The organism is Mesorhizobium sp. M1428, assembly GCF_040317515.1.
GTDB lineage: Bacteria > Pseudomonadota > Alphaproteobacteria > Rhizobiales > Rhizobiaceae > Mesorhizobium.
Map to the genome: position 1 here is coordinate 54,561 of NZ_JAMYKT010000010.1, position 110,582 is coordinate 165,142.

The 110,582-nt window shown below is 62.9% G+C and carries 113 protein-coding genes and 3 pseudogenes (1 of these 116 only partly in view); 73 read left to right on the plus strand and 43 right to left on the minus strand.

Annotated features, from left to right (window positions below):
- Together NKG60_RS16050 and NKG60_RS16055 are read left to right on the plus strand one after the other, a co-directional pair.
- Positions 1–215: the 3' end of a GMC family oxidoreductase gene (locus NKG60_RS16050; protein WP_352664735.1), read on the plus strand. The gene continues 1,402 nt to the left of window position 1, outside the view; only the last 215 of its 1,617 coding nucleotides appear in the window; the start codon falls outside the window, past its left edge; it ends in the stop codon at positions 213–215.
- Positions 212–1,423 (plus strand): mandelate racemase/muconate lactonizing enzyme family protein, encoded by a 1,212-nt coding sequence (locus tag NKG60_RS16055; RefSeq protein WP_352975129.1) that lies wholly within the window; start codon positions 212–214, stop codon positions 1,421–1,423. The genes NKG60_RS16050 and NKG60_RS16055 overlap by 4 nt, the downstream gene beginning before the upstream one ends.
- A 99-nt stretch (positions 1,424–1,522) precedes the next feature.
- Here NKG60_RS16055 and NKG60_RS16060 read toward each other — a convergent pair whose 3' ends face one another.
- The gene (locus NKG60_RS16060; protein WP_352664731.1) at positions 1,523–2,461 is read right to left on the minus strand and encodes a diacylglycerol/lipid kinase family protein; all 939 of its coding nucleotides are present in this window, start codon (positions 2,459–2,461) and stop codon (positions 1,523–1,525) included.
- A gap of 746 nt (positions 2,462–3,207) precedes the next feature.
- Between NKG60_RS16060 and NKG60_RS16065 the strand changes: the two genes are divergently transcribed.
- From NKG60_RS16065 to NKG60_RS16080, 4 genes are all read left to right on the plus strand, one after another.
- Positions 3,208–3,642 carry a DUF4383 domain-containing protein gene (locus NKG60_RS16065; RefSeq protein ID WP_352664729.1) on the plus strand — a complete coding sequence of 145 codons (435 nt, stop codon included), beginning with the start codon at positions 3,208–3,210 and terminating at the stop codon, positions 3,640–3,642.
- Between the two features lie 6 nt (positions 3,643–3,648).
- Positions 3,649–4,437, plus strand: coding sequence for a hypothetical protein (locus NKG60_RS16070; protein ID WP_352975130.1), 789 nt, complete (start codon positions 3,649–3,651; stop codon positions 4,435–4,437).
- Positions 4,434–4,778, plus strand: coding sequence for a hypothetical protein (locus NKG60_RS16075; RefSeq protein ID WP_352975131.1), 345 nt, complete (start codon positions 4,434–4,436; stop codon positions 4,776–4,778). Before NKG60_RS16070 ends, NKG60_RS16075 begins: the two co-directional genes overlap by 4 nt.
- A 159-nt stretch (positions 4,779–4,937) precedes the next feature.
- Positions 4,938–5,453 carry a hypothetical protein gene (locus NKG60_RS16080; protein WP_352664725.1) on the plus strand — a complete coding sequence of 172 codons (516 nt, stop codon included), beginning with the start codon at positions 4,938–4,940 and terminating at the stop codon, positions 5,451–5,453.
- 8 nt (positions 5,454–5,461) lie between these two features.
- Here the strand turns inward: NKG60_RS16080 and NKG60_RS16085 are convergent, their stop codons facing one another.
- Entirely contained in the window at positions 5,462–7,084 is a 1,623-nt protein-coding gene (locus NKG60_RS16085; protein WP_352975132.1) for an FAD-binding oxidoreductase, read from the minus strand.
- Between the two features lie 192 nt (positions 7,085–7,276).
- On the opposite strand from NKG60_RS16085, the gene NKG60_RS16090 reads away from it, so the two are divergent.
- Complete coding sequence (locus NKG60_RS16090) at positions 7,277–7,771, plus strand: YegJ family protein (RefSeq protein WP_352664721.1); 495 nt, start codon at positions 7,277–7,279, stop codon at positions 7,769–7,771.
- A 13-nt stretch (positions 7,772–7,784) separates the two neighbouring features.
- On the opposite strand, the gene NKG60_RS16095 is transcribed toward NKG60_RS16090, so the two are convergent.
- The 3 genes from NKG60_RS16095 to NKG60_RS16105 form a co-directional block, all read right to left on the minus strand.
- Positions 7,785–8,279, minus strand: a complete 495-nt coding sequence (locus NKG60_RS16095) for a DUF3137 domain-containing protein (RefSeq protein ID WP_352975133.1) — start codon at positions 8,277–8,279, stop codon at positions 7,785–7,787.
- Positions 8,276–8,755 (minus strand): hypothetical protein, encoded by a 480-nt coding sequence (locus NKG60_RS16100; protein WP_352975134.1) that lies wholly within the window; start codon positions 8,753–8,755, stop codon positions 8,276–8,278. The genes NKG60_RS16095 and NKG60_RS16100 overlap by 4 nt, the downstream gene beginning before the upstream one ends.
- A 73-nt stretch (positions 8,756–8,828) precedes the next feature.
- A complete protein-coding gene (locus tag NKG60_RS16105; RefSeq protein WP_352664717.1) occupies positions 8,829–9,869 on the minus strand; it encodes a CapA family protein in 1,041 nt (346 codons plus the stop codon).
- Positions 9,870–10,012: 143 nt separating this feature from the next.
- Between NKG60_RS16105 and NKG60_RS16110 the strand changes: the two genes are divergently transcribed.
- From NKG60_RS16110 to NKG60_RS16135, 6 genes and pseudogenes are all read left to right on the plus strand, one after another.
- The gene (locus NKG60_RS16110; protein WP_352664715.1) at positions 10,013–11,260 is read left to right on the plus strand and encodes a hypothetical protein; all 1,248 of its coding nucleotides are present in this window, start codon (positions 10,013–10,015) and stop codon (positions 11,258–11,260) included.
- A gap of 112 nt (positions 11,261–11,372) precedes the next feature.
- The gene (gene uvrB, locus NKG60_RS16115; protein WP_352664713.1) at positions 11,373–14,549 is read left to right on the plus strand and encodes an excinuclease ABC subunit UvrB; all 3,177 of its coding nucleotides are present in this window, start codon (positions 11,373–11,375) and stop codon (positions 14,547–14,549) included.
- A gap of 370 nt (positions 14,550–14,919) precedes the next feature.
- Positions 14,920–16,448: pseudogene (locus NKG60_RS16120) on the plus strand (ABC-F family ATP-binding cassette domain-containing protein).
- Positions 16,449–16,551: 103 nt separating this feature from the next.
- A complete protein-coding gene (locus NKG60_RS16125; protein WP_023719167.1) occupies positions 16,552–16,725 on the plus strand; it encodes a hypothetical protein in 174 nt (57 codons plus the stop codon).
- Positions 16,726–16,853: 128 nt separating this feature from the next.
- Entirely contained in the window at positions 16,854–17,282 is a 429-nt protein-coding gene (locus NKG60_RS16130; RefSeq protein ID WP_352664711.1) for a VOC family protein, read from the plus strand.
- A 78-nt stretch (positions 17,283–17,360) separates the two neighbouring features.
- A complete protein-coding gene (locus tag NKG60_RS16135) occupies positions 17,361–17,714 on the plus strand; it encodes a DUF1428 domain-containing protein (RefSeq protein ID WP_352664709.1) in 354 nt (117 codons plus the stop codon).
- Here NKG60_RS16135 and NKG60_RS16140 read toward each other — a convergent pair.
- From NKG60_RS16140 to NKG60_RS16150, 3 genes are all read right to left on the minus strand, one after another.
- Complete coding sequence (locus NKG60_RS16140) at positions 17,701–19,356, minus strand: tetratricopeptide repeat-containing sulfotransferase family protein (protein ID WP_352664707.1); 1,656 nt, start codon at positions 19,354–19,356, stop codon at positions 17,701–17,703. The genes NKG60_RS16135 and NKG60_RS16140 overlap by 14 nt on opposite strands.
- A gap of 184 nt (positions 19,357–19,540) precedes the next feature.
- Entirely contained in the window at positions 19,541–19,807 is a 267-nt protein-coding gene (locus NKG60_RS16145; protein WP_352664705.1) for a DUF1488 family protein, read from the minus strand.
- Between the two features lie 10 nt (positions 19,808–19,817).
- Positions 19,818–20,000: a hypothetical protein gene (locus tag NKG60_RS16150; protein ID WP_352664703.1), complete on the minus strand. Its 183-nt coding sequence runs from the start codon at positions 19,998–20,000 to the stop codon at positions 19,818–19,820.
- 370 nt (positions 20,001–20,370) lie between these two features.
- On the opposite strand from NKG60_RS16150, the gene NKG60_RS16155 reads away from it, so the two are divergent.
- The 4 genes from NKG60_RS16155 to NKG60_RS16170 are packed head-to-tail and all read left to right on the plus strand — an operon-like array spanning position 20,371 to position 21,315.
- A complete protein-coding gene (locus NKG60_RS16155; RefSeq protein WP_352664701.1) occupies positions 20,371–20,637 on the plus strand; it encodes a hypothetical protein in 267 nt (88 codons plus the stop codon).
- Positions 20,634–20,879, plus strand: coding sequence for a hypothetical protein (locus tag NKG60_RS16160; RefSeq protein ID WP_352469164.1), 246 nt, complete (start codon positions 20,634–20,636; stop codon positions 20,877–20,879). Before NKG60_RS16155 ends, NKG60_RS16160 begins: the two co-directional genes overlap by 4 nt.
- A 38-nt stretch (positions 20,880–20,917) precedes the next feature.
- Complete coding sequence (locus tag NKG60_RS16165) at positions 20,918–21,055, plus strand: hypothetical protein (protein WP_352664699.1); 138 nt, start codon at positions 20,918–20,920, stop codon at positions 21,053–21,055.
- 29 nt (positions 21,056–21,084) lie between these two features.
- The gene (locus NKG60_RS16170) at positions 21,085–21,315 is read left to right on the plus strand and encodes a hypothetical protein (RefSeq protein WP_352875712.1); all 231 of its coding nucleotides are present in this window, start codon (positions 21,085–21,087) and stop codon (positions 21,313–21,315) included.
- A 10-nt stretch (positions 21,316–21,325) separates the two neighbouring features.
- Here the strand turns inward: NKG60_RS16170 and NKG60_RS16175 are convergent, their stop codons facing one another.
- Positions 21,326–21,724 carry a Kazal-type serine protease inhibitor family protein gene (locus NKG60_RS16175; protein WP_352664695.1) on the minus strand — a complete coding sequence of 133 codons (399 nt, stop codon included), beginning with the start codon at positions 21,722–21,724 and terminating at the stop codon, positions 21,326–21,328.
- Between the two features lie 490 nt (positions 21,725–22,214).
- Here NKG60_RS16175 and NKG60_RS16180 point away from each other — a divergent pair, with 490 nt between their 5' ends.
- The 3 genes from NKG60_RS16180 to NKG60_RS16190 all read left to right on the plus strand — a co-directional run bounded on the left by NKG60_RS16180 (position 22,215) and on the right by NKG60_RS16190 (position 23,471).
- Positions 22,215–22,427: a cold-shock protein gene (locus NKG60_RS16180; protein WP_006202520.1), complete on the plus strand. Its 213-nt coding sequence runs from the start codon at positions 22,215–22,217 to the stop codon at positions 22,425–22,427.
- Positions 22,428–22,655: 228 nt separating this feature from the next.
- A complete protein-coding gene (locus NKG60_RS16185) occupies positions 22,656–22,868 on the plus strand; it encodes a cold-shock protein (RefSeq protein ID WP_006202521.1) in 213 nt (70 codons plus the stop codon).
- A 192-nt stretch (positions 22,869–23,060) separates the two neighbouring features.
- Complete coding sequence (locus NKG60_RS16190) at positions 23,061–23,471, plus strand: BA14K family protein (RefSeq protein WP_292661272.1); 411 nt, start codon at positions 23,061–23,063, stop codon at positions 23,469–23,471.
- 69 nt (positions 23,472–23,540) lie between these two features.
- On the opposite strand, the gene NKG60_RS16195 is transcribed toward NKG60_RS16190, so the two are convergent.
- The 3 genes from NKG60_RS16195 to NKG60_RS16205 form a co-directional block, all read right to left on the minus strand.
- Entirely contained in the window at positions 23,541–24,182 is a 642-nt protein-coding gene (locus NKG60_RS16195) for an MBL fold metallo-hydrolase (RefSeq protein WP_352664693.1), read from the minus strand.
- A gap of 176 nt (positions 24,183–24,358) precedes the next feature.
- A complete protein-coding gene (locus NKG60_RS16200) occupies positions 24,359–24,670 on the minus strand; it encodes a hypothetical protein (protein ID WP_352615707.1) in 312 nt (103 codons plus the stop codon).
- A 145-nt stretch (positions 24,671–24,815) separates the two neighbouring features.
- Positions 24,816–25,709 (minus strand): branched-chain amino acid aminotransferase, encoded by an 894-nt coding sequence (locus tag NKG60_RS16205; RefSeq protein WP_352489012.1) that lies wholly within the window; start codon positions 25,707–25,709, stop codon positions 24,816–24,818.
- 249 nt (positions 25,710–25,958) lie between these two features.
- On the opposite strand from NKG60_RS16205, the gene NKG60_RS16210 reads away from it, so the two are divergent.
- The 4 genes from NKG60_RS16210 to NKG60_RS16225 all read left to right on the plus strand — a co-directional run bounded on the left by NKG60_RS16210 (position 25,959) and on the right by NKG60_RS16225 (position 29,887).
- Positions 25,959–26,486 (plus strand): MarR family winged helix-turn-helix transcriptional regulator, encoded by a 528-nt coding sequence (locus NKG60_RS16210; protein WP_023719182.1) that lies wholly within the window; start codon positions 25,959–25,961, stop codon positions 26,484–26,486.
- On the plus strand, positions 26,473–27,192 hold the full coding sequence (locus NKG60_RS16215) for a response regulator (RefSeq protein WP_023678415.1): 720 nt from the start codon (positions 26,473–26,475) through the stop codon (positions 27,190–27,192). Before NKG60_RS16210 ends, NKG60_RS16215 begins: the two co-directional genes overlap by 14 nt.
- Before the next feature lie 51 nt (positions 27,193–27,243).
- Positions 27,244–28,659 carry an ATP-binding protein gene (locus NKG60_RS16220; protein WP_352664690.1) on the plus strand — a complete coding sequence of 472 codons (1,416 nt, stop codon included), beginning with the start codon at positions 27,244–27,246 and terminating at the stop codon, positions 28,657–28,659.
- Positions 28,660–28,864: 205 nt separating this feature from the next.
- Positions 28,865–29,887, plus strand: coding sequence for a glycosyltransferase family 4 protein (locus NKG60_RS16225; RefSeq protein ID WP_352664688.1), 1,023 nt, complete (start codon positions 28,865–28,867; stop codon positions 29,885–29,887).
- A 12-nt stretch (positions 29,888–29,899) separates the two neighbouring features.
- Here the strand turns inward: NKG60_RS16225 and NKG60_RS16230 are convergent, their stop codons facing one another.
- From NKG60_RS16230 to NKG60_RS16240, 3 genes are all read right to left on the minus strand, one after another.
- Positions 29,900–30,259, minus strand: a complete 360-nt coding sequence (locus NKG60_RS16230) for a tRNA-binding protein (protein WP_352863549.1) — start codon at positions 30,257–30,259, stop codon at positions 29,900–29,902.
- 6 nt (positions 30,260–30,265) lie between these two features.
- Positions 30,266–30,766 (minus strand): type III secretion system chaperone family protein, encoded by a 501-nt coding sequence (locus tag NKG60_RS16235; RefSeq protein WP_352975135.1) that lies wholly within the window; start codon positions 30,764–30,766, stop codon positions 30,266–30,268.
- Positions 30,767–31,097: 331 nt separating this feature from the next.
- The gene (locus NKG60_RS16240; RefSeq protein ID WP_352469177.1) at positions 31,098–31,400 is read right to left on the minus strand and encodes an accessory factor UbiK family protein; all 303 of its coding nucleotides are present in this window, start codon (positions 31,398–31,400) and stop codon (positions 31,098–31,100) included.
- Between the two features lie 130 nt (positions 31,401–31,530).
- Here NKG60_RS16240 and lgt point away from each other — a divergent pair, with 130 nt between their 5' ends.
- The 6 genes from lgt to NKG60_RS16270 all read left to right on the plus strand — a co-directional run bounded on the left by lgt (position 31,531) and on the right by NKG60_RS16270 (position 37,408).
- Complete coding sequence (lgt, locus tag NKG60_RS16245) at positions 31,531–32,382, plus strand: prolipoprotein diacylglyceryl transferase (RefSeq protein WP_352664682.1); 852 nt, start codon at positions 31,531–31,533, stop codon at positions 32,380–32,382.
- On the plus strand, positions 32,379–33,467 hold the full coding sequence (locus NKG60_RS16250) for a class I SAM-dependent methyltransferase (protein ID WP_352664680.1): 1,089 nt from the start codon (positions 32,379–32,381) through the stop codon (positions 33,465–33,467). Before lgt ends, NKG60_RS16250 begins: the two co-directional genes overlap by 4 nt.
- A 139-nt stretch (positions 33,468–33,606) precedes the next feature.
- On the plus strand, positions 33,607–34,395 hold the full coding sequence (pgeF, locus tag NKG60_RS16255; RefSeq protein WP_352664678.1) for a peptidoglycan editing factor PgeF: 789 nt from the start codon (positions 33,607–33,609) through the stop codon (positions 34,393–34,395).
- Entirely contained in the window at positions 34,395–35,546 is a 1,152-nt protein-coding gene (locus NKG60_RS16260; RefSeq protein WP_352975136.1) for a M24 family metallopeptidase, read from the plus strand. Before pgeF ends, NKG60_RS16260 begins: the two co-directional genes overlap by 1 nt.
- A gap of 54 nt (positions 35,547–35,600) precedes the next feature.
- The gene (locus NKG60_RS16265; protein WP_352664674.1) at positions 35,601–36,221 is read left to right on the plus strand and encodes a hypothetical protein; all 621 of its coding nucleotides are present in this window, start codon (positions 35,601–35,603) and stop codon (positions 36,219–36,221) included.
- A 251-nt stretch (positions 36,222–36,472) separates the two neighbouring features.
- On the plus strand, positions 36,473–37,408 hold the full coding sequence (locus NKG60_RS16270; RefSeq protein WP_352489004.1) for a ribose-phosphate pyrophosphokinase: 936 nt from the start codon (positions 36,473–36,475) through the stop codon (positions 37,406–37,408).
- A gap of 100 nt (positions 37,409–37,508) precedes the next feature.
- Here NKG60_RS16270 and NKG60_RS16275 read toward each other — a convergent pair whose 3' ends face one another.
- A complete protein-coding gene (locus NKG60_RS16275) occupies positions 37,509–38,390 on the minus strand; it encodes an AraC family transcriptional regulator (RefSeq protein ID WP_352664672.1) in 882 nt (293 codons plus the stop codon).
- 129 nt (positions 38,391–38,519) lie between these two features.
- On the opposite strand from NKG60_RS16275, the gene NKG60_RS16280 reads away from it, so the two are divergent.
- On the plus strand, positions 38,520–39,764 hold the full coding sequence (locus NKG60_RS16280) for an MFS transporter (RefSeq protein ID WP_352664670.1): 1,245 nt from the start codon (positions 38,520–38,522) through the stop codon (positions 39,762–39,764).
- A gap of 90 nt (positions 39,765–39,854) precedes the next feature.
- On the plus strand, positions 39,855–40,904 hold the full coding sequence (locus tag NKG60_RS16285) for a S1 family serine peptidase (protein ID WP_352975137.1): 1,050 nt from the start codon (positions 39,855–39,857) through the stop codon (positions 40,902–40,904).
- Positions 40,905–40,952: 48 nt separating this feature from the next.
- On the opposite strand, the gene NKG60_RS16290 is transcribed toward NKG60_RS16285, so the two are convergent.
- Positions 40,953–41,885, minus strand: coding sequence for an IS1595 family transposase (locus NKG60_RS16290; RefSeq protein ID WP_352975138.1), 933 nt, complete (start codon positions 41,883–41,885; stop codon positions 40,953–40,955).
- Between the two features lie 275 nt (positions 41,886–42,160).
- Between NKG60_RS16290 and NKG60_RS16295 the strand changes: the two genes are divergently transcribed.
- The 8 genes from NKG60_RS16295 (at position 42,161) to NKG60_RS16330 (ending at position 48,657) form a co-directional block, all read left to right on the plus strand.
- Positions 42,161–42,910, plus strand: a complete 750-nt coding sequence (locus tag NKG60_RS16295) for an SDR family oxidoreductase (RefSeq protein ID WP_352975139.1) — start codon at positions 42,161–42,163, stop codon at positions 42,908–42,910.
- Between the two features lie 376 nt (positions 42,911–43,286).
- Complete coding sequence (locus tag NKG60_RS16300) at positions 43,287–43,931, plus strand: 50S ribosomal protein L25/general stress protein Ctc (protein ID WP_352489001.1); 645 nt, start codon at positions 43,287–43,289, stop codon at positions 43,929–43,931.
- A gap of 23 nt (positions 43,932–43,954) precedes the next feature.
- Positions 43,955–44,680, plus strand: a complete 726-nt coding sequence (gene pth, locus NKG60_RS16305) for an aminoacyl-tRNA hydrolase (RefSeq protein ID WP_352975141.1) — start codon at positions 43,955–43,957, stop codon at positions 44,678–44,680.
- A 3-nt stretch (positions 44,681–44,683) separates the two neighbouring features.
- Entirely contained in the window at positions 44,684–45,247 is a 564-nt protein-coding gene (locus tag NKG60_RS16310; RefSeq protein WP_352664664.1) for a hypothetical protein, read from the plus strand.
- 75 nt (positions 45,248–45,322) lie between these two features.
- Positions 45,323–46,426, plus strand: a complete 1,104-nt coding sequence (gene ychF, locus NKG60_RS16315) for a redox-regulated ATPase YchF (protein WP_352664662.1) — start codon at positions 45,323–45,325, stop codon at positions 46,424–46,426.
- A 197-nt stretch (positions 46,427–46,623) separates the two neighbouring features.
- Entirely contained in the window at positions 46,624–47,598 is a 975-nt protein-coding gene (gene corA, locus NKG60_RS16320; RefSeq protein WP_352664660.1) for a magnesium/cobalt transporter CorA, read from the plus strand.
- A gap of 130 nt (positions 47,599–47,728) precedes the next feature.
- Positions 47,729–48,190, plus strand: a complete 462-nt coding sequence (locus tag NKG60_RS16325; protein ID WP_352466830.1) for a MaoC family dehydratase — start codon at positions 47,729–47,731, stop codon at positions 48,188–48,190.
- Positions 48,187–48,657 carry a MaoC family dehydratase gene (locus tag NKG60_RS16330; RefSeq protein ID WP_352664658.1) on the plus strand — a complete coding sequence of 157 codons (471 nt, stop codon included), beginning with the start codon at positions 48,187–48,189 and terminating at the stop codon, positions 48,655–48,657. The genes NKG60_RS16325 and NKG60_RS16330 overlap by 4 nt, the downstream gene beginning before the upstream one ends.
- 45 nt (positions 48,658–48,702) lie before the next feature.
- Here the strand turns inward: NKG60_RS16330 and NKG60_RS16335 are convergent, their stop codons facing one another.
- From NKG60_RS16335 to petA, 4 genes are all read right to left on the minus strand, one after another.
- Complete coding sequence (locus NKG60_RS16335; RefSeq protein WP_352664656.1) at positions 48,703–49,248, minus strand: adenine phosphoribosyltransferase; 546 nt, start codon at positions 49,246–49,248, stop codon at positions 48,703–48,705.
- Between the two features lie 214 nt (positions 49,249–49,462).
- The gene (locus tag NKG60_RS16340) at positions 49,463–50,335 is read right to left on the minus strand and encodes a cytochrome c1 (RefSeq protein ID WP_352664654.1); all 873 of its coding nucleotides are present in this window, start codon (positions 50,333–50,335) and stop codon (positions 49,463–49,465) included.
- 89 nt (positions 50,336–50,424) lie between these two features.
- A complete protein-coding gene (locus tag NKG60_RS16345; protein WP_352664652.1) occupies positions 50,425–51,726 on the minus strand; it encodes a cytochrome b in 1,302 nt (433 codons plus the stop codon).
- 16 nt (positions 51,727–51,742) lie between these two features.
- Complete coding sequence (petA, locus tag NKG60_RS16350) at positions 51,743–52,303, minus strand: ubiquinol-cytochrome c reductase iron-sulfur subunit (protein WP_352488992.1); 561 nt, start codon at positions 52,301–52,303, stop codon at positions 51,743–51,745.
- A 280-nt stretch (positions 52,304–52,583) separates the two neighbouring features.
- On the opposite strand from petA, the pseudogene NKG60_RS16355 reads away from it, so the two are divergent.
- Positions 52,584–52,940, plus strand: a pseudogene (locus NKG60_RS16355) (cupin domain-containing protein).
- A gap of 27 nt (positions 52,941–52,967) precedes the next feature.
- Here NKG60_RS16355 and NKG60_RS16360 read toward each other — a convergent pair.
- Genes NKG60_RS16360 through NKG60_RS16375 form a run of 4 tightly spaced genes read right to left on the minus strand, consistent with a single transcriptional unit; the run spans position 52,968 to position 57,643 of the window.
- Complete coding sequence (locus NKG60_RS16360; protein ID WP_352664650.1) at positions 52,968–53,282, minus strand: DUF6665 family protein; 315 nt, start codon at positions 53,280–53,282, stop codon at positions 52,968–52,970.
- Positions 53,283–53,304: 22 nt separating this feature from the next.
- Positions 53,305–55,188 (minus strand): ABC transporter ATP-binding protein, encoded by a 1,884-nt coding sequence (locus NKG60_RS16365; protein ID WP_352664648.1) that lies wholly within the window; start codon positions 55,186–55,188, stop codon positions 53,305–53,307.
- Complete coding sequence (locus NKG60_RS16370) at positions 55,185–57,074, minus strand: ABC transporter ATP-binding protein (RefSeq protein ID WP_352664646.1); 1,890 nt, start codon at positions 57,072–57,074, stop codon at positions 55,185–55,187. Before NKG60_RS16370 ends, NKG60_RS16365 begins: the two co-directional genes overlap by 4 nt.
- A gap of 26 nt (positions 57,075–57,100) precedes the next feature.
- Positions 57,101–57,643, minus strand: a complete 543-nt coding sequence (locus NKG60_RS16375; RefSeq protein WP_352664644.1) for a hypothetical protein — start codon at positions 57,641–57,643, stop codon at positions 57,101–57,103.
- A 283-nt stretch (positions 57,644–57,926) separates the two neighbouring features.
- On the opposite strand from NKG60_RS16375, the gene NKG60_RS16380 reads away from it, so the two are divergent.
- Both NKG60_RS16380 and soxR read left to right on the plus strand, forming a co-directional pair.
- Complete coding sequence (locus NKG60_RS16380; protein ID WP_352664642.1) at positions 57,927–58,385, plus strand: tRNA (cytidine(34)-2'-O)-methyltransferase; 459 nt, start codon at positions 57,927–57,929, stop codon at positions 58,383–58,385.
- A 168-nt stretch (positions 58,386–58,553) separates the two neighbouring features.
- A complete protein-coding gene (gene soxR / locus NKG60_RS16385; protein WP_352664640.1) occupies positions 58,554–59,000 on the plus strand; it encodes a redox-sensitive transcriptional activator SoxR in 447 nt (148 codons plus the stop codon).
- Here soxR and NKG60_RS16390 read toward each other — a convergent pair.
- The gene (locus tag NKG60_RS16390) at positions 58,997–59,254 is read right to left on the minus strand and encodes a hypothetical protein (RefSeq protein ID WP_023679487.1); all 258 of its coding nucleotides are present in this window, start codon (positions 59,252–59,254) and stop codon (positions 58,997–58,999) included. The genes soxR and NKG60_RS16390 overlap by 4 nt on opposite strands.
- Before the next feature lie 103 nt (positions 59,255–59,357).
- Here NKG60_RS16390 and hemF point away from each other — a divergent pair, with 103 nt between their 5' ends.
- From hemF to NKG60_RS16405, 3 genes are all read left to right on the plus strand, one after another.
- A complete protein-coding gene (gene hemF / locus NKG60_RS16395) occupies positions 59,358–60,272 on the plus strand; it encodes an oxygen-dependent coproporphyrinogen oxidase (RefSeq protein ID WP_352664638.1) in 915 nt (304 codons plus the stop codon).
- A gap of 257 nt (positions 60,273–60,529) precedes the next feature.
- Positions 60,530–60,790: a DUF1344 domain-containing protein gene (locus NKG60_RS16400; protein ID WP_023679489.1), complete on the plus strand. Its 261-nt coding sequence runs from the start codon at positions 60,530–60,532 to the stop codon at positions 60,788–60,790.
- 280 nt (positions 60,791–61,070) lie between these two features.
- Positions 61,071–61,256: a DUF1059 domain-containing protein gene (locus tag NKG60_RS16405; RefSeq protein ID WP_023679490.1), complete on the plus strand. Its 186-nt coding sequence runs from the start codon at positions 61,071–61,073 to the stop codon at positions 61,254–61,256.
- Between the two features lie 3 nt (positions 61,257–61,259).
- Here NKG60_RS16405 and NKG60_RS16410 read toward each other — a convergent pair whose 3' ends face one another.
- The 3 genes from NKG60_RS16410 to NKG60_RS16420 are packed head-to-tail and all read right to left on the minus strand — an operon-like array spanning position 61,260 to position 63,800.
- Positions 61,260–62,528, minus strand: a complete 1,269-nt coding sequence (locus NKG60_RS16410; RefSeq protein ID WP_352664636.1) for a CCA tRNA nucleotidyltransferase — start codon at positions 62,526–62,528, stop codon at positions 61,260–61,262.
- Complete coding sequence (locus NKG60_RS16415; RefSeq protein WP_352664634.1) at positions 62,525–63,157, minus strand: CoA pyrophosphatase; 633 nt, start codon at positions 63,155–63,157, stop codon at positions 62,525–62,527. Before NKG60_RS16415 ends, NKG60_RS16410 begins: the two co-directional genes overlap by 4 nt.
- A 13-nt stretch (positions 63,158–63,170) precedes the next feature.
- On the minus strand, positions 63,171–63,800 hold the full coding sequence (locus NKG60_RS16420; protein WP_352664770.1) for a DUF1285 domain-containing protein: 630 nt from the start codon (positions 63,798–63,800) through the stop codon (positions 63,171–63,173).
- 145 nt (positions 63,801–63,945) lie between these two features.
- Between NKG60_RS16420 and NKG60_RS16425 the strand changes: the two genes are divergently transcribed.
- Genes NKG60_RS16425 through NKG60_RS16440 form a run of 4 tightly spaced genes read left to right on the plus strand, consistent with a single transcriptional unit; the run spans position 63,946 to position 70,774 of the window.
- On the plus strand, positions 63,946–64,950 hold the full coding sequence (locus tag NKG60_RS16425; protein ID WP_352664633.1) for an AAA family ATPase: 1,005 nt from the start codon (positions 63,946–63,948) through the stop codon (positions 64,948–64,950).
- Positions 64,950–65,864 carry a DUF58 domain-containing protein gene (locus tag NKG60_RS16430; RefSeq protein ID WP_352664631.1) on the plus strand — a complete coding sequence of 305 codons (915 nt, stop codon included), beginning with the start codon at positions 64,950–64,952 and terminating at the stop codon, positions 65,862–65,864. Before NKG60_RS16425 ends, NKG60_RS16430 begins: the two co-directional genes overlap by 1 nt.
- Positions 65,861–68,683 carry a DUF4159 domain-containing protein gene (locus NKG60_RS16435; protein ID WP_352664629.1) on the plus strand — a complete coding sequence of 941 codons (2,823 nt, stop codon included), beginning with the start codon at positions 65,861–65,863 and terminating at the stop codon, positions 68,681–68,683. The genes NKG60_RS16430 and NKG60_RS16435 overlap by 4 nt, the downstream gene beginning before the upstream one ends.
- 3 nt (positions 68,684–68,686) lie before the next feature.
- The gene (locus NKG60_RS16440) at positions 68,687–70,774 is read left to right on the plus strand and encodes a hypothetical protein (RefSeq protein WP_352664627.1); all 2,088 of its coding nucleotides are present in this window, start codon (positions 68,687–68,689) and stop codon (positions 70,772–70,774) included.
- 40 nt (positions 70,775–70,814) lie between these two features.
- On the opposite strand, the gene clpS is transcribed toward NKG60_RS16440, so the two are convergent.
- The 4 genes from clpS to NKG60_RS16460 form a co-directional block, all read right to left on the minus strand.
- Positions 70,815–71,120 (minus strand): ATP-dependent Clp protease adapter ClpS, encoded by a 306-nt coding sequence (gene clpS, locus NKG60_RS16445; protein WP_352664625.1) that lies wholly within the window; start codon positions 71,118–71,120, stop codon positions 70,815–70,817.
- A 130-nt stretch (positions 71,121–71,250) separates the two neighbouring features.
- Complete coding sequence (locus tag NKG60_RS16450) at positions 71,251–71,448, minus strand: hypothetical protein (protein WP_352664623.1); 198 nt, start codon at positions 71,446–71,448, stop codon at positions 71,251–71,253.
- A gap of 276 nt (positions 71,449–71,724) precedes the next feature.
- Positions 71,725–71,967 carry a hypothetical protein gene (locus NKG60_RS16455; RefSeq protein WP_352664621.1) on the minus strand — a complete coding sequence of 81 codons (243 nt, stop codon included), beginning with the start codon at positions 71,965–71,967 and terminating at the stop codon, positions 71,725–71,727.
- Positions 71,968–72,004: 37 nt separating this feature from the next.
- A complete protein-coding gene (locus NKG60_RS16460; RefSeq protein ID WP_292665026.1) occupies positions 72,005–72,349 on the minus strand; it encodes a hypothetical protein in 345 nt (114 codons plus the stop codon).
- A gap of 237 nt (positions 72,350–72,586) precedes the next feature.
- Here NKG60_RS16460 and NKG60_RS16465 point away from each other — a divergent pair, with 237 nt between their 5' ends.
- Together NKG60_RS16465 and NKG60_RS16470 are read left to right on the plus strand one after the other, a co-directional pair.
- Positions 72,587–73,303: a response regulator gene (locus NKG60_RS16465; protein WP_352664619.1), complete on the plus strand. Its 717-nt coding sequence runs from the start codon at positions 72,587–72,589 to the stop codon at positions 73,301–73,303.
- The gene (locus tag NKG60_RS16470) at positions 73,300–74,709 is read left to right on the plus strand and encodes an ATP-binding protein (protein ID WP_352664617.1); all 1,410 of its coding nucleotides are present in this window, start codon (positions 73,300–73,302) and stop codon (positions 74,707–74,709) included. The genes NKG60_RS16465 and NKG60_RS16470 overlap by 4 nt, the downstream gene beginning before the upstream one ends.
- A gap of 57 nt (positions 74,710–74,766) precedes the next feature.
- On the opposite strand, the gene choV is transcribed toward NKG60_RS16470, so the two are convergent.
- The 3 genes from choV to NKG60_RS16485 form a co-directional block, all read right to left on the minus strand.
- Entirely contained in the window at positions 74,767–75,948 is a 1,182-nt protein-coding gene (gene choV / locus NKG60_RS16475; RefSeq protein WP_352664615.1) for a choline ABC transporter ATP-binding protein, read from the minus strand.
- On the minus strand, positions 75,945–76,799 hold the full coding sequence (gene choW / locus NKG60_RS16480; protein WP_023719230.1) for a choline ABC transporter permease subunit: 855 nt from the start codon (positions 76,797–76,799) through the stop codon (positions 75,945–75,947). Before choW ends, choV begins: the two co-directional genes overlap by 4 nt.
- Positions 76,800–76,916: 117 nt before the next feature.
- Positions 76,917–77,852, minus strand: a complete 936-nt coding sequence (locus tag NKG60_RS16485) for a choline ABC transporter substrate-binding protein (protein ID WP_352664613.1) — start codon at positions 77,850–77,852, stop codon at positions 76,917–76,919.
- 236 nt (positions 77,853–78,088) lie between these two features.
- Here NKG60_RS16485 and NKG60_RS16490 point away from each other — a divergent pair, with 236 nt between their 5' ends.
- The 8 genes from NKG60_RS16490 (at position 78,089) to NKG60_RS16525 (ending at position 88,254) form a co-directional block, all read left to right on the plus strand.
- Complete coding sequence (locus NKG60_RS16490) at positions 78,089–78,700, plus strand: thymidine kinase (protein WP_352664611.1); 612 nt, start codon at positions 78,089–78,091, stop codon at positions 78,698–78,700.
- 126 nt (positions 78,701–78,826) lie between these two features.
- Positions 78,827–79,216 (plus strand): c-type cytochrome, encoded by a 390-nt coding sequence (locus tag NKG60_RS16495; RefSeq protein WP_352664609.1) that lies wholly within the window; start codon positions 78,827–78,829, stop codon positions 79,214–79,216.
- Between the two features lie 203 nt (positions 79,217–79,419).
- Positions 79,420–80,508 carry a hypothetical protein gene (locus tag NKG60_RS16500; protein WP_352615510.1) on the plus strand — a complete coding sequence of 363 codons (1,089 nt, stop codon included), beginning with the start codon at positions 79,420–79,422 and terminating at the stop codon, positions 80,506–80,508.
- A 35-nt stretch (positions 80,509–80,543) separates the two neighbouring features.
- A complete protein-coding gene (locus tag NKG60_RS16505; RefSeq protein ID WP_352565770.1) occupies positions 80,544–81,689 on the plus strand; it encodes a hypothetical protein in 1,146 nt (381 codons plus the stop codon).
- A gap of 24 nt (positions 81,690–81,713) precedes the next feature.
- Entirely contained in the window at positions 81,714–83,624 is a 1,911-nt protein-coding gene (locus tag NKG60_RS16510) for an AAA family ATPase (protein ID WP_352664607.1), read from the plus strand.
- A 198-nt stretch (positions 83,625–83,822) separates the two neighbouring features.
- A complete protein-coding gene (locus NKG60_RS16515; protein WP_352664605.1) occupies positions 83,823–85,127 on the plus strand; it encodes a DUF6638 family protein in 1,305 nt (434 codons plus the stop codon).
- Between the two features lie 15 nt (positions 85,128–85,142).
- Positions 85,143–86,267, plus strand: a complete 1,125-nt coding sequence (locus tag NKG60_RS16520) for a DUF2333 family protein (protein ID WP_352488967.1) — start codon at positions 85,143–85,145, stop codon at positions 86,265–86,267.
- Between the two features lie 307 nt (positions 86,268–86,574).
- Positions 86,575–88,254: a formate--tetrahydrofolate ligase gene (locus NKG60_RS16525; RefSeq protein ID WP_352975144.1), complete on the plus strand. Its 1,680-nt coding sequence runs from the start codon at positions 86,575–86,577 to the stop codon at positions 88,252–88,254.
- Between the two features lie 79 nt (positions 88,255–88,333).
- Here the strand turns inward: NKG60_RS16525 and NKG60_RS16530 are convergent, their stop codons facing one another.
- Entirely contained in the window at positions 88,334–88,981 is a 648-nt protein-coding gene (locus tag NKG60_RS16530) for a cysteine hydrolase family protein (RefSeq protein ID WP_352664603.1), read from the minus strand.
- 128 nt (positions 88,982–89,109) lie between these two features.
- On the opposite strand from NKG60_RS16530, the gene NKG60_RS16535 reads away from it, so the two are divergent.
- A complete protein-coding gene (locus NKG60_RS16535) occupies positions 89,110–90,096 on the plus strand; it encodes a helix-turn-helix domain-containing protein (RefSeq protein ID WP_352664601.1) in 987 nt (328 codons plus the stop codon).
- A 6-nt stretch (positions 90,097–90,102) separates the two neighbouring features.
- Here NKG60_RS16535 and NKG60_RS16540 read toward each other — a convergent pair whose 3' ends face one another.
- Entirely contained in the window at positions 90,103–90,660 is a 558-nt protein-coding gene (locus tag NKG60_RS16540) for a sugar O-acetyltransferase (protein ID WP_352664599.1), read from the minus strand.
- A 147-nt stretch (positions 90,661–90,807) separates the two neighbouring features.
- On the opposite strand from NKG60_RS16540, the gene NKG60_RS16545 reads away from it, so the two are divergent.
- From NKG60_RS16545 to NKG60_RS16555, 3 genes are all read left to right on the plus strand, one after another.
- On the plus strand, positions 90,808–91,269 hold the full coding sequence (locus NKG60_RS16545) for a DUF4126 domain-containing protein (protein ID WP_352664597.1): 462 nt from the start codon (positions 90,808–90,810) through the stop codon (positions 91,267–91,269).
- Positions 91,266–92,642, plus strand: coding sequence for an FAD-containing oxidoreductase (locus NKG60_RS16550; RefSeq protein WP_352664595.1), 1,377 nt, complete (start codon positions 91,266–91,268; stop codon positions 92,640–92,642). The genes NKG60_RS16545 and NKG60_RS16550 overlap by 4 nt, the downstream gene beginning before the upstream one ends.
- A gap of 101 nt (positions 92,643–92,743) precedes the next feature.
- Entirely contained in the window at positions 92,744–93,796 is a 1,053-nt protein-coding gene (locus NKG60_RS16555; protein WP_352975146.1) for a M14 family metallopeptidase, read from the plus strand.
- Between the two features lie 14 nt (positions 93,797–93,810).
- On the opposite strand, the gene NKG60_RS16560 is transcribed toward NKG60_RS16555, so the two are convergent.
- The gene (locus tag NKG60_RS16560; protein ID WP_352664591.1) at positions 93,811–94,581 is read right to left on the minus strand and encodes an isocitrate lyase/PEP mutase family protein; all 771 of its coding nucleotides are present in this window, start codon (positions 94,579–94,581) and stop codon (positions 93,811–93,813) included.
- Between the two features lie 320 nt (positions 94,582–94,901).
- Here NKG60_RS16560 and NKG60_RS16565 point away from each other — a divergent pair, with 320 nt between their 5' ends.
- The gene (locus tag NKG60_RS16565; RefSeq protein WP_352664589.1) at positions 94,902–97,091 is read left to right on the plus strand and encodes an anthranilate synthase; all 2,190 of its coding nucleotides are present in this window, start codon (positions 94,902–94,904) and stop codon (positions 97,089–97,091) included.
- A gap of 32 nt (positions 97,092–97,123) precedes the next feature.
- Positions 97,124–98,053, plus strand: a complete 930-nt coding sequence (locus tag NKG60_RS16570; RefSeq protein ID WP_502894484.1) for a cation diffusion facilitator family transporter — start codon at positions 97,124–97,126, stop codon at positions 98,051–98,053.
- 222 nt (positions 98,054–98,275) lie between these two features.
- Here the strand turns inward: NKG60_RS16570 and NKG60_RS16575 are convergent, their stop codons facing one another.
- Positions 98,276–99,364: a hypothetical protein gene (locus NKG60_RS16575; RefSeq protein ID WP_352664587.1), complete on the minus strand. Its 1,089-nt coding sequence runs from the start codon at positions 99,362–99,364 to the stop codon at positions 98,276–98,278.
- 101 nt (positions 99,365–99,465) lie between these two features.
- Between NKG60_RS16575 and NKG60_RS16580 the strand changes: the two genes are divergently transcribed.
- The 4 genes from NKG60_RS16580 to NKG60_RS16595 all read left to right on the plus strand — a co-directional run bounded on the left by NKG60_RS16580 (position 99,466) and on the right by NKG60_RS16595 (position 102,663).
- The gene (locus NKG60_RS16580) at positions 99,466–99,924 is read left to right on the plus strand and encodes a DsrE family protein (protein ID WP_352664585.1); all 459 of its coding nucleotides are present in this window, start codon (positions 99,466–99,468) and stop codon (positions 99,922–99,924) included.
- Between the two features lie 72 nt (positions 99,925–99,996).
- Positions 99,997–100,794 (plus strand): SDR family NAD(P)-dependent oxidoreductase, encoded by a 798-nt coding sequence (locus NKG60_RS16585; protein WP_352664583.1) that lies wholly within the window; start codon positions 99,997–99,999, stop codon positions 100,792–100,794.
- Between the two features lie 49 nt (positions 100,795–100,843).
- Positions 100,844–101,152, plus strand: coding sequence for a putative quinol monooxygenase (locus NKG60_RS16590; RefSeq protein WP_352664581.1), 309 nt, complete (start codon positions 100,844–100,846; stop codon positions 101,150–101,152).
- Between the two features lie 422 nt (positions 101,153–101,574).
- Positions 101,575–102,663, plus strand: a complete 1,089-nt coding sequence (locus NKG60_RS16595; protein ID WP_352664579.1) for an AbrB family transcriptional regulator — start codon at positions 101,575–101,577, stop codon at positions 102,661–102,663.
- Positions 102,664–102,681: 18 nt separating this feature from the next.
- Here NKG60_RS16595 and NKG60_RS16600 read toward each other — a convergent pair whose 3' ends face one another.
- Genes NKG60_RS16600 through NKG60_RS16610 form a run of 3 tightly spaced genes read right to left on the minus strand, consistent with a single transcriptional unit; the run spans position 102,682 to position 104,962 of the window.
- Entirely contained in the window at positions 102,682–102,996 is a 315-nt protein-coding gene (locus tag NKG60_RS16600) for a nuclear transport factor 2 family protein (RefSeq protein ID WP_352664577.1), read from the minus strand.
- Between the two features lie 18 nt (positions 102,997–103,014).
- The gene (locus NKG60_RS16605; RefSeq protein ID WP_352620494.1) at positions 103,015–103,791 is read right to left on the minus strand and encodes an esterase family protein; all 777 of its coding nucleotides are present in this window, start codon (positions 103,789–103,791) and stop codon (positions 103,015–103,017) included.
- 4 nt (positions 103,792–103,795) lie between these two features.
- Positions 103,796–104,962: an ATP-grasp domain-containing protein gene (locus tag NKG60_RS16610; RefSeq protein ID WP_352664575.1), complete on the minus strand. Its 1,167-nt coding sequence runs from the start codon at positions 104,960–104,962 to the stop codon at positions 103,796–103,798.
- Between the two features lie 872 nt (positions 104,963–105,834).
- Between NKG60_RS16610 and leuA the strand changes: the two genes are divergently transcribed.
- The 3 genes and pseudogenes from leuA to NKG60_RS16625 all read left to right on the plus strand — a co-directional run bounded on the left by leuA (position 105,835) and on the right by NKG60_RS16625 (position 110,463).
- Positions 105,835–107,511: a 2-isopropylmalate synthase gene (leuA, locus tag NKG60_RS16615; protein ID WP_502912312.1), complete on the plus strand. Its 1,677-nt coding sequence runs from the start codon at positions 105,835–105,837 to the stop codon at positions 107,509–107,511.
- Between the two features lie 143 nt (positions 107,512–107,654).
- Positions 107,655–109,445: a tetratricopeptide repeat protein gene (locus tag NKG60_RS16620; protein WP_352664571.1), complete on the plus strand. Its 1,791-nt coding sequence runs from the start codon at positions 107,655–107,657 to the stop codon at positions 109,443–109,445.
- A gap of 213 nt (positions 109,446–109,658) precedes the next feature.
- Positions 109,659–110,463 (plus strand): annotated as a pseudogene (locus NKG60_RS16625) (alpha/beta fold hydrolase).
- Positions 110,464–110,582 lie beyond the last annotated feature (119 nt).

Here is a 110,582-nt window from a genome sequence, read left to right on the forward strand (position 1 = left end):
GCTCGGGCACCGTCTATCACCCGGTCTCGACCTGCCGCATGGGGCCGGACGCGGCGCGCGCCGTCGTCGATCCGCGCCTGAAGGTGCACGACCTCGAATCCCTGCGCGTCATCGACGCCTCGATCTTTCCCGACAACATCACCGGCAACACCAACGCCGCCGCGATCATGACCGGATGGAAGGGCGCCGAACTGGTTCTGGAGGATCAGAAATGAAAATCACCGACGTCAAGACCTGGGTTGTCGGCAATCCGCCGCCCGGCATCGGCGGCAAGTATTTCATCTTCGTCAAGCTCACCACCGATGGCGGCGTCGTCGGCTATGGCGAAGCCTACAACGCCACCTTCTCGGCTCATGTCACGGCGAAGATGGTTGAGGACATGGCCGAGCGCTATCTCGTCGGCCGCGATCCGCACGACTTCGAAAACTTCTTCCGCCGAGCCTATTCATCCGGCTTCACCCAACGCCCCGACGTGTCGGGCATGGGCTGTTTCTCGGCGCTCGAAATCGCCTGCTGGGACATCATCGGCAAGGAGGCCGGCAAGCCAGTCTACAAGCTGCTTGGCGGCCAGGTACACGAAACGCTGCGTTCCTATACCTACCTCTACCCGCACAGCGGCAGCGTCCACTCCGAGGACGCCCGCGGCAAGAACGTCTACAACGATCCCGATCTGGCTGCAGCGTGCGCGCTCGAATATGTCGAGCAGGGTTTCAACGCCGTCAAGCTCGACCCGGCCGGCCCCTACACCGCCTTCGACGGCCACCAGCCGCGCCTCGTCGACATCGACCTCTCCGCCCGCATGGTCAAGGCGATCCGCGAGGCGGTCGGCACCAGAGCCGACATCCTGTTCGGCACGCACGGCCAGTTCACCGCATCGGGTGCGCTGCGCCTCGCCCGCGCCATCGAGCCCTACGATCCGCTGTGGTTCGAGGAGCCGGTGCCGCCCGACATGCCCGAAGTGATGGCTCAAGTCGCAAGGGGCACTTCGATCCCCATCGCGACAGGGGAAAGACTGACCACGAAATTCGAATTTGCCCGGGTCATCGAGAACCGTGCCGCGACCATTCTTCAGCCCGACCTTGGCCGCTCCGGCGGCATTCTCGAAACCAAGAAGATCGCCGCCATGGCCGAGGCCTATCACATCCAGGTCGCGCCGCACTGTTATTCCGGACCGATCGTCGGCGCCGCCAACATTCAGCTTGCAGTGACGCTGCCCAACTTCCTCATTCTGGAATCGCTGAAACAGTGGGACGGTTTTCATGAGAAGTTGCTTAAGAAGAAGATCGAATGGCAGGACGGTAACGTCATCCCGTCGAAGGAGCCCGGCCTCGGCGTCGAGCTCGACGAAGCCGTCTGCGAGGCGCATCCCTGGACCGGCAAGGACCTGCATTTGCAGATGATGCAGACGCCGCTGATGCCGTGACCTGTCGAGCGGGCGACAATATCACGCGATTTCAACGTGTTGGACGCAGGATAGGAATCACCGCCGAAAGAACTTGAATCAATCCCTCAACGGCTTGATTCAATATCTCAGCGTCAATGCGCCGGGCAGGATTTCGAAGGTCGCCGGTATGCGACCCGGCGATTCGCCGTCTATGTCGATCAGCGCGGCGTTCTTTTGCACATCGCCGAGCGGCTCGACAACCACTTTCTTGCCGCGCAGGATGGTGATCGCCGGATGGTTGCGGTGCCGCCCGCCATAGAGCAGGCGGATGTCCCAGATCAGCTTCAGCTTGCCGGCGGCGCGCAGGATGACGATGTCGAACTCGCCGTCGTCAAGCTCGGCGTCGGGCGCAATCATCATGCCGCCGCCGAAGAATTTGCCGTTGGCCACCGCCACCAGTGCCATGCGCGCCTCGACCGGGGCACCGTCGTCGATGGTGATCGCAACCTCCTGGAAGCGGTAACGGAGGAATTCCCAGACCGTGCGCCAGTAGAACAGCGCCCTGGCCGAAACCTTGCCCTTGCGCTTGTCGGCGTTGACCGCGCGGTCGGTAGCGCCGGAAAGCCCGAGACTGGCGATGTTGATGAAATGGCGGCTGGCCAGTGCGCCATGGTCGTCGACATAACTGATGCAGCCGGCATCGACCTTGCGCGGCTTGGCCTCGGCAATCCGCTTCAGCGTCAGATCGACATTGTTCGACAGGCCGAGCCCGCGGGCGAAGTCGATGCCGGTGCCGCAAGGCAGCAGCCCGAGTTCGGCCGTCCGGCCGCTCTCCCGGAAAGCCTTCAGCAGCCCGTCGGCGACCTCGCTGGCAGTGCCGTCGCCGCCTGCCGCGATCACCAGCTCGAAGCCGATGGCGGCAAGGTCGAGCGCCAGCCGTTCGGCGTCCCCCTCGGCCTGCGTTTCACGCAGCTCGAAATCGCCGAAATGTCTTTTCAGCGAAGCCGCAACCTCGGGCCAATGCCGCTTGAGCCTGCCGCCGCCGGCGATCGGATTGAGAACCACCGCGACCTTCAAGCCCGCCCTCCCCAAGGCCATCGAACACGCCTTCCAATTATTTGCCGGCATTGAAGCCCGCGCCGGCCCGCGGGGCAAGGGACGAACGCCCAATAACGCGGTTTCGGCATCGAGACGCCAAATCCCGGCCGCCGGCAGGCGGTGGGCGTCGAAGATCGGCAATCGCTCCAGTGCCGGACTCAGTCCCCGATAATCCCGCTATCCACAGGCTCGCGGCGGTTTCGCCAAACGCTTATCCGGCGTACATTAAACCCATCTCAGGCGGCTACCGATCGCCACGCCGAAAGGCAAAGCGGAACGGCGGATTTCCTGAGGCCCGTACGGCCCTGAACGAGAACAGGCTTGCCTGTTGGAGGGATGGACGCCGAGACCTACGGGGCCGCGGAAAGCGTGCGAACGCCGACGGCGGACCGATGCTGCCATGAAGGACGGCAAAAACCTTCGATGGCGCGCTGGGCAAAGCTCGCACGAGCGGAGACCGGCGTGGTCCGGAACGGACGCTGCCCTCGGGCGGCGACTGGCAGGACCGCCAAATCAAGGCCGGCATGGCGCGACATCTTTCGGGAGTTGCTGCCGCGACCGTGTCCTGATCTGACAGGGAGGCGCTGGGAGAAATCCCGGCGCCGACTGTCTTTGTGGCCTCGCTAGACGATTTTGCCGGCGACGCTTCACCCTGCGCCAAAATCAGCTACTATCCATTTGCCGTCGGGGGCCGTTTAAAAGGGCTGACGGCAGGGGGACATTTCATGACGCTCATCCAGAAGCTTGCTGTTGCCTATGCCTTCCTGTTCTTCGGTGTTGTTGCCATCGGCTATGTGCCGGCCTTCAACGATGCCGGCAGCAATCTGTTCGGCCTGTTCTCGCTGCAATGGTACGACGATTTGCTGCACGCCTTCTCCGGCGTCTGGGCGCTGGCTGCCGCCTTCATCTCGCACCGCCAGGCGGTGTTCTATTTCAAGCTATTCGGCTCGGTCTACTTGTTCGACGGCGTGCTCGGCCTGGTCACCGGTTCCGGCTGCCTCGATGGCGGCATTTTCATCAACGGCTTCCGCTCCCTGAACGACATCGAATTCCCGGCTCGCTTCTTCGCCAACCTGCCGCACATCGTCATCGGCGGCTTCGCCGTCTATGTCGGGTTCTGGCTGTCGAAACGTGTGTACGACCATTTCGCCGCGGCCTGACCGGCCATGTTCCTGTTCCTCTGGCTGAAGCGCATCATCAAGGCGATCCTCTGGCTCGTCGTCATTATCGTGTTGATCCCGATCGCCGGGCTGGCCTACGGCTTTCTCACGACGCCGTCGCTGGACACAACACCATTGCCGGGCGTGACTGAGGGTGCCCCGCCGAAGGCGCTGGCCGACAAGGTCCGTGCCGAGATCCCCGGCTACCAGCGGCCGGAGGAATCGACCTTTCTCACCTATCCGGAATGGGCCATCGTCTACGCCGCCCGCGAATATGCCGGCTTCGTCGACAAGAACCAGCCGAGCGGTTTTCCCTATCTCTCCTATATCGGCCGCTTCTGGCAGGACTATGCGATGGTCATCCGCGCCAGCTCCACCTACAAGTTCAACCTCGACAACCACCAGATGCTGGTGATCATCGGCACCAGCCACACGATCGAGCACGCTATCCAGTGGGCCTATGAGAATACGGTCGGCCGCGTCACCGAAGCGACAGCCGGCAAGCGCACCGCGGTCGACATCTACCAGGCGAAGGTGGCGGCGGACTATGCCGGTTTTCTCGACCAGGTGCCGTGGTACCAGTTTCCCTATGCCGAAAAGCGTGCCGGCCTGTTTGCCGTCCAGCCGGCAGCGGACGATAGCGCCGTCCGCACCAGCGAACGCAAGCTCGCCTTCGGCCTCGCCGACACCATCAAGCAGGGCTACGCCGATCTGATCAAGTCGGCGCTCGCCGCCACCACCGACCCGGCCTGCTCGACATTCACGTCTGGGCCAAGGGTCCGGTCAGCGAGGTGACGCGCAACGAGCCCGACACCTTGCTGGAGCGCGATCTCGGCGCCGACGGCACGGTCTTCGTCACCAGGCGCTACCAGGTGTTCACCGACATGATCCCGCGCCTGATCGGCAAGGGCGTCTCCTTCGTCGAGATCGGCGGCAATGACGAGATCATGGTCACTATGCTTTCCAATGACGAGATCAATGTTCCCGAAGGTGCGCGCGCACTGTTCAGCTACCCGCTTCCGGCGGAACCCTCCACGCGCCGCACCGGCCTGACCGTCGCCGTGCGCAAACTGCACCTCGTGCTGCCGGCGCTGATGACGGCGGGCGCCAGGCTCGAGCACGTCTACGATTACTGAGGCCTTTCGGTCACAGCCCGCCTCGACAAGACGTTGCGTGAGGCTCCGCCACGCTCATTCCACAATCGCGGCCAAATCCCGCCTTGTTCCGCAATGATTGATGATGCCGCAGCAATTTGTCCTGCGCACATGCGCCAGGCAACTCGGAGGGACAAGACCGTGATAAAGACCGCCCTTGTCGCCATGACCATCGTCGGCTGCGATTGCGACGCCAGGCTTTGCGAATATATCGGCGAGACGCCCGCCAAATGGTCGACCATCGCCGAATGCGAAGCGGCGATGAAAAGCCAGATGCTGCACGAGCGCAATTTCGACTATCCGCTGGTCTCGGGCATCTGCCGGACACAGAACTCGTCTTCGTCATCGCAGCTCGCTGCGACCGCTTCCGAGCCTGAATTGACGACGGCCAGCACGGCAGCGACAGACCCGCTGCCACCGGAACTGAGCCATCGGCCCAGTGCTGCGGTCGGAACGCAGGCTACGGCGACGGAAACGGAAGCCGTCCGGCCGGTGGCCTATGAAGCGGCGGTCGATGGCGGCCGCGCCGTGCTCTACCGCACGAAGGCCGGCTACGCCGTGGTCAAGACCGATCTCGACCGCGCCGCATCGGCAACGATCGGCATCGCCAGGCGTTCGGCGAACTGGCTGGCGACGAAGCTGCCTGACGGTCTGTAACCGCCGCTTCAGGCCGTGCCGATCAGTGCCTTGATGGCGCGATAAAAAATCGACGAAAACAGCTCGCCCGGATCGTATTGCCGCTTCTTCGCCAGGAAGGACGGCAGTTCCGGATAGGAGGCAAGAAGTTCCTTGCCCGTATAATGAAGCTGGTAGGGCAGGAAAAAACGCCCGCCATGCTTGATCGTCACGTCGATCAGCGCCCTTGTCAGCGCCCGCATCCTGGCATTGCCGTCGGCGTCTGTCGGCTGATTGATGTAGAGCACCAGCGAATAGGCCGGCTCCGGCGCATAGTTCAGCGCCACATCCTCCTTGTGGACGATGCGTACCGACGCGTTGAGCACCGCCAGACTCTGGTTGCGCAGGATCTCGCGCGCTTCCGCGATGAACGGGCTATAGGCCGCCCGCGGGATGAAATACTCGTGCAGGATGTCGGTCTCATCGAGCAGATCGTTGAACAGATACGGCACTGAATCGTGCATCGGATTGTTGCGCGTGACGAGGCAGGCCTCGCCCTCGGCCATTGCCGTCGTCCGCGCCACCGTGCAGCTCTCGAATTGCGGCTCCAGTGTCTTTTCGGTGAACCATTTCAGCTCCTGGAACAGGCTGCCCCATTTCGCCAGGTTGATGATCACCCGCTTGAGCCCGACCGAACCCGGTTCGCCGATTGCCGGCTGGTCGGCCGGCGGCTGGTCGGCCACCTTGTCATAGCGGTAGACGATCATATCCTCGAGGAAATTGCCCGGCGCAGTCGACAGATGCCCATAAAACAGACCGATCGCCCTGTTTGGCTCCAGCACCTCGGCGAAGAACTTTGGAAAGTCGTCCGATTTGATGATCTCGCGCGAGGTCCGGTAGACGGCGTTGCCGACGATGTCGAGCGTCGCCTCCAGCACCACGCCGAACAGGCCGTAGCCGCCGACGACGTGGCGGAACAGCTCGGTCTTTTCGGCTGGTGAGCAGGTTGTCACCGAACCGTCGGCCAGCATCACCCGCATCGAACGGATCGAGCCGGCGACCGAGCCGGCCTGGTGGTCCATGCCATGCGCGTTGACCGACAGCGAGCCGCCGACCGAAAAGATGTCGGTCGACTGCATCGCCTTCACCGCGAAGCGCGGGTGCAAAAGGTTCTGGATGTCGTGCCAGCGCGCGCCGGGCTGCAAGGTCATCGTCTTCGTCGCCGCATCGACGCTGACCTTGTTGAATTTGCGCATGTCGAGGACCAGTGCGTTGTCGTCGAAAGCGTGGCCGCCCATCGAATGGCGCACCGCCGCGATCGAGACCTTCAGGCCATTGGTGCGGGCAAAGGCCAACGCGCTCGCAATGTGGTCTTCCTCGCTGACTTCGATGACGCCGTAGACTGGCGTCATCGACAGGCCGCTGGCATCGTTGATGTCGCCGCCCTTGGTCAGCCATGGTAGCGCCGGATCGTAGGCTGGCGGGCCCTCCAGCGGCTTCTGAGCCAGGTCGATCCCGTCAATGTCGGCAATGCGCCCGGAATTCTTCTGCCCGGACGGACCGCGCGCCAGCCGCGCCACGGTCGTGCCGCCCCACAGCATCGCGCCGCCCACCACCGCCGCCCCCAGCAGCAGCCGCCGCGACAGGCGAAACCCCTTGCGTTCTTCGACCATGCTACCCCTCGCCGCCTCAGAGATAGCGCGAGCTTCCGGCAAAAACCATAGCCGGAGTGCGTAGCAGAACTAGAGCGGCAGTTGCGGCATCAGGAGCATTTTCTTATGGTTGCAGCGAAGGTATTTTTCGCGCTATGATTGAAAATACGAACGGATCCATGATGATGCTGACCATTGTAAGGGCGCCATTCCATGAAGCACCTGTCCCGCGCGATTCTGTCCCTGATGCTAGCGCTTGCTCCGATATCCGCTGAGGCTCAGGATTCCAGTCAGGGCGACGACAGCGTCGTCGCAGTCGCGCCTGACGATCCAGATATGGCGGCGGCGACTGCACAGGCACGTGCCAGCTTGGATGAATTCCTGGCATTATCCCAGACACCGCCACCTGGAACGGACACATTCAAACTGAAGGTGATGATCAAGGACGGAAACGTCACCGAACACTTCTGGGTCATCCCGTTCCAGCGGACCGAAAACGGATTCGTGGGGATATTGGCGAATGAGCCACATAGTGTCCACAACGTCGTGGCTGGCCAGTATATCGAATTCAACCGAGACGATATTTCCGACTGGGGATACACCAGAAACGGTCACCAGGTTGGCAGTTTCACCGTTTGTGTGATGTTCAAGTCGATGTCGAAGGAAGAAGTCGACTACATGCGTAGCCAATACGGCTTCGATTGCTGACCGCCCAGCCGGACTAATCCGCCTCCTCGTCCCTCGCCCCGATCTTGCGCACCAGTGCCGCGGTCGCGAGGATCGTGGCCAGGTCGGCGATCATCGGCGCAACATGCTTGGCATAGTCGAGCGGCACAGAGATGTCCGGCAGTTCGAAGAAGTTCTTCGTCTGCGGAAGCAGCAGAAAGCCGTCGCTGCCGTTGAGCGCGACGCGTGCCGGTTCCTTCGGCCATGTTTCGCCGAGCCATTCGAGCGCCTGCGCCAGCCGGCCGGTCACCAGCGGCCGCGCCGCTTCGATGTTGTCGGTGTGGAACTCATAGGCGGCGTCGAGTTCGGGTACGCCGCATGACAATTGTTCCGTCTTGCCGCCGAACATGCCTCGGAAGAAACCGACCACCATATTGGCACGGCGCGCCGCCACCAACTTTCCCGGGAACGGCGCAATGGTGTCGAACGCGATAATGACGCCCTTGAAGGCCTGCGATGTGGTCTTGCCGTTCCTCTCCAGCAGCGTCACCTCATAGAGCTCGACGCAAAGTCTTCGTACCGACCGGAAACGACGTCCTCGAAATATGAACGGTTGAACGCGCCAATCGTCTCGCGTGGCAGCCGATCGAAGGAGTTCGGCGTTACGCCATGCTGATAGCGCACGTCCTGGATGAAGCCGAAGACGATCGGCAGCAAGGTGTTGCGGAACGACTGCTGCAATTTGCGCGCTGGCCTGATCGCCTGGAGATAGAGCAGGATCGTCGCCAGGAATCCGCCGATATAGAGGAACACATGCGGGGTCGAGAACCACTGCTCGTTCGGGTCGGCAACCCCGTTGAAGAGCCAGGCCACAAACACCACGAAGACAACCACCGATCCGATGAACAGCGGCACCCGCCAGCGCGTCCGGCGATAGGCCGAAGCCCTTTGCGCCTCGTAGGCCTCGATGTCCTTCCTGAGGCCGGCGATCACCGCTTCGCTCGGCATGAAATCCGCAGTTTCCATCACCCACCCGCCGCCACAAGCCCGCCCGCGTTGGGCATGATAGCCGGTTTGATGGACCGCGTCAGCGCAGCCGTCAGCGCCCGGCACCGAAGATCGCATCGAGGCGGGCCAGAACCCTTTGCCTGGATTTTCCCGCCAGCGCTTCGACCGGCATCAGCCGCTCGTGATCGCCGGCGCGCAGCCGCATGAAGGCATGCAGCCGGTAGGCGGCGATGGTCCCGCGCGTGCCGGGATCGTCGCTGATGTCGACGACGAGAATGGCGCCGATGCGGCCCGGCCATGGCTGGCGCGCGAAGGCGGTGCCGAAGAAATCGCCGAGCCCATAGGCAACGAGCGTCTTGCCGATCCGCTCGATCGGCTGCACGACGTGGGCATGATGTCCGGCCACCAGGCCGACGCCATGTTCGGCCAGAAGCCGCGCCAGTGCCCGCGTCTTCGCACGCGGAAAATGCCGGAATTCCCAATCCCAATGCGGCACCGCGCAGAGGAGGTCGACACCCGAAGCGGCATCGTGCGGCCATTGCGTCGGATCGCCTCGCATCGAGACTCGGCCCGCGAACTGAGCCGCGCCGGTATTGCGCCACAAGGTAAAGGCGGCAAGGCCAATGGTCAGCGAACCAACCGCAAACCGCTCGACCGGAGCCGCAGTGCCGATCGTGCGGATGCCTAATTGCTCCAGCGCGGCGACGGTCTCGTCGAAGCCGGCAATACCCTGGTCGAGCACATGGTTGTTGGCCAGCGACAGTACCAGTTTTTCACGCGGGATGCCGACGGCGGCCAGGGCCTCGGCAAGGAACCGCTCGCTCATCGCGTGATGCGTGCCAAACCTTGTACCCAAAACAGCGCTCGGCCGCTCCACCACCGGGCTTTCGCAATTGCCGACCACTAGATCGGCCGAGGCAAGCAGTGCCGCAATCGCCGGATCGCAGTCCGGCGCGCGGCGATTGGCCACCGCCGAGATATCGCCGACGAAAGCCAGCCGCACCGTCCGCGCCGGCAGCGGTTCGAGCAGGGCTGCGGCCGCCGGTGCAAAGCCGCGCGCGTCGCCATCGAGCGAAGGCCAGAGGAAGCGTGGCAGCCAGGACAGTTTGTAGGAAAGCGGATAGTTCGACACGCGACGCCCAATCGTTTGCCTTGTGTAGACCGTCCGCCGGATTGATTGAAGCGTCGACTGTCATCGGTGAACCACAGGGCCACAGGCGCAGCGAATCAAATGCGTGTATGATCCACTGCGGAGCGACAAAAGGGGCGATCACGATGAAGCGTTTTTCCAGGCTGGTGGCGTGCGCCATCATTCTTCTCCTCCCGCTGGCTTCACCCAGCGCCGCGGCTCCCAAAGCGGCGGCCCTGTTTGAGGCAAAAACCGTAGCTGAACGCGACAGCGCTCTTGCCGCGCTGGAAGCCGCCGCGCCCGGCGATCCGGCCGCGACCTACGCCGCCGGCGCCGGCGAATTCTTCACCGCGCTGGAGATCCTGGCCGGCGGCCTGCACCACCACGGTTTCGAAAGCCCGCAATCCTTCATGCTGCCGCTGATGCGGCTGCCGGTGCCGGACAATGCCAATCCCGAGCCGCTGACCTACGAGCAATTCCGCGCCATTCTCGTCGCCTTCCGCGACCGGCTGGAGAAATCCGCAGCTACGCTGGGTTCGGTACCCGCCGACGCGGACATCGGCATGGTCATCGACCTAACCCGCCTCGGCATCGACCTCAACGAGGACGGCCAGATCGCGCCGGACGAAAGCGCCGCGGCGATCATGGCCTCTCTGTCAGGCACGGGCGGCGCGCCGGCCGATGCCGCCCTCGCCTTCCGCTTCGACCGCGCCGACGGCTATTGGCTGCAGGGCTATGCCGAGTTCCTGATGGCGCAGGCCGACTTCTGGCTGGCGCATGATTTCAGGAACACGTTCGACGGCTCCTTCCACATGCTGTTCCCGCGCGCAAAACTGCCGCTGCAGGATACGCTCGTGCCGCTGGACGGTGGCATGGGCGGCGGCATTCTGACGTCCGAATGGCGCCTCGCCGACTTCATCTCCCTGGTGCATCTCATCAACTGGCAAGTGGTCGAACCTGAACGCCGGCAAGCGGCACGCCGCCATCTCGTGGAAATGATCCGGCTGTCGCGCGAGGACTGGAAAGCCATCCGCGCCGAAACCGACAATGACCGCGAATGGCTGCCCGGGCCGCAACAGAAAGGCGCCAGCCCGCTCACCGGCCTCGAGGTCGGCGAGCAGCAGGTGCAGGCCTGGCTCGCCGCCCTGGCCATGGCCGAGGATCTCCTGGAAGGCCGCAGCTTGCTGCCGCATTTCCGCATCGCCGACAAGGGCATCAACATGAAGCGCTTCTTCGACGAGCCGAAGCCCTTCGACCTGGTGCTGTCGATCACCGGCCCGGCCATCGCGCCCTATCTCGAACGCGGCAAGGTTCTCACCAGCGAGGAGTTCAACCAGATCCAGCGCCAGTTCGGCGGCGCCGGGTTTCTGACGTTCGCCGTTTGGTTCAACTGAGGGCGTGCTTAGACGTCACTCCTGACAGCCTGCTGTCAGCAGCCAAATTGCGCCTCGCGCCACCCGCCACTCCGCTCTTTCCATTTTGGCCGATACCTCCCATATTCGGGCCATGGCCAGACTCTCCGACAAGAAAACGCCGCCGCCGGCGAATGACGAGCGCGCTTCGCCGCCCAAGCGGCGCAGTCCGCTGACCGATTTTCTCGATGCCTCGGAGCCTCTGTACAAGGGTGGCTTTGCCGAGGCGCCGCAGGCCGAGTTCAGCGGCGCGCCGCTGACCGGCTCGATTACCGACTGGGCCGAGCAGATCGAGCAGGAAGCCGAGAAGGAAGGGCGCATTTCCGGCAAAGTCGGCGGCAAATTAGCGAAGCCGGCGAAAAAGATCCCCGAACGCTCCTCTTCCCCCGGCCGTACGGCACGCGGCACCTCGATGGGCGGCGCGGCTTCGGCGCGGGAGCGCACTGCGGCCGGTCTCAATCCGGTTGCCGGCCTCGACATTTCTCTCGAAGATGCCGAGACGATGACCTCCAGCGGCGTTACCGCCACTGTGGCAGCGCTGTCGGCGCTGATCGAATCCGGCAATCCGCTGCACAAGGACGGCGTGCTGTGGACGCCGCACCGCCCGGCCCGGCCGGAGAAATCCGAAGGCGGCATCGCCATCAGGATGGTCTCGGATTTCGAGCCGGCCGGCGACCAGCCGACCGCGATCAAGGATCTCGTCGAGGGCGTCAACAGCAACGACCGCACCCAGGTGCTGCTCGGCGTCACCGGCTCGGGCAAGACCTTCACCATGGCCAAGGTAATCGAAGAGACGCAACGCCCCGCTCTGATCCTGGCGCCCAACAAGACGCTTGCCGCGCAACTCTATTCCGAGTTCAAGAAATTCTTCCCTGAAAACGCCGTCGAGTATTTCGTCAGCTACTACGACTATTACCAGCCTGAGGCCTATGTGCCCCGGACCGACACCTACATCGAGAAGGAATCCTCGATCAACGAGCAGATCGACCGCATGCGCCATTCGGCGACGCGCTCGCTGCTCGAGCGCGACGACGTCATCATCGTCGCCTCGGTGTCCTGCATCTACGGTATCGGCTCGGTCGAGACCTATACGGCGATGACCTTCCAGATGCAGATCGGCGACCGTCTCGACCAGCGCGCGTTGCTCGCCGACCTCGTCGCCCAGCAATACAAGCGCCAGGACATCAACTTCGTCCGCGGCTCGTTCCGGGTGCGCGGCGACACGATCGAGATCTTCCCGGCCCACCTCGAGGACCGCGCCTGGCGCATCTCGCTGTTCGGCGACGAGATCGAGGCGATCACCGAATTCGATCCGCTGACCGGCCAGAAAACCGGCGAGCTGAAGAGCGTCAAGATCTACGCCAATTCGCACTATGTGACGCCGCGCCCGACCTTGAATCAAGCCATCAAGTCGATCAAGGAAGAGCTGAAGTATCGCCTGCAAGAGCTTGAAAAGGCTGGCCGCCTGCTTGAGGCGCAGCGGCTTGAGCAGCGTACCCGCTTCGACCTGGAGATGCTGGAGGCGACCGGCTCCTGCGCCGGCATCGAGAACTATTCGCGCTATCTCACCGGCCGCCAGCCGGGCGATCCGCCACCGACCTTGTTCGAATACATTCCCGACAATGCGCTGGTCTTTGTCGACGAAAGCCATGTCACCATACCGCAGATCGGCGGCATGTATCGCGGCGACTTTCGCCGCAAGGCGACGCTGGCCGAGTATGGTTTCCGCCTGCCGTCCTGCATGGACAACCGGCCGCTGCGCTTCGAGGAATGGGACGCCATGCGCCCGCTTTCCGTCGCGGTTTCGGCGACGCCCGGCGGCTGGGAGATGGAGCAGTCCGGCGGCGTCTTCGCCGAGCAGGTCATCCGCCCGACCGGCCTCATCGACCCGCCGGTCGAGGTGCGTCCGGCCAAGACGCAGGTCGACGATGTCGTCGGCGAAATCCGCGACACGACAAAAGCCGGCTACCGCACGCTGGTCACCGTCCTGACCAAGCGCATGGCCGAGGACTTGACCGAGTATCTGCACGAGCAGGGCATTCGCGTCCGCTACATGCATTCCGACATCGACACGCTGGAGCGCATCGAGATCCTGCGCGACCTGCGCCTCGGCGCCTTCGACGTGCTGGTCGGCATCAACCTTCTGCGCGAAGGTCTCGACATTCCAGAATGTGGTTTCGTCGCCATTCTCGACGCCGACAAGGAGGGCTTCCTGCGCTCCGAAACCTCGCTGATCCAGACCATCGGCCGTGCCGCGCGTAATGTCGACGGCAAGGTCATCCTCTATGCCGACCAGATCACCGGCTCGATGGAGCGGGCGATGGCCGAGACCAACCGCCGTCGCGAAAAGCAGATGGAGTGGAACGCGGCCAACGGCATCACCCCGGAATCGGTCAAGTCGCGCATTTCGGACATCCTGGATTCAGTCTACGAGAAGGACCATGTCCGCGCCGACATTTCGCAGTTCACCGACAGCGCCGGCGCGATGATGGGCAACAATCTGAAGGCGCATCTCGACGCCCTGGACAAGCAGATGCGCGACGCCGCCGCCAATCTCGATTTCGAGAAGGCGGCCCGCATCCGCGACGAGATCAAGCGGCTGCGCGAGATGGAACTGTCCATCTCCGACGATCCGCTGGCCAAATATGCCGACATGGAAAGCCCGGTCTCGGGCCGCGAAAAAGGCAAGCACAACAAGGGCGTGGCCAAACATCGTACATCAGAGGAACAGGAGCGCTTCCGCAAGCTCGACGAGGCACGTGCCGCCGAAGAGGCAGCCAAGGCTGCACGGCCCAACCTCTTCCGCAAGCCGGAGCTCGACGAAATGGGCGCCGACGGCGCCGTGCCGGTCAAGAAGCCGCTGTTCGCGAAACCTTCGTTGGACGATATGGGACCTGGGACCGACATGCCGACGCCGTCAGGCGCGGTGTCCCGTTCGCTGTTCAAGAAACAGTCGGCGCAGGAGGCGCACGGCTCGGATTTCGGTATACCGGGTGAACCGACCAAGCCGCTGTTCAGGAAGAACTCACTGGACGAGATGACGGTGCGGCGGACCGAGAAGCCGGTTGAGGGAAAAGTGCCGGCGAAACCACAGCCAATCTCCCCCCGTGTGGGGGAGATGCCCGGCAGGGCAGAGGGGGGCGCGAAGGAACACGACGTTTCCGCCAAACCCATTGTCCGCCAGCGTGCCGGTATCGGCTCCTACGAGGATCCCGCCGACGCCCGCCGCGAAAAGCGCCGCACCGGCAAGACGGGTCGGCCGGGACGGTAGCGATCCTTCGCGCCCCCCTCTGTCCTGCCGGACATCTCCCCCACAAGGGGGGAGATTGGCAGCTTCGGCGCTCCGCTCACTCCAGTGCCAACCGCTTGCCATCCGCCCCGCCGCTGGTGTAACCCAATCCCTATACTCGAACATTCTGAAAGGAGGGCTGCGTGTATTTCGACCACCACCGTCAGCGCGGCCCTGTCTCTGCCCTGCGAGCTTGCTTGCAGGGCTGACCAGAGACGGTCCGGGTTTTTCTTCCCGCTTCGATTTTTTTGGTCCGCCCTTCGTGGTGCTGCAACGCCGAGCCTGATGGCCAGCCTGCGCACCGTCAAAGTGCATCAGCCGGAATCACTCCGGACAGACCAGAGAAATCGACATGGCCCTGATCAGCCTCAAGTCCCTCGGCGTCACCATGAGTGCGCCGCTCTTCTCCCATCTCAACCTCACCATCGGCGCCGGCGACCGGCTCGGCATCGTCGCCGCCAATGGTCGCGGCAAATCCACTTTGTTGAGGTGCCTGACGGGCGAGTTCGAAGCCACCACAGGCGACATCACCCGCACGCGCGGCCTGCGCGTCGGCTATGTCGAGCAAATCATCCCCGCCGCGCTGGCCGGGCGCAGCTTTCATGAGGTGGTGGCCGACGCCTTGCCGGCCGAGCAGGCCGAAAGCGAGCAATGGCGCGTCGATGTGGTTCTCGACTCGCTCGACGTGCCGCAGCCGATGCGCGAGCGGCCGATGCGGGCCTTAAGCGGCGGCTGGCAAAGGCTGGCGCTGATCGCCCGCGTCTGGGTCACCGATCCCGATGTCCTGCTTCTCGACGAACCGACCAACCATCTCGACCTCGCCAAGATCAGCCAGCTCGAGACCTGGCTGAACGCGCTGCCGCGCGAGGTGCCGGTGGTGATCGCCAGCCACGACCGGGCGTTCCTCGACGCGACGACCAACCGCACGCTGTTCCTGCGTCCCGAACAATCGCCGGTGTTTTCGCGGTCCTATTCGCGGGCGAGGCTTGCGCTGGACGAGGTCGACGCCTCGACCGAACGCAAATTCCAGCGCGACATGAAAGTGGCGCAGCAGCTGCGCCGACAGGCGGCCAAGCTCAACAATATCGGCATCAATTCCGGCAGCGACCTTTTGACGGTCAAGACCAAGCAGCTCAACCAGCGGGCAGAGCGCCTGGAAGAAGCGGCAGCGCCGGCACACCGCGAAAGATCGGCGGGCGCGATCAAGCTCGCCAATCGCGGCAGCCATGCCAAGGTGCTGATCACGCTCGACGATTTGGTGGTCGGAACGCCTGACGGCACGGTTCTGTTCAGCACCGGCAAGCGCCATATCTGCCAGGGCGACCGCATCGTCCTGCTCGGCCGTAACGGCGTCGGCAAATCACGGCTGATCGGCCTGATCCGGAATGCCATCGTCGCGCCGGAAACGGCAGCGCAAGGCGTGAAGGTGACGCCGTCGACCGTGCTTGGCTATAGCGACCAGGCGTTGTCGGGCATCGGCGGCGACGACACGCCGCTGGCGATGCTCTCGCGCAGATTCGATGTCGGCGAGCAGCGCGCCCGCTCGCTGCTGGCGGGCGCCGGCGTTAGCATCGACATGCAGGAGCGCAGGATCGGCGTGCTGTCGGGCGGACAGAAGGCGCGGCTGATGATGCTGGCGCTCAGGCTCGCCAATCCCAATTTCTATTTGCTCGACGAGCCGACCAACCACCTCGATATTGATGGCCAGGAAGCGCTGGAAGCGGAATTGCTGGAACGTCAGGCGAGCTGCCTGCTCGCCTCGCACGACCGCTCCTTCATCCGCGCGGTTGGCAACCGCTTCTGGCTGATCAAGAACGGCGGCTGACCGAAGTCGACGACCCGGAGGGGTTCTTCCAGGAGGTTGCCGAAGCGGGCAGCTGAAAAATTGCGGAAAAAATTCCGGCGCTCTGTCGGATGATGATCGCATGCCACGTCCTTGGGACGCCGACACGGTGATGCCGGCGCCAATCGAGGAGAAAGCATCATGTCTATTCTGTCATCCATAGGCCACGCCGTAACGCGTTACTCGGCGGCTCGCGCCCGTTATCGCAGCGAACGCGCCATCCTTTCATTGCCGATCGAGCTGCGCAAAGATATTGGCTGGCCGGAAATCGTCGTCGACGCGCAAAACAGCCCGCGGATTCGCATCGAAGGTTGAAAGGTGGCAGTTGGCCGTCGCGGCAGACGCCATTTCGAATCCAAAAAACCATCGGCCGTGTAGGATCGTCGCCGTTCCGTTCGTCCTGTGGTTCGCAAAGGCAAACCAGACGCAAAGAGGAGCATGACATGAATGACCAGCCGCAGACCCAGCCCGCCGCCAAAGTGCTTGGCGGATTGACGCCCTACCTTCAGCTGGACGGCGCTTTCAAAGCCGCAGAATTTTACCAAAAGGCCTTCGGTGCCGAGCAGGTCTTTGCCTATCCGTCGGACGAACAGGGCCGTACCATGCATATCCATCTCCACATCAACGGTTCGACCCTGATGCTTTCCGACTTCTATCCCGAGCATGGAATGGCCGCTGTGAAGCCGCAGGGCTACACCATGCAGCTCCATCTCGGCAGCGACGACATCGACGCCTGGTGGAAGCGGGCCATCGAGGCAGGCTGCGAGGAAGTCGTGCCGTTGCAGGTGATGTTCTGGGGCGACCGCTGGGGCAATATGCGTGATCCGTTCGGCGTCGAATGGGCCATGAACGCACCGGTGAAAGCAGCTTAGCATCCCACGCAGGCTGTGTCTGAAATCACCTCTCCCCGCTGTAGAGGGAGAGGAAAACAATCGCATGGAGGAAGACAGATGTCCTATGTCGACGGTTTCGTGCTGGCGGTGCCGAAAGCAAAGCTCGATGCCTACAAGAAGATGGCGCAAATGGGCGGCGCGGTCTGGAAGGAGCATGGCGCGTTGGCCTATGTCGAATGCATTGGCGACGACGTACCCTATGGCGAGGTCACCTCGTTCCCGCGCGCCGTGCAGGCCAAGGAAGACGAGGTCGTCGTCTTCTCCTGGGTCGTCTATGAATCCAGGCAGCATCGTGATGCGGTGATGGCCAAGGTGATGGCCGATCCTCGTCTCAAGCAGGACTGGGAGACCATGCCGTTCGACGGCAAGCGCATGATCTTTGGCGGTTTTCAGCCCTTCATCGAGCTGTAGGCGCCCCTCGATCAAGTTTATCGAGCAGCGGCTTCAGCCGGTCGCCATAGCGCTTCCACAGGTCGACCGAGCCCTGATACATCGGCTGGCGCACTTGCGCAGCCGACGCCGTTCGCACCGGCCGGTCGGTCTGGTGGAACGACAGCACGGCGTCGTCCCACCGCAGGCCGAGATGGGCGATCAGCGCCCGCGACTGGGCTTCCTGGTCGGCGACGAAATCCTCGTAGCGAACGTCGTGCACGGCATCAGGCAGCACGGCGTGCCAGTGCGCCATGATATCGGTGTAGAGATTGTGGAAATCGGCGAGCTCGTCGAGATCGTAGCCGTAGCGATGGCTGTCGCCGCGGAAGTGCACCTTGTAGATCGACAGGCAGGTCGCCGCCGCATCGCGCGCGCAATGGATTATCTTGGCCTGCGGCAGCATCATGTGGATGAAACCGATCAACAGGAAATTGCCGGGCATCTTGTCGGTGACGTGCCGAAAACCCGGATAGCGGGCATGCAGCATGTCGAGATAGGCCTGGCCGGCCTCGGCATAGGCTTTGTCGGGCATGTCGGCGATGCCCCAGGGAAAGCCGCCCTTCATGCCGAGTGGAAACTGCTTGCCGACCGCCGTCTTCAATATGCTGAGCTCGCCGGCGCCATAGACCTGCGGATGGCTGGCGATGATCTGCTCGACCAGCGTGGTGCCGGAACGCGGCATGCCGACAACGAAGATCGGCGTGTCGTCGGCGATCCCGCTCGGCCTGTGCCTTTCAAAAAAGGCCTTGTCGAACACCGCCTTCATCGCCTCGAACTCGCCGCGCGTCTTGCCGGCGTCGTAGTCGATGCCCTGGCGGCGGATCGCGTTGCCTTCGGCGAAATAGTCGAAGGCGCGGCCATACTCCCTGAGGTCGTCATTGGCCTTGCCGAGGCCAAAGGAAAGCTGCATGCGCGCCAGACTGCCTTGCGGCGCCTTGGTGTGCTCCGCCTCCATGCGGGCAAGCTCGGCGTCGCGCTCCTTCTGGCGCTTGACCTGGGTAAGCATCAGCCAGGCCCTGGCCATGCCGGGGTCCACCGCCAGCGCCTGCCTGAAAAGATCCGCAGCCTCGTCGAGATTGCCCTTTTCCATCAGCCCGACACCCAGGCCGTGCAAAAGATCGGCATCCTTCGGCCGGATCGTCAGCGCCTCGCGAAAAACAGTCAGTGCCTCATCCAGCCGGCCCGCTTCCTGCAGCGTTTCGGCAAGTCCGACGCGGGCGCGGACATGGAACGGGTTGCGGCCGATCGTGCCGCGATAAATATCCTCGGCGCCTTCGAATTGGCCGAGCTGCTTCAGTGACGAGCCGAGATTGTCACGCGCCGCCAACTGGTCCGGCCGGATCGCCACCACCTTGCGGAAGAGATCGGCGGCGGCCGCGACCCGGCCGAGGTCGCGCAACACGGTGCCCAGATTGTTGAGGAAATCCGGATTGTTCGGCTGCAGACGCACCGATTGTTCGATCAGCGCCAGCCCCTCGGCGCTGCGCCCGGTCTGGTGCAGCAGAAGCCCGAGGAAATGCGCAGCAGCCGGGTGGTTGGCCTTTTGCGACAGCACCTGCCGGTAAAGCGCCTCGGCTTCCTGCCGGCGCCCCGCCTGGTGCAGCTGCAGCGCCTGCTGCACGTGCTGGTCGAGCCCCAGCGGCGGCTGTCCGCCTGAGCCGTAACGTGCGCCTGCCGGTTGTCTCGGATCTCTGTTGATGGGAAACCTGCCGTGTTGTCTGCCTGCCGCGATCTAGGCCATCGCTGCGGCACGTGCAAGAGCAGACGGCGGTCGCTACGAAGCAAACCTCCGAACCCCGGGGAACTTACCGAAAGTCGGCCGGCGTCAGCACATACAAGTTCCTGCGGCCGTGCGAGTAGGCTTGGCGCGCAATCTCGTGGATCGACGAACGCTTGGCGTCGAAGGCGCTGAGGAATTCGGCCTCGGCTCCGCTTGCAGCCGGGTTTGCCGCCGAAAGTGCCGCAACCTCGACAAAGAACGGGACTTCGAGCATGCCGTCATGGCCGACGAAACGAATGCGCTTGGCCGCCGCGTCATAGGAGCGGCTGGGATTGGGAAAATTGAGCGTCATGGCCTGCGCGTCAAATCAGGCGATTGCTTTCGGCAAGCTGGCGCGCCCGCCGCGCCGTGCCGTCGGTATCGGCAATCCTTCGCCTTGCCGCCTCGTCGCTTCTTATCGTGAGGCGCGGCGACAAGACCTTTATCGGCTTGGTGACGGGACTAACTGCAACTGTCGGGACATCCGGTGTTCTTTCGGAGTTCATGACTCTCTTCCTTTCATACCTAAATAAATACAAATGCCGGAGGAATTTGTCCGGAAGTTCTTCAAACAATTTTTGAGGTGCACCGGGATCGTATCATCGTTCTGCAAATAACTATAGAAAAGTAATTTTACGTTGGTAGGGGTAAAAGGCCGGAATCTTCTTGAATAAGTCGCATTTTCGGACTAATGGTACGAAACCGTTTTTGGGTCATGCTTGGCCCTCGCGGCGTCAGGGGTTCTCGGCCCGCCAAACTTTTCCAAATCGCCGACACCTGGTACCGCAATGCAGGCTCCGCTTCCGGGGCCAGGCCGGAACGAAACTTCAAGGCACAAGAACTTCAAGGCACAAGCGAGAACTTCGAGGCACAAGAATGTCTGCCCGCACCACCCATTCCATCGCGCATTTCGCGGCACCTTTCGTGCTTGGCGGGCTGGATAGCGTGCAGCCGGCCGGCGATTATGACATCGACCACGACGAGGAACTGATCGACGGCATGTCGTGGCCGGCATGGCGCCGCGTCGCCACTTTCATCCATCTGCCGGCAAGGACGGTGAAAAGCGCGACCAGCCAGCTTGTCGCCATTGACCATGCCGAGCTCGAGGCAGCGCTTCAGCACGACCAGGAGAACGCCACATGATCCGCTTCCAGCAGAGTGCGCGGCGCACGGACACGCCGGCGCATATCTTCACCGTCGGCCAGACCGTCCGCATGAAGAGCCGCACCGGCCTTGCCCAAAAGACCGCGGAGCTGTTCCAGATCAAGAGCCGGCTGCCGGTCAAGGACGGCTCGCCGCAATACCGTATCCGCAGCGATCAGGAGACCTATGAGCGGGTCACCACGGAAGACAATCTCGAACCGGTCGACAACCCGGCCAGTTGAGCCGAAAGCAATCCGCAACACGTATAAGGGATCAGAAAATGGCCAAGGGTCAGCAGCGCAGCAATCGCGAGACACGCAAGCCCAAGAAGGAGAAGGTGGCGGCAAAACCGGCCTCGCCCTTCGGCTCGGCGGTCAAGCAGGCGGAGACCGCTGTGAAACCCAAGTCCAAAGGCTAGGGTTCGATCGCACGACAATCTGCCTGGAGGTGTGCTTGAACTTCGTCATCGAGTTCTACCGCTCGCGCGATGCTGACGAAGCGACACTCGATCGAGTGTCGCTGGAGGCACCGAACCTGCGCGCCGCCCTGCAAGGCGCTGCCACGCTGCTTCACACGCTGATGATGCCGCAGATCCCCGATCGCCTGCGCATCTCCAACGAGGACGGCGCCGAGCTCTACGTCGGCCCCGCCGATGGTGCCTATCCGGACGAACAGTGAGGCCGGTGCGCTAGCACGGCCCGTCATCGACGACGCGATAATCCGCCGCGCGGGCCTCGCATTCGTTGGGGAATGTGCGCAGTTCGCCATGGCGACGGGCACAGACCGGGCGGTATTCGCGGGTACAGAATGTCTGCTCCCCGCCGTCACCACCGCCACGGCACTCGCCTTCACGGATGATGCGGTATCCGGCCCGTTCGGCAAGGCAGGCATTGGCGAAGGTCTGGCGGTCGCCGCCGCGCCGGGCACAGACCGGGTCATATTGCTTGGTGCAGAATTGCGGCCCCGGCTGTGGCGGGCGCGGCCCCGGTCCCTCATCATCCACCACGACGGTGCAGGCTGCGAGAATTGCCGACAGGAACAGGATGGAGAAAACCTGCCGCGGAAAGATTGCCGCAAGAAACCGCATGAATGTTCCTCCCTCGAAACTCCTGCCTGCACAAACGGTGCCTGCGTCCGGCCGATCCTCGTCATTCCGCTGCCAAATGCAACCCCTGTTTGCAACTGGCGAACCAATGGCTTACGCCGGCGCAAAGCCAAAACAGCACCTGCCCCGCTTGCTGGACCATGCCTGGGTGGCGCCTGGCCGATGACCGCGCGGAGAACCGGGACTATCGGTGCGATGCGTCGGGATGCGCCTGTTGGGGCCACCCGCGGCTGTATCTTGCAAGCATCACGTTTCCGTGCGATAAATTTTGTGTTCGGGCATTTGCGACCCGGAGAGCGGAACGTTTTGGACGACCTTTCCCCGATACTGTGAATCTCTGACAGCCCCGTTTTCGGCGGGGGGTTTTACCATGCGCCAATGCATGACTGCCGAAGCAACCACCGGGACTTGCCCACGGCGCCAGGCGGCGGGCGGAACCACCAAGACTGACACGGGTGAAGGAGTTTCCCCAATGGCCCAGACCGGCACCGTTAAATTCTTCAACGCTACCAAAGGCTTCGGCTTCATCACGCCCGATGGCGGCGCCAAGGATGTGTTCGTCCACATCTCGGCGATCGAGGCTTCCGGGCTGCGCACGCTCGTCGACGGTCAGAAGGTCACCTTCGATGTCGAGCCCGACCGTATGGGCAAAGGTCCGAAAGCGGTCAATCTCCGCGCTGCCTGAAACCACAGCGTGCCGCGCGTCCTTTCGGGTGTGAGGATGCTGCAAGGCTTTTGGAGTGAACTTGGATTCTGTAAAGGCGCGGCGGTTTTCGTCGCGCCTTTTGCGTTCCGGGATGCTTGCAGGCGCCCGCAAAACTTTCTCTTGCCGATGGCACTAAAATAAAGGACAAATTTCCGTCCGGGCATTTGCCGGCCCGAGACTGGACTTGTGGGATCAAAGGAGCTTCCCATGCCGCAGACCGGCACCGTCAAATTCTTCAATCACGCCAAGGGCTTCGGCTTCATCACGCCGGACGACGGGGCAAAGGATGTCTTCGTCCATATTTCGGCCGTGCAGGCGTCGGGTCTTCCCGGTCTCGAGGATGGGCAGAAAGTGACATTCGACACCGAGCCGGACAAGCGCGGCAAGGGTCCGAAAGCCGTCAACCTGTCGATCGGCTGAACCAGCCCTGGACAGAATGGACGTGGGCCGGTCTGGCCTGCGGTGTTTGCCGCACGCTTGAATCGCCCAGTTAGATGAACCGCCTGGTCAAATTTCGTTCAGCCCCCGTTCAGCCACGGTCGCATATTAATCTTCGTTAAAGCCGGACCGCATCCCCCGAAAACGACCCGGGCCGGCACGAAGGAGACCGACATGAACCGAATTTTCAAGACTGCCATCCTGTCCGCCGCGGTCGTTGCGACCACGCTTGCGACCTTGCCCGCGGCCAGTGCCGACGAATGGCGCCATCACCGCCGCCACCACGGCCACGGCGATGCCGTTGCGGCCGGCGTGCTCGGCCTTGCGGCCGGTGCCCTGATCGGCGGTGCGCTCGCCAGCCCGCAGCCCCGCTATTACGATCCGGCCTATGATGATGAATACTACCGGCCTGCCCCGGTGCGCCGTTATTACGTGCAGCCGCGAGTAGCCTATGCCGAAAGCTATGCGGAGCCGTGGACCCGCGGCTGGTACGAATACTGCTCGGACCGCTACCGGAGCTTCAACTCGCGTACCGGCACGTTCACCGGCTATGACGGCGAACAGCATTTCTGCACCGCCAATTAACGGAGGCAGTTTCCTGTCGGAAAGAAGCGCGGTCGCACAGGCCGCGCTTTTTTGTTTCGGTAAGCGGTTTCAGATCAGGAACGGATTGCTCCGCCGCTCCTCGCCGAAGCGGCCGCCGGGACCATGGCCGCAGATGAAGCCGATGTCGTCGCCCAACGGCAAAAGCTTCTCCTTGATCGAGGCGATCAGTGCGGCGTGGTCGCCGCCCGGCAGGTCGGTGCGGCCGACCGAACCGCGAAACAGCACGTCGCCGACATGGGCGAACTTCGCCGCCCGGTTGTAGTAGACGACGTGGCCGGGTGCGTGGCCCGGACAATGGAGCACCTCGAACACATGTGAGCCGAACGAAACGGTCTCGCCTTCGGCGAGGAACCGGTCAGGCACACAGTTGCGCACCGGATCGGTGATGCCGTAGCGCTTCGCCTGGGTCTCGAGATTGGCGAGCAGCGGCCGGTCGGCGGCATGCGGGCCGATGATCTCGATACCGAGCGCCTCCTTCAGTTCCATGGCGCCGCCGGCATGGTCGATATGGCCATGCGTAATCCAGATCGCGCCGGCAGTGATCGCATTGTCCTCGAGCGCCGCCAGCACCTTGTCGATGTCACCGCCCGGATCGACGACAACGCCTTGTCTGTCGTCCATGTCGAAGAGGATGGTGCAATTCTGCTGGAACGGCGTGACCGGCACGATGCCGGCGTTGAGCTGACCCATATTCGTCCTTTCACGCTGTCGGAGCGCTGCGCGTCCCCTCGAACGCGTCAGGAAAGCCCTAACCTTGAACCAGGTCCTGATGTAGAGACACACGCGAACGGCGTCCACCGCTCCACAAACGGCAAACGGAATGGGCGGCCGAAGCCGCCCATTGGAAAAGCCTGAAACGTCGGAGCTTATTTCTTCATCGCGTTCATGACCGCACCGATGATGCCGGTCAGGATGGCGCCGCCGCCGGCACCGCCAACTATATTTGAAATGTTCAACGCGCTGCCGGCCCCTGCCGCTGTAGCGGCTGCTGCCGGATCGACCGCGCCACCCAGCAGACTGTTGAGGATGGCCGCACCGCCGACGCCGCCGACAGCGCCGCCCAGGATTTTGGTAAGCTGCCCCATCGCCGCAGTCTTGATAGCCGCACCGACCGCCTGACCACCGATGATACCCGTAATCACCTGAATAATGATCGGAAGAAGCGTGTTCATATCCATATTTCCAGTCCCTCCATAGCCGCCAGCCTCCCAGGCCGACGCCATCATGAGACGCCGAATTGAATGAAAGTCAAATGCGCAGACGCTTAAATAAAAGGGGCGGCCCGAAAACCGCCCCTACTTGATAAAAAACCTGTGACTTTCGTTATTCTGCAGCAATCGCGTGGTTGGGTTGAACCGCCGCAGAATAGTCGTTCATCAATGTCTTGGCGATATCGCCGACCTCGAATCGGTAGGGACCGATCTCCGAAACCGGCGTCACCTCGGCTGCCGTCCCGGTGAGGAAGCACTGCTGGAAGCCTTCAAGCTCTTCCGGCATGATGGCGCGCTCGATCACCTCCAAACCACGGTCCTTGGCAAGGCCGATGACGGTGCGGCGGGTGATGCCGTCGAGGAAGCAATCGGGCTTGGGCGTATGGATCTTGCCGTCCTTGACGAAGAAGATGTTGGCGCCTGTCGCTTCCGCCACCTGGCCACGCCAGTCGAGCATCATGGCGTCGGCATAGCCCTTGGCCTCGGCGGCATGCTTGGACATGGTGCAGATCATGTAGAGGCCGGCCGCCTTCGATTTCGACGGTGCGGTGCGCGGGTCGGGGCGGCGCCATTCGGCCATGTCGAGGCGGATGCCCTTGAGCTTCTGCGCCGGGTCGAAATAGCTCGGCCACTGCCAGATGGCGATGGCGCAGTTGATCCGGCTGTTCTGTGCGGAGACGCCCATCTGTTCACTGCCGCGCCATGCGATCGGCCGGACATAGGCGTCCTGGAAACCTTGCTTCTTCAACAGCGTACGGCAGGCGTCGTCGATCTCGGCGACCGAGTAGGGTATCTTGAAGCCAAGCAGGCGCGCCGATTCATGCAGGCGTTCGGTGTGGTCGGTCAGCTTGAAAATTTCGCCGCCATAGGCGCGCTCGCCCTCGAATACCGCGCTGGCGTAGTGCAGCCCGTGGGTCAAGACGTGGATCTTGGCGTCGGCCCATTTGACGAATTCGCCGTTCATCCAGATAAAGCCGTCCAGTTGGTCGAAGGGAACGGATGCCATGGTAACCTCCCGCGGGCGGCAGCCCGCACATCATTGTGTCGTTGCGTGTTTCGTTTCGGCCGCTGCAGGCCGCCATTGTCCTAAAGCGTAGGCGGATATTTAAGGTCTGGCAAACTCAGGAAGTTCCGGAAAAAACGGCTTCGCTTGCCTTTTCGTTCGCAATCCGCCGAAAAGCTTGCCAAAAATTACCATCACGCGGAAAATACGTCAATAGTGCTGACATAATTTCCTGCTTCACACGGAGAAAAGATGACGAGCCACGCAGCCGCAGAGCCGATCAGGACGGCGATCACCGACGAGGACGGCATCGATTTCGCCATCATCGAGCTGTTCTTCTTCGCCTATCGCGACTTTACCTCCGATCCGGACCAGATCCTGGCCGATTACGGTTTTGGCCGTGCCCATCACCGGGTGCTGCATTTCGTCAATCGCAGGCCCGGTCTGACGGTCGCCGAACTCCTCGACGTGCTCAAGATCACCAAGCAGAGCCTGGCGCGCGTGCTCAAACAACTGATCGACACCGACCATATCGTGCAATTGCAGGGCCCTCGCGACCGCCGCCAGCGCGAACTCTACCCGACGGCCAAAGGCCGTGCCCTGGCGCTGGCGCTGGCGCGGCCACAGTCGCGCCGCATCCATGCTGCATTGGAAGATTCCGGAGCCACCGAACGCGCCGTTATCGAACGGTTCCTGGAAGCGATGGTCAATCCGGAACTAAGGGCGCAGATCGACATTGTGCCCGCAAAGATGTCAGGGAAAAGCCATGGAGACCATTGAGAGGGTTGATCATCCGACAGCACCGGAAGACGATGCGCCGCATCTGCTTGTGGTCGATGACGACACCCGTATCCGCAATCTTCTGAAACAGTATCTGACCGAAAACGGCTTTCGCGTTACCGTCGCCGGAAATTCCGGAGAGGCGCGGCGCAAGCTCGCCGGTCTCGACTTCGATCTGATCGTGCTCGACGTCATGATGCCGGGTGAAAGCGGCGTCGACCTCACCAAGGCGCTGCGGGCGGAGAAAAACGTACCGATCCTGATGCTCACCGCACTGTCGGAAACCGACAGCCGGATCACCGGGCTCGAGGCCGGCGCCGACGACTATCTGCCAAAACCGTTCGACCCGCGCGAGCTGATCCTGCGTATAAACAATATCCTGCGCCGCGGCGGCCCCGCGACAACGCCCAAGGTCGAACAACTGGTCTTTGGCCCCTATACGTTCCAGATCGCCAGGCGTGAGCTCAAGCGCGGCGGCGAGGCGCTCAAGCTGACCGACCGCGAGCAGGAGATCCTGGCGATCTTCGCAGCGCGTGCCGGCGAGACGATACCGCGGCATGAGCTTGTCGGCGACGAGTCCGAGGTCGGCGAGCGCACGATCGACGTCCAGATCAACCGGCTGCGCCGCAAGATCGAACGCGATCCGTCCAATCCGGTCTGGCTGCAGACCGTGCGCGGTATTGGGTATCGGCTCAGCGTGGAATAGAATGCCGCCGACAGCGGTCCTTTGCCGAGCCGCCGGTGAGCGAAAAGACGAATGGCGACCACGCAACTCGAACGGCCGGGAGATGGCGGCTTGAGCGCTCGCGCGACGCGGGCGCTCAAGGCCGTGCCGCGCGCCTGGAATCGTTTCTGGCGCCTGGTATCGCTTTACATGCCGAAGCGGCTCTATGCCCGCTCGCTGATCATCGTCATCGCGCCGATGATCATGCTGCAGTCGGTCGTCGCCTTTGTCTTCATGGAGCGCCACTGGCAGACCGTGACGCAGCGCCTGTCGCAGGCCACGGTGCGCGACATCGCCGCCATCATCGACCTGATAGAGACCTATCCGCACGACGCCGACTACGCCAACGTCATCCGCATCGCCCAGGATCGCATGCAGCTGAAGGTCGACCTCCTGCCGCCGGACCCGCTGCCGCCTCCCGGGCCAAAGCCGTTCTTCTCGATCCTCGACGAGATCCTTTCGTCCGAGATCACCCGCCAGATCAACCGTCCGTTCTGGATCGATACGGTCGGCAATTCCAATATCGTCGAGGTCCGCGTCCAGCTTGAGAACAAGGTGCTGCGCGTCTTCGTGCGCCGCAGCCAAGCCTATGCATCGAACACCCATATTTTCCTGATCTGGATGGTCGGCACCTCGCTGGTGCTGCTGATGATCGCCATTCCCTTCCTGCGCAACCAGATCCGGCCGATTCTGACGCTGGCCGAGGCGGCCGAGAGCTTCGGCAAGGGCCGGCCGATGCCGCGCGATTTTCGCCCGCGCGGAGCCGAAGAAGTCCGCCGCGCCGGCTTTGCCTTCATCCAGATGCGCGAACGCATCGAACGCCAGCTCGAGCAGCGTACCGCCATGCTGAGCGGCGTCAGCCACGATCTGAGGACCATCCTCACCCGCTTCAAGCTGCAATTGGCGCTTGCCGGGACCAAGGCGGCCGATACCCAGGCACTCGACCAGGACATCGATGACATGCAGTCGATGCTGGAAGGCTACCTTGCCTTTGCACGCGGAGAAGCGTCGGAAGACGCCGGTCAGTTCGATCTCGAAGCCTTCTTCGACAAGCTTCGCGAGGAAGCCGCGCTGCGCAAGCGCAAGATGTCGACCGTGCTTGTCGGCGATCCGCATGTGCATGTGCGCCCCAATGCCTTTGCCCGGCTGCTGTCCAACGTCGTCGGCAATGCATTCCGCTATGCCAAGACGGTGGAGATCAATGCCAATCACGGACGCGGTTCGCTGCTCGTCACCATCGACGATGACGGTCCGGGCATTCCACCCGAAAAGCGGGAGGATGTATTCAAGCCTTTCGTGCGTTTGGACGAGGCCCGCAACCTCGATGCCAGCGGCACCGGCCTTGGCCTCTCCATCGCACGTGATATTGCCCGCAGCCACGGCGGCGACATCGTCCTCGAACGCAGCCCGCTCGGCGGCCTGCGGGCGGTGATCAAGGTTCCGGCTTGACGGCAACGAGACCCGGCCTTCATCGGCCCGTCATGAAACCATGGTGAAGAGCGCCAATGAAGCGCGCGATCTTGATTGATTCGGCCCTGCGGCCTCATTTCGACCCCGCGCCTGCCCGGGTGCGCCGGTGCGAGGCCAGAGCTGCGGCGTGGTCGCCGTTCAGGTATCGCGGCAAGGCAATCAAGCTCTCCGCCAAGGGACCGCCATGCGCATCCTGATGGTCACCGACGCCTGGCGCCCGCAAGTCAACGGCGTCGTCCACACGCTGGAGCGTCTCTCGGAGACCCTGAAATCCTTCGATGTCGAGACGGACTTCCTGACGCCGAACATCTTTCGCACCCTGCCTCTGCCGACCTATCCCGATATCAGGCTGGCGCTGACGACGCCGCACCGCGTGGCGCAGCTGATCGAGGCACGCAAGGTGGACCACATCCATATCGTCACCGAAGGACCGCTCGGTATTATGGCCCGGCGCTACTGCCGCAACGCCGGCCGCCCGTTCACGACCAGCTATCACACACGTTTTCCGGAATATCTGAGCGCGCGCCTGCCGGTGCCTGAAGCATGGGCCTATCGCTGGCTGCGCGATTTCCACAATTCAGGACAGGGCACGCTGGTTGCCACTCAGTCGCTTGCCGACGATCTTGCGGCGCGCGGCTTCACCAAGCTCCGGCCGTGGACGCGCGGCGTCGACACCGATCATTTTCGGCCGGACAAAAGAAAGGACCTGGGATTTCCCGGACCGATCTTCCTCTGCGTCGGCCGCGTCGCGGTCGAAAAAAACCTGCCGGCCTTCCTCGACCTCGACCTGCCCGGCAGCAAGGTGATCGTAGGCGAAGGGCCGGAATTGGCGAAGCTGAAGGCCAGATATCCCGATGCCCATTTCCTCGGCCATCGCCCGAACGACGAACTGGCCGAGATCTACGCTTCGGCCGATGCCTTCGTCTTCCCCAGCCGCACCGACACATTCGGCAACGTCATCATAGAGGCGCTGGCCAGCGGCACGCCGGTCGCAGCCTATCCAGTCACCGGACCGATCGATATTGTGGGTGACGGCATCGGCGGCGCGGTGTCGGACGACCTGCGGCAAGCGGCGCTCGCTGCCCTTCACGTCGACCGCGCCGAGGCGCGGCAACGCGCGATGCGCTACAGCTGGAAGGCATGCGCGGAAATGTTCATGGAAACGGTCGAAGAAGCGCTGGGTACCAAGCGTAAACTGGCCGCCTGAGCAACAGCGCGGTTAAAACAATCTGCCGCCGTCCGGCACCCTGCGCTCGATCGCGCCAAGGACGACGGCGCCCTCTTCATCGGGAAAGCCGAGCGTCAGCACTTCCGACATGAATAGCCCGATCTGGCGCGGCGGGAAATTGACCACAGCGAACACCTGCCGGCCGATCAGGGTTTCGGGCGTATAGTATTTTGTGATCTGGGCCGAGGATTTCTTCACCCCGATCACGGGACCAAAGTCGATTTTCAACTTGATCGCCGGCTTGCGCGCCTCGGGAAAAGGCTCGGCCTCGACGATCGTGCCGGCGCGGATGTCGATGCGGTCGAAATCGGCAAAGCTGATCTCGGGTTTTCGGGCCTTGCTCGAACTCATCGACGGTCAGGCGTTTCCGTAGGTTTCGAACAACACGCCGGCCAGCGCATCCTTGGCCGAAGTCCCTGACCAGACGACGAACTGGAACGCCTGGAAATAGCATTCGCAGGCTTCCAGCGCCGACGACAGCAGCACCTCGACCTGCTGGCTCGACGGCTCGACCCCACCGGCCAGCAGCAGCGACTGGCGGAACATGATGGCGCCTTCCTGCTCCCAGAAGTCGAAATGGCCAAACAGCATCTGCTCGTTGATCAGCGAAAGCAGCCGCATCACCTCGAGCGCGCGCGCCTCAGGCACCTTGATGTCGAAGGCGCAGGCCAGGTGCAGCGCCTCGTAGTCCTCCATCCAGGAGAATGAAACGTGGTAGTCGGTCCAGCTTCCGGCAACCGAAATCGAGATCTCGTCGTCGCCGGCCCGTTCGAAGGACCAGTGGTTGTTGTGCGCCACCTGCTCGATAACATCCACCGGATGGATTTCGCGGGAGAATTCGAGTTCGAGAAGTTCCATGAAATGCTTCCTGTCGTTCTGGGAGCGCCACCACACGCTCCGCGGGAGAGGCACACTCGAACAATTCTGCCTAGAACTCGGACGGCCAGGACTTCGTCAACGCAAAGACCCCGGACCGGACCCCACCGCCCGGCGCATGACCCTGCTCCGAATCATGCAACAAATTCAGTCTATTGATCGGGAGTCGCGTGACCAGCCAAATTTTTCGCACTGCGTCATTCGCATGTGGAAAGGCGCTGTCACAAAGATTCACGCAGTACCGGTAAGCGATTCACGACAAAGCGCTTTTTGCGATCCAGCTTTGTGGAAAAGTTTAATGATTTATTTCTTATTATTTTTTTGCACGCGGCTTCGCCGCAGCCGCAGGCGCTACTTGACCGGTCAATTCGGCAAGCCTGGCCTCGAGCGCCTCGATGCGAGCGGCGAGGCGGGTGTTTTCTTCCCTGGCCTTCGCCGCCATGTCGCGAGCGGCCTCGAATTCCTCGCGCTGCACCACGTCCATGGAGTTGAGTATGCGCTCGGCCTGGCCCCTGAAGGCGGTCTCGACCTCGCGCCGCACGCCTTGCGCGGCACCGGCTGCGTCGGTCATCAGCTTGGCGAATTCATCGAGAATGCGGTTCGGTCCGGTCGCCATGGCAAATCCTCGCTTGGTTGAATTGACGTAGTGGCGCACGATTCGGAATGCAAGCATATGCTTGCCTTGACCCTGCCAAAACCCTGCCGCATGGTCCGCGCCCGAACCTGATTGGAACCCGGAGACCCTGTTGAGCGAATATTTGCTGCCGCTGGCCGCCCTGCCTTTTCCCAACATCGACCCGGTCATCGTCAGGATCGGACCACTGGCGGTGCATTGGTACGGCGTCGGCTACATCGTCGGCATTCTGTTCGCCTGGTGGTATGCCAAGCGCCTCGTCACCAACCCGAGACTCTGGCCTGACGGCACCCTGCCGATGAAGCCCGTCGACCTCGACGACTTCATCGTCTGGGCAGCCATCGGTGTGGTGCTCGGCGGACGCACCGGCTACGTGCTGTTCTACGACCTGCCGCGCTACATTGCCAATCCGCTCGATATCGTCGCCGTCTGGCAGGGCGGTATGTCGTTTCATGGCGGCCTGCTCGGCGTCATTCTCGCAATGACGCTGTTTTCCCGGTCTCGCGGCATCCGCACATGGTCACTGTTCGACGTGGTTGCCGCCGGCGTGCCGGTGGGGCTTGGCCTCGTTCGCCTGGCAAACTTCATCAATTCCGAACTATGGGGCCGGCCGACCGACGTTCCATGGGCATTCGAATTCCCCAATGGAGGCCCATTTCCACGCCATCCGAGCCAGATCTACGAGGCGCTCCTCGAAGGGCTGGTGTTGTTCCTTGTCCTGCGCTTCCTCACCCATTCGCGGCTCAAGCTGAAGACGCCGCGCTTCGTCGGCGGCGCCTTCATCGCCGGCTATGGCGCCTCGCGCATCTTCATCGAATTCTTTCGCGAGCCCGACCAGCAGCTTGGCTATCTCCTTGGCACGAGCTGGCTGACCATGGGGATGGTGCTGTCACTGCCGATGGTGCTGGCCGGCATCTGGGCGATGGCTACAGCCAAGCCGGTGGCAAACCCGCAGCCGGCATGACGCGGCTGAAGACCCGCATCGCCGAGCTGATCGGTGCGGTGGGACCGATCCCCATCAGCAAATACATGGCGCTCTGCCTGTTCGATCCGCAGGACGGCTATTATACGACACGCGAGCCGTTCGGCGCCGCCGGCGACTTCGTCACCGCGCCGGAGATCAGCCAGATGTTTGGCGAACTGGTCGCCATCTGGCTCTACCAGGCGTGGCTGGCGATCGACCGGCCGACGCCGGTCGCCATCGCCGAAATAGGCCCCGGCCGCGGCACGCTGATGAGAGATATGCTGCGCACGCTTTCGCGGCTTGATCCGACGCTTGCCGCCAGTGCATCGTTCGCTTTGATCGAGACCAGTCCGCGGTTGACCGAGGTCCAGAAACGGACGCTTGCCGGGACGTCGGCCACCATCGCCTGGCATGAGGCCGTTGACACACTACCGCAGGGGCCGCTTCTGATTGTTGGCAACGAGCTGTTTGACGCGGTGCCTATCCGCCAGTTCGTCCGCGCTGGAGCCGGCTGGCGCGAACGGATGATCGGTCTCGACGATACGAACCGGCTGCGCTTTTTCGTCGGCGCCGGCTCGCTCGACCCGATGCTGCTGCCGGAGGGTGCCGAGAATGCGCCGCAAGGTGCCATCGTCGAGGTGGCGCCAGCCCGCGCTGCCCTGATGGCGGCCATCGCCGGGCGACTTGCCGGATTTGGCGGCGCCGGCCTGTTTCTCGACTACGGTCACCTCCAGCCCGGGATCGGCGACACCTTGCAGGCATTGCGCAAGCACGGTCATGAGGACGTGCTGGCCAATCCGGGGCAGGCCGATCTCACCGCCCATGTCGATTTCGCTGCCCTTGCGGCAACCGTTCGGGCACACGGCCTCGATGCCCACCTCTCAACGCAAGGTGAATTCCTGCTCAAGATGGGGCTTCTCGAACGGGCTGGCCGGCTCGGCGCCAATGCGGATGAGGCAGCTCGCGAAAAGATAGCGGCCGACGTCGAGCGCCTCGCCGGCCCGCTGGCCATGGGCGAACTCTTCAAGGTGCTTGCCGTCCTCCCCGCCGGCATTGCCGTTCCGCCGTTTCCAAGCACGGATTGACTTTTCGCTGCCGCCTCTCCCACTCTCCCATCTTCGACTAGCGCCCGACATCAACTGCGCCAGCCTTAACTGACCAGCCTTCAACTCGCCCCGTCTGAACTCGCTTGACGAAATCGCCCATACGGACAACAAAGCCGCCATGCTGAATCAGACCAAACCGGATCCCGTTCGGTCGCCCTTGCTGGAAACGGCGCAAGGCATCCGCCACGGCTACTTCACACGCGTCGGCGGCATTTCCAGCGGCATCTACCGGGGGCTCAACATCGGCACCGGCTCGAGCGATGACCAGACGCTGGTGCGCGAGAATCGCCGCCGGGTCGCCGAATGGATGGGCGTGCCTGCAAACCATCTGCTGACCGCTCACCAGGTTCATTCGCCGGACGTCGTCATTGCCAGGGACGTTTTCGCCGGCGAGCGGCCCAAGGCCGACGCCATTGTCACCGACCGGCCGGGCATTGCCGTCGGTGCCTCGACCGCCGACTGCGGACCGGTCCTCTTCGCCGACTCCGAGGCGCGCATTATCGGCGCCGCCCATGCCGGCTGGAAAGGCGCTTTCACCGGCGTGCTGGAAAACACCGTCGCGGCAATGGAAAGCCTTGGCGCCCGGCGCGACCGCATCGTCGCAGTGCTCGGTCCTTCCATCGGCCCACGAAATTACGAAGTCGGACCGGAATTCGTCGCCCGCTTCGTCGACGCCGATGCCGGCAATGCCCGCTATTTCGCGCCCTCCGCAAATGCCGGACACGCGATGTTCGATCTCAACCGCTACACTGTCGACCGGCTGACCAAGGCTGGCGTCAACGCCGAGGGACTTGGCCGCTGCACCTATGCCGAGGAAGAGCTTTTCTACTCTTATCGGCGCAGCACGCATCGCAACGAGCCCGACTACGGGCGGCAGGTTTCGGCAATCGTTTTGGAGGCTGACTGATGGCGCTGCATTTCGAACGCTCGGAATTCGACGCGCGGCGCGATCGACTGATGATCGAGATCGCCGAAAAGAAGCTCGACGCCGTCCTGCTGTTTGCCCAGGAAAGCATGTATTGGCTGACCGGCTACGACACCTTCGGCTTCTGCTTTTTCCAGTGCCTGGTGGTCAAGGCCGACGGCTCGATGGTGCTGCTGACGCGTTCGGCCGACTTGCGCCAGGCGCGCCACACCTCGATCATCGACAACATCGTTTTGTGGACGGACCGCAACGGCGCCAATCCGGCGGTAGACCTGCGCAATCTGCTCAACGAACTCGACCTGCTCGGCGCCCGGATCGGCGTCGAGTACGACACCCACGGCCTGACGGCCTATAATGGCCGGCGCCTCGACGAGCAGTTGCAGACCTTCGGGCAGATCGCGGATGCCTCCGGCATTGTCAGCCGGCTACGGCTGTTCAAGAGCCCGGCAGAAATCGCCAAGGCGGAAAAAGCCGCAAATCTGGCCGACGACGCGCTGGACGCAGCACTGCCGCTGATCAAGCAGGGCGGCGATGAGGCGCTGATCCTGGCCGCCATGCAAGGTGCGATCTTTGCCGGCGGCGGCGATTATCCGGCCAACGAGTTCATCATCGGCTCCGGCGTCGACGCCCTGCTTTGCCGCTACAAGGCCGGTCGCCGCAAGCTCACCAAGAACGACCAGCTGACGCTCGAATGGGCCGGTGTCTTCCACCACTACCATGCGGCAATGATGCGCACGGTGCTGACCGGCAAGGCATCGAAACGCCACCAGGAATTGTTCGATGCCGCCCGCGCCGCGCTACTTGCAGTCGAGAAGGCGATGACGCCCGGTAACACGTTCGGCGACGTGTTCGACGCCCATGCCCGCACGCTCGAGGCCCACAATTTGACCAAGCACCGGCTCAATGCCTGCGGCTATTCGCTCGGCGCCCGCTTCACCCCGTCTTGGATGGATATGCCGATGTTCTATCAGGGCAATCCCGAACCGATCGCGCCGAACATGACGCTGTTCGCCCATATGATCATCATGGACTCCGAAACCGAAACCGCGATGACGCTTGGCCGCACCTATCTGACGACCGAATCCCAGCCGAAGCCGCTGTCCCGCCATGATCTCGACTTGATCGTGCAGTGAATCCATAATGGAAAGAGTGTGAGGGGCGTTCGTCGCCAAGGAGTTTTCAGGCTAATGAGACGATCGCATGTGACGACCGTGTCATTGCTCGTGGCGCTGGCACTGGCGGCCTGCACCAATGCGAAGGACGTTCTCGAACCCTCGGCCATTGCCCCGCAATCGACGCAATCGCTCTCCGGAGCCGGAGGTGCCGCAACGCCCCCCTCAACCCCGGCTCAGCCTGCCGGCACCGCGCAAACTGCAGGTACAGCGCAGCCTTCCACTGCAGCAGCCGTGCCGCCCGCCAAAAGCGCGGCTGCCATTGCGCGGACCCGGCTGCAGGTGGCGCCGATCGTCGGCGCCTCGGTAGAAGCCGCGACACCGCTGACCGCCGAGCTTCAGACACGCGCCAGGCAGCGCGGCATCACTTTGGCCGGCAGCACCGACCAAACCCCAACGCATGTGCTCAAGGGCTATTTCTCGACCATGACGGAAGGCAAGGACACCACCGTCATCTACGTCTGGGACATCTATGACCCGGCCGGCAACCGGCTGCATCGCATCAATGGCCAGCAGAAGGCGCCCTCCGTCGGCGGTGGTGAAGGCTGGGCGGCGGTCGCGCCGGCGACCATGCAGGCAATTGCCGACCAGACAATCGACCAGTTCGCCACCTGGCTTGGCGGCGGCGCCGGCTGACCTGGAGTATGATTCCAAAAGTGGAATCCGGTTTTCGGAAAGATCATGCTCAAACAGAAAGATAGCGCCAACCCGATTCCGCCGGGCATGGAACCGGCTCTATCGCCGCATGCTCAAGCCGTAAGCGTTTATTGAGATTAGCCGGCGGATTCCCATTCACGACGCTTGCAATACCGGCGCGGGCCGCTAAAAGCCCGACTAAGAGGCTGGAGTGCTATCGGAGTCTCTCAATCCTTCGCCAGGAACGGTGCATGAAGCTCTTCGCGGGCAATTCCAACAGGGTGCTGGCCGAATCAGTCGCCCGCTACCTCAACATTCCGCTGGGCAAGGCCAGCGTCAGGCGCTTCGCCGACCAGGAAATCTTCGTCGAGATCCAGGAGAACGTGCGCGGCGAGGACGTCTTCATCCTGCAATCCACCTCGTTCCCGACCAACGATCATCTGATGGAACTACTCATCATGATCGACGCCTTCATGCGCTCCTCGGCTAAGCGCATCACTGCGGTTATTCCTTATTTCGGCTATGCCAGGCAGGACCGCCGCGCCTCCGGCCGCACACCGATCTCGGCCAAGCTGGTCGCCAACATGATCACCAGGGCGGGCGTCGACCGGGTGCTGACCCTGGATCTCCATGCCGGCCAGATTCAAGGCTTCTTCGACATCCCGACCGACAATCTGTTTTCCGTGCCGGTCATGGCCCGCGACGTAAAGGCAAAATACAAGCAGCTTGCCAATGTCATGGTGGTGTCGCCGGATGTCGGCGGCGTGGTCCGCGCCCGCGCGCTCGCCAAGCGCATCGACGCCCAGCTTGCCATCGTCGACAAGCGCCGCGAGCGCCCCGGCGAATCGGAAGTCATGAACGTCATCGGTGACGTGCGCGGCAAGGATTGCCTGTTGATCGACGACATCATCGATTCGGGCGGCACGCTGTGCAATGCGGCCGATGCGCTGCTTGCCGACGGCGCCACCAGTGTCACCGCCTATACTACCCATGGCGTTTTGTCCGGCGGTGCCATCGCCCGCATCGGCGCCTCGAAACTGCAGGAACTGGTCATTACCGATTCCATCCAGCCGACCCAGGCAGTGCTCGACGCCACCAATATCCGCGTCATCTCCATCGCCGAACTGATGGGCGAGGCGATCTCGCGCACGGCGACCGAGGAATCGGTGTCGAGCCTGTTCGATTAATGCGTGTCGCGCAAAACTGTGCAGCGGTTTTGCGATAACGAAATGCATAAAAACAAGAACCCAAAGCGCGGCGCATGAGGCCGGCCGAACGCGACGCCCTTTAGGGCTGCGACTCAGGCCGAGCCGGACCGCTTATTCGTCGCACACCTTCGCCAGCATCACGCGCGCCCCGCATATAACCGCGTGGCGAGGCTCCCAGCATGCGCTTGAACATGGTGATGAACGCCGGCACGCTGTCATAGCCGAGATCGAGCGCCACCCTCGTGATCGGCTCGCCGTCGGCCAGCCGCGGCAGCGCCGCGAACAGGCAGGCCTGTTGGCGCCAGGTCGATAGCGACAATCCGGTCTGGCGGTGGAACGCGCGGGTGAAAGAGCGGCGGCTCATGCCGACGATAGCGGCCCACTCGTCGATCGTCGCATGCGGTGACGGTGCTGAGACGAAGCGCCGGCACAGCGCCGCCAGCCTTGCATCGGACGGGAACGGCAGTCCGAGCGGCCGTTCCGGCAGGTTCGGGATTTCGTGCAGCAGGAGCTTCATGATCAGCCCACCCCGCCCCTCCAGCTCGGCGCCTTGCGGCAGCTTTTCCGATTCCACGATCAGGCTGTGCATCAGGTCGGTGATGCCGACGACGCGCAACCCGTCCGGCAGGCCCGGAATGGCCTCCGGCATCACATAGACGGACCGCATGCTGACGTCGCCCAGCATCTCGACGGAATGTTCGGTGCCGGCGGGGATCCACATCGCGTGGTCGGGGGGCACCATCCAGCGCCCATGCCGCGTCGTCACCAGCACGACACCGACCAGCGCGTGCAGCAACTGGCTGCGGCTATGATGGTGCCGTGGCACGTGATAGCCGTCCGGATATTCGGTCGGCAGCGCCACGGCCGGCCCGACGGCCTGCTCCAGCCATTGCCAGCGACGCTCGTGCAACAGGCCGAGATCGGTATCGCCCGCTCTGAACATTTCCCTGCCATGCGGCATCAGCTATGGCCCACTTGCGAAACTATTGGACCAAACCACGAAAGAAGTCGCGTGACAAGCAACGTATAAGGCAGCCGGCCCATAAGACCGCCTGCGGGAGCGCCCGCCAAAAAGACCACGGAGCCTGCCTTGACCGATACCACAGCAACCGCCGACGCCAAGCCGGCAGCGGCCAGCCACATTTCAGCTCAGGCGACGGCCTTCACCGTCATCCTGGCGGTGAGCTTCTGCCATTGCATCAACGACATCATGCAGTCGCTGCTGTCGGCGATCTATCCGCTGCTGAAGGACAATTACGGTCTCGATTTCTGGCAGATCGGCCTTTTGACTTTCACCTTCCAGGTGACGGCATCCTTGCTGCAGCCGGTGATCGGCATGATCACCGACAAGCGGCCGATGCCTTACTCGCTGCCCTACGGCATGGCCTCCTCGTTGATCGGCCTGGTCGTGCTGGCCTATGCCGGACACTATTTCCTGCTCCTCATCGGCGCCTCGCTGATCGGCATCGGCTCAGCGATCTTCCATCCGGAATCCTCGCGCATCGCCCGCTTCGCCTCCGGCGGCCGGTTCGGGCTGGCACAGTCGCTGTTCCAGGTCGGCGGCAATTTCGGCCAGGCGATGGGGCCGCTGCTGGCAGCCTTCATCGTCGTGCCCTTCGGCCAGACCAGCATCGCGTGGTTTGCCGGCGGCTCGTTGATCGGCATCATCGTGCTGTGGCAGGTCGGTGGTTGGTACAGCCGCCTGCGTGCCGCGCAGAGCACCCGCAAGGCGGCAGGCTTCGTCTCGCCCTTCCCCCGCCGCAAGGTGATGGGCGCGCTGCTGGTGCTTACCTTGCTGGTGCTGACGAAGAACGCCTACATCGCCAGCCTGTCCAGCTACTACACCTTCTATGCCATCCATAAATTCGGCGTCTCAGTGCAGATGTCGCAGGTCATGCTGTTTCTGTTCCTCGGCGCCTCGGCCCTTGGCATCCTGCTCGGCGGCCCGTTCGGCGACCGCTACGGGCAGAAGGCGATGATCTGGTTCTCGATCGTCGGCGTGCTGCCCTTCACCCTGGCCTTGCCCTACGCCAATTTCGAGTGGACAATGGTTCTCACCGTGCTGATCGGCCTGATCCTGTCCTCGGCCTTCTCGAACATCGTCGTCTTCGCGCAGGAACTGGTGCCCGGCCGGGTCGGCATGATCGCCGGCATCTTCTTCGGCTTCGCCTTCGGCATGGGCGGCATCGCGGCCGCCGTGCTTGGCGTCGTCGCCGACATGAAAGGCATCGATTTCGTCTTCCAGGTCTGCTCGTATTTGCCGCTACTCGGCCTGCTGACGGTGTTTTTGCCGAACATGAAGGAAGCGAGGAAGGTGGAGGCGGTGGCCAGCTAAAATCCCTAATTATATACGTGACATAGCCGAATCTCGCTGCTATTGATCCTAGCGACAGGCCGGCACGTCACGGAACTTAGGAAAAATCCTATGTTTGCTGACATTTTAAGTGTGGATTGTCTTGTCGCAGAGCCCATGCCATCGTTTGCGGAACGGCTGCTGGGGGTATGCGTGCGAGTCCATTCTGACATTCCAAAAACCGTTGTCTTCGTTGGGACTGAGGTTGGTGGCAGGTTCAACCCACTTGGCACCGCCTTTTTAGGCAGCGTGGAACACAAAGGAAATTACTTCAATTTCGTCATAACCGCGAAGCACGTTATCGATCTGGCAGGGTCACAAGCCGTCATCCGCCTCAATCGAAAGGAACGGGAGCCAATCGTCCTGCCGCTCAACCATATGAAATTGGTCGATCCAATTCATGACTTGGCGGTGATCTCCATAGCGCTGCCCGACGCGATGGATCAATTTTGCCTACCGCTAGGGCGCGCCGTGCATTTGGATGAGTTGGAGCGAAAGTGGCGTCCCGATCTAGGTGATGAGGTGGCCACGGTAGGCCTCTATTCATCCCATCACGGTGTTACCAGGAACGTCCCCGTCGTTCGCATAGGCAATATCGCACGAATGCCGGATGACGAACTTGTTCGGAGTAACAGTGGCGGATATATTAGCGCCTATCTGGTTGAGACCAAGTCAATCTTGGGATTAAGTGGATCTCCGGTATTCGTGAATGTGCCACGTGTCAGATTTGACCAAAACGGCTCGATGCAAACGCTCAGGGGAGCCCGCATTACAGAATTTCCAATCGGGGTGATGATCGGATACCATTTGGTTCGTTCGGCAGAAGACCAGATAGCGGTCCCACATAATGAAGATGCCGACCCCGGACCGGATACCGACGAGCGGAACACCGGATTCGCTGTGGTTGTGCCAATAGAGCGCGTGTTTGATCTTCTTGAAAAACGGGAACTTGTTGCAGCAATGGACGAAACAGTTAACCACCTATCTAAGACGGGAGGGTTCCGACCGGCCTCTGTAGGTGGCCCCCAAACAGATGATGAGATTGCTCGCAAACGCGACGCCGGCCTTCTCCGTGCGCTAAACACGCCGCCGAAACCAAAGGCCAAGCCTGACACGGTGTAAACGATAGAGTTTGCGCGCCTTCTGCTTTCGCGTTACGGCGCGAGCCAGTCACGCATACATCAAGCGCTTGCCACTGGTGCCACGGATCAAATCGTCAGCCCGTTCACGATCAGTCACGCCAAGGGCCGCTCGGCGATTGTAACGGAAATCGAACTCGGCAAGGTAGCGGTGCAAGTGAGCCTCGCCGCAATGCTGATAGACGCCGACCATGCCGCGCTTGAAGACTGAAAACACGTTCTCAATCGTGTTGGTATGGACAACGCGGTCGGCTTCATAGCGAACGTATTCGCCGCCAATATGCTTCACGGTGGCATGGTCCGCGAACTCAAGGCCAGTGATCGGATAGAAGTTGGACTCGTCGGTCATGAGCGTCGATTTGCGATCGGCATTGCGGACCAGCACATCGCGGACAGACGCCTTTGTAGCGCGCTCGACATGGAAGGAACGGACTTTGCCGCCGCGCTCGACAAGCGCCACGATGGAACGCTTTGACGAGTTAAACGGCTTGCCGCGAATGGTGCGCTTCTTGATCGTGTCCTTCGGTCCGAAATAGGTTTCATCGGCTTCTACGATCTTGCCTTCGCCTCCAAGCGGGCCGGAAGACGCAACGTCTTCCTTCATGGCCTCACGGATACGGTGCGCCATGAACCAAGCGGTCTTGTAGGTGACGCCAAGCATACGGTGCAGCTGGTGCGCGCTCATGCCCTTCTTTGATGATGCGTACAGATGGAAGCCAAGCACCCACTTGGACAGCGGGATTTTTGAGCGTTCCATGACGGTGCCAACGGTCACGGTGAAATGCTCACGGCAAGCGTTGCACTGAAACAGGCCGGGACGCGTGGATTTGCCCGCCAGCTTGTGGATTGTCTCGCCGTCCGTGTTGCCGCAATGCGGGCAGTAGACGCCATCGGCCCAGCGAATGCTTTCAAGGTGCTCGCGGGCTGCGTCGTTATCGTGGAAGATCGGGGCGGTGAGGTTCATTGGAGCTAACTCCTTGGTATCATTTATCGTCCAAGGTGTTAGCTATGTCAAGTATATAATTAGGCTAAAATCAGTTCATCTTTCGGAATTGATACGAGGGGCGCGCCATTTGTCGCGCCCCTCGATGATTCTTTCACCACACGCCGGGTGAAAAGCCTGTTAGAGAGGGTCCACCCCTGAAGGCAAAATTTTGGTCAGCAACGCCTTCAAGTTGAACATACCGGGCTCAGCCCTGATGCTGCGCAGCGCTCCGCGCCAGAAAAGGCAATTAGCTTATGCCCAGACTAAAAGGCAAGGTCGCTTTGATTACCGGCGGCACCAGCGGCATCGGCCTGGTGACGGCGCGACGTTTCATCGAGGAAGGTGCGCGCGTCGCCATCACCGGAACCAATGCGAGCCGTCTCGAGGAGGCGCGCACCATCCTTGGCAGTGATGTGCTTGTGATTGCCGCCGACGCCGGAGATGCTGCTGCCCAGAACGACATAGCGCGGCGGATCGAGGAAACCTTCGGCAAGCTCGATGCTCTCTTCCTCAATGCTGGTATCGCCGACCTGCGCCCGCTTGGCGACTGGACCGAGGCCGCGTTTGACAGGAGCATCGATGTCGACCTCAAGGGGCCGTACTTCCTGGTCAAGGCGCTCGTTCCGCTGTTTTCGAACCCCTCGTCGATCATCCTCAGCGGCTCGGTCAACGCACATATGGGAATGGCTGGAACGCACGTCTATGCGCTGGCCAAGGCCGGCATGATTTCGCTCGCTCCGACGCTCTCGGGCGAACTGATAGAACGCGGTATTCGCGCCAATGTGATCAGCCCGGGTCCGATCGACACGCCGCTCAACGACAAACTTGGGCTGGACCCCGAAGCGGCGAAGGTGCGCGCGAAAGCTGTGGTCGGCCTGGTGCCTGCCCGTCGTTTCGGAACCGCCGAGGAAATTGCCAACGCAGTGGTCTTTCTTGCTTCGGACGAATGCCCGTTCATGGTCGGTGCGGAAATGCTGATCGATGGCGGCTTGAGCATCGCCTGACATCGGCACCACCTGACACAAGAACACCCGCCATCTGGCGGGTGTTCTTGTTACGTTCTGAAAGGCCTTGCGCCCTGAAGAAGGCCAGCAGGTCGGCGTCGATGACATCGGCATGGGTGTCGCCATGCCATGGGCGGAACCCTTGCAGACCTTGCCTGCCATGACTTGCACCTCGCGCCGCCTTCCGCTATAGAGCCGCCACCCGCGTAGACACCCTTGGAGGCAACGCGGCGGAAGGCCGCCTTCCCGCATGATCCCGAAAAGTGGATTCCGGTTTTCGGACCAGATCATGCGTTAGCTATGGCGGCTTTCGACGTTTACGGCCCCGGCACTTTGCCGGCCGCGAACGCTCCAGAACAACGCGAAAGGAAATGCCATGAGCCACGATACTTACGAGCTCAAGGCCGAAGCGCGCGAACAGGTCGGTAAGGGGTCCGCCCGTGCAGTTCGCCGCAACGGTAAAGTGCCTGCAGTGATTTACGGCGACAAGCAGCCTCCCCTGGCGATTGCGCTGACCTACAAGGACATCTACTACAAGATCCATGGCGGCGGGTTTCTGACCACGGTCGCCACGATCGATGTCGACGGCAACAAGATCCAGGTTCTGCCCAAGGATTTCCAGCTCGACCCGGTCAAGGATTTCCCTGTCCATGTCGATTTCCTGCGCATCGGCAAGGATACCGAAGTCAACGTCGATGTGCCCGTGCACTTCATCAATGAAGACAAGTCGCCCGGCATCAAGCGCGGCGGCGTGCTCAACATCGTGCGCCACGAGGTCGAGTTCCACTGCCCAGCCAATGCGATCCCGGATTTCATCACCATCGATCTCACCGGCACGGATATCGGCGATTCGATCCACATTTCGGCCGTCACCTTGCCGGCCGGCGTCAAGCCGGTGATCTCCGACCGCGACTTCACCATCGCGACCATTGCCGGCTCCTCGGCGATGAAGCCGGAGGCCGCGGAAGAGACGACTGAAGCGGCTGCGCCCGAAGCGGCTCCTGCCGCCGAAGAGAAGTAACTCCTTCCCGCCCGGAGGCGACGATGCTTGTCTTTGCAGGCCTCGGCAATCCGGGCGCGAAATACGCCAACAACCGGCACAATGTCGGCTTCATGGCGGCGGACGCGATCGCCCGCCGCCATTCCTTTTCACCCTGGTCGAAGAAATTCCAGGGTCTGATCGCCGAAGGCACGCTTGCCGGCGAAAAGGTGATCCTGATCAAGCCGCAGACCTTCATGAACCTGTCCGGCCAGTCGGTCGGCGAAGCCTTGCGCTTCTACAAGCTCGGCCCTTCGGCGCTGACTGTCTTCTATGACGAGATCGACCTTGCCGCCGGCAAGGTGCGGGTCAAGGTCGGTGGCGGTTCCGGCGGCCACAACGGTATCCGCTCGCTCGACCAGCACGTCGGCAAGGATTTTCGCCGTGTGCGCATCGGCGTCGGCCACCCCGGCGTCAAGGAAATGGTGCACGGCCATGTGCTCGGCGATTTCGCCAAGGGCGACCGCGAATGGCTGGACGTGCTGCTCGACGAAATCGCCGATGGTGCCGGATTGCTTGCCAAGGGCGACGACAACTCGTTCATGAACCGCGTGACGCTGGCCCTGCGCGACAAGCTCACGCCGACGGGCGACGACGATCGCCCACCGCCCAAGGCGCCAAAGGCGCAAAGCCACGTCCGCCAGGCGCGGCCGCAGCAGCCGGCGGCCAAGCTGCCCGAAACCGGCCCGATGGCGGCTATGCTGAAGAAGCTTTTTGGCGCCAAGGACTGAGCCATGGATATGGATGACGTTCAGGAATTGGTCCGTCTCATCAGACAGAAGTATGTTGATTATTTCGTCGCTGCTGCCGGCGAACTTGCTCGCAACAGCCAAGGGTCGCATGCAACCGAGATCAAGTTTTCGAATGTCGATTCCTTCTATCGAAATCTCATCGCGGTTGATTTCGTCGGCAATGACGGACAGCCAAATCCGCAATTCATCAACAGCGATGCCTATGTGAAATTCTCTCCGGATATTCACGCCGGGATTGGTGGAATGGATGTCCTCGTCTCACCGTTCAAATGGGACGAGGTTTATTTCAAATTCCCCGTAAATGAGCTCGACGGCGATCTCTTCGACGAATGGTTTCGCGGCTGGTTCGATATCGATGGCGACCGTGAAACATCGGAGACCGTCGGAAACATCATTCACAGTGCGCAATTGCTCGACGGCCAACTGACCATCGATTTCGGAACCGCCGAGGTCGACGCGTTCTGGCATCTCCTGCAAATACTGAGCAGGTCCGGCGTTCGTTCGTTGGCGATAGGCACCGATGACATCGCGCAGCGTCTGAATTGAATTGCGCCTTGACGATCATCGGCGCTTTCGCCCATAGCCCTGATCAAATTTCGATTTCCCGATAGGACCAGACAAATGGGTTTCAAATGCGGCATCGTTGGCTTGCCCAATGTCGGCAAGTCGACGCTCTTCAATGCGCTGACCAGGACGGCGGCGGCGCAGGCCGCCAATTATCCGTTCTGCACCATCGAACCGAATACCGGCGAGGTGGCGGTGCCCGACCCGCGCCTGCAGAAGATCGCCGCGATCGGCAAGTCGAAGGAGATCATCCCAACCCGCATCTCGTTCGTCGACATTGCCGGCCTGGTGCGTGGCGCCTCGAAAGGCGAAGGGCTTGGCAACCAATTCCTCGCCAACATCCGTGAGGTCGACGCCATCGTCCATGTGCTGCGCTGCTTCGAGGATGACGACATCACCCATGTCGAGGGCCGCATCGATCCTGTCGCCGATGCCGAGACCGTCGAGACCGAATTGATGCTTGCCGACCTCGACAGCCTCGAGCGCCGCATCGTGCAGATCCGCAAGCGTGCCGCCGGCAAAGACAAGGAAGCAGCGACCGTACTTCCGATGATGGAAGCGGCGCTTGAACTGCTGCAGGCCGGCAAGCCCGCCCGTATCCTGCTCAACGGCATCTCGGCCGAGGACCTGCGCATCCTGCAGGGGCTGAACCTGTTGACGTCTCACCCCGTGCTCTATGTCTGCAACGTCGCGGAAGCCGATGCCGCTACCGGCAACGCGCATACCAGGGCGGTCGAGAAGATGGCCGCCGCGCAAGGCGCCCGCACCGTCGTGATTTCAGCGGCGATCGAAGCCGAGGTCGCCCAGCTTTCGGACGAAGAGGAGATGGAATTCCTCTCCTCGCTTGGGCTCGACGAGCCGGGCCTGAACAAGGTGATTCGCGCCGGCTACGAGCTGCTGCAACTCATTACCTATTTTACCGTCGGGCCGAAGGAGACACGCGCCTGGACCGTTCACAAGGGTGCCAAGGCGCCGCAGGCGGCAGGCGTCATCCACACCGATTTCGAGCGCGGCTTCATCCGCGCCCAGACCATCGCCTATGACGACTTCGTCAGGCTGGGCGGCGAAATGGCGGCCAAGGAGGCCGGCAAGGCGCGCGACGAAGGCAAGGAGTATGTCGTCCAGGACGGTGACATCATGCTGTTCAAGTTCAACACCTGACCCGGCGAGGGAGCCCAGTGGCGACCATTGCCGTCGCTCGATGTCGCAGTGCCTCTTGCGCTGCTTGACGGGCCGTCGTGCGGGGTCTAAGGGGCCTCTGCACCGGCCTCGCGCCTCACCTGCCCGTGTCCGTGCGACCCGACTGACGCGCCCCCTCCAAACGAACGCTCTTTGGCAACAGCAAGGGAGACCCGGCGATGATCAAGGCCTTCGTCGTCGACAATGATCGCCTGCGCCTGGTCGACGATCTCCTGCAAAACAGCGACACTGTCGTCTGGATCGATCTCTTCAACCCGACAAAGGAAGAAGAGACGACAATCGAGACCTGGCTCGGCATCGCGGTTCCGACCCGCGAAGAGATGGAAGAGATCGAGATCTCGAGCCGTCTCTACGTCGAGGACGGCGCCTACTTCATGACCGCCATTCTGCCTGCCCAGACCGAGGTGGACGATCCGTTGATGTCGCCGGTTACCTTCGTGCTCGCCGGCAGCAGGCTGATCACCGTGCGGTACCACGAACCGAAGGCGTTCAAGACCTTTCCGCTGCGCGCCGAGAAGGTGGCGACCGGCTGCACCAGCGGCGACACCATCCTGATCGGACTGCTGGAGGCGATCGTCGACCGCCTCGCCGACATTCTGGAGCGCGCCGGCCGCGACGTCGAGGTGATCTCGCGCGACATCTTCGAGGCACGCTCGACCAAGGTTTCCAAGCGCAACCGCGACTTCCAGGAGCTGTTGAAAGGCATTGGCCGCAAGGAGGACCTCGCCTCCTCGATCCGCGACAGCCTGATCTCGCTGCAGCGCCTTGCCGGGTTTCTCGCCCATGCCTCCACGCAAACCAAGATGAGCAAGGATACACGCGCCCGCATCAAGACCTTGTCGCGCGACGTGCTGTCGCTCGCCGACCACGCCACGTTCCTGTCGCAGAAGATTAGCTTCCTGCTCGACGCGACGCTCGGCATGATCTCGATCGAGCAGAACGCTATCATCAAGATCTTCTCCGTCGCCGCTGTCATCTTCCTGCCGCCGACGCTTGTCGCTTCGATCTACGGCATGAATTTCGACATCATCCCCGAGCTCAAATGGCACTTTGGCTATCCCTTCGCCATCGGCATGATGGTGCTTTCGGCAATCCTGCCCTTCTGGTATTTCCGCCGCCGCGGCTGGCTGTAGCGTCATCAATAGCTCCGCTGCGGCTTGGGCGCAGCGGGCTGGCGCAGTAGAAATTGCTTGACCAAATGCCGCCCTGCCTGCATCCGGGACCCGGACCCGCGATCGTACAATCATGAACCGGATTTCCATCATGACCGCAAAGACCTGGGCTTATGAGGATTTTGTCGAGGGCGCTTCGCTCGATCTCGGCACCAAGCTGGTAAGTGCCGCCGAAATCATCGAATTCGCCGGCGAATTCGATGCCCAGCCGATGCATCTCGACGAGGCCGCGGGCAAGGCCAGCATCCTCGGCGGGCTGGCGGCTTCGGGCTGGCACACCTGCGCCATGTTCATGCGCATGCTGTGCGATGCCTTCCTGCTCGACTCGACCTCGCAGGGCGCGCCAGGCGTCGACCAGGTCAAATGGAAACGGCCAGTCCTTGCCGGCGACCTGTTGAGCGGCAGCACCACCGTCCTTGCCAAGCGTTTATCCAGATCGAAACCCCGGCTTGGCCTGGTGACCATGCGCAGCGAGTTGTTCAACCAGCGCGGCGAAGGCGTTTTCGAGCTCGAAAACACCGTCATGTTCCTCACCCGCGAGGGCAGTGCGTGAGCCTCGACGAATTCTTCTGCATCGGTATCACCGTCACGCTCGGTTCGCATCGATTCGAACCGGAGGCGATCAAGGCGTTCGCCCGCAAATACGACCCGCAGATATTCCATATCGACGAAGAGGCGGCGAGGAACAGCATATTCGGCGGGCTCTGTGCCTCGGGCTGGCACACCGCCGCCACCTGGATGAAACTGAACCTCGAGGCTGGCATGGAGGCAGAGGTCGCCCGCTGGCCCGGCCCTGGGCCGGTGCCGGAATTCGGCCCCTCGCCCGGCTTCAAGAACCTCAAATGGCCCAAACCTGTCTATGCCGGGGAAACCGTGACTTTCACCCGCACCGCGCTGGCCCATCGCCCCATTGCCTCGCGACCGGGCTGGCGGCTGCTGACGCTCCGCTCAGAGGCCTTCGATTCGATGGGCGACAAGGTCATCGAATTCGAAAGTGCCGTGCTGGTGAAGGTGGGGTGAGCGGAGTTCTTCCTTCTCCCACAGAAAGGGAGAAGGAAGAAACGCTCAATGCCCCTCAAACCCGATCAGCGTCCTCACCGGTACGCCGAGCGCCTCTAACCTCTCTCGGCCGCCAAGGTCCGGCAGGTCGATGACGAAGCAGGCGGCGACGATGTCGGCACCGATCTGCCGCAATAGCTTGACGGCCGCCTCGGCCGTGCCGCCGGTGGCGATCAAATCGTCGACGAGGATTACCCTCTCGCCCGGAGAAACACCGTCCTTGTGCATCTCCATCTCGTCCAGCCCGTATTCCAGGCTGTAGGCGACGCGCACCGTCTCGTAAGGCAGCTTGCCCTTCTTGCGGATCGGCACGAAGCCGGCCGAGAGCTGGTGGGCGATGGCGCCGCCGAGGATGAAGCCGCGCGCCTCGATGCCGGCGATCTTGTCGATCTTGAGGCCGGCATAGGGATGCACCAGTTCGTCGATGGCGCGGCGGAAGGCCCGCGCATTGCCGAGCAGCGTGGTGATGTCGCGAAACAGGATGCCCGGCTTGGGATAATCCGGAATGGTGCGGATCGCGGCAAGCAGCGTCTCTTCGAGCGAGGATTTCATCAAGCGGCTCTCCGGGCCATTCAGATTCGGCTGAAGACGTGAAGGGAATTGGCCAATCGTAACCCGGTGCAGCTAAGTCCGGCTACCGCCATGTGACGCCTGACGGAAAATTGTCCGGCAAAGGGCCTTGTTCAGCGCCGGCTGCGATGAATCGACATGCCTGCAATGAAAAGGGCGCCTTTCGACGCCCTCGCATTCTCGTATATCGCAGGGTTCAGTGCATCACGCCGGCCCACACCTTGCGCTTGGTCAGGTAGACCAGCGCACCGAACAGCAGCAGGAAGACCAGTACGCGAAAGCCGGTCTTCTTGCGATCCTCGAGGTGTGGCTCGGCCGCCCACATCAAGAAGGCCGACACGTCGCGAGAATACTGGTCGACCGTCTGCGGCGCGCCGTCATCATAGGTAACCTGGCCGTCGGAGAGCGGCTTCGGCATCTTCAGCGACACGCCGGACAGGAAGTACGGATTGTAGTGCGTGCCTTCCGGTATGACCATGCCCGCCGGCGGTTGCTGGTCGTAGCCGGTCAGCAGCGAGTGGATGTAGTCGGGGCCGCCCTGGGCATACTGGGTAAAGATGTCGAACACGAAGCGCGGGAAGCCACGCTCGACGCCGCGCGCCTTGGCCAACAATGACATGTCGGGCGGCGCTGCGCCGCCATTTGCCGCCGCTGCCGCTTCGACATTGGGGAATGGTGCCGGGAAATGGTCGGACGGCTTGCCGGGACGGTCGAACATGTCGCCGGCATCGTTCGGGCCGTCATGGATCGTATATTCGGCCGCCAGCGTCTTGATCTGCGCGTCCGAATAGCCAAGGCCTTCCAGCGTACGGAACGCTACCAAATTCATCGAATGGCAGGCCGAGCAGACTTCCTTGTAGACCTTCAGCCCGCGCTGCAGCTGGGCCTTGTCGTAGGTGCCGAATGGCCCGGCGAAGCTCCAGTCCATTTCCTTCGGTTCGTGTATCGGGAAATGCGTCGGCGCCGCCTCATTGTGCGCCTCTTCCTGGGCGCTGGCTCCCGTGCCTGCGGCCCCCATGCCCGCGGCCACAAGGCCAAGCAGCGCCAGCGAGGTGAGAATCTTCTTCATGCCAAATCCCCTTGAGATTCTCTGACGCGCTGTCACCGTCTCGAGCATGACCTTGTCCGAGTACCGGTTTCCACTTTTCGGAATCATGCTCAGCCCTTGGTTTCCGGCGCGGCCGTGGCGCCGGCAGGATGTCCGCCGCCGCCCTTGCTCTTCTCGAGCACCGCCTCGGTGATCGAATTCGGCAGCCGCCGCGGCTTTTCGATCAGCCCGAGTACCGGCAGCGCTACCAGGAAGAAGGCGAAGTAGAACAGCGTCGCCATCTGCGCCATGAACACATAGCTGCCCTCGGCCGGCTGCGAGCCCAGCCAACCCAGCAGGATGGCGTCGGCCACGAACAGCCAGAAGAACAGCTTGTACCAGGGCCGGTAGACTGCCGAGCGCACCTTCGAGGTGTCGAGCCACGGCACCAGGAACAGCATTGCAATCGCGCCGAACATGCAGAGCACGCCGCCGAGCTTGGAGTTGATTGGCCCGATATTGAAGGTGATGGCGCGCAGGATCGCGTAGAACGGCAGGAAGTACCATTCCGGCACAATGTGGGCCGGCGTCTTCAGCGGGTTGGCCACGGTGTAATTGTCCGGATGGCCGAGATAGTTCGGCAGGTAGAACACGAAATAGGCGAAGACGAACAGGAACACGATCATGCCGAACCCATCCTTGATGGTCGCGTAAGGCGTGAAGGCGAGCGTGTCGGTTTTCGATTTGACCTCGATGCCGGTCGGATTGTTCTGGCCGACGACGTGGAGCGCCCAGATGTGCAGCACGACGACGCCGGCGATCATGAACGGCAAAAGGTAATGCAGCGCAAAGAAGCGGTTCAGCGTCGGATTGTCGACCGCGAAGCCGCCGAGGAGAAGCTGCTGGATCCAGTCGCCAACCAGCGGTATGGCGGTGAAGAAGCCGGTGATGACGGTAGCGCCCCAGAAGCTCATCTGGCCCCAAGGCAGCACGTAGCCCATGAACCCGGTCGCCATCATCAGCAGGTAGATGATGCAGCCGAGGATCCACAGCAGCTCGCGCGGCGCCTTGTAGGAGCCGTAGTAGAGGCCACGGAAGATATGGATGTAGACGGCAATGAAGAAGAACGACGCGCCGTTCGAATGCAGGTAGCGCAGCATCCAGCCGGAATTGACGTCGCGCATGATCTTCTCGACCGAATCGAAGGCGAGAGTGCTGTCGGCTGCGTAGTGCATGGCCAGCACGATACCGGTCAGGATCTGCGCCGCCAGCATAAGCGCAAGGATGCCGCCGAAGGTCCAGGCATAGTTTAGATTGCGCGGCACCGGATAGGCGATGAAGCTGTCATAGACCAGCCGCGGCAGCGGCATGCGCGAATCGAACCAGCGTCCGATGCCGGTCTTGGGCGTATAGGTCGAGTGTCCCTCGCTCATGGAAATATCCCCTGCCTCAGCCGATACGGATCTTGGTGTCGGAAACGAATTGGAACACCGGTACCGCCATGTTCTCCGGCGCCGGCCCTTTGCGGATGCGGCCGGCGGTATCGTAGACGGAACCATGGCATGGGCAGAACCAGCCGCCGAAATCGCCTTCCTGGCCAAGCGGGATGCAGCCGAGATGGGTGCAGACCTGGACCATCACCATCCAGGCTTCCTTGCCCGGCGTGGTTCGGTTGGCGTCGGTTGCCGGCGCGTCGGCCGGCAGGTTGGCATTGCGGGCGATTGGATCCTTGAGCTCGGCGAGATTGACCGCCTCGGCTTCCTTCATCTCTTTTTCGGTGCGGTTGCGCACGACAACCGGCTTGCCGCGCCACTTCACGACGAGCGACATTCCCGGCGTCAGCGAGGAGACGTCGACCTCGACCGAGGCGAGCGCCAGTGTCGAGGCATCCGGACGCATCTGGTCGATGAACGGCCAGGCGACGGCACCCGCGCCGACCACCGCGGCCATGCCGGTGGCAACGTAGAGAAAATCACGACGGTTGGGATCCTGGGTGTCGGTTGCGCTCACGGGTGCCTGATCCTTTCGCCTCTTCCGTGCCGGCGGCCGAGCCTTGTTCCCGCTCAATCGCGCCGGCCCGACAGCGCATGGCGAACAGGCTAGCGAATTCCTCCGGCATTTGGGACTTGGGTTTATGCGTGAAGCCTGTTTTTGTCCAGACGGGTGAAGGCACAAGGGCAGATTGTCGCGGGGACGTAATTCGCACGGCGGAATGATTGGAAAACAGCAGCAAAACCAAATGGCTGCGTTCGCCTCGACAGCTGGCGCTGGCCCGGTTTATCCTCGGCCTATGGCGCATGTCATAGACCGCGACAAATGGGCCGATGCGCCCGACCGCTGGCCCGATCACTGGCAGGGCGAGCTGCAAGGCGGAGCTTACGGCTCGAACAGCTGCCTGATCTTCAACTAACTGCCCGAGATCGGCGGCGGCCCCAGGCTGCACAGCCATCCCTATTGCGAGATTTTTATCATCCGGACTGGGACCGGTCTGTTCACCGTCGGCGACCGGCAGATCGAGGCCACAGCCGGCCAGATCCTGGTCGTGCCACCGAACACCCCGCACAAATTCACCAATCTCGGGCCAGGCCCGCTGGAAACCACCGACATACACGAGAACGGCAGCTTCATCACCGAGTGGCTGGAATAACGCCTCCCGAACCAATTCCGGTTCGGATCATGCGCTGGCGCCGAGCCTGGCCAGCACGGCCTTGGGAATGTTGTATTCCCGGATCACCGCGTCGTGCTTGCGCAGGCCGCAGAGTTCGCGCTGGATGAAATAGCCGTGCACCGCTTCGGCTGCGTCCTTGAGCAGCCGGGCACGGTCGACGCTGTCGGAATTCTCGCGCAGCTTCGTCAATGTCTCCTCGACGCGTCGGCCGGCGCGGCCGAGCGCGGCCGCCTTTTCGCCGAGGATTTCATGGCCAAGCAGGTCCAACGCGCTCTCCTGCGCGCCGGATCGTCCGAAATTCGATGGCATTCTCACCGCCATGGTCTACTCCGGTTTTCAGAAGCTACTCCGCCGGCCGGGTCTCGGCCAGCGCGCTCTCCTCGTTGAACAGGAAGCCGCCGGACTGCCGCTTCCACAGCCTGGCATAGAGCCCGTCGAGCCCGACCAGCTCGTCATGCGTGCCTTGCTCGACGATGCGGCCGTCGTCGAGCACCACCAGCCGGTCGAGTGCCGCAATGGTCGACAGCCGATGCGCGATGGCGATGACCGTCTTGCCTTCCATCAGCCTTGCCAGATTTTCCTGGATCGCCGCCTCGATGTCGGAATCGAGCGCCGAGGTCGCCTCATCGAGCACCAGGATCGGTGCATCCTTGAGGAAGAGGCGGGCGATCGCCACGCGCTGGCGCTGGCCGCCGGAGAGCTTGACGCCGCGCTCGCCGACATAGGCCTCATAGCCAATACGATCGCGATTGTCGCGCAGACCGAGGATGAACTCGTGCGCCTCGGCCTTCTTCGCTGCCGCGACCACCTCGGCGTCGGTCGCTTCCGGCATGCCGAGCTTGATGTTGTCGCGCAGCGAGCGGTGGAACAGTGCCGTATCCTGGCTAACGACGCCGATATTGGCGCGCAGCGAATTCTGCGTGACCCTGGAGACGTCCTGCCGGTCAATGGTGATCTTGCCGCTCTCGAGATCGTAGAGGCGCAGAATCAGATTGACCAAGGTCGTCTTGCCGGCGCCGGACGGGCCGACCAGGCCGACCTTTTCGCCCGGCCGCACGACGAGATCGATGCCGTTGAGCACGCCGGACCCCTTGCCGTAATGGAACTCGACATTGCTCACGTCGATGCGCCCGCCGCCGACGACAAGCTCTTTCGCGTCCGGCGGATCGGTCAGGGCGAGCGGCTGCGAGATCAGCGCCTTGGAATTCTCAAGCACGCCGAGGTTTCGCAAGATGCCGTTGAGCTGCATCATCAGCCGGCCGAGCAGCATGTTCAGCCGCAGCACCAAAGATAGCGTGAAGGCCACGGCGCCGACTGTGATCGAACCCTCGACCCAGAGATAAACGGCAAAGCAGGCGATCGCCGTGATCATGATGCCCGACAGCATCGTCAGCGCCATGCGCACGCCTGTCAGCCGGCGGGTGAACGGGCGCAGCGCGTCGAGATAGATGTCGAAGCCGTTCCTGATGTAGCGGTCGTCGCCATCGGCCGAGAACAGTTTCAACGTCTGCACGTTCGAATAGGAATCGACAAGGCGGCCGGTGATCATCGAGCCGGCTTCGGCTGTGGCTTCGGCATGCTTGCGGATCGCCGGCACATAGCGCCTGGCCAGCAAGCCGAAAGCGGTAATCCAGATCACCACCAGCATCGCTAGCCGGAGATCGAGCCCGGCGACCAGCGCCAGCGTCGTCACCGTATACACGACCATGAACCAGACGACCTCGATGAAGCTTTCCATCAGATCGCCGGTCGCCTGTCCCGCCTGCCAGACCTTGGTCGCGATACGTCCGGCAAAGTCGTTCTGGAAGAAGGCGTAGGATTGGCGCGAGACATGGCGATGCGCCTGCCAGCGCACGAGATTATAGAAACCTGGCGTGATCGTCTGCTCGTCGACCAGCGCCGACAGGCTGACGACGATGGTGCGGATGACCAGCACCACCGCGATCATGAAGACAAGTTCCGGGCCGGCGGCAGTCCACAGCGCGTGCCAGCTGCGTTCGCCGGGAAGCTGGTCCAGGATGTCGACCAGCCGCCCGACGAAATAGAACAGTCCGGCTTCGACCAGCGGCGCGATGCCGCCGATCACCAGCATGGCGAAGAAGGCGATCTTCGCCTGCCCGACATAATGCCAGAGGAAACCCCTGACGCCGGCAGGTGGCCGAAGGTCCGCGGGCTCCCGGAATGGATAGACCCAGTTCTCGAACCAGCGGTAGATGGCAGTCATCATTCGGCGGCTTCACCCTTGGCGATTGCATCGTTGGCGGCTGCATCGTTGGCTGAGGGGCCGTCGTCGAGCAGGAATCCGCCCGACTGGCGTTGCCAGAGCTGGGCGTAGAGCCCGCCTTTGGCAACGAGTTCCTCATGCGAACCTTCCTCGATGACTCGGCCCTTGTCCATGACGACGAGCCGGTCCATGGCCGCGATCGTCGACAACCGGTGCGCGATGGCGATGACGGTCTTGCCTTGCATCAGTTTGTAGAGATTCTCCTGGATGGCCGCCTCGGCCTCGGAATCGAGGGCGGAGGTCGCCTCGTCGAGAATGAGGACCGGCGCGTCCTTCAGCATGACACGGGCTATGGCGATGCGTTGCCGCTGGCCGCCGGACAATTTGACGCCGCGATCGCCGACATGCGCGTCGAAACCCCTGCGGCCGTTCGAATCCGACAAGCCGGCGATGAAATCCAGCGCCTCGGCGCGCCGCGCCGCCTCGATCAGCATCTCGTTGCTGGCGTCCGGCCGGCCATAGAGGATATTCTCGCGTACCGAGCGATGCAGCAGCGAGGTGTCCTGAGTGACCATGCCGATCTGCGCGCGCAGCGAGTCCTGCGTCACCGCCGCAATGTCCTGGCTGTCGATCAGGACCTTGCCGCTTTCGAGGTCGTAGAAGCGCAACAGAAGATTGACCAGCGTCGACTTGCCGGCACCCGAACGACCGACGATGCCAACCTTCTCGCCCGGCTTGACCGTCAGCGACAGGCTTTCGATCACGCCCTTCTGCTTGCCGTAGTGGAAGCGGATGTCCTCAAAACGGATCTCGCCCTTGGTCACGGCAATATCCTTGGCGTCTGGCCGGTCTTCGACGAGGCGCGGCAGCGAGATCGAGGCGATGCCATCCTGCACCGTGCCGATATTCTCGAACAGCGTGGACATCTCCCACATGATCCATTGCGACATGCCCCAGAGCCGCAGCACGAGGCCGATGACCAGGGCGACGGCGCCGATCGTCACGGCTTGACCGAGCCACAGCCACAGCGAGATTGCGGTGACCGAAAACAACAGCAGCGAATTCAGGACGTAGAGCAGGCCGTAGAGTTGTGTCACCAGCCGCATCGACCGGTAGACCGTATCGAGAAAGCCGGCCATACCGTCCTTGGCGAAGGATGCCTCGCGCCGCGCATGCGAGAACAGCTTGACAGTCTGGATGTTGGAGTAGCTGTCGACGACACGGCCGGTCATGGTTGAGCGCGCATTGGCCTGCTCCTCGCCGACCTTGCCCAGCCGCGGGATGAAATGGCGCAACAGCAGGACATAGCCGGTAAGCCAGACGGCAAGCGGCGCAGCGAGCCGCCAGTCTGCCGAGCCGACAATGAACAGCATGCCGAGAAAATAGACGACGATATAATTGAGCACATCGATGAGCTTGATGACGCACTCGCGCACGGCGAGCGCCGTCTGCATCAGCTTTGTCGCGATGCGTCCGGCGAACTCGTCCTGATAGAAGCTCATCGACTGCTTGAGCAGGTATCGATGCACCTGCCAGCGGATACGCATCGGATAATTACCCATCAGCGTCTGCTGGTTGAGCAGCGAATGGAACCAGACCGTTGCCGGCAGCGCGAAGACCACGATGAAGGCCATGCCGGCCAGCTTCAAGCCTTCGGTCTGCAGGAACGTCTCGCGATTCTGCGCAGACAGCCAGTCGACGATCCGGCCCATGAAGCCGAACATCCACACCTCGGCAAGGGCGATGGCCGTCACCAGTACCGCATCGAGAGCGATGTAGGGCCATGCGCCGCGCGTATAATGCACGCAGAAGGCGATCAGTGTCCGCGGCGGCTCGACCGGCTCCTTGGCAGGGAACGGATCGAGCCTTTTTTCAAACCAGCTAAACATAGTGATGCTCACAGTACTGTTTCCGCTCACGCGGCACGAGAACGGACGAGGTGCCCAGACCGCATGGCGCCAAGGACCGGCGATACGGAATCGTCCGCCTCGCCGGTCCTGCTTCGCGCTATATAGGTTGTCGCGGGCCTTTCGCCGACAGTCTCGTTTGACGATGCTGACGACGTTTTGACGATCCGGATTTTCGCGCCGGTTTTTGCACCAGGCCGGATCAGCCTGATGATCCGGCGCACCAGCGACGGCCGGCTATAGTCCGGAACGGCGCGCGAGAAATCGACGTCCGGCAGCATGCCGCGATGCGGACGCCGGCGGGTCTCGGCGTGAACCGCCGACGAGTAGGTCTCGCCGATCAAAAGCGCCCAGGTCGCAGTCTTGCGCTCGTGCAGGCTTCTTGAGCCAGGTATTCTACAGGGATCGAACATCGGTCCGTCCTCCAGTTGAAGATGCAGGTAGAAGGGTGAACCAACCCAGGCCGCGGGCATGCGCGGCGCGGCAAGGGTGGCATCGCTCGAAGCGTGTTCAGGTGGGGCGTTCCGCCCCTTCCGCAGCTTGAAAAACATCGCAGGATTCCTTCAAAGGCCGAAAAAGGTTTCGGCGGGAACCGGTGCGATTGAAGTCTAGAAGGTCAGGAGAATCGTCGTACCGAAACCGCCGTCGGGCTGGTAAGCCCACGAGAGGGGTGGTGGATGTGCATGGCCATCATGAATTACCCCTCCATCGGTTCGGGTTGACAATGCTGGCCGTATAACCGACTTCGCAGAAAATGACCACCCGCCAGTCCAGGAATTTCCAAAACCGCGAGAGCTCTGTGGCTGATCTGCCACTTATTAGAAAGGCGCGGAAATGAACGACCGTCTCCGCATCGCGCTCTACCAGCCGGATATCGCCGGCAATACCGGGACTATCCTGCGCTTCGCCGCTTGCCTCGGTCTCGGCGTCGACATTGTCGAACCGGCGGGCTTCCCGCTCAGTGACCGGGCGCTGAAACGGGCCGGCATGGACTACCTCGAAATGGCGGCGCTCACCCGGCATGTCGACTGGCACGCCTTCGAGGACTGGCGCAAGCTTGCCAAGCGGCGGCTGGTGCTGCTGTCGACCAAAGCAGCTGTCGCCTACACGGATTTCGTCTTTGCCGGCGACGACATTCTCCTGTTCGGCCGCGAATCCGCAGGCGTGCCGGATGCCGTCCACGAGGCGGCGGATGCGCGCCTGACCATTCCGATGCAGCCCGGCGCGCGCAGCATCAACGTCGCGCTTTCCGTTGCGATGGTGGCGGGCGAGGCGATCCGGCAGCTTCGCTAGGATGTGTACGCGATCGCCGGCCGCAGCGACCAAGGCGTCGTCCTCACGCAACACTGCGTCCTCTCCGGTCATTCTCATCCAGACGCACATCGCCTTCTCCTGCCGTTTGCATCTTCGAGGCTTCTTCGCTACAAGCTCAACTTAACTTGAGGTCAAGCGGAAATTAGAATGGCTGCGGCAACGGAATTGACAGTCGGCCAGGTGGCGATGCGCAGCGGCGTGGCGGTGTCGGCGCTGCATTTCTACGAAGCGCGCGGGCTGATCCGCAGCCACCGCACATCAGGCAACCAGCGGCGTTACGGCCGCGACGTGCTGCGGCGGGTGGCGATCATCAAGGTAGCGCAGGAGGTTGGCATTTCGCTGGCCGAGATCGGCACAGCCCTTCGATCATTGCCCGAAGGCCGAACGCCGACGCGCGAGGATTGGAACCTGCTTTCGACGGCTTGGCGCGACGAGCTCGACCAGAAGATCAGTCAGCTCAAGAAGCTGCGCGACGGGCTGACCGACTGCATCGGCTGCGGCTGCATGTCGATCGACAAATGTCCGCTGCGGAATAAGGACGACAGGCTGAGCATCCGGGGGCCGGGAGCGAGACGCTTGCTGATCGAGCGTTAATCCGCCGCCGGCAGCCGCCTGATTGTGAATTCGATGACGTCGCCCGGCCGCTCGAACCAGCTCTCGATCTCGGTCCAATAGGCCTGCTTGGGAAAGCGCTCGAACCATTCCTTCGCCTTGAGACGAGCGTCGGAGCGCGGCAGCACGAAGGTCTCGCGCAGGAAGCCGTCGCGCGGCATGCGCGCGTTCTCGGCGCGTGAACGGTCGAGCCTCTTCTTCAGGCCATCCAGCGGCGGTCTTGCCGGGGTGCGCACGAAAGAACTCCATACACACTTGACCCTTGCACCCAAGAGATTAGGGATCGCGGCCGGAAAAGACGAGTCATTTGTCGGGCGCGCCCGCAACCGGAGACAGGATTTGCAACGACCCGAGATACCGGCGGGGCTGCCAGCCGACATCGAACAGAAGAAGACGAAGGCACGGCTGTGGTTCGAGACATTGCGCGAGCGCATCTGCGCTAGCTTCGAACAGATCGAGCTGGACCTGCAGGGGCCGCAGGCCAGTTGGTCGCCCGGTCGCTTCGAAAAGACGCCGTGGCAACGCGATGCCGGCAAGGGCGGCGGCGGCATCATGTCGATGATGCACGGCCGCGTCTTCGAGAAGGTCGGCGTCCACACCTCGACCGTCCACGGCGAGTTCTCGCCCGAATTCAGGAAGCAGATGCCGGGCGCCGAAGAGGACCCGTCCTTCTGGGCGAGCGGCATTTCGCTGATCGCCCATCCGTGGAACCCCAACGTGCCGGCCGTGCATATGAACACGCGCATGGTCGTCACCTCGCGCCTGTGGTTCGGCGGCGGCGCCGACCTGACACCGGTGCTCGACCGCCGCCGCAGCCAGGACGACCCCGATACGATCGCCTTCCACAGGGCGATGCAATTTGCCTGCGAGAAGAACGCGGCGATCGCCGACTACGCGAAATTCAAGGCCTGGTGCGACGAGTACTTCTATCTGCCGCACCGCGACGAGCCACGTGGTACCGGCGGTATCTTCTTCGACTGGCTGCATTCGGGCGAGGACAAAGGCGGCTGGGACGCCGATTTCAACTTCGTCCAGGACGTCGGCCGATCCTTTCTCGTCGTCTACGGGCATCTGGTGCGGTCCAACTTCAACGACAACTGGACCGATGGCGACCGTGACGAGCAGCTCATCCGCCGCGGCCGTTATGTCGAATTCAACTTGCTTCACGATCGCGGCACCATCTTCGGGCTGAAGACCGGCGGCAATGTCGCGTCGATCCTGTCCAGCCTGCCGCCTGAGGTGAAATGGCCGTAAAATCTCGGTGAGCATGATGTGAGCCGCAATCGGGTCTAAATCCCCAGAATTTGACGGCAAATGTGGCGCAACGCGCGCCAGAAAATATCTTTTTCGTCTAATATTCTATTGAAAAGATTGGGCTATTTGTCGCGTCGGGCCGGGAAACGCCGGCGGTCCTTTACTCCCGAGAGCCGCGACCCGACGTGACCGGACGGCCCATGATTGAATAGGGCACCTTCCCAAGCGCGTGCCCGCATTTTCCAGGAGAGCATGCCATGCGCAAGCTTATTATGACCGCAGCCGCCGCTGCCGTTCTCGCCTCTGGTACTGCCGCATTCGCCGCGGTCAAGCACACCACCGGCACGATCAAAAGCTTTGATGGAACGGCGATGAGCCTGGTTCTGGATAACGGAGCCACCTTTACGTTGCCCCAGACCTTCAAGGATCCTGGCCTGAAGGTCGGCGAAAAGGTCCGCGTCACGTGGGATATGAGCGGCAAGGACAAAATTGCCGAGGCCGTCAAGATCGTGAAGTGATGCCTGCCCGCTGAAGCAAGACGAGGTCTTGCGTCCTGGGTAGCGTAAGAGGGCGGAGCAGCGCTGCTCCGCCTTTTCGCAATCAGATCACTAGAGGGCCGCGTGTCGGCTTGGACGCGCGGCGCTCTAAGGCAACCAAAACCGTTCGATCGTGTTATGCTTAGCTGGCCAGCGTGTAGCCGGATACCGGACCCGGTTTCCGGATCGCGCAATCAAAGGTCTGGAGCTTCCGTGTCATTGCGCGGCGCGGCGCTCCAAGGAGGAGATGAGGAGAAGCCAAATGAAGGAATTCCATTGCGGGTCGCTCGTACCCGGCTGCGAGTGGCACACACGCGCCGAGGAGGAGGCTGAGGTCATGCGCCGTGCCGTCGAGCATCTGCGCGAGACGCATGGCGAGACGGTGATCCGCGAGACGATGATCGAGGCGATCCGCTCGCGCATCGAAAAGGTCCGCGACGCAGCGTGACGGTCAGGATTCGAGTGCCTCCGCGGCGCGCTTGAGCAGCGCGCCGCGATCAAGCGCAAAACCGGACTCGACCCATTCCTTTTCGAGATTCTTCAACGTTGCACCAAGCTTCGGCCCCGGTGATGCGCCAAGCGTCGTTAGATCGGCGCCCTTGACCGGAAAAACAGGGTTTTGCCATTTTGCAGCGAAGGCAAGCAGCCGCGAGAAGCCGCCGGCTTCGAGCAGTGCGTCATTGTCTTCGACCGCGCGGGCTCGAGCGGAAGCGAGCAACAGCCGCAACCGATCGATAAAGCCTTGGCGGTCGCCAAAATAAAGCCTTTTCGCCAACTCTCCTTCGGTCGTTTTCCGATCGACGGCAGCCGTGATCGCCCAATTCCGCAGCCGGCTTGCCTCGCTCGCGGAAAGCCTCAATCTCTCGGCAAGCGTTTTCATGCGCGCGGCATCCGGCGGCACGATGGCTTCCAGCCTGAGCAGCGGGTCCGGCGCCCAGGCCAGATCCTTCTCGGTCTTGGTCAGCCCGTGGATGGCATCGATGCCCCATTTCTCGCTTTCCGGCAAAACGGCGGTCAGAACGCCGGCCTGGCGCATCCACAGCAGCGCCCGCGACGGATCTGGCGCTGACAGCAATTTCTTCAATTCCCACCAGACGCGCTCGACCGAGAGCTGGTCGAGCCCCTGCTTCAGTCGGGCACAAGCCTTCAACCCTTCGGCATCCGGCCTGCCGTCGCCATACCAGGCGAAGAAACGGAAGAAACGCAGGATGCGCAGATAATCCTCGCGGATACGCGCTTCCGGATCGCCGATGAAGCGCAGCCGCCGCGCTTCGATATCGGCGATACCGCCGACCAGATCGACGACCGTTCCATCGGCTTCGGCATAGAGTGCATTGATGGTGAAATCGCGCCGCTCAGCGTCGGCTTTCCAGTCGCGGCCGAACGACACTTTGGCGCGCCGGCCGTCGGTTTCGATATCGGCACGCAGCGTGGTGACCTCATAGGCCTTGCCGTGGGCGACCGCGGTGACGGTGCCATGCTCGATGCCGGTCGGCACCGTCTTGAAGCCCGCCGCCTCGGCGCGCCGGATGGTTTCCTCGGGCACCGTCGTGGTTGCGATGTCGATGTCGGCGACCGGCTGGCCGATGAGCGCATTGCGCACGGCACCACCGGCGACGCGTGCCTCCTCGCCGCCGTCGGTGAGCGCGGTGAGCAGGCGCTGCAGGTGGCTTTCGCCGAGCCAGCCGGCCTTGCCAGCAATCGACACCGGATCGCTCACGAATAGAGCCTCTCATAAAGCGTTCGGATGATGCCCGCGGTGACGCCCCAGATGCGCTGGTCGCCATAGGGCATCTCGTAATAGAACCATTCGAAGTCGTTCCACATGCGACTGTCTCTGGTGTGGTTGGCGGGGTCCATCAGAAAGCCCAGCGGCACCTCGAAGACGGCATCGACCTCGTCCAAATTCAGCGTCAGGCTGAAACCGGGCCGCACAATCCCGAGCACCGGAGCGATGCGATAGCCGCTGCCGGAAACGTAGTCCGGCAGACGGCCGATGATCTCGATGTAATCCCTATCGAGACCGATCTCCTCGGATGTCTCGCGCAACGCCGCCGCTTCTGGGCTCGCATCGGTTGGATCGATGGTACCACCGGGGAAAGCCACCTGCCCCGAATGGTTGCGCAGCTTTTCCGCCCGCCTGGTCAAAAGGACCGTGGCTTCATGGCCATGATCGACCACCGGGATCAGCACGGCGGCATCGCGCAGCGCCTTGGCCAGCTTCAGCCTGGGATGGCCCGGATTGAAGCGGTGGTCGCCAAAATCGTCGCCGGCATGCGCCAGCGGCTGCGCCGCGGCGCGCTGGCGGAACCCGGCAGCGGAAAACGGCAACGGCGTCACCTGATCCATCATAGGCGGTCCATCATGCGCTCAGCCGTTTCAGTTTCTCAGCCGGCATGATTGGATAGACCTCGCCTTTGGAACGGACGGCAAACATCATCTTGCCACCGATGTCGATCTCTTCGCCGTGCTCGACCAGCTCGTACATCACCGGCCGTGCCACCAGCGCCTCCAGCCGCCCGCGCACCAGCACATAGGGCTTCAGGCCACCTGTCTCGTCCTCATCGACGAAGCGCAACGGGTGCCCCGCCCCAGCCTCGACCAAGTCCCCGACATTGGTGCGAAAGGTTATGATTTGTCCGTCGCCTGCGCCCGACACGTCCATCTCGACGGCAATAAAGGGCGCGTCGGCGACGCGGATGCCGACCTTTTCCACCGGCGTCACCAGGTAGGTCCTGCCGTCCTCGTCCTTACGCAGCACCGAGGAGAAAAGCTGCACCAGCGGCATCCGGCCGATCGGCGTTCCCAGATAGAACCAGGTGCCGTCCTGCTTGATTTCCATGTCGAGATCGCCGCAAAACGCCGGATTCCAGCGTTCCACCGGCGCCGGCCCCTTGCCGGCGCGCGTCGCGCGCGAGACCAGCGCTTCCAGCCCGCGTGCCTCGGTCGCGGCCGTCAGGCTCTCTTCACGATGGTCGGCGGCTTCCGTCATGGTCACGAAATAGTCACTGTTGTTCCGCTTGTCAGCCTAAGTCTGTGATTTAAGTTCATTGCAGGCGCCATGCGAGGCCGAATCGCGGCATTCTCTGCGGCACCAAGGTGCCAAGCGGTGTTTCCAACAGAAGGATCGATGCTGCATGAGCGTTATGATCAAGGAAAGCCCAATCAGCGAAAAGGACATGGTGGCGCAGGCCGAGAAAGCGCTGGCCGACATTTCGAGGGTCCGTGACGGCGTCGGGCGGGTCATTTTCGGCCAGGAAAGCGTCATCGAGCGCACGCTCGTCGCATTGCTGGCCGGCGGCCATGCACTGCTGGTCGGCGTGCCCGGCCTAGCCAAGACCAAGCTGGTCGAAACGCTGGGCATCGTGCTCGGCCTCGATTCGCGTCGCATCCAGTTCACGCCCGACCTAATGCCGTCCGACATTCTCGGCTCAGAGGTGATGGAGCAGGATGAATTCGGCAAGCGTTCGTTCCGCTTCATTTCCGGGCCGATCTTCGCGCAATTGCTGATGGCCGACGAGATCAACCGCGCCTCGCCGCGTACCCAGTCGGCGCTGCTGCAGTCGATGCAGGAATACCACGTCACCATTGCCGGCGTGCGCCATGACTTGCCGTCACCGTTCCATGTTCTCGCGACGCAGAACCCGCTGGAGCAGGAAGGCACCTATCCGCTGCCCGAGGCACAGCTCGACCGTTTCCTGATGCAGGTCGACATCCTCTACCCCGAGATCGAGGCGGAGCGCCGCATCCTGCTGGAGACCACAGGTATCGAGGATGCCAAGGCCGAAAACGTGCTGCAGCCGGCGCGACTGAAGGACATCCAGACGCTCATCCGCCGCATGCCGGTGCCGGAAAGCGTCGTCGAGGCGATCCTGAAGCTGGTGCGTTCGGCGCGTCCCGGTCAGGGCAATGCCGATACCGACAAGCACGTCGCCTGGGGCCCAGGCCCGCGCGCCAGTCAGGCGCTGACGCTGTGCGCCCGCGCCCGCGCCCTCTATGACGGCCGGCTGGCGCCGTCGGTCGACGACGTCCGGGCGCTGGCCGAGCCGGTGCTGCAGCACCGCATGGCGCTGACGTTCGCCGCCCGCGCCGAGGGCACCACGGTTCGCGATGTTGTGGCGAAGCTCGCGAAAGGGATTTGATGGCGCGCATCGGTGAAGCGCAGGCACCGGCAGCGACGCGCGATGCGCTCGCCAGAGGCCGGTTGCGGGCTTCGTTGGTGCCGGACCTGCTGGTCGAGGCGCGCCGCATCGTCAACACGGTAATTGCCGGCTGGCATGGCCGCCGCAAGCGCGGCATCGGCGAGAATTTCTGGCAGTTCCGGCCCTATGTCGAAGGCGATTCCTCGCGCATCGACTGGCGCCGTTCCGCCCGCGACGACCACACCTATGTCCGCGACCGTGAATGGGAGGCCGCCCATACGGTGTGGCTGTGGGCCGATCCCTCGCCTTCCATGCTCTACAAATCGACCGGAGCCAGCGTTTCCAAGGAATCGCGCGCCCTTGTGCTGGCGCTGGCCATGGCCGAGCTTTTGTCGCGCAGCGGCGAGCGCATTGCCTGGCCGGGCCTGACCGACCCGTTCACCGCCCGCAATGGCGCCGAGCGCATCGCGGCGCAACTGATGCATGCCGCCGACCTGCCGGCAAAGCCCGACCTGTCCGGCATTCGCCGCTTCTGCGACATCGTCCTCGTCAGCGATTTCCTCGACCCGGTCGAGGACACTATAGCCTGGCTGGACGTGCTCGCCCGCCACGGCGTGCGCGCGCATCTGATCGAGGTCTCCGATCCGGCCGAGGAAAGCTTCCCCTATGCCGGGCGCACCGAATTCACCGATCCTGAGACCGGCGACAAGCTGACCGCCGGCCGCGCCGAAATGCTGGGCGAGGAATATCGCCTGCTTTATGCCGCCCGCCGCCAGGAGCTGGCCGCCTGGTGCAAACGGCTTGGCTGGAGCTTTACCGTCAATCATACAGATCGCCTTGCCTCCGAGGCGCTGGTGCGCATCCACATGGCGATGACCGCCGAGGGCAGCTTTGCCGGGAGAGCCCGCGCATGAGTTGGCTGCCGCTCTCCTTCGGGGCGCCGATGGTGCTGTGGGGCCTGCTGGCGCTGCCGGTGATCTGGTGGCTTCTGCGGCTGACCCCGCCCAGGCCGCAAACCGAGGTGTTTCCGCCGCTCAGGATTCTCGCCCGCGTGCTGAGGCGCGAAGAAACGCCGCAGCAGAGCCCTTGGTGGCTGACGCTGCTCAGGCTGCTGATGGCCGCGCTTATCGTGGCAGCACTTGCCGAACCGGTCTTCAACCCGCGCGAAAAGCTGCCGGCCGAGGGCGCCGCCTTGGCGCTGGTGATCGACAATGACTGGGCAAGTGCCGCCGACTGGGGCAAGCGGGTCGCCACCGCCGAGCGGCTGATCGCCGATGCCAATTCGAACGGCGTGCCGGTGCTCATCGCTTTCACCGCCGAGAAGCCGAATGCCGAGATCGGTCCCTTCGATGCCGCTGCCGCGCTCGACCGGCTGCGCGCGGCAAAGCCGCGGCCGATCCCGACCGACCGCCCCGCCGTCTACGGCCGCGTCGCTTCAGCCTTGGAGTCGCTGCCTGGCGCCAGCGTCGCGGTGCTCGCCGATGGTCTGGCGGCGCAAGGCGACGAAGCCGCCTTCAACACGTTGTTGTCAAAGAACGCGGCACGTGTCGTGTGGGCCGTCTCCGACCGGCTGTCGCTGACCGGCCTGACCGGCGCCGACAACCAGGTCGACGGCTTCGCCCTGACCGCCATCCGCGCACCGGGCGATCCGGCACCTGCACAGGTGACGGCCGGCGCCTTCGACGACAAGGGCCGCCGCATTGCCGACGCGACGCTGACCTTTGCCCCGGGCGGAACCACCGCCACCGGCACGATGGCGGTGCCGTTCGAACTCCGCAACGACTTCGCCTACATCGCGCTCGATGGCGAGCGCCAGGCCGGTGCCGTCCGCGTTCTCGACGAGAGTTCAAAACGCCGCCGCGTCGGCCTACTTTCGCAGTCCGAGGCCGATCAGGCGCAACCGCTGCTGTCGCCGCTCTACTACATTCGCCGCGCCCTGCAGCCCTTTGCCGATCTCGTCGAGCCGTCGAGCGTCGATCTCGCCGACGCCATCCCGCAACTGCTCGACCAGAAGCCGGCAATGATCGTCATGGCCGATGTCGGCACCATTCCGGAACAGGCGCGGCAAAGGCTGGTCGACTGGGTCGACAAGGGCGGCACGCTGGTGCGTTTTGCCGGTTCGCGGCTGGCCGCTGCCGGCAATGACGACGACCTGCTGCCGGTCCGGCTGCGCACCGGCGAGCGATCGCTTGGCGGCGCGCTGTCATGGACCGCGCCGCAGCCGGTCACCGAATTCCCGAAAACCGGTCCCTTCGCCGACCTCGCGCCGCCCACCGAGGTCACCGTCACCAGGCAGGTGCTGGCCGAACCGACGCCCGACATCGTCGAGCGCACCTGGGCCACGCTTGCCGACGGCACGCCGTTGGTGACCGGGATGAAGAAGGACAAGGGTACCCTGGTGCTGTTCCACGTCACCCCCGAGGCGACATGGTCCAACCTGCCGATCTCCGGCAGCTTCGTCGAGATGCTGCGGCGCATCGTGCAATTGTCGCGCAACCAGGGCGCGGCTGTCGCCAATGCCGAGGCCGCCGCGACGTCGCTGGCACCTTATCGCATGATCGCCGCCGACGGCACGTTGGGGCCGCCGACGCCGGATGCCAGGCCGCTGGTGCCCGACGCCGGCCCGCTGCCGGTGACGCTGGAAAACCCGCCCGGCCTCTACGGCTCGGAGACGGGAGTGTTCGCTCACAATCTGCTCGGTGGCGACAGCGCATTCACGCCGCTGGCCCGGCCTGAGATCACGGTGCCGGTCACCACCATCCAGTATGCTTTCGACGAGCAGCGCAACCTCAAAGGTCCGCTTGTCACGGCCGCCCTGGTGCTGATGGTGCTCGACACGCTTGCCGTATTCTGGATGGGCGGCCTGTTGTCGCGCCGGCCGCGCCGGGCCGGCGCGGCGGCGACGGCAGCCGTCCTGCTGATTGCGCTCGGCGCCTTGATTGGCCACGCGGACGTTGCGCGCGCCGACGACGCCAAACCGGGAGATACGGAGGCGATCGGGGACATTTCAAAGACCCGGATCGCCTACGTGCTGACCGGCGAGCCGGGTGTCGATTCGATCAGCCGCGCCGGGCTCGAAGGCCTGACCCGCTTCCTCATAGAAAAAACCGCGCTCGAACCCGGAGCACCGGCCGGCGTCGATATCTCGAAGGACGAACTTTCCTTCTATCCGCTGATCTACTGGCCGATCGATCCCTCGGCCCCGATGCCGAGCGAGGCCGCCATCGCCCGCATCGACGCCTACATGCAGCAGGGCGGAACGGTCTTGTTCGACACCCGCGACCAGTTCGCCAATGGCATTGGTGCGGATTCGACCAGCCCGGCGACGGAGCGGCTGCGCGACATCCTCGGCAACCTCAACGTGCCACCGCTGGAACCAGTGCCGTCGGACCACGTGCTGACCAAATCCTTCTACATCCTTCCGGAGTTTCCCGGCCGTTTTGCCGGCAGCCCGCTGTGGGTCGAGGCATCGCTTGAAGCCAGCAACACCGAGAACCGCCCGGTGCGCACCGGCGACGGCGTTTCCCCGATCATGATCACCGCCAATGATTTCGCCGGCGCTTGGGCCGTCGACGAGAATGGCGACCCGCTATTGCCGACCGTGCCGTCGGATCCGATGCAGCGCATCTATGCGCTGCGCGCCGGCGTCAACATCATGATGTACATGCTGACCGGCAACTACAAATCCGACCAGGTGCACGTCCCGGTGCTGCTCGAACGGCTGGGGCAATAGACCATGAACTGGTCGCTCGCCTTCGAACCGCTCACCACCTGGCCGCTGCTCGCAGTAGTTCTGGTCCCGCTGCTGCTGCTGGCGCTGGTCGGCCTTTGGTTTCGCCAGCGCGGCGCGGTCTTCCGCCTGGCAGCCCTGATTGCCCTGGCTGCGGCGCTGCTCAATCCTGTGTTCCTCGACGAAGAACGCGAGCCGCTGAAAAGCATCGTCGCCGTCGTCGTCGATCGCAGCCAGAGCCAGGATATCGGCGACCGTACCAAGCAGACCGATGCGGCATTGGCCGGGCTTCAGCAGCGTCTCGGCCGCTTCAAGCAGTTCGACGTCCGCGTCGTCGAAACCGGCAAGTCCGAAGCCGCCGACGAGCGCACCGAGACGCGGTTGTTTTCCTCGCTCGAAAATGCTTTCCGCGACGTGCCGCCGTCGCGCATTGGCGGCGCCATCATGATCACCGATGGCGAGGTGCATGACGCGCCGCCCGGCGCACCCGACTTCACTGCCCCGCTGCACGCGCTGATTACCGGCAACGAGCATGAGAAGGACCGCCGCATCCGCTTCGAGAATGCGCCGCGATTCGGGCTGGTCGGCAAGCCGCTCGACATGACCTATCGCGTCATCGCCACCAACAACGAAACCGGCCCGGTCGACGTCCGCGTATCGGTCAACGGCGAGCAGGTATCGGTCGAGCACGCCAACATCGGCCAGGCGATGCCGCTGCAGGTGACGATTCCCAGCGCCGGGCGCAACATCGTCGAACTCGCCATCAACCACGAGCCGGGCGAACTCACCGACACCAACAACCGCGCCATCGCGCTGATCGACGGCATCCGCGAAAATCTGCGCGTGCTGCTTGTTTCCGGCGAACCGCATGCCGGCGAGCGCACCTGGCGCAATTTGCTGAAATCCGACGCTTCGGTCGACCTCGTGCACTTCACCATCCTGCGCCCGCCGGAAAAGCAGGACGGTACGCCGATCAACGAATTGTCGCTGATCGCCTTTCCGACGCGCGAGTTGTTCGTCGAGAAGATCAAGGATTTCGACCTGATCATCTTCGACCGCTATCAGCACCGCGACGTGCTGCCGATCCTCTATTACGACTACATCTCCGAATATGTCGAAAAGGGCGGCGCGCTGCTGATCGCGGCAGGCCCCGAATATGCCGGCGAAAGCTCGATCGCCCGCACGCCGCTGATGTCGGCGCTGCCGGCAATGCCGACCGGCGAGGTCATCGACAAGGCCTTCTATCCGCGCCTCACCGATACCGGCCAGCGTCATCCGGTAACCCGCGGGCTCGACGGCTCCGCGACCGAGCCGCCGCACTGGAGCCGCTGGTTCCGCACTATCGGCGTCGAGAATCCCGAGGGCGAGGTGGTGATGAAGGGCGCCGACAACCGGCCGCTGCTGCTGCTCGACCGCAAGGGCGAAGGCCGCGTCGGCATGCTTCTGTCCGACCAGGGCTGGCTGTGGGCGCGCGGCTTCGAGGGCGGTGGCCCGCACGTCCAACTCTACCGGCGCATCGCCCACTGGCTGATGAAGGAGCCCGAACTCGAGGAAGAGCGGCTGACCGCCGACGGCCGCGGCATGGTGCTGGAGATCCGCCGCCAGACGATGAGCGACGACCCCGGCCCGGCGCAAGTCATCACGCCATCCGGCAAGGCACTGATCGTCAGGCTCGAGAAATCCGAGCCAGGCGTCTTCCTCGGCAGCGTCGAAACCAGCGAAATCGGTCTCTATCAGGTCGGCAATGGGGACCTGACGGCATTGGCCCATGTCGGGCCGGTCAACGCGCCGGAATTCACCGACGTCGTCTCCACCGAGAACCGGCTCAAACCACCGGCTGAGGCAACCGGCGGCAGCGTTCGCAGGCTGGCGCCGGCCTCGGCGCTCGGCAATCTCACCAGCACGGTCACGCTGCCCTCAATCGTTCCGGTCCGTTCCTCGGGCGCGGCCTCAGGCAATGACTGGATCGGCCTGCGCACCACCGATGACAGCGTGCTCAAGGCCGTCTCGCGCGTGCCGCTCTTCGGTGGCTTTTTGGGGCTCGGCCTGCTGCTTCTGGCGATGGGCTCGATGTGGTACCGCGAAGGGCGGTAGCTGCACCGCTTCCCACCCGTGGCAGATGGGAGAACCAGACCTACTCCTCCGGCTCCGTCGTGAACATCAGCGGGTAGCCCTTGGCCTTGCCGGCATCGGTTGCCCGCGCCGCCTTGGTCTCGGCGACATCCCTGGTGAAGACGGCGACAACGCAGACGCCGCGCCGGTGCGCGGTGATCATTATCCTATGCGCCTGGTCTTCGCTCAGCTTGAATTCGCCCTTCAGCACTGTCACCACGAACTCACGCGGCGTGAAATCGTCATTGACCAGGATGACCTTGTAGAGCTTCGGCCGTTCTACCTTCGGCTGGGCCTTGGTGCGAGGTTTTGTCGTGATTTCTGGCATGGGACCGGTAGCTGCGCGACAACTCGCTTTCATTTTGACATGTGCGAAAGCGGCCGTCCATTTTTCAACCGCGCAGGGATTACGATCGGCGCGGTCATTCGCAATCTATGTGGGAGCTATCGCCTGGCGTTCAACGGTCCTGGCGGCCGAAGATGCGACGGTCGTGGACTTGCCGCCTTGGTGCGGCGGGCGGCGCATCGGGACGAGGCCCGGCAGCCTGCGGCCGGCGTTCCCTCCATGCGGTGGCCAGCCAGGCGACGACCAACACCGAGCCGATGAGCACAATCAGCAATCGGGTCCGCCAGATGGCGATGTAGCTCCAATCCACGGAAAATCCTGGGCGCGAACAAAACGGGCTCGACGCGCTCGTTCATGCGGATGCCTCGGCGGGACGGGATTGCGACCGGGTTATGCGACGCGGGATATCGGATGCGTATGCGACACCAGAAGGCCGCTCCAACCAGATTGCGGCTGGAGCGGCCTTGTAGTCTAGGGCAATTCCAGGAAAAGTGTGAAACGGTTTTCGTCCGGAATTGCGCAAAAACAAAGACATGCAGCGGTTCGGCGTTCCGTGAAACGATGAACCGCTCTAGGTAAGCGTGGTTCAAGCCTTGGGGGCGGTCTTCTTGACGGTGTGCTTAACCGGGCACTTGTGCGTCTTGGTAACCCTGCAGACCTTCTTGGCGGTCGTCTTGGAGACAACCTTCTTCATCGGCGCCTTCGCCGGGGCAGCCGCTGTCGTCGTGGCGGCGGGAGCAACGGTCGTGGCAGCGGCGTTGCCGAGGACCGGCATCGAGAAAGCAAGCGCGACGGCGAGACCGAGAGCGGAGAGGAGGGACTTTTTCATGGTTTCATTTCCTTGTTTGTGCAGGTCGGTTTGAGCATCACTGAACCGGGTCGATCGGTGTGACACCAAGCAGCTTCAAAGCATTTGCGAGCATCCGGATTCCCTGTGCCTGTTTCTTGTTGGCGCAGAACCGGTTTCCCTTTCTTTGAAGTGCTTTCGCCGCGGTGACCTGCGTTGCCGCGGCATGGGTTTCGAGGGCTTCGTCAAACTGGCGGTTCAGATCGATGCAACGCTCGCTGCGGGTGGTCGCCACCTTTGCATCGGCCGCCTTTGCATTGGCCACCTTTGCATCGGCCAGTTTTGCATCGGCTTGTTCAACCGCGGCCGTGACGAGCGAAATGGAAAGCAACGCACCCATCAGACTGATCGAGAACCTTTGCATTGGTCTATCCGTAATCCCGTAACGCGTGTCGCAGCCGATGACCTGACCGCCACGGCACCACTTATGCCCTTGATTTTTTTCGGCAGTTTTTCCGGATTGTAGAATTTTGTTTCTGGATTGTTTCTGGGCAGCCCGGATCGGGCTGCCGATCTTCACTGGCCAACTTATGGCCTGAATTCTATCGTCTGGCTGACGGCCGAAGCACCGCTTGGGCGATCCACAAATGACAGGTTCCCTGTGAAATCCGACCCCCACATACTGATCGTCGACGACGACAAGGGCATTCGCGACCTGCTTCAGGAATTTTTCCAGAAGCGAGGGCTGCATACATCAGTCGCCGCCGACGGCACCGAGATGGAGACCATCCTGCGCCGCGCCCAGGTCGACCTGATCGTCCTGGACGTCATGCTGCCCGGCAAGAGCGGGCTGGAACTCTGCCGCGAGTTGCGCGCCAATTATTCGACACCGATCATCATGCTGACCGCGGTTACCGAAACTACCGACCGGGTCGTTGGCCTGGAGATGGGCGCCGACGACTACGTGCCGAAACCCTTCGATCCGCGCGAGCTGTTGGCACGCATCCGTGCCGTGCTGAGGCGCAACGGCGCCGCCGAGCCGCGACGGCCCACGTCGCGCCAGGTCTACCGTTTCGCCGGCTGGACCATGGACTGTTCGCGCCGCCGGCTGATGGCGCCGGGCGACGTCAGGATCGAGCTGACGATGGCCGAATTCAATCTCCTGCAGACCTTCGTCAAGAGCGCGCAGCGCGTACTGAGCCGCGAGCAGCTCATCGAGCTGTCCGGCGGCGACAGCGGCTACAGCTTCGACCGCAGCGTCGACATTCTGGTCAGCCGGCTGCGGCGCAAGATGGAGGACGACCCGAAAACGCCGAAGCTGATCCTGACCGTGCGCAGCGGCGGCTATCAGTTTCTGCCTGAGACGACCTCCGAATGAGACGCATCCTGCCGCAAACGCTGCCGGTCTGGGTGCTGCTCATCGTCATCGCCGGCCTGTTGATCAGCCAGATCGCGACCCTCTACATCGTTTCGCGCGACCGTGCCGCCGCCAATGACGTCGTCGATCTCTACCGGCTCAACGACCGCGCCTTCTCGCTGGTACAGCTGATGCATGACGCTACGCCGGAACAGCGCAAGGCGACGGCCTCCGGCCTGTTCAACGCCACTTATGCGCTCACCGTTTCCAACACGCCCGCTGTTACTTCCTCGATAGCCGGCGACGACGAACTGGCCGAATTGGAAGACATATTGGTCGGCCGGCTATCGAAGTTCGGCATCACCGACGCGCGGGTCCGCCGCGACCCGGCAACGCACGAAGCCGACGCTCCCGGTGGGACGGTCGCCGGTCCCGATATCGGCCAGGTCGAGCGCGACCTGCTGGTACTGGCGGCCGATTTCGCCCAGAGCGACAAGCTGACCGCCTCGCTTCGCTTTGCCGACGGCCAATGGCTGAACTTCACCGAGCCGAACACACCGGCCGGGCCGATACTGAGCTTCGACAGCCTGCCGCTCTATGCCTTGATCGCCGGGCTGGTGGTGGCTTCCTCGATCTGGTCGCTGCGCCGGCTGACGGCGCCCTACCGGATGATGGAGACCGCGGTGAAGCGGATCGGCGAGGACCTGAAGAGCCCGCCGATCGCCGAGAGCGGCAGCCGCGAGGTGCGTACCGCGGCAAAGGCGGTCAATGCCATGCAGGCGAGGCTGCGCGCCTATGTCGAGGACCGCGAGCATCTTGCGGCCGCACTGGCGCACGACCTGCGCACGCCGCTGACCAGGATGCGGCTGCGCCTCGAATTGCTTAGGAATTCGACCGTCCGCACCGCACTGGCGCACGACCTCGCCGACATCGAAGGCATTGCCAGCTCGGTCATCGACTTCGCCACTTTCGAGGTGACCGAGGAAAAGAGCGAGAGGATCGATTTCTGGTCGCTGGTGGAATCGATCGCCGACGGCTTCGACGAGGTCTCCTTCGACAATGAGGACGCGCGCTCGCGCGGCCTGATCTGCGTGGCGCGGCCGGTCGCGCTCCGGCGCTGCGTCACCAACCTCGTCCAGAACGCGGTGACCTATGGCAAGAGGGCGCATCTCAGCCTGCGTCAATCAGGCAAGACAATTACGCTGGCGATCCGCGACGACGGTCCGGGCATACCGCAGGCCGAGCTCGACGCCGTGTTCGGCTCGTTCGTGCGCCTGGAACAATCGCGCAACCGCCAGACCGGCGGCCTCGGCCTCGGCTTGACCATCGCCCGCAACATCGCCCGCGCCGCCGGCGGTGAAGTCAGCCTGTCCAACCATCCCGATGGCGGCCTGCTGACGGAGTTGCGCCTGCCGCTGGCGGTTTAGCATGCGGTATCGGGCTAAGCCGGCGTTTGATCTTGGTTCTCTCCCCAAGGAAAAAAGCTATCTTCGCAGCACCGCGCTCAGCACATCCCTGACGCCGATAGCGCCGACGAAGCGCGACTGGTCGTCGAACAGCGCCACCGGTGCGGTCTGCGAGCGATGCATGGCCAGCATCACGGTCTTCAGCGAGGTGCCGGGATTGGCCCAGAACACCTGCGCAGTCTCCTCCGGCTGGGCTTCGACATCGGCGCAGGACACCCATACCGCCGGCTTGCCGTCGCGCTCGGCCGCCGCCACCAGCCCATGCTCGTCGATCTTGAAGCGCGTCGTCTTGCGCCGGTCGAGCCACACCCAGCCGTTCTCGCCGTGCTCGAGGTCGCGGCGGTCGCGCATGACGTTCCAGGCGGTCAGCACCGAGAGCGGGTTCACATTGGCGATGAAGTCGCGGACATAGTCGTTGGCAGGCCGCAGCACGATGTCTTCCGGCGCGCCGGTCTGCACGATACGCCCGCCCTCCATGATGGTGATGTGGGTGCCGATCTTCAGCGCCTCCTCGAGGTCGTGGCTGACGAAGATAATGGTCTTCTTCAGCTCGGCCTGGAGCTGCAGCAACTCGTCCTGCAGCTTGGTCCGGATCAGCGGATCGAGCGCCGAGAACGGCTCGTCCATCAACAGGATCGGCGCCTCGGTGGCAAAGGCGCGCGCCAGGCCGACGCGCTGCTGCATGCCGCCGGAAAGCTCATGCGCGTATTTTTTCGACCACTGGTCGAGATGAACCAGCTTCAGCTGCCTGTTCACCCGCTCCTTGCGCTCGGCTTCGGGTACCCCGGCGAGCTCGAGGCCAAGGCCGACATTGTCCTCCACGGTGCGCCACGGCAGCAGGCCGAACTGCTGGAACACCATCGCCACCTGCTTCTGCCGCAGCCGCCGAAGCGTCGCCTCGTCGCAGGTGACGACGTCGACCGTACCATCGCCGTCCTTGACCAGCACCTGACCGCGCGAGACGACGTTCAGCCGGTTGACGGCTCTGAGCAGCGTCGATTTGCCGGAGCCGGAAAGCCCCATCAGCACCGAGATCTCGCCCTCGTTCACGGTGAGGCTGGCGCCGGCGCAGCCCAGTACGTTGCCGGTCTGTTCGAGGATCTCGGCTCGGGTGGCACCACTGTCGATCAGCGCCAGCGAGCCTGCCTGGTCGGCGCCGAAGACGATATCGACATTCCTGAAATCGACGGCGACGGTCATTTCTTGCCTCCCACGCCGATGCGCGTCATCCGGTCGAGCACGATGGCGAGCACGACGATGGCCAACCCTGCCTCAAGCCCGAGGTCGATCCTGCGCGACCCGAGCGCCCGGTTGATTTCCGTACCGAGCCCGCCGGCGCCGATCAGGGCGGCGAACACCACCATCGACAGCGACAGCATGATCGATTGGGTCAGCCCAGCCATGATGGTCGGCAGTGCCGAAGGCAGCTCCACCTTCCACAATAGCTGGCGCTTGGTGGCGCCGAAAGCTTCGCCCGCCTCGACGATCGATTTCGGCACCGAGGTGACGCCAAGATGGGTGAGCCGGACCGAGGTCGGGATGACGAAGATGATGGTGACGATCAGGCCGGGCGCGTTGCCGAGGCCGAACAGGGTCAGCACGGGGATCAGGTAGACGAAGGTCGGCAGCGTCTGCATCAGGTCAAGTACCGGCAGCATGACGCGATAGATCTTCGGCTTGTGCGCGGCCCAGATGCCGAGCGGCACGCCGATGGCCATCGACACGGCGGCGGCGGCAACCACCAGCACCAGCGTCTCCACTGTCTGCTTCCACAGATTCTGGTTGAGGATGAACAGCAAACCGATGAACACCGCCAGGGCCAGTCCTTTCGAGCGCTGCAGGAAATAGGCGAGCAGAGCGATCAGCGCGATCAGCAGAACCGGCGGCAGCAGCAGCAGCCCGTCGACGATGCCGTCGAGCAGGAAGTTGAGGCTGTTGGAAAAAGCCCTGAAGACGGTGTCGAAATTATCGGTGAGAAAGCCGAAAAACGCCTTCCCCCACGCCCCTATGGGAATCTTGTAGCTGACCAGGAATTTGGAGATCGGATCCATCTAGCCCCTCTTCTGCCGGCGCCGTCCTTGCCGGAGGGTCATCTTGTCACAGGATATGAAAAAGGGCAGCCATTTCTACCGTGGCGGCCCCTTGTCTCGTCATGCCAGATGGTCGGGTCAGCTTCCGAGCGCCGTTTTCACCGCAGCCGCCGCATCGCCGCCGTCGAAGGTGGTGACGCCGGCGATCCAGGGAGCGACCGCGTCCGGGTGCTTCTTCAGCCAGTCGGTCGCGACCGTATTGGCGTCGCCGCCCTTCAGGATCGCGTCCATCATCTCGCCTTCCATGTCCAGGTTGAACTTCAGGTTGGCGATGAACTTGCCGGCATTGGGGCATTCGCTAATGTAGCCCTTGCGCACATTGGTATGCACGGTGGCAGCGCCAAAGCCGCTATCGCCCATCCCCTCGAGATAGGTGATCTTCATGGCGCCCATCACCGGATGCGGCGTCCAGCCGAGGAAGGCGATCCATTCATTGTTCTTCATCGACTGCTCGGCCTGGGTGAGCATGCCGGCCTCGGAAGATTCGACCAGTTCGAAGCCTTCGAGATTAGTCTTCGGATCCTTGATCATATCGAGAATGATGCGGTTGCCGTCATTGCCGGCCTCGATACCGTAGATCTTGCCGTCGAACTTGTCCTTGAACTTGCCGAGATCGGTCAGCGTCTTGACACCGGCATCGGCGACATAGGTCGGAACGACGATGCCGTAGCCGGCACCGCTGAGGTTTTCGCTGACGGTCTCGACCGAGCCTTCGGCGGTATAGTCCTTGATGTCGTTTGTCATCGACGGCATCCAGTTTCCAAGGAACACGTCGAGGTCTTTGTTCTTCAGGGATGCATAGGTCACCGGCACCGAAAGCTGGATCACCTGCGGCTCGTAGCCGAGCGCCGTGAGCAGCACCGAGGCGACGCCGGTGGTCGCCTGGATGTCGGTCCAGCCGACATCGGACAGACGCACCGTCTTGCAGCTTTCCGGATCGCCGGCAAAGGCCCCAGTCGTGGATAGAAAAGCCGCCAGGCCGAGGCCGGCGACGAATGAACTCATACGCGACATGAAAATTCTCCCATTTCAGTTCTCGGTGAAGCGAAGCGACGGTTTTATCTCCGCCTTGTCACGCCAGCCAAACATCATTCTGCTGCGGTTTCAAGCACTAAGGCAATCACGAACAACGGCGCAGGCTGGCCGATCAGCGACACGCCCGCCGCTTTCCGGATGGAAGTCGCCTTTTCCCGGTGGAATGTAGGCGCTCCCCCTCCCCGCTTTGTTGCAACTCGGCTTAAAAGGACGGCATGGCCAAGCTGTACTTCCATTATGCGACGATGAATGCCGGCAAGACGACGATGCTGTTACAGGCCTCGTACAATTACTGCGAGCGCGGCATGACGACGATGCTGTTCATCGCCGGCCACTACCGCAAGGGCGATACCGGGCTGATCTCGTCGCGCATCGGCCTGGAGACGGAAGCCGAGATGTTTCGCGACGGCGACGATCTGTTTGCCCGGGTCGCCGAGCATCACGACCACGCCACGGTCCATTGCGTCTTCGTCGACGAGGCGCAATTCCTCGAAGAGGAGCAGGTCTGGCAACTCGCCCGCATCGCCGACCGGCTGAACATCCCTGTCATGTGCTACGGCCTGCGCACCGATTTTCAGGGCAAGCTGTTTTCCGGCTCGCGCGCCCTGCTGGCGATCGCCGACGACCTGCGCGAGGTGCGCACCATCTGCCGTTGCGGCCGCAAGGCGACGATGGTGGTGCGCCTCGGCGCCGACGGCAAGGTGGCGAAACAGGGCGAACAGGTGGCGATCGGCAAGGATGTCTATGTCTCGCTCTGCCGCCGCCATTGGGAAGAAGAAGTGGGCCGCGCCGTGCCCGACGATTTCATCGGCTTCACCAAAGCCTGAACCAGCGCTATTGCTTTCATCCGACCTCTCGGCCGACATTCGTTCGCCAATCGCGCCATCGTGCGGCGCTTGTTAAGGCCTGCTTCCTATTTCAAAACCTCTCAGCCAGAGCCGTCGGGAGTTCCCATGCTTCGAGCCATTTCGTCTGCTGCTGCTTTCCTCATTGTCGGCGCTCTTGCCGCGCATGCCGACGGCGATGCCGCTCTCGGCAAGAAGGTATTCAACAGATGCATGGCCTGTCATGAGGCTACGAGCGACCGCGACAAGGTCGGCCCGCATCTGCTGGGTGTCGTCGGCCGGACCGCCGGCACCGCGGACAGTTACCTCAGCCGCTACTCGCAGGGGATGAAGGACGCGGGCGCCGCCGGCCTGGTCTGGGACGAAGCAAACCTTGCCGAATACCTGCGCGCGCCCCGCCAGAAGGTCCCCGGCAACAAAATGGCCTTCTCCGGCCTGACCAGCGACGACGACATCGCCAACGTCATCGCCTACCTCAAGGCCGATCCCAAGCCCTGAGCGTCGCTCCCGAGCATGGTTGAAGCGGTGTCTGACCGGACGGCAGTTACACCGTAATCATTGCCTGACTATCCTGCGGTCGGCCTCCTGAAATTCTTTTGTTTTCCTGTAATCCCATGTCTTCCGTCTTTCATTCGCCAAACCCGGCACATATATTCGCGGCGGTTTGCGAAACGAAACCGATGCCGAAGCGGGAGGCCCCAATGGCGACATTGCAGAATTTCGATGCCGAGATTGCCAAGACCAAGCAGGTCGTGGAGGACATGCGCACCAAGATCGAGCAGTCCGGTAGCGTGCTCGACACGCTCGCCACCGCCGACAAGAAGATCGGCGACGCCAATTTCGACATCGAGAACGCCCGCATCGAGGATGTGCTGAAGCAGCAGAAGGTGATGGAAGGCAATATTGCCGACCTGATCATCGGCCTCGAGGACGCCACCAACGTCTTCGGTGCCGAATTCGAGAGCATGAAGAACTACACCGGCTGGGAGAATTTCGTCGGTGTCTTCTCCAGCCAGCGCAAGCAGCGCCTGCGCACCGACCGCGTCCGCAACATGTCGCTGGCCGGCAATTTGCAGGAGCTGCTGGCGAAATCCGATACCATCGTCGGCATCCTCAAGGCGCAGAAGCAGGTTCTCGACACCCGCTACAAGACCTCCGAGGCCAGCCTGTCGCAGGTGATCGAGCGCCGCAAGACCACCATGTCCAATCTCGAGACCGTGCAGAAGCGCATCGAGGAACTCAACCCGATGCTGCTCGACATCGAGAACAAGATCGCCGCCTCGACCAGCCAGAAGGAGCGTACGCAGCTTGAAGGCGAACGCTCGAAACTGGCCACGGAATACAACGAGAAGCAGGCCAAGGAGCAGGAATTGCTGGCCGAAAGCCAGACGCTGGAGCGCTACACCTCGATGTTCCAGACCTTCGTCGATTCGCTCAACAATCAGATCGCGGCGCAATCGACGCTGATTAACAAACTGACCATCGATACCGAGCAGCGCATCGTTCTATACAAGGCGCTGGAAGATTCACTGAAGACCGCCGCCCAGCAGGATGTCGCCCACAAGATCAACACGCTGGGCAGCCAGGTCGACAACACCGCCGAAGAGACCATGGCCGGCATCGGTGCCGCCTCACAAAAGCACATTGGCGATCTGCTTGAAATGCATGAGAAGAACATGGTCGCCACCGCCGACATCCAGCGCCGCAAGAAGCTCGCCGACGATGCCTTCGCCCGCCGCTTCGACGATGTGATGAAGAAGCACAATTCGGCAAATTACGTGCAGTCGTAATTGCTGCACGTGCACTGCTCCCAAGGGCTGGCAGCATGACCCCCGAAAACGAAGCCGCGGCGCGCTATTTCTCGGCGATCGCGGCGGCACTTGGCGGCCTCGAAGTGTTCATGCGCGACGATCGCTCGCCGCTCTACCGGCACGGCATCGTCGCCAAGGTCGTCGCCGAATATATTGCGCGGCTCGACAAGTCGTTCTCGTGCTGGCGCAACCGGCTGGGCTTCACCGAGACGTTCCGCATCTCGCGCGCCGAAAGCGGTTTCCCGGTCTTCCAGAACCTGCTCGAGTTGGAGAACGACCGGCTCCAGGCCGATGCGCGCCTCGCCAATCTCCCGCTGGCCGACGAGCTACGCGAGGAAATGGCGGACTTCATCCTGCGCCACAAGGAATTCCCCGAAGCGCTGCAGAAGTCGATGGCCGAGCGGCTTTACCTCGAGGACGTCAAGAGTGAGACCACCTTCGGCCCGTTCACCCTGGCCCAGACGGTCAAGGTGTCGGTCAATCCGAAGACGTTGCGACCCTATTATCTGGTCCACTGGGCCTGCTTCGACGGCAGCGCCAACCTGCCGCTTGTCTATATGGTGACGGTCGAGGATTCCTCGGACGACATGATCCGGCAGCTTGTCGACTCCAGCGGCAAGCTTAATGAGAGGGTCGACATTCCGCTGCCGGTCGACGGCTTGCTCAATCCCGAGCTTGCCCACCGTTTTGACGATTTCACCGAGAAGAATTCCGCCTACGCGCTGTCGCCGGCGACCATCGCGGTCAACCTCGACAAGGATTTCGAGCCGCTGCATCCCAAGCAGCTGCGTCGCGTCGTGCTCGGCCCGTTCTATTCTGCAGGGATTACCGACAACAATTCGACGGTGAGCGAAGTGCTGGCCAAGGTCCGCAAGCCGGAAAACGCCTGGCTGCTGACCTGGACCATCCAGGAGGTCTTTTCCAAGGCCGAAAAGCCAGGCCGCAAGGGGCTGTTTTCGAGCGAAAAGACGACGCAGGAATTCTTCATCAATACCGACGATCTCGAGGCCGCGCGGCAAGGCGTGTCGAGCTATGAGAACCATGCGCTGATCCCGCACGAGGCCTATCAGGCGCTCTATGCCGCCGGCGAGGCGCAGAAGATCTTTTCGGGCTACAAGGTCCACATCCTGTCCAAAGGGCAGGTCATCAGCGACGTCTGACCGTCAAATCGCGGAGCATCCTCCATGGACACCGGCCTGACCACCATTCCGGAAGCGGCAATTGAAAAGCACCGTGCCACTGCGCAAAGTTTCATCACCCGCATCGTCGTGCTGGAAGACCCATCGCGCGAGTCCGGCACCGCGCTTGCCGGCACCAACCGCCGCTTCGTCTCGACCGTCTCGGTCGGCTCGGTGCGCCGCACGCGCGAGGTCGAGCTCGCCAAAACCGTCGCCGCCGTTCATTCCGACGACCAGTTGCTGACCATCCCGCAGCACACGCTGTTGTTTCGCGCCCGGCGCGGGCTGGCGATAGCGCTGGCCATATCGGATGTCTTCGCCGAGGGCTCGGACCTCGAAAGCCTGCAGGCGAAAAATGCCCGCGCGCCGCTCGAAGGCGATGAAGCTGCCACCTTCAAGAAGCTGCTGTCGGCCTCTGCCTACATCTCCGCCTTCAGCCTTGCCTCCTATCTGTTCCAGCTGATCGACAGCGACGGCGAGGCGCCGAACGACACGCCCGAGCCGGACTTTCTGTTCGACACGCCACAGGATGCGGTGAAGTCGATCGTAGCCGGGCTCGACAGGTCGATAGCAGGTTCGAAGGACGATGCCGACCTGATGACCCGCGCCCGCGCCTTCGCCCGCGTCGCCATCGACGGGCTGTTGGCGCGAAAGGGCCGCTTCGACGGCATCGGCCCGTTCGAGAACGCGCATATCCGCATCGACGTCGACGATTTTACCCTTGACGGTTTCGACGTCGCGCCGGGCAAGCGGGCAAAGCCGCTGGTGATGACCTTCAAAAAACCGGAAGAGGTCGTCGGCAACCACATCGCCAAATACCAGTCGGTCAAGCTCGCCAAGATGCTGATGGCCTACGATTTCGAGCGCGAGCTGAACCCGTTCGTCGAGCTCGGCGGCTTCCTGTTCACCTTCATCGGCGATGGCGCGCCCGGCACCGGCAAGACAACCTTGATCCAGATGATCGCCGGCCTTCTCAATGGTTATTGCCAGGTCGCCGGCTATCCCTTCGCCTACGAGAATTTCGGCGTCGACCAGATCTCGTCCTACCAGGGCAAGTCCGGCCAGAACTGCCGCCAGTTCATCAACAATGTGCTGAACCCGCGCGTCATCGGCTTCGGCACCATCGACGATATCGACCAGGTCGCCGCACGCCGCTCAGACGACCGTGCCTCCGCCGGCCAGCAGGAAATCACCGGCGTGCTTATGGACGCGTTTGGAGGTGCGGCGACCGTGGTGCGCGGCAACTGCTCGTTCGGCATGTTTTCCAACTATCCCGAAAACGTCGACGACGCGCTACGCCAGCGCGCCGGCGCCCGCTGGCTGGTCGACGGCCCGCAGAGCCGCGACGACTACATCGACATCTTCGTCCTGCTCGCCGGCAAGAACCACAAGATCCCGCTCGGCGACCACAAGCTCTATGCGGCGCAAGAAATCCAGCGCGCCGTGATGGAAGCTTACGAGGAGCATGAGAAGCCGCAGGAAGACGGGTTGATGAAGGTCTATGAGCGCTACATGAAGGAGAACGGCGCGCCAAAGACGATGGCCGACATCGGCACTTATCTGCATATGATCAAGGATGCCGAGCCGCGCTTTACCGGCCGCGCCATCAAGAACGTCACCGACGCCATCAAGATGCGCGCCATGGACATCGAATTGCCGGACGAGTGGTTCGAAAAGCCGGAAGCCTTCATGCACAAGGGTTACGACGACAAGAAAGCGATGATCGAGGAGCTGCGCGGGCCATTCTCGATGGACATGGTCATGCAGGAGATCAACCGCTACGCGGATTCCGAATTCCGCTACTCCGACAAGTCCGACGATGCGGCGGTGACCAAGATGATCCGCGACACCCGTCTGCGGGAGCGTGCCGTCCGTGAGATCGAGGAGATGAAGAAGAAAGGGCTGTGGAATGCGTGAGATGCGCCGACGCCCCCTTCTCCCCTTGTGGGAGAAGGTGTCGCCGAAGGCGAGGGATGAGGGGTATTCGTCAAGCTGGAACACCCCTCATCCGACCGAGCTTCGCTCGGCCACCTTCTCCCACAAGGGGAGAAGGAGCGTTCGCGCCCCTCATCCGCCGTTCGGACACCTTCTCCCCGTGAACGGGAAGAAGAAAGCATGAGCCCCGCCAAGAAGCCCGATCTGTTGCGCGACAACGAGCTGATCTACGGCCGGCTGCTGACGATCGACGAGCCGCACCTGATCCAGCGCTACAACAAGGCGATGGTCGCGTTCGGCTTGAAGCCGACCAAATTGAAAAGCTTCGAGATCGACCGCACCGGCTTTTCGCCGCAGGTCGCCGAGGAATGCGGCGACTACAGCTACCTCGATCCGAACGAGGTCAACCGCCGCTTCATCATCCTGACGCCGTCGCAGATCGACCTGCCGGTGGTGCACACGGCTTTTTCCAACACCTCGCTGCTGATGTACGAATTCATGTCCAAGAACCAGCGTGCCATCGATGCGCTGACGATCAAGGACGTCATCTATGGCGAGATCGAGGATTCGGTCCCCAAGGTCGACGACATCGAGGACCTGCTGTCGATCAACCAGGTCGAATTCAAGGTGCTGTCGGCGGAGGACGTGCTCGGCAAGGCCGCCGAACTCGGCAAGCTGGTCGACCGGCTGAAGCAGGAGCCGGATGCCTGGCGCGACAACACCATGCTTGCCCACATGGTCGAGCTGGCGAAGATCTGCGGCGACATCCGCGAGAATGCGCTGGTGCCGGACCAGGTGATCTTCCGCCACAACGCCTATTGGACCAGCCATTTCGGCGGGCTCTATGTGTTCGTCGATCCCGACGTGACGACGGTGATCAGCGACCCGGCAGCGCCGGGCTTTCGCCGCTCGCGGCCATGGCAGGTGAGTTACCTTTCGATCCACGACGCCGACAAGGTATTCAAGTTCCTCGCCTCGACCGGCCGCATCGAGCTGCCGCGCGCCTCATGGATCGAAACCTCCGGTTATCTCGAGCATCGCGCCGAAATGGTGGTGCGCGCGCTGATCCGCGACGCCGATCCCGACCGCAATCTGACCGACGTCGACAAGGTCTGGCTGCAGACCTGGATCCACGGCCATACCGATCTGATTACCAGGGACGGCAATTTTCCCTTCCTCAACGCCGCCAAGCGCGAGATCGCCCAGCTCGGCCATCTCAAGATCGAGGACGTGTTCCCGCAGCAGCGCTTCCTGGTCATCCGCGCCAAGCCGGACCATCCCGACGCCTGGCTGACCAACCAGCTGATCTCGGACTTCGTGCCGCAGGACTTCGTCTCGCGTTACGTCTTCAACAAGCCGGGCTTCTACAGGGATTATGAAGGCTTCAGCGACGCCTGGAGATCGCATGTTGTGGACGTTCTGAAAACCACATATCTGAAGGACAAGGTGGCGTTTCGCACACGCCTCTACGGCTTGACTGACTGAGGGGGTGATATCGCCATGCTTGATCCGATCGTGAGTTTCTTCACCCGGATTTTCCAGTGGATTGGCCGCGGCATCGGCTTGGTCGTCGGTGCGATCCTGTGGCCGTTCCTGTGGGCGGGGCGCTGGTACACGCAACGCGGCTGGATACTGAAGGCGGTGCTCGGCCTGGCTGTGCTCGTGCTGATCGGCCTCTATGTCAATTTCTTCTACGCCACCCAGTGGTGGAACAATTTCGACCCGAATTACGTCGACAAATACACGTTCGAAAAACGCAACAGCTCCGCCGGTGAACAGGTTTCCGCCGGCGCCGGCACCGACACGGCCAAGACCTGCGGAAATTCAGCCATTGCCCAGGTTGCGGCCGACCTGACCGACTTCAACGTCAACCAGAATGCCTGGGTGTCGTCGATGATCCTCTACAAGCTCGGCCTGTTCGGCATCGACTGGGACCACACGCCGTTCATGGACAACAAGGCTTCGTTCCAGCGCGGCATCAACCAGGCGGTGCGGCGCACGGCGACCGAGCTTGCCGATAATCTCGGCCGCGTCCGCACCACCTCGCAGATCGACGCCGACCTGCAGGACGCCCGCGGCAATCTGCAGTTTGATGAGGAAACCTGGTACTTCGGCTTGAACCCGTTCGGTCCCAAGACGCCGACGCCGAGCTACTATCGCGACGCAGTGCGCAAGCTGCGTTCCTTCAACGCCCGCCTCGCAGCCTGCCAGGCGACGTTCGATGCCCGCGCCGACAATCTCAAGCAGTATATCGACCGCATCTCGTCCGATATCGGTTCGACCTCGGCGATCCTCAAGGAGCGTGCCGAAAACCACAATAATGGCTGGTTCGACACCCGCGCCGACGACCGCTTCTGGTTCGCCTATGGCCAGCTCTATGCCTATTACGGGCTGATGAAAGGCGCACAGGCCGACTTTGAGGACGTCATCAAGGAAAAGCACCTGCAGAACCTGTGGGATACGATGGACGCGCAATTCGTCTCGGCGCTGCGCATCCAGCCCTTCATCATCGCCAATGGCCGCGAGGACGGCTGGCTGTTGCCGACACATCTGACGACGATGGGCTTTTACATACTCAGGGTGCGCTCGAACATGGTCGAGATCAGCAACGTGCTGACGCAGTAGCGGATCGTTCCGCACGGCCGGCGCTGGTGAATTTGCGCCGTTGCTTCTGTCGCTTTTCGCGTATTAGGCGGCTGTTTTGAGACGGCGGAACCGCGCCTGCTCTGGCTTCTATACGGCGCTGCAACCGGCGCAAAAAAGAACCTGTAGCAGAGCGGCCGGCGGCAGAGGTATTTTCTTCGCAGGAAACATAGTTGCATGAAAGTTGACGCCGCGGCAGCGACAGGGGTAGAACATGCTCGCGCCTGCAATGCCGGGCTGTTCTTGCGACCACACTAGTCAAATCCGTCCAATCCAGAGGGAAGCCGTCATGGCCGAAGTGAAGTCCGACATCGAGATCGCGCGCAGCGCCAGGAAGAAGCAGATCCAGGAGATCGGCCAAAAGATCGGCATTCCGAGCGAACATCTTCTGCCCTACGGCCACGACAAGGCGAAGATCTCGGCCGAGTTCATCAAGTCGGTGAAGGGCAACAAGGACGGCAAGCTGATCCTCGTCACCGCCATCAACCCGACACCGGCCGGCGAAGGCAAGACGACGACGACGGTGGGCTTGGGCGATGGCCTCAACCGCATCGGCAAGAAGGCCATCGTCTGCATCCGCGAGGCTTCGCTCGGACCGAATTTCGGCGTCAAGGGCGGTGCCGCCGGCGGCGGCTACGCGCAGGTCGTGCCGATGGAGGACATGAACCTCCACTTCACCGGCGATTTCCATGCCATCACCACCGCGCATAACTTGCTGTCGGCGCTGATCGACAACCACATCTATTGGGGCAACGAGCTCGGCATCGACACCCGCCGTGTCGTCTGGCGCCGCGTCATGGACATGAACGACCGGTCGCTGCGCGAGATCATCTGTTCGCTCGGCGGCGTCGCCAACGGTTTCCCGCGCGAGGCCGGTTTCGACATCACAGTCGCCTCGGAAGTCATGGCCATCCTGTGCCTGTCGACCGACCTGAAGGACCTGGAAAAGCGCCTCGGCGACATCATCGTCGCCTATCGCCGTGACAAGTCGGCCGTCTATGCCCGCGACCTCAAGGCCGATGGCGCCATGGCCGTGCTCTTGAAGGACGCCATGCAGCCCAATCTCGTGCAGACGCTGGAGAACAACCCGGCCTTCGTGCATGGCGGCCCCTTCGCCAACATCGCGCATGGCTGTAACTCCGTCGTTGCCACCACGACGGCGCTGAAGCTTGCCGATTACGTCGTCACCGAAGCCGGTTTCGGTGCCGATCTCGGTGCCGAAAAGTTCTTCGACATCAAATGCCGCAAGGCCGGCCTAAGGCCCGCCGCGGCGGTCATCGTCGCCACGGTTCGCGCCATGAAGATGAATGGCGGCGTCAAGAAAGAAGATCTCGGCAAGGAGAACGTCGAGGCGGTCAAGAAGGGATGTGCAAATCTCGGCCGCCACATCGAGAACATCCGCCAGTTCGGTGTGCCGGCAGTGGTCGCCATCAACCATTTCTACTCCGACACCGAGGCCGAGATCCAGGCGATGAAGGATTACGTCGCCTCGATGGGCGAAGAGGCGATCCTGTGCAAGCACTGGGCTCAGGGATCGGCCGGCATCGAGGAACTGGCCAAAAGAGTCGTGGCTTTGGCCGAATCCGGCGCGTCGCAATTTGCCCCGCTGTATCCCGACGCCATGCCGCTGTTCGAGAAGATCAACACCATCGTCCAGCGCATCTATCGCGGTTCCGAAGCGATCGCCGACAAATCGGTGCGCGACCAGCTCCACGCCTGGGAGCACGCCGGCTACGGTCATTTGCCGGTCTGCATGGCCAAGACGCAATATTCCTTCTCCACCGATCCGAATCTGCGCGGCGCGCCGACCGGCCACACCGTGCCGGTGCGCGAGGTCAGGCTGTCTGCCGGCGCCGGCTTCGTCGTCATCATCTGCGGCGAGGTGATGACCATGCCCGGCCTGCCCAAAGCACCATCCTCGGAAAAGATCTTCCTGAACGAAATGGGCCAGATCGAAGGCCTGTTCTAGGGATAATCAAACGCTCGAACCGCAAAGGGTGCCGCAACGCTGCGGCGCCCTTTTTGGCGTCTTCGCGACGATCTCGTCCCTACGCAGCGCTTCGCGCCAGCGCGCGCTGGTTGGAGGCATAAGGTGTGTCGTGCTGGGGTACCACGCCGGTGTTCAGGCAATCGATCCACTCGGCGGTCTTGAGAACGGCCGCGAAGCGCGACTGCAGGACGATCGTCACCACGCGATGGATTTCCTCCCCCGAAGCGTAACCGGCGCTGTTGGCGTACGGCAACGACCCCGTCGCGTCCGACAGGAACTCCACCTCGAAGCCCATATGCACGGCGTGGATGACCGTCGACAGATCGCAATTATGCGTCATGTAGCCAATGACTGTGATCGTATCGATAGAGTTGGCGCGCAGCCACTCCTCGAGGTCTGTGCCGGTGAAGCCGCTGGGCAAGTTCTTTTCGATGTAGTGGTCGCGGTTTCGCCTGGCGATTTCCGGGTGCAACTCGGCGCCATGGCTGCCCTTGGCGAAGACCGGTGAGGTTTCCGGCGCCAACTGCTTGATGACCACCACCTTGACGCCTGCCTCGGTGGCCGCGTCCATCGCTCGCGCTACATTGACGACGCTGTCGCGGAAGGGCGGATGCTGGATGGCGAGGTTGCCGCCGTCATAGTCGTTCTGAACATCGATGACGATGAGGGCGCGGCGTGGAGCTTTGCCTTTGGCTGGTTGCGACATGGGGTTTTCCTTTCCCGTTGGACATTGATGGGTGGACGATAAGCTCGGCACGGGATTGCAAAAAGTGTCCCAATTGACATTATTCGAAAGAATTGGGACAATTGGCTGTTACTCCTGTTGGTGCTGCCATGACCGATCCTGCCGTTGCCGCCATCGCCTTCGATGGCATCAGCCCGTTTCATCTCTCCGTGCCGTGTCTCGTGTTCGGCGCGGATCGCACGACGCTTGGCCTGCCGCGCTTCGACTTCCGGGTCTGCGCGATTGAGGACGGCCCGATCCGCACCGATGCCGGGCTGACCATCAGCGTCCCGCACGGGCTTTCCGCGCTCGATGACGCCGACATCGTCATCGTGCCAAGCTGGAAGGATCTCGGGAGCTCGCCTCCAGCGGCATTGATCGACGCGTTGCTTGGCGCGCACCGGCGCGGCGCGCTGATCGTCGGACTGTGCCTGGGAACGTTCGCTGTCGCGGCGACCGGACTGCTCTCAGGGCGGCGAGCGGCGACGCACTGGGCCTACGCGGATCAGCTGCAGGAACTCTATCCCGACATTCTCGTCGAACCGGAAGTGCTCTACATCGACAATGGCGATGTCGTGACATCCGCCGGCGTCGCCGCCGGGCTCGACTGCTGCCTGCACGTCGTACGGGCTCGTTACGGCGCGGAGGCGGCACTTCGCCTTGCCCGGCAGATCGTGCTTTCTCCGCATAGGCAGGGCGGGCAGGCGCAATTCATCGAACGTCCCATCGCCAGGACCGGCAATGCGGACCGCTTTACCCAGGCTCTCGAAACAGTGCGCAAAACGTTGGGTGAGCCGCACAGTCTGGACAGCGTTGCCGGTCACGCCGGGCTCACCCGCCGGACGTTCACGCGCCGTTTCCAGAAATCGATCGGCACCAGTTTCGGCGACTGGCTGACCGACCAGCGCGTCCAGCTGGCGCAGCGGCTGCTGGAAGCAACTGAAAAATCGATGGACACGGTTGCCTTCGAGGCCGGCTTCGGCAGCGCCACCTCGCTGCGCCAGCATTTCGCAGCGCGCCTCAGAACCTCGCCGGCGCAGTACCGGCGCGAATTCTCGAGGAGTGTCGATCTCAATAGACGCGGCGCTTCACGTTGATCCGGCTCAGCCGTTCCTGATTATCCGTGCCGGATTACCAACCACAGTGATGTTCGCCGCGACGTCGCGCGTCACCACGGCACCGGCGCCGACGATAGCGCCATCGCCGATCCTGACCCCGCCGAGGATGATGGCACTTCCGCCGATCCAGGCATTGTCGCCGATCTCGACCGGCCTGGCCATCTCCAGCCCTGCCCGTCGTCCGGCGGCCTCCTTGTGGTGCTCGGCGCAATAGATCTGCACATTGGGGCCGAGCAGCGTTCCCTTGCCGATGCGGACTGGCGCCGTGTCGAGGATGGTGCAGCCGGCATTGAGAAAAACGCGGTCGCCGAGGAAGATGTTGAAGCCATAGGCACAGTGGAATTGCGCCTCGATCCGGGCGCCCTCGCCCGCAGCGCCGAGCAACGTCCGCAATCCAGGCCCGATATCGCCACGCTGCCGGGGTGGCAGGCTGTTGTGCTCGAACACCGCGTCGCGCGACGTAATGCGCAGCGCCTCCAGTTCCGGATCGAGGCAGCAATACCACTCGCCCGCCGCCATTTTCGTGCGTTCGCTCCCCCTCATGGCCGCAACTCCAGTTTCAACTTTGCCAAAGCACAAGTGGTGAAAATACGAAAGCACCGGCGGCGACACCACCTCTGGTCAAATACCCGACCTATGGTAGCTTGCCTTCTCGGACCTGTCCCAAGCCGGCCATCGAGGGGATCGATCATGCTGTACATTCTTGCACTCCTGATCGGCATCGTTGCCGGGCTTCGCGCCATGACCGCGCCCGCAGCGGTCGCCTGGGGCGCCTGGCTTGGCTGGCTGCCGGTCGCCGGCACCTGGGCGAGCTTCATGGGCCACTGGATCGCCGTCGGCATCTTCACCATCCTGGCCATCGCCGAACTGGTCACCGACCAGCTGCCATCGACGCCGAGCCGCAAGGTGCCGCAGCAATTCGGCACGCGCATCGTCCTGGGCGCTTTCACCGGCGCGGTGATCGGCGCCACCGGTGGCGCCATCATCGGCGGCCTGATCGCGGGCGTCATCGGTGCGGTGATCGGCACGCTGGGCGGCGCCGAGGCGCGCAAGCGCCTGGCCACCGCCTTCGGCAAGGACCCGCCCGCCGCCTTCATCGAGGACGCGGTGGCGATCGTCGGCGGGCTTCTGATCGTGGCGGCGGTGGCATGACGGCAAAGACATTCGACGCCATCATCGTCGGTGCCGGGCAGGCCGGCCCACCGCTCGCCGGCCGGCTGAATGCGGCCGGCATGAGCGTGGCGCTGATCGAGCGAAAGCTGGTCGGCGGCACTTGCGTCAACACCGGCTGCACGCCGACCAAAACGATGGTAGCAAGCGCCTATGCCGCGCATCTTGCCCGCTCCGCCGCGGACTACGGGGTGACGCTCTCCGGTCCCGTCGGCGTCAACTACAAGGCGATCAAGGCGCGCAAGGACAAGGTCTCCAACGACGCACGCGGCAATCTCGAAGACTGGATTGCCGGCATGGACAAATGCACGCTCTATCGCGGCCATGCGCGTTTCGTGAGCGCCAATACGGTGCGCGTCGGCGACGATCTGCTGAGCGCCGAAAGGATATTCCTCAACACCGGTGGCCGCGCCTCGGTGCCCGACCTGCCCGGTGTCAACGACGTATCCTACCTCACCAACTCGTCGATGATGGATCTCGACGTGCTGCCGCGCCATCTCATCGTTGTCGGCGGCAGCTATGTCTCGCTCGAATTCGCGCAGATGTTCCGTCGCTTCGGTTCCGAAGTCACAGTCATCGAAAAAAGCCCGCGCCTGATCGGCCGCGAGGACGAGGATGTCTCGGACGCCATTTTGTCGATCCTCGAAAACGAAGCCATTGCCGTCCATCTCGGCGCCGACGACATCCGCTTCGCCAGGCGAGGCAACGAAATCGCCGTGACCTTCTCGCCAGGCAAGGCAGCTGCGGTCGGCTCGCATGTGCTGCTGGCGCTCGGCCGCACGCCAAACACCGACGATCTCGGCCTCGACAAACCCGGCGTCGAGGTCGACAAACGCGGCTTCATCGTCGTCGACGACCAGTTGCGCACCAGCGTGCCCGGCATCTGGGCAATGGGCGACTGCAACGGCAAGGGCGCCTTCACCCACACCTCGTACAACGACTACGAGATCGTCGCCGCCAACCTGCTCGACAACGATCCGCGCAAGGTCAGCGACCGCATCGAGGCCTACGCGCTCTATATCGACCCACCACTCGGCCGCTGCGGCATGACCGAAGCCGCGGTCAGGAAATCCGGTCGCCGCGCCCTGGTCGGCCAGCGGCCAATGACCCGCGTCAGCCGTGCCGTCGAAAAAGGTGAGACGCAAGGTTTCATGAAGATCCTGGTCGATGCCGACACCAGGGAGATCCTCGGCTGTTCGGTGCTCGGCCCGGGCGGCGACGAAGCGGTGCACTGCGTGCTCGACCTGATGTATGCCAAGGCGCCGGTCAGCACACTGGCGCGCGCCGTGCACATCCACCCGAACGTCTCGGAGCTTCTGCCGACCATCGCCCAGGAACTCAAGCCGCTGGTGTGAGCGCCGGGTAGAGTCGTGCGCCCATAGCGGCGCCGGCTGGACCAATCGACAGCCCAGGGGCAAAAGGGCATGTGTTCCGCCTCTTCTCCCGGAGGCATCCCATGCAGAAATCCATCGAACGCATCGCCGGCGACAGCGAAGGCGTTTCCTACGAATTCCCCGTCTTCCGCTTCACCGGAACAGACAAGACGGCGCCGCCTTCCGCCTATCTGCAGGCGGCACTTCATGCCGGCGAATTGCCGGGCGTCGTCGCCATCGATGCACTGATGCCGATGCTGGAAAAGGCGGAAGCCGAGGGCCGCATCATCGGCAATATGACCATCGTGCCCTGGGCTAATCCGATCGGCCGCGCGCAATATCTTTACGGCGACCATCAGGGCCGCTTTCATCTGGGCACGCGCACCAATTTCAACCGTGGCTTTCCGCGGCTCGCCGCGCCCGACCTCTCGCTGCTGCCGGCGCACGGCACGGTCGACCAGCGGCTGAAGGCGCGGCTGCTGCAGCTCTCCATCGGCCACGACATCGTGCTCGACCTGCATTGCGACGATGAAGGCCTCGCCTATCTCTACGTCCACACCAGCCTGTGGCCGGCCATGGCGGACTGTGCGGCGGCCATGGGCGTCGATGCGGTGATGCTGTGGGACGAAGATCCCGACGGCACCTTCGAAGGCGCCTCGATCATGCCATACCAAAACGTTCCCGCCGACGTGGCGCGCCTCGACCGGCGCGTCGCCACCACCGTCGAATATCGCGGCATACTCGATGTCGACGGCGCCCTGGCCGGCGCCGATGCCGAGGGGCTCTACCGGCTGCTGGTGGCGCGCGGCGTCATCCGGGATCAGGCGCTGTCCGCGCCTGGCAGCTTCGTTGGGCTCGTCGCACCTATCGAAAACATCGAGATGATGCCGGCGCCCCGCTCGGGCGCGATCCTCTTCGACGTGAAGCCGGGCGATCGCGTCACCAAGGGTGCGCGACTTGCCACCATCGTCCACGCGCCCGGTGAGCCCGACGGCCGCACGGAAGTGTTGGCGCCGCAGGCGGGCCTCATCCTGACCCGGCGTTCCCGGCGCATCATCCGCGCCGGCGAAGACCTCTTGAAGCTGGTCGGCGACAGGACGAGCGCCGATGCAAGGTCGGGGACGCTGGAGGACTGACGCACCCTGCCAGACTAGCCCGAAATCGCCTGTCGCGCCTTGGCCTCCAGCCATTCGGCCATCTGCCGGTACGGCACCGGACCATGGCTCACGCGGGCGACGCCGAGTTCGGCAAGCCTCTGGCGCGGCGGCACATGCGCCAGGGCAATGATGTTGACCGGCAATGCCGTTGCCTCGCAGAGCGCCTCGATCAGGCCTTCATCGGCAAGCCCCGGCGCAAAGAAGCCATGCGCTCCGGCCCTTTCGTAGGCGTGCGCCCGCTCGATCGCCTGATCGAGAAGAGCCCTGTCGTGCGCATTCGGTTTAGTCTTCAGGAAAATGTCGGTTCGGGTGTTAATGAAGGCCGGAATACCCGACGCCTTCACCGCCGCTGCGGCGGCTTCGATCCGCCTCACCTGTATGGCGATGTCGTGCAGCCCACTGCCGCCGACAATCTGATCCTCGAAATTAAAGCCGACGGCCCCAGCCTGCACGGCGAGCGCTACGCTGCGGGCGACAACCTCCGGAGCGACCCCGTAACCCCCCTCGAGGTCCATGCTTACCGGCACATCCACCGCCGCAACGATGCGTTTGATGTTTTCGAGCGCCAGTTCCAACGGGATTTTCTCGCCATCGGCGAATCCGAAAGCGGCCGCGACGGGCCAGCTGCCGGTGGCAATGGCCTTGGCCCCTGCTTTCTCGATGATCTTGGCTGAGCCTGGGTCCCAGGCATTGTAGAGGACAATCGGGTTTCCCTTGACATGGAGGGAATGGAACGTCCGTGCGCGGTCGATCTGCTCGGTCATTTGATGTCTTCCCGTCTTCTTGCTGTGTGATGCAGAGTCTAGGCAGGACTGCCGGTCTTGGCCATGTGCCATGGGTTGCGAAAGCGGCAGCCACCCCACAGACTTTCAAACCTGTTGCGCACACCGCTTTTCGCGGCTATGGATTTCGCCATGAATATGCGTTCGATCAAGACCATTTGGTGGTGGGCTCGCTGACAGCGGCCTGTTCGAACGCGTTCGCGTGACAATAGAGGGTGGCCGCAGCGGAATGTCCGGGCGGCCATTTGTTTTTTCAAGCCATTCCCGGGTCCGTTGCCCCAAAGACGCTGATGGAGACGGCAATGACGACGAAAATTCTGGAGAATGGCGCCGAGCGCTTCGTCACCGCGGGTGGCGTGGCGATTACCCGCCAGCGCCATGACCGGCCATATGAAGTGGCGATCGACGGCTATGTCGATGGCCTGAATTCGCGCCGCGGCGCCGTGTTTTCCTCGAATTACGAATATCCCGGCCGCTATACGCGCTGGGACACCGCCATCATCGATCCGCCGGTGGTGATCTCGGCACGCGGCCGCGCCATGCGCATCGAGGCGCTGAACCGCCGCGGCGAGGTGCTTTTACCGGTGATCGGCACGGTGCTTGCCGGCCTTGACGATGTCACGATCGCCGAGACGTCCAACAAACTCATCCGCCTCGAGGTCGCCAAGCCCGGTCGTATCTTCACCGAAGAGGAACGCAGCCGCGTTCCCTCCGTCTTCACCGTGCTGCGCGCCATCACCGCCTTGTTCAAGACCGAGGAGGACGCCAATCTCGGCCTCTATGGCGCCTTTGGCTACGACCTCGCCTTCCAGTTCGATCCGGTCGACTACAAGCTCGAGCGCAAGCCAAGCCAGCGCGATCTCGTGCTGTTCCTGCCCGACGAAATCCTCGTCGTCGACCATTATTCGACCAAGGCCTGGACCGACCGCTACGACTATTCCGGCGATGGCTTCTCGACCGAAGGCCTGCCGCGCGACGAAGTCGTCGAGCCGTTCAGGACCGCAGACCGCATCCCGCCGCGCGGTGACCACGAGCCGGGCGAATATGCCAAGCTGGTGCGCAAGGCGATGAAGAGCTTCGAGCGCGGCGACCTGTTCGAAGTGGTGCCGGGGCAGATGTTCTACGAACGCTGCGAAACCCAGCCCTCCGAGATTTCCCGCAAGCTGAAGAGCATCAACCCTTCGCCCTATTCCTTCTTCATCAATCTCGGCGAGGGCGAATATCTGATCGGCGCCTCGCCGGAAATGTTCGTGCGCGTCAACGGCCGGCGCGTCGAGACCTGCCCGATCTCCGGCACCATCAAGCGCGGCGACGACGCCATTTCCGACAGCGAGCAGATCTTGAAGCTGCTCAATTCGAAGAAGGACGAATCCGAACTCACCATGTGCTCGGACGTCGACCGCAACGACAAATCGAGGGTCTGCGAGCCGGGCTCGGTGCGCGTCATCGGCCGCCGCCAGATCGAGATGTATTCGCGCCTGATCCACACCGTCGACCACATCGAGGGACGGCTGCGCGAAGGCATGGACGCTTTCGATGCCTTCTTGTCGCATGCCTGGGCGGTCACCGTTACCGGCGCGCCGAAATTATGGGCTATGCGCTTCATCGAGCAGAACGAGAAGAGCCCGCGCGCCTGGTATGGCGGGGCGATCGGCATGGTCAACTTCAATGGTGACATGAACACCGGCCTGACGCTTCGCACCATCCGCATCAAGGACGGCATCGCTGAGGTGCGCGCCGGCGCCACGCTGCTCTTCGACAGCATTCCCGAAGAAGAAGAAGCCGAAACCGAACTGAAGGCATCCGCCATGCTCTCCGCCATCCGCGACGCCAAATTAGGCAATGCCGCCAGCACCGAACGCAGCACCGCGCGTGTCGGCGACGGCGTCAACATCCTCCTGGTCGACCACGAGGACAGTTTCGTCCATACGCTCGCCAACTATTTCCGCCAGACCGGCGCCAATGTCTCGACGGTGCGCACACCGGTGCCGGACGAGATCTTCGACCGGCTGAAGCCAAACCTGGTCGTGCTGTCGCCCGGCCCCGGCACGCCGAAGGATTTCGACTGCGCCGCGACCATCAAGCGGGCCCGTGCGCGCGATCTGCCGATCTTCGGCGTCTGCCTCGGGCTGCAGGCGCTGGCCGAAGCCTATGGCGGCGAGCTGCGGCAATTGCACATCCCCATGCATGGCAAGCCGTCGCGCATCCGCGTGTCGAAGCCGGGCATCATCTTCTCCGGCTTGCCCAAGGAGGTGACGGTCGGCCGCTACCATTCGATCTTCGCCGATCCGGTGCGGCTGCCCGATGGTTTTGTCGTCACCGCCGAGACCGAAGACGGCATCATCATGGCCTTCGAGCACCGCAAGGAGCCGATCGCTGCGGTGCAGTTTCACCCGGAATCGATCATGACGCTCGGCCACAATGCCGGCATGCGCATCATCGAGAACATCGTCGCGCACCTGCCGCGCAAGGCCAAGGAAAAGGCCGCTTAATTCGAGGGCTCAGTGTTGGGATCTTTTCCCCAGTGACCGCGGCAGAAATCAAGGCCGCCGCCAGGCAGAAGGTCGCCAGCCTCGCCTTCTGGTCGATCGTTGTCGCCTGCGTCGTGCTCGGCCTGAAGCTGGTGGCCTGGTACGTCACCGGCTCGGTTGCGCTATATTCGGACGCGCTGGAATCGATCGTCAACGTCATTGCCTCGGCAGCCGCCTATTGGGCGATCCAGGTCAGCTACAAGCCGGCCGACCAGGACCATCCGTTCGGCCACCACAAGGCCGAGTATTTCTCGGCCGTCCTCGAAGGCGTGCTGATCGTGCTTGCCGCCTTGCTGATCCTCAATGAGGTCTGGTGGTCCTGGCAGCATCCCGCCCCGCTGGAACAGCCATGGACCGGCCTTGCCGTCAACGGCGTCGCAACGGTCATCAACGCCGTCTGGGCCTTGACGCTGATCCGCACCGGCCGAAGCGAAAAATCACCGGCTCTCGTCGCCGACGGCAGGCACATCATGACCGATGTGGCGACCTCGGTCGGTGTGTTCATCGGCCTGGTCGGCGCCGTGCTGACCGGCTGGCAGGTTCTCGATCCGGCTCTTGCCGTGATCGTGGCGCTGAACATTCTGTGGCAGGGCTGGCACGTCATCGGCTCGTCCATGAACGGGCTGATGGACCGCGCCGTCGACACCCAGGAACATATCCGCATCCGCGACATCATCTCGGCCAATTGCAAGGGCGCGCTCGAGGTCCACGATTTGAAGACGCGCATCGCCGGCCGCGCCACCTTCATCGAGTTCCATCTGGTCGTCGACGCCGACATGTCGGTCGGCGCCAGCCACGTCATCTGCGACCGCATCGAGGACGCGCTGCAGGCAGAGATCCCTTCCGTCCGCGTCATCATCCATGTCGAGCCCGACGATGAAGCGAAACTCCCCAAGGGCACGACGGCCGTGCCGTTCGCGTGAGGTGGCGTCGCGGAGAAAAATCGCTCAGTGGTGATCCTTCGCGCCCCCCTCTGTCCTGCCGGACATCTCCCCCACAAGTGGGGAGATTGGCAGCTTCAGCGCGCCGCTCACTCCTGCGACGATGGTGATTGGCGAAAGCGGCGGTGACGGCCGATCTCCCCCCAAGTGGGGGAGATGTCCGGCAGGACAGAGGGGGGCGCTGTCCCTCCAGCATTGCGGTTGCTATAGCCCGCAGGCGGCCTGCGGCATCGGCTCCAGCCGGTAGACCTTGTCGTCGGAGCTGGTGTCGCCTTCCGCCGCCTTCGAGCACAGATCGACGATCGGCAGGCCGCTGTTCGGGTTGGCCAGCATCATCGTGCCGTTGGCGCCGCGGCGAAGGAAGACCTCCTTTTGCGCGATGTCGGAGGAGGCAGCACCCGTCTTCGTGCTCGCCGCGCAGCGCCATTGGTCGCCCTCGCCCTGGCAGTTGTAGACCTGCGTGACCTTGGCCGATTTCTGCCGCGTGGTAACCGAAACGGCGATATCGGCGCCGCTTGGCCAATTGGCCGGATCGCCCTCCTTGGCGAAAGACGCCAGCTCGACCGGTCCGCGATAAACCCGGATCGTCTGGGTCAGCTGATCGGGATGCGAGCCGAGATGCGCGGCATCGTAGTCACGCCCGTAGCAGAAGGCTCGGTCCGGCTTCAGCCGCTCGCGCAATGGCGGGCCAAGGGCCGGGTCGATCGGGTCGATGTGCGCGAACTCGGCCTTGCAGGTGGCGGCCGGCATCGGGTCGAGCCCGAAGCTGTTGTCGTCCTTGCCCAGCGCCTGCCGTTCGTACTCCGCCTCGCCGAGCTCATCTTCCGATCCGGCGTCGAGATAGAGGTCGGGCTGCACGTCCGAGACGATCAGCCGGCCTTTGTCGTCGACCTTCAGCGAAGCCATGGTGCGATCGCAGTCCATGCCGCAGCGGATCGCACCGGTTTTGCCGTCCTCCGACTCATGGCTGCACCAGCCGCCGAGCCATTCCGGCGCCTCGGCGCCGCGCACCGTCGTCGCCATGAAGCCATTGTAGGAGGAATCGATGCCAGTGCTTGGCTCCTCGTTTGGCCGGCTGACCGGATCGCGGCCGTAATAAAAGAAGATGCGCGCCACCTTCTGGTGCGGATGCGACTTGAGATGCGCGGCGTCGTAGACGCGGCCGAAGCAGGCGTCCTTGCCGTCGGGGCTGAGCTCGGTGAGTTTGAGCGTGTCGTCGGCGAAAGCAGCACCGGCGACGGCGGCAAGCAAGGCAACCCCAAGCCCGGCGCCCACAATGGTCCTTGATATCATGCTGGCTCCCCCTGCCCCGACAAGACGTGGCGTCAATTTATGCTAGGATCGAGGCCGAGGCCACGCAATTTGCGCGGGCCGGCCAAATGGGAGATGAAGCCATGCGACGCCGCGATATTTTCCGCGTCGGTCTTGCCGGGGCCGCCGGGCTTTTCGGGCTGCGCCCCACCAAGGCTGCAGCTAGTGAAGTCAAGCCGGCGGCTGCCGAAGAGGAAAGGCAAAAGGTCGCCTATCACCTCAGCGACCTCGACAAGGTCAATTTCGTGCTCGGCAACATCAAGAACCACTTCGAAGGCACCGACGGCAAGGTCGACATCGCGCTTGTCGTGCACGGCCCGGCACTTGCCGCCTTCAAGTCGAAAGGCATATCGGCTGCCATTTCCGGGCGGTTCGCCGGCCTTGTCCAGGATGGGCTCAGCCCGCACGCTTGCGCCAACACCATGCACGGCATGGATATCGGCCTGGCCGACCTGCTCGACGGCTTCCATGCAGCCGACCGGGGCGGCGTCGTCAAGCTCGCCGAATTGCAACGCCAGGGCTACGCCTATCTCAGGCCATAGGCTTTTACGGACTTGAACGCGAGGACTGCGAGGGCCTACGAAGAGTAGGCAGAGTCCCCCGGAGGAATAGACGTGCCAGCCACCACCACCCTTGTCAGCCCCTCTCTGGTCATCCCCGACCTTGCCGGAAAGGCGGTCCTGGTCACCGGCGCCTCGACCGGCATCGGCGCGGCGCTTGCACTTGCCTATGCCGCGCAGAAATGCCGCGTCGCGCTGCACTATAATTCGAGCCGTACGGCTGCCGAAAACCTGGCCGCGACCATTCGCAACGGTGGCGGTGACGTGTTCCTCGTCCAGGGCGATTTCTCGGTCCCCGCCGATGTCGAGCGCGTCGTCGAGGACAGTGCGCAACATTTCGGCCGGCTCGACGGCCTCGTCAACAATGCCGGCGGCATGCTCGGCCGCGTGCCCTATGCCGAGCAGACCGAGGCGCATTACGACGCGGTGATGGACCTCAACGCGCGTTCGGTGCTGACAGCTTCGCGCAAGGCGATCCCATGGCTGAAGCGGCAGGGCGGCTTCATCGTCAACACCTCCTCGATCGCCGCGCGCAACGGCGCCGGTGGCGGCGCCGGCCTTTACGGCTCGGCCAAGGCCTTCGTCTCCAACATCACGCGCGGCATGGCCAAGGAGCTGATCAGTTTCAACATCCGCGTTAACGCGGTAGCGCCCGGCACGATCGCGACGCCTTTCCACGAGCGCTACTCGACCGACGACCAGATGAGAGGCATGATCGCCACCATCCCGCAGGGCCGCGCCGGCACCGCCGAGGACTGCGTCGGCGCCTATCTGTTCCTCTCCTCCGATCTGCTGAGCGGCTACATCATCGGCCAGGTGATCGAGGTCAATGGCGGGCAGTTGATGCCGTAGACGGCGAACTGCATACTCCTGGTTGCGTCATCTCAACGGAGCAAAGCGAATGTACGGACTGATCGGCAAGATGCGGGCGATGCGCGGCCAGCGTGACGCAATGATGGATATCCTGCTCGCCAGCACCGGCGCCATGCCCGGCTGCCTGAACTACATCATCGCCACCGACCCGGCCGATGCCGACGCGATCTGGGTGACCGAAGTGTGGACCGACGCCGAAAGCCACAAGGCTTCGCTGCAGCTGCCCGAAGTCCAGGCGGCAATCGCCAAGGCACGGCCGATCATCGCCGGCTTCGAGTTCCAGGTGGAGACGCATCCTGTTGGCGGGTTCGGGTTACCGGAGAGCAAGGTGAGCTGAGGATGAGGATAGGGGATCCGGTTTCGCTAGCGATTAGCCGAGTTGCCACCGCGCCTTCGTCATCCCAGGGCGGAGCAGGAGCGAAGCGACGTCGCGCAGACCCTGGGATCCATGCCGTTACATCAGCCGAAGAATGCAGCGGTTCAGAATGGCGCTTGCATCCGCAGCGGTGCCTACTCGGTTGGTAAAGGACGTGCTGTCGGTGCCAAGAAGCACTCGATTCTGATCCGCCTTCGCGTGCCACAGTTGTCACGGCATGGATCCTGGGGTCTGCGCCGCGTCGCTTCGCTCCTTGCTCCGCCCCAGGATGACGAAGGGATGGATGTCTCAGCTAATCTCCAAGGTTCAGCGTATTACCACCCAAGCCCTTTTCCTCCCAAAAAGGGTTCGCATTTTTCCGCGACCGGTCTAAGAGCCGATTTATGGATTCTTCCCCGAACCCGCCGGCCATCGAGCATCTGGCGCGGATCCACAAGGCTTGGCAGTGGCCGGTCCTGGTGGTGGTCTCGGTGCTGTTTGCCGGCGCGCTGGAACTCGCCGCCCTGCCCGCCGCGCTCTTGATCGGACCGATGCTGGCGGCCATCGCTGCCGGCACCAACGGCGCCACGGTGCGCGTGCCGCGGGTTCTGTTCGGCTCAGCCCAGGCGGTCGTCGGCTGCCTGGTCGCCAGTTCGATCTCGGCCGATATCTTTCCCGTCTTCTACAGGGAATGGCCGCTGTTCCTCGGCGTTGTGATGGCGACGGTCGCGGCATCCAGCCTGCTTGGCTGGCTGATCAGCCGCTGGCGCATCCTGCCCGGCACCACGGCGGTCTGGGGCTCGTCGCCGGGCGCCGCCACCGCCATGGTGCTGATGGCCGGTGCCTTCGGCGCCGACCAGCGCCTCGTCGCCTTCATGCTATATCTGCGCGTCATCTGCGTCTCGATGACGGCAGCCTTGGTGGCCAAGCTGTGGGTCGACACCTCAGGCATCGAGGTGCCGGCCATCGTCTGGTTCCCACCGGTCGACCCGCAAGGCTTGGCCGCAACATTCGGCGTGGCGCTGGTCGGCGGCCTCGCCGGAAAGCTTTTCCGGCTGCCGTCGCCGTTTTTCCTCGGCACCTTCATTTTCGGCACCGTGATCCATCTCGGGCTCGGCGTGACCATGCAGTTGCCACCCTGGCTGCTCGCCTTGAGCTATACGATGATCGGCTGGAGCATCGGCCTGAATTTCACCAGGGCCATTTTGCGCCACGCGGCCCGCGCGCTGCCGCAGATCGTCGGCTCGATCATTGCCCTGATCGTCTTTTGCGGCGGCCTCGCCTTCCTGATCAGCCGCCTGCTCGGCATCGATCCGCTGACCGCCTATCTGGCGACCAGCCCCGGCGGCATGGACAGCGTCGCCATCATCGCCGCCGCCGCGCAGCATGTCGACATCTCCTTCGTCATGGCGCTGCAATCGGCACGCTTCCTGATCGTGCTTCTGGTCGGCCCAAGCGTGGCGCGGCTGGTGGCGAGAAGCCTGCGGGAGTAAGACCGGCCGGGCAGCGCGTCAGCTGATCACCAGGCTGGAGATGCGGTCGCCGTCCAGCGTGAAAGCCATGTCGCCCTCGCCGTTGAAGCCGTTGCCTGTGACCGCGATGCGGACCTTGTAGGTATCGCCCGCCGGTTCGATACGAATGATGCTAAGTTTGGACTGCACGCCGATATTGTCCGACTGGTTCCAGCGCGCAATCTGGTCGCGGCCCCGGAACGACCTGCCCCAGTCGCTCAGAAAGGCATCGGCGGTGAACGTCTCGAGGAAAGCTTTGGTGTCGCCGGCATTGGTGGCTTCGACAAAGCGGCGGATGGCATCGGGCGTGGTCATTTCCTTCCTCCAGGTGACCTAATCCAGCCGGTGCATCAGATCGTCGTCCAGCCAGCGGGCGAAGAAATACACCAGTTGCTTGTGCCACCACGGCCAGTCATGGGCGACATCGCCGCCCCAATAGTCGACCCAGGCCGGGATCGACTTGTCACGCAGGATCTGTTCCAGCGCCTGCGTATCGGCCAGCATCCGTTCCTCCCAGGCACCTTGCCCGCAGCAGAAGATCAGCCGCAGCGCCTTCAGCCTGACAAGCAGCCCCGGATCGACGATACCCGGCAGGTAGTCGAGCGGCGAGTTGAAGAAAATCTGTCCGTCGAGCGCGCTGCCGAAGAAATCGTGGGTCGAGTAGACCCCCGACAGCGCGATGACCCCGCTGGCCAGTTCCGGAAAGCGGAAGACGAAATTCGACGAATGATAGCCGCCCATCGAGCAGCCGCAAAATAGCGGCTTCAGCGTACGCCCGCCATTGGCCTCGGCTGCGACAGACAGGAGTTCCGGCAGCGCCTCCTCGCGCACATAGCGGAAATACGCTTCATGCCGGGCGATGCGATGGGCCGGCTCGGCGTGGCGGTCGAAGAAGGATTCCGCATCGATGCCGTCCAGCGTGAACAGCTGGATGCGACCGGTGTCGACGAACTCGGCGAGAGCCGAGACGGCGCCGGAATCCTCGAACTGGTAGAACCGCCCTTGCGAAGTCGGGAACACAACCACGGGTCGGCCGGCATGGCCGTAGCGCTTGTATTCCATGTCGCGGCCGAGGTTGCGGCCAAAACCCTTGTGGTAGGAAACGTCCATCGCCTCACGCCTTTTCCGCATGGATGTAGTCGACCGCCCGGCGCAGCGCCTTCGGGTCCGTGGAGCGCAGCTGATAGGCGTAGTTTCCCATGGCGCGGCTGAAAACCTCCTCGATGGCGTGATGATGGACGATCATGTCGCCATGGGCGGCTAGCACGTCGGCATGGCTGTGCACATAGTTGAGGTGCCGCTTGCGGCTGGCATAGGCGGTGAAATACTTGCCCCTGTAAGGGCCGCCGGCGGCGTCCTTGACCACCATGTCGGCCCAGGCGGCATAGACATCGATATCGAAGGTGTAATTGATGGCATCGGTCATCCAGGCGCCAGGCGGCCGCATGTTGACCTCCAGCGCGATGACCCGGTCGTCCCTGGTTTCGAACAGCTCGATGTGGAAGAACCGCTCGCGCACGTCGAACGCCTTGAGGATTTTCCTGCCGGCCTCCTCGACCGCCGGGCTGATCTCGGGAAAACAGACATAGCTCATATGGCGGTCGCGGTTGACCACCTCCATGACGCTCTGGTCGTAGCGGTGGCTGGCGGCCAGCACCACCTCGCCGTCGCGGTTGACCAGCCCGTCATAGGTCACCACCAGCCCTTCGATGAATTGCTCCATGACGAAGCTGACGCCTTCCGGCTTGTCCCTGAAGAACCTGTCGAGTTCGCCGGCATTGGAGATTTTGAAGGTGTTCGAGGCGCCGGAGCCGGAATCCGGCTTCACCACCACGGGATAGCCGACGCGGCGGATGAAGGTCATGGCGCCGGCGCGGTCGGAGCATTTGCGTTGCGCGATGGTTTCGACGCCGCTCTTGCGGAAGAACGCCCGCATGCGGCTCTTGCGTTTCAAATTCTTCACGAAGTCGAGCTTGGTGCCGAAGATGTTGAAGTCGGTGCGGATATTGGCTTCCAGCTCCAGCCAATGCTCGTTGAGCGATTCGAACCGGTCGACGCGGCCCCATTTGTGGATGAAATGGCCGATCGCACGGAACACCGGCTCGTACTCCTCCATGTCGTCGATGCGGTAATATTCCGAAAGGGCTGCCTTCAATTTGCCGTCCAGCGCATCGAACGGCGCGTCGCCAATGCCAAGCACAGTGGCGCCGGCCTTCTTCAGCCGGTCGCAGAAATCGGCGCCGTTGGCTGGAAAATGCGGCGAGAAGAACACGAAGTTCATGACGATCCCTCCCGGCGGCGAGCCATCGCACCCCCGCCGACAATCGACTCTGGCGCATTTGCCGGGCTCGGGGAAGAGCAACTGGATCAGGTGAGCGGTTGGGTCCGCGAAAGGTGACGCCAAACCGTGAAATAAAAAACCCGCCTCGACGGCGGGTCGTTGGAGCCAATTAGCACCATACCGAGATTAGTAGCATAGCTGCCGGCACAAAGCAAGAACAAAGTTGCCCAGCCCTCAACTTTGAATGTTGGCGAAAACCAAGGCGACATCCAATCTCCCCCCTTGCGGGGGAGATGTCCGGCAGGACAGAGGGGGGTGTGTAGGATCGCCAGCGTCCGGCTTAGGAAGCCCTACGAGCCGGAAAATCCAAAGGGCGTGGCTACGGTGAGCTGACAGGTCGGCGGGACAGCACCCCCCTCTGGCCTGCCGGCCATCTCCCCCGCAAGGGGGGAGATCGGCGGTTTCGCCGCCGGTGCCTACTCCGAATATGCTCCCACTTGCCTCGCTTTGCCCGCTCCTGTATGAAATCCGCCATGAGCCCGCGAGCCACCTCTTTTGCGTCCCGTCCGACCGGCATTGCCGGCCAGACCGTTCGCGCGCTTGCCTCCACCCTGCTGCTTCTCGGCCTTATCGGCGATCGCCGGGTTCGCTGAAGGAGCGCCCGGCGGTCGAATTCGCCGCTCACGCGCACGCTCCTTGGCCAGTTACAAAATTGGCACGTCACATCAAGCGAACGAAATTCTGGTAAAGGCGCCGCTCGCCACCAATCCGCCTGAAGCCGGATCCGCGAGCCGCCGGGAGAAAAGACGATGAACGCACGAGAAGATATCCGTCTGAATGTACAGGAAATCAGCAAGCCTGCGGGAAAGGGCATGCCGGACGCCGCCCGCAAATACCAGCCCTATCCGACCGTCCGCCTTGCCGATCGCACCTGGCCCTCGAAAGTGATCGACAAGGCGCCGATCTGGTGCTCGGTCGACCTGCGCGACGGCAACCAGGCGCTGATCGATCCGATGGGTCAGGAACGCAAGGCGCGCATGTTCGCCCTGCTGCTCGACATGGGCTTCAAGGAGATCGAGATCGGCTTCCCGTCGGCCTCGCAGACCGACTTCGATTTCGCCCGCTGGTGCATCGAACAGGGCAACGTGCCCGCCGATGTCTCGCTGCAGGTGCTGGTGCAGTGCCGGCCGGAACTGATCACCCGCACTTTCGAGGCGCTGAAGGGCGCCACCAACCCGATCGTCCATTTCTACAACTCGACCAGCGAGCTGCAGCGCCGCGTCGTGTTTGAGAAGGACGTCGCCGGTATCAAGCGCATCGCCACCGATGCGGCCAAGATGATCACCGACATGGCGGCAAATGCCGGCGGCGGCTACCGTTTCGAATATTCGCCGGAGAGCTTTACCGGCACCGAGCTCGAAGTGGCGCTGGAGATCTGCAACGCCGTCACCGAGATCGTCAGGCCGACAGCGGAAAACAAGCTGATCATCAACCTGCCCTCTACGGTCGAGATGTCGACGCCCAACATCTATGCCGACCGCATCGAATGGATGTGCCGCAATCTCGACAACCGCGAGAACCTGTTGATCTCGCTGCACCCGCACAATGACCGCGGCACCGGCATCGCCACCACCGAGCTCGGCCTGATGGCGGGCGCCGACCGCGTCGAAGGCACGCTGTTCGGCAATGGCGAGCGCACCGGCAATGTCGACATCGTCACGCTGGCGCTCAACATGTACACGCAAGGCGTCGATCCCGGGCTCGACTGCTCCGACATCAACCGCATGAAGGACGTCTACGAATACTCCAACCAGCTGAAGATCCCCGAGCGCCATCCCTATGTCGGCGAGCTCGTCTACACCGCCTTTTCCGGCTCGCACCAGGACGCCATCAACAAGGGCATGAAGGCGCTACGCAAGGCCAATACGCCGCACTGGGAGGTGCCCTACCTGCCGATCGACCCGGCCGATGTCGGCCGCAGCTACGAAGCCATCATCCGCATCAACTCGCAGTCCGGCAAGGGCGGCATCGCCTATGTGCTGCACGCGGATTACGGCCTCAACCTGCCGCGCAACCTGCAGATCGAGTTCAGCCAGGCCATTCAGGCGATCACCGACGCCGAAGGCAAGGAGGTGCCGGCCAGGCGCATCTACGAGCGCTTTCTCGACACCTACGTCGACCAGCCCGGCGCGCGGCTGAAATTCCTCGACCACCACACCTACCCCGACACCGAGGTCAAGGGCCGGCGCGTGGTTGAAGCGGTGATCCTCGACAAAGGCAAGGAGGTGACCATATCAGGCACCGGCACCGGCCCGATCGACGGCTTCCTCGATGCGCTGTCGCGCCATGTCGGGGTGCCGATGTCGGTGCTCGATTATTCCGAGCATTCCATGCAGCGCGGCTCGAATGCCTCGGCCATTTCCTATGTCGAGATGGAACATCCGGGCGGCAAGCTGTTCGGCGCCGGCATCAACACCAACATCGTCGCCGCCTCGCTCGAAGCCGTGGTTTCGGCCGCCAACCGCATCGTCGGCCGAAAGGGCGGCTAGCCGGGACTGCCAGGCTCGCGCCATCAGCCCACCGGATATTTATCCGGTGGGTACGCTATCGCACCATAAGCAGATGCTTGTATGGCGGCGCCAGCGCTATATGATCGTACCTCAACCTGTGCCGAATTCGAAGGGATCGACACTTGCAGCATACCACGCCTGCCGCCCCCGCAGTGCGCGAAACGTTGGAGCGATTGCTTGCCAGCGAAACGTTCGGACGATCCGAGCGCGCGCGCAAGCTGCTCCGCTACCTGGTCGAGCGCGAGCAGGCAGGCGAAGCCGATAGGCTCAAGGGCTTCTCCATAGCGATGGACGTCTTCGGCAAGGACGGCGATTTCGACCCGTCGACCGATGCGGTGGTGCGGGTGCAGGCCGGCAGGCTGCGCGACCTGCTACAGCAGTATTTCGCCAACGAGGGCGTTGCCGAACCGGTCCGCATCGCTATTCCGCGCGGCGGCTATGTTCCATCCTACGAACTCAACGCCATTCGCTTGCCGGCGGAGGCCGAGGCAGAGGGCAAGCCGCAGCCGGCGACAGAGGAGGCGGCGGCGACGGCCCCGCCCGGATCGCCACAGGATGCCCGCAACCGGGCACATCCGGCTGCATTGCTGAGCGTTCCAGCCGTGGCCCCTGCTGCACCTTCGCTGCAGCGCCATTTGCAGTTCTTCTGGCTGGCGATCGCGCTGGTCATCCTCATGCTGGGTGTGCTGATCCTTCGCCAGGGCAGCGTGGTATTGCTGACCGGCGGCGACACGGCGGTCGAGACCGCGGTGGCGACCGGCAGCATAGCAGCGCCTCCGGTTGAAACCCTCCCCCAGGTCTACATCGCCATCAAGGCCGACAGCGACGTGGCTCGCCGTGTCGCTGCATCGCTGCGCGCCGGCCTCAGCGGCTTCGATACCATCAATTTCATCGGCCGTGATGCCGACAGCCCGCCCGATCCAGTGACCGACGCCGCCAGCTTCGTATTCGACGTCCTGCCCGGGCCGCGCAGCGGCGACATCATGCTCGAGCTGCAAAGCGTGGCGACCGGCCGCGTGCTGCTGTCACGCAACCTGACCGCCGGCGACAGCGCGAACACCGCCATCGAGGACCAGATCTCCGGCATTTTGAGCTCGGCTCTTCCCGCCTCGGGCACGATCTACAACTACATCGAGCAGAGCGGCATCCAGACCGGGCTGACGGCGTGTCTGGTGCTCAACGGCAAATATTATCTCGACCAGAATGCCCAGACGCACGAAGCCGCCTACCGCTGCCTCGAAGATCTTGCCAACCGGGAGGCGAAGTCGTCGCTCGTCTATTCGGAACTCGCGTCCTTGCATCTCGAAGCGGTCACCGACCACTATCCCTACCCCGCCGACGCGACGATCGACAAAGCGATGACGTTTGCCCATCGCGCCATCCAGATGGGCCCGACCAGCCCCTACGCGCACCGCGCCCTTGGTTATCTCAATTCGCGCATGGGCGATTCCGCGGAATCGATCCGCTGGATGCGCAAGGCCTATGAGCTCAATCCCTACGATCTCGCAATGGCCGCCGCCTATGGCTACGGGCTGGTTTTCGCCGGCAGGTACAGCGAGGGCACCCCGATCCTTGCTCACGCCGTGGATATCGCCAGCGCCCATCCGACATGGTGGGATTACGGGCTGTTCGCCGGAGAATTCATGATGGGCGACATGAACAAGGCCACGCTTGCCAGCGACGGCTTGCGAACGACGGAAATGAAATCGCATTATCTGGCGGCGCGGCTGATCGGCGCCAAGGCTGCCGGCCGCGAGAAGCTGGTGAGCAGGCTGCTGCAGGAACTGACCACCAAATTCCCGAAATTCGCAGCCGATCCGCGCGCAACCTTCGTCGAGCGAAGATATCCCGCCGATCTGACCAACCGGCTGGTGGAGGCCCTGCGCGCCGCCGGCCTTGGCGGCGCCAGCTGACGTCTCCCGGCGCGTGAACGACATCAGCTTATCGCGAAAATTTTACTGGCCATCCGCACGGCCAAAGCGCAATTCAGACTTCATTGAACCGGCCCGGCTGATCCCCACATAAGACTGATCTCCGCATAAGACTGATCCCCCGTAAAGATTGATCCTCGCGTAAGACCGCCCCCGGCATCCTGATTGATCCCGGCACCAAGCCATAAAGTTTGCATGACCCCATCCCTTTACGCTGCCGAACGGGGCACCGGCCCGACAACGATTGCCTTCCTGCATGGCTTCGGTGGCTGCCACGACGACTGGCGCGACGTGGCCGCCTCCCTGGCGCCCGGCGCGCGGACCCTGGCCTATGATCTGCCGGGTCACGGGCTGTCGCTCGATTTTTTCCGGAGGCGGTCCGGCCAGGATCGCCGCTAGTGCCGTCCTTGCCGATCTTTCCGCTCGCGGGATCCAGCGGGCCCATGTCGTCGGCCATTCGATGGGCGGCGCCGTGGCCGTCTTGATGGCATTGAGCGAGCCGGAAAAGATGGCTTCGCTGGCGCTGCTGGCGCCCGGCGGTTTCGGTCCTGAAATCAATGGTCCGCTGCTGCGTCGCTACGCCGCCGCTGCCGGCACGGATGAAATCCACGCCTGTCTTGCCGCCATGTCGGGACCGCAAAGCCGGCCTTCGCAGCATAGGATCGATCTCGTCAACGAGATGCGGCAGCGTCCCGGCCAGTTACGGACACTTGTCGAGCTCGCAGCTGCCATGACCAGGGATGATCGGCAAGGCGTCATCCCGAACGAGCGGCTTGAAACGCTGAATATGCCAATCATGGTGGTTTGGGGAACCGACGACGCAATGCTGCCCGTCAGCCAGGCGGACGGCGTGCCGAAGCATTTTCATCTGCACCACGTGCTGGAAGCCGGCCATATGCTGGTCGAGGAAGCGCCCGGCCTGGTCGTCGAGGCCGTCCGTCGTAATATGCGCCGCCGCAGCAGGCGACTTCGTTCAGGATTCGCCGCTGCGGCGAGCTGATCGGTCCTCGCACAGGCGCGGCGGCGGCGCTGGTGCTCATCCAGCGAACCCTTGCCCGCCCATCGATCTCGCAAGTGCATTTTGCCGGCGGTTGTGTTAATTCGGTGTTAACCAAACCC

Excerpts from the sequence above, each read along its gene's own strand:
- NKG60_RS16530 (WP_352664603.1), bottom strand. The coding sequence starts at position 88,981 with ATGTCGCAACCAGCCAAAGGCAAAGCTCCACGCCGCGCCCTCATCGTC.
- NKG60_RS16490 (WP_352664611.1), top strand. The coding sequence starts at position 78,089 with ATGGCCAAGCTGTACTTCCATTATGCGACGATGAATGCCGGCAAGACG.
- NKG60_RS16165 (WP_352664699.1), top strand. The coding sequence starts at position 20,918 with ATGGCCAAGGGTCAGCAGCGCAGCAATCGCGAGACACGCAAGCCCAAG.
- NKG60_RS16590 (WP_352664581.1), top strand. The coding sequence starts at position 100,844 with ATGTACGGACTGATCGGCAAGATGCGGGCGATGCGCGGCCAGCGTGAC.
- NKG60_RS16160 (WP_352469164.1), top strand. The coding sequence starts at position 20,634 with ATGATCCGCTTCCAGCAGAGTGCGCGGCGCACGGACACGCCGGCGCAT.
- choV (WP_352664615.1), bottom strand. The coding sequence starts at position 75,948 with ATGACCGTCGCCGTCGATTTCAGGAATGTCGATATCGTCTTCGGCGCC.
- NKG60_RS16065 (WP_352664729.1), top strand. The coding sequence starts at position 3,208 with ATGACGCTCATCCAGAAGCTTGCTGTTGCCTATGCCTTCCTGTTCTTC.
- NKG60_RS16190 (WP_292661272.1), top strand. The coding sequence starts at position 23,061 with ATGAACCGAATTTTCAAGACTGCCATCCTGTCCGCCGCGGTCGTTGCG.
- NKG60_RS16260 (WP_352975136.1), top strand. The coding sequence starts at position 34,395 with ATGGCGCTGCATTTCGAACGCTCGGAATTCGACGCGCGGCGCGATCGA.
- NKG60_RS16400 (WP_023679489.1), top strand. The coding sequence starts at position 60,530 with ATGCGCAAGCTTATTATGACCGCAGCCGCCGCTGCCGTTCTCGCCTCT.
- ychF (WP_352664662.1), top strand. The coding sequence starts at position 45,323 with ATGGGTTTCAAATGCGGCATCGTTGGCTTGCCCAATGTCGGCAAGTCG.
- NKG60_RS16545 (WP_352664597.1), top strand. The coding sequence starts at position 90,808 with ATGCTGTACATTCTTGCACTCCTGATCGGCATCGTTGCCGGGCTTCGC.
- NKG60_RS16125 (WP_023719167.1), top strand. The coding sequence starts at position 16,552 with ATGTCTATTCTGTCATCCATAGGCCACGCCGTAACGCGTTACTCGGCG.
- NKG60_RS16600 (WP_352664577.1), bottom strand. The coding sequence starts at position 102,996 with ATGACCACGCCCGATGCCATCCGCCGCTTTGTCGAAGCCACCAATGCC.
- NKG60_RS16250 (WP_352664680.1), top strand. The coding sequence starts at position 32,379 with ATGACGCGGCTGAAGACCCGCATCGCCGAGCTGATCGGTGCGGTGGGA.
- NKG60_RS16150 (WP_352664703.1), bottom strand. The coding sequence starts at position 20,000 with ATGAACTCCGAAAGAACACCGGATGTCCCGACAGTTGCAGTTAGTCCC.
- NKG60_RS16235 (WP_352975135.1), bottom strand. The coding sequence starts at position 30,766 with ATGGAACTTCTCGAACTCGAATTCTCCCGCGAAATCCATCCGGTGGAT.
- NKG60_RS16365 (WP_352664648.1), bottom strand. The coding sequence starts at position 55,188 with ATGATGACTGCCATCTACCGCTGGTTCGAGAACTGGGTCTATCCATTC.
- NKG60_RS16340 (WP_352664654.1), bottom strand. The coding sequence starts at position 50,335 with ATGAAGAAGATTCTCACCTCGCTGGCGCTGCTTGGCCTTGTGGCCGCG.
- NKG60_RS16220 (WP_352664690.1), top strand. The coding sequence starts at position 27,244 with ATGGCGACCACGCAACTCGAACGGCCGGGAGATGGCGGCTTGAGCGCT.
- NKG60_RS16510 (WP_352664607.1), top strand. The coding sequence starts at position 81,714 with ATGGACACCGGCCTGACCACCATTCCGGAAGCGGCAATTGAAAAGCAC.
- NKG60_RS16285 (WP_352975137.1), top strand. The coding sequence starts at position 39,855 with ATGTTTGCTGACATTTTAAGTGTGGATTGTCTTGTCGCAGAGCCCATG.
- NKG60_RS16460 (WP_292665026.1), bottom strand. The coding sequence starts at position 72,349 with ATGCAAAGGTTCTCGATCAGTCTGATGGGTGCGTTGCTTTCCATTTCG.
- NKG60_RS16210 (WP_023719182.1), top strand. The coding sequence starts at position 25,959 with ATGACGAGCCACGCAGCCGCAGAGCCGATCAGGACGGCGATCACCGAC.
- NKG60_RS16435 (WP_352664629.1), top strand. The coding sequence starts at position 65,861 with ATGAGTTGGCTGCCGCTCTCCTTCGGGGCGCCGATGGTGCTGTGGGGC.
- NKG60_RS16275 (WP_352664672.1), bottom strand. The coding sequence starts at position 38,390 with ATGCCGCATGGCAGGGAAATGTTCAGAGCGGGCGATACCGATCTCGGC.
- NKG60_RS16380 (WP_352664642.1), top strand. The coding sequence starts at position 57,927 with ATGAACGACCGTCTCCGCATCGCGCTCTACCAGCCGGATATCGCCGGC.
- NKG60_RS16230 (WP_352863549.1), bottom strand. The coding sequence starts at position 30,259 with ATGAGTTCGAGCAAGGCCCGAAAACCCGAGATCAGCTTTGCCGATTTC.
- NKG60_RS16440 (WP_352664627.1), top strand. The coding sequence starts at position 68,687 with ATGAACTGGTCGCTCGCCTTCGAACCGCTCACCACCTGGCCGCTGCTC.
- NKG60_RS16345 (WP_352664652.1), bottom strand. The coding sequence starts at position 51,726 with ATGAGCGAGGGACACTCGACCTATACGCCCAAGACCGGCATCGGACGC.
- NKG60_RS16525 (WP_352975144.1), top strand. The coding sequence starts at position 86,575 with ATGGCCGAAGTGAAGTCCGACATCGAGATCGCGCGCAGCGCCAGGAAG.
- corA (WP_352664660.1), top strand. The coding sequence starts at position 46,624 with ATGATCAAGGCCTTCGTCGTCGACAATGATCGCCTGCGCCTGGTCGAC.
- NKG60_RS16185 (WP_006202521.1), top strand. The coding sequence starts at position 22,656 with ATGCCGCAGACCGGCACCGTCAAATTCTTCAATCACGCCAAGGGCTTC.
- NKG60_RS16175 (WP_352664695.1), bottom strand. The coding sequence starts at position 21,724 with ATGCGGTTTCTTGCGGCAATCTTTCCGCGGCAGGTTTTCTCCATCCTG.
- NKG60_RS16200 (WP_352615707.1), bottom strand. The coding sequence starts at position 24,670 with ATGGATATGAACACGCTTCTTCCGATCATTATTCAGGTGATTACGGGT.
- NKG60_RS16295 (WP_352975139.1), top strand. The coding sequence starts at position 42,161 with ATGCCCAGACTAAAAGGCAAGGTCGCTTTGATTACCGGCGGCACCAGC.
- NKG60_RS16580 (WP_352664585.1), top strand. The coding sequence starts at position 99,466 with ATGCGACGCCGCGATATTTTCCGCGTCGGTCTTGCCGGGGCCGCCGGG.
- NKG60_RS16485 (WP_352664613.1), bottom strand. The coding sequence starts at position 77,852 with ATGTCGCGTATGAGTTCATTCGTCGCCGGCCTCGGCCTGGCGGCTTTT.
- NKG60_RS16495 (WP_352664609.1), top strand. The coding sequence starts at position 78,827 with ATGCTTCGAGCCATTTCGTCTGCTGCTGCTTTCCTCATTGTCGGCGCT.
- pgeF (WP_352664678.1), top strand. The coding sequence starts at position 33,607 with ATGCTGAATCAGACCAAACCGGATCCCGTTCGGTCGCCCTTGCTGGAA.
- NKG60_RS16470 (WP_352664617.1), top strand. The coding sequence starts at position 73,300 with ATGAGACGCATCCTGCCGCAAACGCTGCCGGTCTGGGTGCTGCTCATC.
- NKG60_RS16135 (WP_352664709.1), top strand. The coding sequence starts at position 17,361 with ATGTCCTATGTCGACGGTTTCGTGCTGGCGGTGCCGAAAGCAAAGCTC.
- NKG60_RS16540 (WP_352664599.1), bottom strand. The coding sequence starts at position 90,660 with ATGAGGGGGAGCGAACGCACGAAAATGGCGGCGGGCGAGTGGTATTGC.
- NKG60_RS16205 (WP_352489012.1), bottom strand. The coding sequence starts at position 25,709 with ATGGCATCCGTTCCCTTCGACCAACTGGACGGCTTTATCTGGATGAAC.
- NKG60_RS16420 (WP_352664770.1), bottom strand. The coding sequence starts at position 63,800 with ATGACGGAAGCCGCCGACCATCGTGAAGAGAGCCTGACGGCCGCGACC.
- NKG60_RS16565 (WP_352664589.1), top strand. The coding sequence starts at position 94,902 with ATGACGACGAAAATTCTGGAGAATGGCGCCGAGCGCTTCGTCACCGCG.
- NKG60_RS16610 (WP_352664575.1), bottom strand. The coding sequence starts at position 104,962 with ATGAACTTCGTGTTCTTCTCGCCGCATTTTCCAGCCAACGGCGCCGAT.
- NKG60_RS16290 (WP_352975138.1), bottom strand. The coding sequence starts at position 41,885 with ATGAACCTCACCGCCCCGATCTTCCACGATAACGACGCAGCCCGCGAG.
- NKG60_RS16550 (WP_352664595.1), top strand. The coding sequence starts at position 91,266 with ATGACGGCAAAGACATTCGACGCCATCATCGTCGGTGCCGGGCAGGCC.
- NKG60_RS16520 (WP_352488967.1), top strand. The coding sequence starts at position 85,143 with ATGCTTGATCCGATCGTGAGTTTCTTCACCCGGATTTTCCAGTGGATT.
- NKG60_RS16090 (WP_352664721.1), top strand. The coding sequence starts at position 7,277 with ATGAAGCACCTGTCCCGCGCGATTCTGTCCCTGATGCTAGCGCTTGCT.
- NKG60_RS16500 (WP_352615510.1), top strand. The coding sequence starts at position 79,420 with ATGGCGACATTGCAGAATTTCGATGCCGAGATTGCCAAGACCAAGCAG.
- NKG60_RS16575 (WP_352664587.1), bottom strand. The coding sequence starts at position 99,364 with ATGATATCAAGGACCATTGTGGGCGCCGGGCTTGGGGTTGCCTTGCTT.
- NKG60_RS16145 (WP_352664705.1), bottom strand. The coding sequence starts at position 19,807 with ATGACGCTCAATTTTCCCAATCCCAGCCGCTCCTATGACGCGGCGGCC.
- NKG60_RS16155 (WP_352664701.1), top strand. The coding sequence starts at position 20,371 with ATGTCTGCCCGCACCACCCATTCCATCGCGCATTTCGCGGCACCTTTC.
- NKG60_RS16180 (WP_006202520.1), top strand. The coding sequence starts at position 22,215 with ATGGCCCAGACCGGCACCGTTAAATTCTTCAACGCTACCAAAGGCTTC.
- NKG60_RS16325 (WP_352466830.1), top strand. The coding sequence starts at position 47,729 with ATGACCGCAAAGACCTGGGCTTATGAGGATTTTGTCGAGGGCGCTTCG.
- NKG60_RS16505 (WP_352565770.1), top strand. The coding sequence starts at position 80,544 with ATGACCCCCGAAAACGAAGCCGCGGCGCGCTATTTCTCGGCGATCGCG.
- NKG60_RS16215 (WP_023678415.1), top strand. The coding sequence starts at position 26,473 with ATGGAGACCATTGAGAGGGTTGATCATCCGACAGCACCGGAAGACGAT.
- NKG60_RS16110 (WP_352664715.1), top strand. The coding sequence starts at position 10,013 with ATGAAGCGTTTTTCCAGGCTGGTGGCGTGCGCCATCATTCTTCTCCTC.
- choW (WP_023719230.1), bottom strand. The coding sequence starts at position 76,799 with ATGGATCCGATCTCCAAATTCCTGGTCAGCTACAAGATTCCCATAGGG.
- uvrB (WP_352664713.1), top strand. The coding sequence starts at position 11,373 with ATGGCCAGACTCTCCGACAAGAAAACGCCGCCGCCGGCGAATGACGAG.
- NKG60_RS16195 (WP_352664693.1), bottom strand. The coding sequence starts at position 24,182 with ATGGGTCAGCTCAACGCCGGCATCGTGCCGGTCACGCCGTTCCAGCAG.
- NKG60_RS16265 (WP_352664674.1), top strand. The coding sequence starts at position 35,601 with ATGAGACGATCGCATGTGACGACCGTGTCATTGCTCGTGGCGCTGGCA.
- NKG60_RS16300 (WP_352489001.1), top strand. The coding sequence starts at position 43,287 with ATGAGCCACGATACTTACGAGCTCAAGGCCGAAGCGCGCGAACAGGTC.
- leuA (WP_502912312.1), top strand. The coding sequence starts at position 105,835 with ATGCCGGACGCCGCCCGCAAATACCAGCCCTATCCGACCGTCCGCCTT.
- NKG60_RS16100 (WP_352975134.1), bottom strand. The coding sequence starts at position 8,755 with ATGGAAACTGCGGATTTCATGCCGAGCGAAGCGGTGATCGCCGGCCTC.
- NKG60_RS16360 (WP_352664650.1), bottom strand. The coding sequence starts at position 53,282 with ATGGCGGTGAGAATGCCATCGAATTTCGGACGATCCGGCGCGCAGGAG.
- NKG60_RS16225 (WP_352664688.1), top strand. The coding sequence starts at position 28,865 with ATGCGCATCCTGATGGTCACCGACGCCTGGCGCCCGCAAGTCAACGGC.
- NKG60_RS16515 (WP_352664605.1), top strand. The coding sequence starts at position 83,823 with ATGAGCCCCGCCAAGAAGCCCGATCTGTTGCGCGACAACGAGCTGATC.
- NKG60_RS16415 (WP_352664634.1), bottom strand. The coding sequence starts at position 63,157 with ATGGATCAGGTGACGCCGTTGCCGTTTTCCGCTGCCGGGTTCCGCCAG.
- NKG60_RS16055 (WP_352975129.1), top strand. The coding sequence starts at position 212 with ATGAAAATCACCGACGTCAAGACCTGGGTTGTCGGCAATCCGCCGCCC.
- NKG60_RS16455 (WP_352664621.1), bottom strand. The coding sequence starts at position 71,967 with ATGAAAAAGTCCCTCCTCTCCGCTCTCGGTCTCGCCGTCGCGCTTGCT.
- NKG60_RS16375 (WP_352664644.1), bottom strand. The coding sequence starts at position 57,643 with ATGTTTTTCAAGCTGCGGAAGGGGCGGAACGCCCCACCTGAACACGCT.
- NKG60_RS16270 (WP_352489004.1), top strand. The coding sequence starts at position 36,473 with ATGAAGCTCTTCGCGGGCAATTCCAACAGGGTGCTGGCCGAATCAGTC.
- NKG60_RS16555 (WP_352975146.1), top strand. The coding sequence starts at position 92,744 with ATGCAGAAATCCATCGAACGCATCGCCGGCGACAGCGAAGGCGTTTCC.
- soxR (WP_352664640.1), top strand. The coding sequence starts at position 58,554 with ATGGCTGCGGCAACGGAATTGACAGTCGGCCAGGTGGCGATGCGCAGC.
- NKG60_RS16240 (WP_352469177.1), bottom strand. The coding sequence starts at position 31,400 with ATGGCGACCGGACCGAACCGCATTCTCGATGAATTCGCCAAGCTGATG.
- NKG60_RS16535 (WP_352664601.1), top strand. The coding sequence starts at position 89,110 with ATGACCGATCCTGCCGTTGCCGCCATCGCCTTCGATGGCATCAGCCCG.
- NKG60_RS16605 (WP_352620494.1), bottom strand. The coding sequence starts at position 103,791 with ATGGACGTTTCCTACCACAAGGGTTTTGGCCGCAACCTCGGCCGCGAC.
- NKG60_RS16370 (WP_352664646.1), bottom strand. The coding sequence starts at position 57,074 with ATGTTTAGCTGGTTTGAAAAAAGGCTCGATCCGTTCCCTGCCAAGGAG.
- pth (WP_352975141.1), top strand. The coding sequence starts at position 43,955 with ATGCTTGTCTTTGCAGGCCTCGGCAATCCGGGCGCGAAATACGCCAAC.
- NKG60_RS16310 (WP_352664664.1), top strand. The coding sequence starts at position 44,684 with ATGGATATGGATGACGTTCAGGAATTGGTCCGTCTCATCAGACAGAAG.
- NKG60_RS16425 (WP_352664633.1), top strand. The coding sequence starts at position 63,946 with ATGAGCGTTATGATCAAGGAAAGCCCAATCAGCGAAAAGGACATGGTG.
- NKG60_RS16335 (WP_352664656.1), bottom strand. The coding sequence starts at position 49,248 with ATGAAATCCTCGCTCGAAGAGACGCTGCTTGCCGCGATCCGCACCATT.
- NKG60_RS16070 (WP_352975130.1), top strand. The coding sequence starts at position 3,649 with ATGTTCCTGTTCCTCTGGCTGAAGCGCATCATCAAGGCGATCCTCTGG.
- NKG60_RS16405 (WP_023679490.1), top strand. The coding sequence starts at position 61,071 with ATGAAGGAATTCCATTGCGGGTCGCTCGTACCCGGCTGCGAGTGGCAC.
- NKG60_RS16130 (WP_352664711.1), top strand. The coding sequence starts at position 16,854 with ATGAATGACCAGCCGCAGACCCAGCCCGCCGCCAAAGTGCTTGGCGGA.
- clpS (WP_352664625.1), bottom strand. The coding sequence starts at position 71,120 with ATGCCAGAAATCACGACAAAACCTCGCACCAAGGCCCAGCCGAAGGTA.
- NKG60_RS16430 (WP_352664631.1), top strand. The coding sequence starts at position 64,950 with ATGGCGCGCATCGGTGAAGCGCAGGCACCGGCAGCGACGCGCGATGCG.
- NKG60_RS16085 (WP_352975132.1), bottom strand. The coding sequence starts at position 7,084 with ATGGTCGAAGAACGCAAGGGGTTTCGCCTGTCGCGGCGGCTGCTGCTG.
- NKG60_RS16560 (WP_352664591.1), bottom strand. The coding sequence starts at position 94,581 with ATGACCGAGCAGATCGACCGCGCACGGACGTTCCATTCCCTCCATGTC.
- NKG60_RS16595 (WP_352664579.1), top strand. The coding sequence starts at position 101,575 with ATGGATTCTTCCCCGAACCCGCCGGCCATCGAGCATCTGGCGCGGATC.